102 protein-coding genes, 3 tRNA genes and 2 pseudogenes (2 of these 107 only partly in view) are annotated in these 115,343 nt (G+C 65.4%); 38 read left to right on the top strand and 69 right to left on the bottom strand.

Annotated features, from left to right (window positions below):
• The 3 genes in view from AYK61_RS01140 to AYK61_RS01130 are tightly spaced (each overlapping or abutting the next) and all read right to left on the bottom strand, a layout consistent with a single transcriptional unit that may run on beyond the window.
• On the bottom strand, positions 1–417 hold the 5' end (the start) of the coding sequence (locus AYK61_RS01140) for a transglutaminase family protein (protein ID WP_183130120.1). Its footprint begins 426 nt before the window's first position; only the first 417 of its 843 coding nucleotides appear in the window; the start codon lies at positions 415–417; its stop codon lies off the left edge, out of view.
• On the bottom strand, positions 414–1,388 hold the full coding sequence (locus tag AYK61_RS01135) for an alpha-E domain-containing protein (RefSeq protein WP_032394562.1): 975 nt from the start codon (positions 1,386–1,388) through the stop codon (positions 414–416). Before AYK61_RS01135 ends, AYK61_RS01140 begins: the two co-directional genes overlap by 4 nt.
• Positions 1,389–3,095 carry a circularly permuted type 2 ATP-grasp protein gene (locus AYK61_RS01130; protein ID WP_397484765.1) on the bottom strand — a complete coding sequence of 569 codons (1,707 nt, stop codon included), beginning with the start codon at positions 3,093–3,095 and terminating at the stop codon, positions 1,389–1,391.
• Positions 3,096–3,309: 214 nt separating this feature from the next.
• Between AYK61_RS01130 and rpsT the strand changes: the two genes are divergently transcribed.
• Complete coding sequence (gene rpsT / locus AYK61_RS01125; RefSeq protein WP_027497522.1) at positions 3,310–3,570, top strand: 30S ribosomal protein S20; 261 nt, start codon at positions 3,310–3,312, stop codon at positions 3,568–3,570.
• A gap of 98 nt (positions 3,571–3,668) precedes the next feature.
• On the opposite strand, the gene holA is transcribed toward rpsT, so the two are convergent.
• The 11 genes from holA to AYK61_RS01070 all read right to left on the bottom strand — a co-directional run bounded on the left by holA (position 3,669) and on the right by AYK61_RS01070 (position 14,338).
• Entirely contained in the window at positions 3,669–4,643 is a 975-nt protein-coding gene (gene holA / locus AYK61_RS01120) for a DNA polymerase III subunit delta (protein ID WP_183130388.1), read from the bottom strand.
• A 52-nt stretch (positions 4,644–4,695) separates the two neighbouring features.
• The gene (locus tag AYK61_RS01115; protein WP_121869490.1) at positions 4,696–6,288 is read right to left on the bottom strand and encodes a ComEC/Rec2 family competence protein; all 1,593 of its coding nucleotides are present in this window, start codon (positions 6,286–6,288) and stop codon (positions 4,696–4,698) included.
• Positions 6,285–7,169: a ComEA family DNA-binding protein gene (locus AYK61_RS01110; RefSeq protein ID WP_121869489.1), complete on the bottom strand. Its 885-nt coding sequence runs from the start codon at positions 7,167–7,169 to the stop codon at positions 6,285–6,287. The genes AYK61_RS01115 and AYK61_RS01110 overlap by 4 nt, the downstream gene beginning before the upstream one ends.
• A 109-nt stretch (positions 7,170–7,278) precedes the next feature.
• Positions 7,279–8,127 carry a DegV family protein gene (locus AYK61_RS01105; protein ID WP_121869488.1) on the bottom strand — a complete coding sequence of 283 codons (849 nt, stop codon included), beginning with the start codon at positions 8,125–8,127 and terminating at the stop codon, positions 7,279–7,281.
• Positions 8,124–8,873 (bottom strand): diglucosylglycerate octanoyltransferase, encoded by a 750-nt coding sequence (gene octT / locus AYK61_RS01100; RefSeq protein ID WP_121869487.1) that lies wholly within the window; start codon positions 8,871–8,873, stop codon positions 8,124–8,126. Before octT ends, AYK61_RS01105 begins: the two co-directional genes overlap by 4 nt.
• Complete coding sequence (locus tag AYK61_RS01095) at positions 8,860–9,513, bottom strand: histidine phosphatase family protein (protein WP_121869486.1); 654 nt, start codon at positions 9,511–9,513, stop codon at positions 8,860–8,862. The genes octT and AYK61_RS01095 overlap by 14 nt, the downstream gene beginning before the upstream one ends.
• The gene (gene rsfS, locus AYK61_RS01090; RefSeq protein ID WP_032394567.1) at positions 9,510–9,899 is read right to left on the bottom strand and encodes a ribosome silencing factor; all 390 of its coding nucleotides are present in this window, start codon (positions 9,897–9,899) and stop codon (positions 9,510–9,512) included. Before rsfS ends, AYK61_RS01095 begins: the two co-directional genes overlap by 4 nt.
• Complete coding sequence (gene nadD / locus AYK61_RS01085) at positions 9,896–10,609, bottom strand: nicotinate-nucleotide adenylyltransferase (RefSeq protein ID WP_397485387.1); 714 nt, start codon at positions 10,607–10,609, stop codon at positions 9,896–9,898. Before nadD ends, rsfS begins: the two co-directional genes overlap by 4 nt.
• 107 nt (positions 10,610–10,716) lie before the next feature.
• Positions 10,717–12,132: a VWA domain-containing protein gene (locus AYK61_RS01080; RefSeq protein WP_121869485.1), complete on the bottom strand. Its 1,416-nt coding sequence runs from the start codon at positions 12,130–12,132 to the stop codon at positions 10,717–10,719.
• 1 nt (position 12,133) lies between these two features.
• Positions 12,134–13,015 (bottom strand): MoxR family ATPase, encoded by an 882-nt coding sequence (locus tag AYK61_RS01075; RefSeq protein ID WP_121869484.1) that lies wholly within the window; start codon positions 13,013–13,015, stop codon positions 12,134–12,136.
• Between the two features lie 45 nt (positions 13,016–13,060).
• Positions 13,061–14,338, bottom strand: a complete 1,278-nt coding sequence (locus tag AYK61_RS01070; protein WP_121869483.1) for a glutamate-5-semialdehyde dehydrogenase — start codon at positions 14,336–14,338, stop codon at positions 13,061–13,063.
• 113 nt (positions 14,339–14,451) lie between these two features.
• On the opposite strand from AYK61_RS01070, the gene AYK61_RS01065 reads away from it, so the two are divergent.
• Entirely contained in the window at positions 14,452–15,579 is a 1,128-nt protein-coding gene (locus AYK61_RS01065) for an NADH:flavin oxidoreductase/NADH oxidase (protein ID WP_183130387.1), read from the top strand.
• Between the two features lie 9 nt (positions 15,580–15,588).
• On the opposite strand, the gene AYK61_RS01060 is transcribed toward AYK61_RS01065, so the two are convergent.
• The 9 genes from AYK61_RS01060 to AYK61_RS01020 form a co-directional block, all read right to left on the bottom strand.
• The gene (locus tag AYK61_RS01060; protein WP_121869482.1) at positions 15,589–16,548 is read right to left on the bottom strand and encodes a D-2-hydroxyacid dehydrogenase; all 960 of its coding nucleotides are present in this window, start codon (positions 16,546–16,548) and stop codon (positions 15,589–15,591) included.
• Positions 16,549–16,550: 2 nt separating this feature from the next.
• On the bottom strand, positions 16,551–17,981 hold the full coding sequence (locus AYK61_RS01055) for an MFS transporter (RefSeq protein ID WP_237669442.1): 1,431 nt from the start codon (positions 17,979–17,981) through the stop codon (positions 16,551–16,553).
• A 112-nt stretch (positions 17,982–18,093) separates the two neighbouring features.
• Positions 18,094–19,290 (bottom strand): M20 family metallopeptidase, encoded by a 1,197-nt coding sequence (locus AYK61_RS01050; RefSeq protein ID WP_121869481.1) that lies wholly within the window; start codon positions 19,288–19,290, stop codon positions 18,094–18,096.
• A complete protein-coding gene (locus tag AYK61_RS01045; RefSeq protein ID WP_259467889.1) occupies positions 19,287–20,642 on the bottom strand; it encodes a PLP-dependent aminotransferase family protein in 1,356 nt (451 codons plus the stop codon). The genes AYK61_RS01050 and AYK61_RS01045 overlap by 4 nt, the downstream gene beginning before the upstream one ends.
• Complete coding sequence (locus tag AYK61_RS01040) at positions 20,639–21,817, bottom strand: Xaa-Pro peptidase family protein (RefSeq protein ID WP_183130386.1); 1,179 nt, start codon at positions 21,815–21,817, stop codon at positions 20,639–20,641. The genes AYK61_RS01045 and AYK61_RS01040 overlap by 4 nt, the downstream gene beginning before the upstream one ends.
• A 223-nt stretch (positions 21,818–22,040) precedes the next feature.
• Positions 22,041–22,754: a GntR family transcriptional regulator gene (locus tag AYK61_RS01035; protein ID WP_237669436.1), complete on the bottom strand. Its 714-nt coding sequence runs from the start codon at positions 22,752–22,754 to the stop codon at positions 22,041–22,043.
• Positions 22,755–22,769: 15 nt separating this feature from the next.
• Positions 22,770–24,245 carry an NAD-dependent succinate-semialdehyde dehydrogenase gene (locus AYK61_RS01030; RefSeq protein ID WP_121869480.1) on the bottom strand — a complete coding sequence of 492 codons (1,476 nt, stop codon included), beginning with the start codon at positions 24,243–24,245 and terminating at the stop codon, positions 22,770–22,772.
• On the bottom strand, positions 24,242–27,115 hold the full coding sequence (locus AYK61_RS01025) for an FAD-binding and (Fe-S)-binding domain-containing protein (RefSeq protein WP_220709096.1): 2,874 nt from the start codon (positions 27,113–27,115) through the stop codon (positions 24,242–24,244). The genes AYK61_RS01030 and AYK61_RS01025 overlap by 4 nt, the downstream gene beginning before the upstream one ends.
• Positions 27,116–27,150: 35 nt before the next feature.
• Entirely contained in the window at positions 27,151–28,416 is a 1,266-nt protein-coding gene (locus AYK61_RS01020) for an aspartate aminotransferase family protein (RefSeq protein ID WP_121869478.1), read from the bottom strand.
• A 94-nt stretch (positions 28,417–28,510) separates the two neighbouring features.
• Between AYK61_RS01020 and AYK61_RS01015 the strand changes: the two genes are divergently transcribed.
• Genes AYK61_RS01015 through AYK61_RS01005 form a run of 3 tightly spaced genes read left to right on the top strand, consistent with a single transcriptional unit; the run spans position 28,511 to position 30,252 of the window.
• Positions 28,511–29,383 carry a ribokinase gene (locus AYK61_RS01015; RefSeq protein WP_259467888.1) on the top strand — a complete coding sequence of 291 codons (873 nt, stop codon included), beginning with the start codon at positions 28,511–28,513 and terminating at the stop codon, positions 29,381–29,383.
• Positions 29,380–29,838, top strand: a complete 459-nt coding sequence (locus AYK61_RS01010) for a helix-turn-helix transcriptional regulator (RefSeq protein ID WP_121869476.1) — start codon at positions 29,380–29,382, stop codon at positions 29,836–29,838. The genes AYK61_RS01015 and AYK61_RS01010 overlap by 4 nt, the downstream gene beginning before the upstream one ends.
• 9 nt (positions 29,839–29,847) lie before the next feature.
• Positions 29,848–30,252 carry a VOC family protein gene (locus AYK61_RS01005; protein WP_121869475.1) on the top strand — a complete coding sequence of 135 codons (405 nt, stop codon included), beginning with the start codon at positions 29,848–29,850 and terminating at the stop codon, positions 30,250–30,252.
• A 9-nt stretch (positions 30,253–30,261) separates the two neighbouring features.
• Here AYK61_RS01005 and crcB (AYK61_RS01000) read toward each other — a convergent pair whose 3' ends face one another.
• Positions 30,262–30,636 (bottom strand): fluoride efflux transporter CrcB, encoded by a 375-nt coding sequence (gene crcB / locus AYK61_RS01000; RefSeq protein WP_121869474.1) that lies wholly within the window; start codon positions 30,634–30,636, stop codon positions 30,262–30,264.
• Positions 30,633–31,052 carry a fluoride efflux transporter CrcB gene (crcB, locus tag AYK61_RS00995; RefSeq protein WP_121872320.1) on the bottom strand — a complete coding sequence of 140 codons (420 nt, stop codon included), beginning with the start codon at positions 31,050–31,052 and terminating at the stop codon, positions 30,633–30,635. The genes crcB (AYK61_RS01000) and crcB (AYK61_RS00995) overlap by 4 nt, the downstream gene beginning before the upstream one ends.
• Before the next feature lie 107 nt (positions 31,053–31,159).
• Here crcB (AYK61_RS00995) and AYK61_RS00990 point away from each other — a divergent pair, with 107 nt between their 5' ends.
• The 5 genes and pseudogenes from AYK61_RS00990 to AYK61_RS00975 all read left to right on the top strand — a co-directional run bounded on the left by AYK61_RS00990 (position 31,160) and on the right by AYK61_RS00975 (position 36,689).
• The gene (locus AYK61_RS00990; protein ID WP_121869473.1) at positions 31,160–33,277 is read left to right on the top strand and encodes an ATP-dependent DNA helicase RecQ; all 2,118 of its coding nucleotides are present in this window, start codon (positions 31,160–31,162) and stop codon (positions 33,275–33,277) included.
• A 104-nt stretch (positions 33,278–33,381) separates the two neighbouring features.
• Positions 33,382–33,954, top strand: a pseudogene (gene ectA, locus AYK61_RS27710) (diaminobutyrate acetyltransferase); the annotation flags it as partial.
• A gap of 48 nt (positions 33,955–34,002) precedes the next feature.
• Positions 34,003–35,280 carry a diaminobutyrate--2-oxoglutarate transaminase gene (gene ectB, locus AYK61_RS00985; protein WP_259468150.1) on the top strand — a complete coding sequence of 426 codons (1,278 nt, stop codon included), beginning with the start codon at positions 34,003–34,005 and terminating at the stop codon, positions 35,278–35,280.
• 40 nt (positions 35,281–35,320) lie between these two features.
• Positions 35,321–35,719: an ectoine synthase gene (locus AYK61_RS00980; RefSeq protein ID WP_121869472.1), complete on the top strand. Its 399-nt coding sequence runs from the start codon at positions 35,321–35,323 to the stop codon at positions 35,717–35,719.
• A 103-nt stretch (positions 35,720–35,822) separates the two neighbouring features.
• The gene (locus AYK61_RS00975; protein ID WP_397484764.1) at positions 35,823–36,689 is read left to right on the top strand and encodes a Sir2 family NAD-dependent protein deacetylase; all 867 of its coding nucleotides are present in this window, start codon (positions 35,823–35,825) and stop codon (positions 36,687–36,689) included.
• Here AYK61_RS00975 and proB read toward each other — a convergent pair.
• The 12 genes from proB to AYK61_RS00915 all read right to left on the bottom strand — a co-directional run bounded on the left by proB (position 36,662) and on the right by AYK61_RS00915 (position 52,450).
• Complete coding sequence (gene proB / locus AYK61_RS00970; RefSeq protein WP_183130119.1) at positions 36,662–37,801, bottom strand: glutamate 5-kinase; 1,140 nt, start codon at positions 37,799–37,801, stop codon at positions 36,662–36,664. The two genes, AYK61_RS00975 and proB, sit on opposite strands and share 28 nt — an antisense overlap.
• A gap of 2 nt (positions 37,802–37,803) precedes the next feature.
• Complete coding sequence (obgE, locus tag AYK61_RS00965) at positions 37,804–39,255, bottom strand: GTPase ObgE (protein WP_121869471.1); 1,452 nt, start codon at positions 39,253–39,255, stop codon at positions 37,804–37,806.
• A 175-nt stretch (positions 39,256–39,430) separates the two neighbouring features.
• Positions 39,431–39,694 carry a 50S ribosomal protein L27 gene (gene rpmA / locus AYK61_RS00960; RefSeq protein ID WP_032379202.1) on the bottom strand — a complete coding sequence of 88 codons (264 nt, stop codon included), beginning with the start codon at positions 39,692–39,694 and terminating at the stop codon, positions 39,431–39,433.
• Between the two features lie 59 nt (positions 39,695–39,753).
• Positions 39,754–40,065 carry a 50S ribosomal protein L21 gene (gene rplU / locus AYK61_RS00955; RefSeq protein WP_032394581.1) on the bottom strand — a complete coding sequence of 104 codons (312 nt, stop codon included), beginning with the start codon at positions 40,063–40,065 and terminating at the stop codon, positions 39,754–39,756.
• A 235-nt stretch (positions 40,066–40,300) separates the two neighbouring features.
• Positions 40,301–43,732 (bottom strand): translation initiation factor IF-2 N-terminal domain-containing protein, encoded by a 3,432-nt coding sequence (locus AYK61_RS00950; protein WP_121872316.1) that lies wholly within the window; start codon positions 43,730–43,732, stop codon positions 40,301–40,303.
• A 504-nt stretch (positions 43,733–44,236) separates the two neighbouring features.
• A complete protein-coding gene (gene ndk / locus AYK61_RS00945; protein ID WP_032394582.1) occupies positions 44,237–44,650 on the bottom strand; it encodes a nucleoside-diphosphate kinase in 414 nt (137 codons plus the stop codon).
• Positions 44,651–44,720: 70 nt separating this feature from the next.
• Complete coding sequence (locus AYK61_RS00940; protein ID WP_121869470.1) at positions 44,721–45,110, bottom strand: DUF4233 domain-containing protein; 390 nt, start codon at positions 45,108–45,110, stop codon at positions 44,721–44,723.
• Positions 45,107–46,537, bottom strand: coding sequence for a folylpolyglutamate synthase/dihydrofolate synthase family protein (locus tag AYK61_RS00935; RefSeq protein WP_121869469.1), 1,431 nt, complete (start codon positions 46,535–46,537; stop codon positions 45,107–45,109). Before AYK61_RS00935 ends, AYK61_RS00940 begins: the two co-directional genes overlap by 4 nt.
• Complete coding sequence (locus tag AYK61_RS00930; RefSeq protein WP_121869468.1) at positions 46,538–49,213, bottom strand: valine--tRNA ligase; 2,676 nt, start codon at positions 49,211–49,213, stop codon at positions 46,538–46,540.
• A gap of 9 nt (positions 49,214–49,222) precedes the next feature.
• Positions 49,223–51,214 (bottom strand): alpha/beta fold hydrolase, encoded by a 1,992-nt coding sequence (locus tag AYK61_RS00925; RefSeq protein ID WP_121869467.1) that lies wholly within the window; start codon positions 51,212–51,214, stop codon positions 49,223–49,225.
• Between the two features lie 19 nt (positions 51,215–51,233).
• A complete protein-coding gene (locus AYK61_RS00920) occupies positions 51,234–52,019 on the bottom strand; it encodes a SigB/SigF/SigG family RNA polymerase sigma factor (protein ID WP_037193137.1) in 786 nt (261 codons plus the stop codon).
• On the bottom strand, positions 52,019–52,450 hold the full coding sequence (locus tag AYK61_RS00915) for an ATP-binding protein (RefSeq protein ID WP_121869466.1): 432 nt from the start codon (positions 52,448–52,450) through the stop codon (positions 52,019–52,021). Before AYK61_RS00915 ends, AYK61_RS00920 begins: the two co-directional genes overlap by 1 nt.
• 149 nt (positions 52,451–52,599) lie before the next feature.
• Here AYK61_RS00915 and malQ point away from each other — a divergent pair, with 149 nt between their 5' ends.
• Both malQ and fdhD read left to right on the top strand, forming a co-directional pair.
• Entirely contained in the window at positions 52,600–54,807 is a 2,208-nt protein-coding gene (gene malQ / locus AYK61_RS00910) for a 4-alpha-glucanotransferase (RefSeq protein WP_237669071.1), read from the top strand.
• A gap of 34 nt (positions 54,808–54,841) precedes the next feature.
• A complete protein-coding gene (fdhD, locus tag AYK61_RS00905) occupies positions 54,842–55,687 on the top strand; it encodes a formate dehydrogenase accessory sulfurtransferase FdhD (RefSeq protein WP_121869465.1) in 846 nt (281 codons plus the stop codon).
• Here the strand turns inward: fdhD and AYK61_RS00900 are convergent.
• Both AYK61_RS00900 and AYK61_RS00895 read right to left on the bottom strand, forming a co-directional pair.
• Positions 55,664–56,311: a CoA transferase subunit B gene (locus tag AYK61_RS00900; protein ID WP_121869464.1), complete on the bottom strand. Its 648-nt coding sequence runs from the start codon at positions 56,309–56,311 to the stop codon at positions 55,664–55,666. The genes fdhD and AYK61_RS00900 overlap by 24 nt on opposite strands.
• Positions 56,308–57,057, bottom strand: coding sequence for a CoA transferase subunit A (locus AYK61_RS00895; protein ID WP_183130118.1), 750 nt, complete (start codon positions 57,055–57,057; stop codon positions 56,308–56,310). Before AYK61_RS00895 ends, AYK61_RS00900 begins: the two co-directional genes overlap by 4 nt.
• A 108-nt stretch (positions 57,058–57,165) precedes the next feature.
• On the opposite strand from AYK61_RS00895, the gene pcaH reads away from it, so the two are divergent.
• The 6 genes from pcaH to AYK61_RS00865 are packed head-to-tail and all read left to right on the top strand — an operon-like array spanning position 57,166 to position 63,086.
• Entirely contained in the window at positions 57,166–57,882 is a 717-nt protein-coding gene (pcaH, locus tag AYK61_RS00890) for a protocatechuate 3,4-dioxygenase subunit beta (RefSeq protein WP_121869463.1), read from the top strand.
• Positions 57,875–58,513, top strand: coding sequence for a protocatechuate 3,4-dioxygenase subunit alpha (pcaG, locus tag AYK61_RS00885; RefSeq protein ID WP_121869462.1), 639 nt, complete (start codon positions 57,875–57,877; stop codon positions 58,511–58,513). The genes pcaH and pcaG overlap by 8 nt, the downstream gene beginning before the upstream one ends.
• Before the next feature lie 23 nt (positions 58,514–58,536).
• A complete protein-coding gene (gene pcaB, locus AYK61_RS00880) occupies positions 58,537–59,886 on the top strand; it encodes a 3-carboxy-cis,cis-muconate cycloisomerase (RefSeq protein WP_121872313.1) in 1,350 nt (449 codons plus the stop codon).
• Positions 59,883–61,064, top strand: a complete 1,182-nt coding sequence (pcaD, locus tag AYK61_RS00875) for a 3-oxoadipate enol-lactonase (protein ID WP_121869461.1) — start codon at positions 59,883–59,885, stop codon at positions 61,062–61,064. The genes pcaB and pcaD overlap by 4 nt, the downstream gene beginning before the upstream one ends.
• Positions 61,061–61,882 (top strand): IclR family transcriptional regulator, encoded by an 822-nt coding sequence (locus AYK61_RS00870; RefSeq protein WP_121869460.1) that lies wholly within the window; start codon positions 61,061–61,063, stop codon positions 61,880–61,882. Before pcaD ends, AYK61_RS00870 begins: the two co-directional genes overlap by 4 nt.
• Complete coding sequence (locus tag AYK61_RS00865; RefSeq protein ID WP_121869459.1) at positions 61,875–63,086, top strand: acetyl-CoA C-acetyltransferase; 1,212 nt, start codon at positions 61,875–61,877, stop codon at positions 63,084–63,086. Before AYK61_RS00870 ends, AYK61_RS00865 begins: the two co-directional genes overlap by 8 nt.
• Positions 63,087–63,093: 7 nt before the next feature.
• Here AYK61_RS00865 and AYK61_RS00860 read toward each other — a convergent pair whose 3' ends face one another.
• Complete coding sequence (locus AYK61_RS00860; RefSeq protein WP_121869458.1) at positions 63,094–64,983, bottom strand: sugar phosphate isomerase/epimerase and 4-hydroxyphenylpyruvate domain-containing protein; 1,890 nt, start codon at positions 64,981–64,983, stop codon at positions 63,094–63,096.
• The gene (locus AYK61_RS00855; RefSeq protein ID WP_121869457.1) at positions 64,980–65,867 is read right to left on the bottom strand and encodes a shikimate dehydrogenase; all 888 of its coding nucleotides are present in this window, start codon (positions 65,865–65,867) and stop codon (positions 64,980–64,982) included. The genes AYK61_RS00860 and AYK61_RS00855 overlap by 4 nt, the downstream gene beginning before the upstream one ends.
• A gap of 110 nt (positions 65,868–65,977) precedes the next feature.
• On the opposite strand from AYK61_RS00855, the gene AYK61_RS00850 reads away from it, so the two are divergent.
• The 3 genes from AYK61_RS00850 (at position 65,978) to AYK61_RS00840 (ending at position 69,015) form a co-directional block, all read left to right on the top strand.
• Positions 65,978–66,655, top strand: a complete 678-nt coding sequence (locus tag AYK61_RS00850) for a TetR/AcrR family transcriptional regulator (RefSeq protein ID WP_121869456.1) — start codon at positions 65,978–65,980, stop codon at positions 66,653–66,655.
• 180 nt (positions 66,656–66,835) lie between these two features.
• Entirely contained in the window at positions 66,836–68,194 is a 1,359-nt protein-coding gene (locus AYK61_RS00845; RefSeq protein ID WP_121869455.1) for an MFS transporter, read from the top strand.
• A gap of 8 nt (positions 68,195–68,202) precedes the next feature.
• Entirely contained in the window at positions 68,203–69,015 is an 813-nt protein-coding gene (locus tag AYK61_RS00840; protein WP_259467885.1) for an N-acyl homoserine lactonase family protein, read from the top strand.
• Between the two features lie 79 nt (positions 69,016–69,094).
• Here AYK61_RS00840 and clpX read toward each other — a convergent pair whose 3' ends face one another.
• The 6 genes from clpX to AYK61_RS00815 form a co-directional block, all read right to left on the bottom strand.
• The gene (gene clpX / locus AYK61_RS00835; RefSeq protein ID WP_121869453.1) at positions 69,095–70,375 is read right to left on the bottom strand and encodes an ATP-dependent Clp protease ATP-binding subunit ClpX; all 1,281 of its coding nucleotides are present in this window, start codon (positions 70,373–70,375) and stop codon (positions 69,095–69,097) included.
• Between the two features lie 86 nt (positions 70,376–70,461).
• Complete coding sequence (locus AYK61_RS27155) at positions 70,462–70,608, bottom strand: hypothetical protein (protein ID WP_155292938.1); 147 nt, start codon at positions 70,606–70,608, stop codon at positions 70,462–70,464.
• A gap of 64 nt (positions 70,609–70,672) precedes the next feature.
• On the bottom strand, positions 70,673–71,314 hold the full coding sequence (locus tag AYK61_RS00830; protein ID WP_008715342.1) for an ATP-dependent Clp protease proteolytic subunit: 642 nt from the start codon (positions 71,312–71,314) through the stop codon (positions 70,673–70,675).
• Between the two features lie 47 nt (positions 71,315–71,361).
• Positions 71,362–72,012, bottom strand: a complete 651-nt coding sequence (locus AYK61_RS00825; RefSeq protein ID WP_082898933.1) for an ATP-dependent Clp protease proteolytic subunit — start codon at positions 72,010–72,012, stop codon at positions 71,362–71,364.
• Between the two features lie 83 nt (positions 72,013–72,095).
• Positions 72,096–73,475 carry a trigger factor gene (gene tig, locus AYK61_RS00820; protein WP_183130117.1) on the bottom strand — a complete coding sequence of 460 codons (1,380 nt, stop codon included), beginning with the start codon at positions 73,473–73,475 and terminating at the stop codon, positions 72,096–72,098.
• Positions 73,476–73,578: 103 nt separating this feature from the next.
• Positions 73,579–73,652 (bottom strand) — tRNA-Pro (locus AYK61_RS00815).
• 170 nt (positions 73,653–73,822) lie between these two features.
• On the opposite strand from AYK61_RS00815, the gene AYK61_RS00810 reads away from it, so the two are divergent.
• A tRNA-Gly gene (locus tag AYK61_RS00810) sits at positions 73,823–73,896 on the top strand.
• Between the two features lie 109 nt (positions 73,897–74,005).
• A complete protein-coding gene (locus AYK61_RS00805; protein ID WP_121869451.1) occupies positions 74,006–74,785 on the top strand; it encodes a DUF1542 domain-containing protein in 780 nt (259 codons plus the stop codon).
• On the opposite strand, the gene AYK61_RS00800 is transcribed toward AYK61_RS00805, so the two are convergent.
• Together AYK61_RS00800 and AYK61_RS00795 are read right to left on the bottom strand one after the other, a co-directional pair.
• Positions 74,782–75,576, bottom strand: coding sequence for an Fpg/Nei family DNA glycosylase (locus tag AYK61_RS00800; protein WP_121869450.1), 795 nt, complete (start codon positions 75,574–75,576; stop codon positions 74,782–74,784). The two genes, AYK61_RS00805 and AYK61_RS00800, sit on opposite strands and share 4 nt — an antisense overlap.
• Positions 75,577–76,056 (bottom strand): ribose-5-phosphate isomerase, encoded by a 480-nt coding sequence (locus AYK61_RS00795; protein ID WP_037193169.1) that lies wholly within the window; start codon positions 76,054–76,056, stop codon positions 75,577–75,579.
• A 16-nt stretch (positions 76,057–76,072) separates the two neighbouring features.
• On the opposite strand from AYK61_RS00795, the gene AYK61_RS00790 reads away from it, so the two are divergent.
• Together AYK61_RS00790 and AYK61_RS00785 are read left to right on the top strand one after the other, a co-directional pair.
• Positions 76,073–76,735 (top strand): DUF429 domain-containing protein, encoded by a 663-nt coding sequence (locus AYK61_RS00790; RefSeq protein ID WP_121869449.1) that lies wholly within the window; start codon positions 76,073–76,075, stop codon positions 76,733–76,735.
• 47 nt (positions 76,736–76,782) lie between these two features.
• On the top strand, positions 76,783–78,513 hold the full coding sequence (locus AYK61_RS00785) for a transposase (protein ID WP_183130116.1): 1,731 nt from the start codon (positions 76,783–76,785) through the stop codon (positions 78,511–78,513).
• 133 nt (positions 78,514–78,646) lie between these two features.
• Here the strand turns inward: AYK61_RS00785 and AYK61_RS00780 are convergent, their stop codons facing one another.
• Complete coding sequence (locus AYK61_RS00780) at positions 78,647–79,264, bottom strand: DsbA family protein (RefSeq protein ID WP_121869448.1); 618 nt, start codon at positions 79,262–79,264, stop codon at positions 78,647–78,649.
• A 158-nt stretch (positions 79,265–79,422) separates the two neighbouring features.
• Here AYK61_RS00780 and pepN point away from each other — a divergent pair, with 158 nt between their 5' ends.
• Positions 79,423–81,996 carry an aminopeptidase N gene (pepN, locus tag AYK61_RS00775; RefSeq protein ID WP_121869447.1) on the top strand — a complete coding sequence of 858 codons (2,574 nt, stop codon included), beginning with the start codon at positions 79,423–79,425 and terminating at the stop codon, positions 81,994–81,996.
• A gap of 90 nt (positions 81,997–82,086) precedes the next feature.
• On the opposite strand, the gene AYK61_RS00770 is transcribed toward pepN, so the two are convergent.
• From AYK61_RS00770 to AYK61_RS00760, 3 genes are all read right to left on the bottom strand, one after another.
• Positions 82,087–82,563 (bottom strand): DUF5130 family protein, encoded by a 477-nt coding sequence (locus tag AYK61_RS00770; RefSeq protein ID WP_121869446.1) that lies wholly within the window; start codon positions 82,561–82,563, stop codon positions 82,087–82,089.
• Positions 82,550–82,801, bottom strand: coding sequence for a hypothetical protein (locus AYK61_RS00765; protein ID WP_068052560.1), 252 nt, complete (start codon positions 82,799–82,801; stop codon positions 82,550–82,552). The genes AYK61_RS00770 and AYK61_RS00765 overlap by 14 nt, the downstream gene beginning before the upstream one ends.
• A gap of 81 nt (positions 82,802–82,882) precedes the next feature.
• Complete coding sequence (locus AYK61_RS00760) at positions 82,883–83,545, bottom strand: HNH endonuclease (protein ID WP_183130115.1); 663 nt, start codon at positions 83,543–83,545, stop codon at positions 82,883–82,885.
• Positions 83,546–83,806: 261 nt separating this feature from the next.
• Here AYK61_RS00760 and AYK61_RS00755 point away from each other — a divergent pair, with 261 nt between their 5' ends.
• Together AYK61_RS00755 and AYK61_RS00750 are read left to right on the top strand one after the other, a co-directional pair.
• Positions 83,807–84,736, top strand: coding sequence for a mechanosensitive ion channel family protein (locus tag AYK61_RS00755; RefSeq protein WP_374700626.1), 930 nt, complete (start codon positions 83,807–83,809; stop codon positions 84,734–84,736).
• Positions 84,737–84,787: 51 nt separating this feature from the next.
• A complete protein-coding gene (locus AYK61_RS00750) occupies positions 84,788–85,183 on the top strand; it encodes a globin (RefSeq protein WP_032394607.1) in 396 nt (131 codons plus the stop codon).
• Between the two features lie 19 nt (positions 85,184–85,202).
• On the opposite strand, the gene AYK61_RS00745 is transcribed toward AYK61_RS00750, so the two are convergent.
• Positions 85,203–85,670 (bottom strand): cupin domain-containing protein, encoded by a 468-nt coding sequence (locus tag AYK61_RS00745; protein WP_121872309.1) that lies wholly within the window; start codon positions 85,668–85,670, stop codon positions 85,203–85,205.
• Between the two features lie 211 nt (positions 85,671–85,881).
• On the opposite strand from AYK61_RS00745, the gene AYK61_RS00740 reads away from it, so the two are divergent.
• A complete protein-coding gene (locus AYK61_RS00740; protein ID WP_121872308.1) occupies positions 85,882–87,465 on the top strand; it encodes a glycoside hydrolase family 13 protein in 1,584 nt (527 codons plus the stop codon).
• On the opposite strand, the gene AYK61_RS00735 is transcribed toward AYK61_RS00740, so the two are convergent.
• The 8 genes and pseudogenes from AYK61_RS00735 to AYK61_RS00700 form a co-directional block, all read right to left on the bottom strand.
• The gene (locus AYK61_RS00735) at positions 87,462–88,151 is read right to left on the bottom strand and encodes a hypothetical protein (RefSeq protein WP_121869445.1); all 690 of its coding nucleotides are present in this window, start codon (positions 88,149–88,151) and stop codon (positions 87,462–87,464) included. The two genes, AYK61_RS00740 and AYK61_RS00735, sit on opposite strands and share 4 nt — an antisense overlap.
• A complete protein-coding gene (locus AYK61_RS00730; protein ID WP_121869444.1) occupies positions 88,144–88,608 on the bottom strand; it encodes a thioesterase family protein in 465 nt (154 codons plus the stop codon). The genes AYK61_RS00735 and AYK61_RS00730 overlap by 8 nt, the downstream gene beginning before the upstream one ends.
• Before the next feature lie 52 nt (positions 88,609–88,660).
• Positions 88,661–93,499 carry an NAD-glutamate dehydrogenase gene (locus tag AYK61_RS00725; protein WP_121869443.1) on the bottom strand — a complete coding sequence of 1,613 codons (4,839 nt, stop codon included), beginning with the start codon at positions 93,497–93,499 and terminating at the stop codon, positions 88,661–88,663.
• Positions 93,500–93,639: 140 nt separating this feature from the next.
• Positions 93,640–94,049 (bottom strand): annotated as a pseudogene (locus AYK61_RS00720) (acyl-CoA thioesterase).
• 1 nt (position 94,050) lies between these two features.
• The gene (gene ettA, locus AYK61_RS00715; protein WP_032402531.1) at positions 94,051–95,730 is read right to left on the bottom strand and encodes an energy-dependent translational throttle protein EttA; all 1,680 of its coding nucleotides are present in this window, start codon (positions 95,728–95,730) and stop codon (positions 94,051–94,053) included.
• A gap of 116 nt (positions 95,731–95,846) precedes the next feature.
• Positions 95,847–96,326: a single-stranded DNA-binding protein gene (locus AYK61_RS00710; protein WP_121869442.1), complete on the bottom strand. Its 480-nt coding sequence runs from the start codon at positions 96,324–96,326 to the stop codon at positions 95,847–95,849.
• Between the two features lie 165 nt (positions 96,327–96,491).
• Positions 96,492–97,142: a YigZ family protein gene (locus tag AYK61_RS00705; RefSeq protein WP_237669520.1), complete on the bottom strand. Its 651-nt coding sequence runs from the start codon at positions 97,140–97,142 to the stop codon at positions 96,492–96,494.
• A 10-nt stretch (positions 97,143–97,152) separates the two neighbouring features.
• Positions 97,153–98,901: an ABC transporter ATP-binding protein gene (locus AYK61_RS00700; RefSeq protein ID WP_121869440.1), complete on the bottom strand. Its 1,749-nt coding sequence runs from the start codon at positions 98,899–98,901 to the stop codon at positions 97,153–97,155.
• A gap of 146 nt (positions 98,902–99,047) precedes the next feature.
• Between AYK61_RS00700 and AYK61_RS00695 the strand changes: the two genes are divergently transcribed.
• Positions 99,048–99,473, top strand: a complete 426-nt coding sequence (locus AYK61_RS00695) for a MarR family winged helix-turn-helix transcriptional regulator (protein WP_237669522.1) — start codon at positions 99,048–99,050, stop codon at positions 99,471–99,473.
• A gap of 12 nt (positions 99,474–99,485) precedes the next feature.
• Here the strand turns inward: AYK61_RS00695 and AYK61_RS00690 are convergent, their stop codons facing one another.
• Positions 99,486–101,549: a cytochrome c oxidase assembly protein gene (locus AYK61_RS00690; protein ID WP_121869438.1), complete on the bottom strand. Its 2,064-nt coding sequence runs from the start codon at positions 101,547–101,549 to the stop codon at positions 99,486–99,488.
• 44 nt (positions 101,550–101,593) lie between these two features.
• A complete protein-coding gene (locus AYK61_RS00685; RefSeq protein WP_121869437.1) occupies positions 101,594–102,751 on the bottom strand; it encodes an XdhC family protein in 1,158 nt (385 codons plus the stop codon).
• 144 nt (positions 102,752–102,895) lie between these two features.
• Between AYK61_RS00685 and AYK61_RS00680 the strand changes: the two genes are divergently transcribed.
• From AYK61_RS00680 to AYK61_RS00670, 3 genes are all read left to right on the top strand, one after another.
• A tRNA-Arg gene (locus AYK61_RS00680) sits at positions 102,896–102,968 on the top strand.
• Positions 102,969–103,038: 70 nt separating this feature from the next.
• Positions 103,039–104,181 (top strand): N(5)-(carboxyethyl)ornithine synthase, encoded by a 1,143-nt coding sequence (locus AYK61_RS00675; RefSeq protein ID WP_121869436.1) that lies wholly within the window; start codon positions 103,039–103,041, stop codon positions 104,179–104,181.
• On the top strand, positions 104,178–105,305 hold the full coding sequence (locus AYK61_RS00670) for a class I SAM-dependent methyltransferase (protein WP_121869435.1): 1,128 nt from the start codon (positions 104,178–104,180) through the stop codon (positions 105,303–105,305). The genes AYK61_RS00675 and AYK61_RS00670 overlap by 4 nt, the downstream gene beginning before the upstream one ends.
• 70 nt (positions 105,306–105,375) lie before the next feature.
• Here the strand turns inward: AYK61_RS00670 and AYK61_RS00665 are convergent, their stop codons facing one another.
• From AYK61_RS00665 to AYK61_RS00655, 3 genes are all read right to left on the bottom strand, one after another.
• A complete protein-coding gene (locus tag AYK61_RS00665; RefSeq protein ID WP_094612967.1) occupies positions 105,376–105,609 on the bottom strand; it encodes a hypothetical protein in 234 nt (77 codons plus the stop codon).
• 23 nt (positions 105,610–105,632) lie between these two features.
• On the bottom strand, positions 105,633–106,817 hold the full coding sequence (locus AYK61_RS00660) for an acyl-CoA desaturase (protein ID WP_121869434.1): 1,185 nt from the start codon (positions 106,815–106,817) through the stop codon (positions 105,633–105,635).
• Positions 106,818–106,879: 62 nt separating this feature from the next.
• A complete protein-coding gene (locus tag AYK61_RS00655) occupies positions 106,880–107,992 on the bottom strand; it encodes a ferredoxin reductase (protein ID WP_121869433.1) in 1,113 nt (370 codons plus the stop codon).
• 171 nt (positions 107,993–108,163) lie between these two features.
• Here AYK61_RS00655 and AYK61_RS00650 point away from each other — a divergent pair, with 171 nt between their 5' ends.
• On the top strand, positions 108,164–108,814 hold the full coding sequence (locus AYK61_RS00650) for a TetR family transcriptional regulator (protein WP_259467884.1): 651 nt from the start codon (positions 108,164–108,166) through the stop codon (positions 108,812–108,814).
• A 35-nt stretch (positions 108,815–108,849) separates the two neighbouring features.
• The gene (locus tag AYK61_RS00645; RefSeq protein WP_121872306.1) at positions 108,850–109,668 is read left to right on the top strand and encodes an alpha/beta fold hydrolase; all 819 of its coding nucleotides are present in this window, start codon (positions 108,850–108,852) and stop codon (positions 109,666–109,668) included.
• Here AYK61_RS00645 and AYK61_RS00640 read toward each other — a convergent pair.
• Positions 109,665–110,987, bottom strand: coding sequence for an MFS transporter (locus AYK61_RS00640; protein WP_121869432.1), 1,323 nt, complete (start codon positions 110,985–110,987; stop codon positions 109,665–109,667). The genes AYK61_RS00645 and AYK61_RS00640 overlap by 4 nt on opposite strands.
• An 83-nt stretch (positions 110,988–111,070) precedes the next feature.
• On the opposite strand from AYK61_RS00640, the gene AYK61_RS00635 reads away from it, so the two are divergent.
• From AYK61_RS00635 to cmrA, 3 genes are read left to right on the top strand one after another with little or no spacing between them, the layout of a single operon-like run.
• Positions 111,071–111,598 carry a PadR family transcriptional regulator gene (locus tag AYK61_RS00635; protein ID WP_037193201.1) on the top strand — a complete coding sequence of 176 codons (528 nt, stop codon included), beginning with the start codon at positions 111,071–111,073 and terminating at the stop codon, positions 111,596–111,598.
• Positions 111,595–113,640 carry an NADPH-dependent 2,4-dienoyl-CoA reductase gene (locus AYK61_RS00630; RefSeq protein ID WP_121869431.1) on the top strand — a complete coding sequence of 682 codons (2,046 nt, stop codon included), beginning with the start codon at positions 111,595–111,597 and terminating at the stop codon, positions 113,638–113,640. The genes AYK61_RS00635 and AYK61_RS00630 overlap by 4 nt, the downstream gene beginning before the upstream one ends.
• Positions 113,641–113,663: 23 nt before the next feature.
• Positions 113,664–114,467 carry a mycolate reductase gene (cmrA, locus tag AYK61_RS00625; protein ID WP_121869430.1) on the top strand — a complete coding sequence of 268 codons (804 nt, stop codon included), beginning with the start codon at positions 113,664–113,666 and terminating at the stop codon, positions 114,465–114,467.
• Here the strand turns inward: cmrA and AYK61_RS00620 are convergent.
• Positions 114,464–115,343, bottom strand: the 3' portion of a protein-coding gene (locus AYK61_RS00620) for a helicase HerA-like domain-containing protein (RefSeq protein WP_121872305.1). 845 nt of this gene lie beyond the right edge of the window; the window shows 880 of its 1,725 coding nt (coding positions 846–1,725); its start codon lies off the right edge, out of view; the stop codon is at positions 114,464–114,466. The genes cmrA and AYK61_RS00620 overlap by 4 nt on opposite strands.

Below are 115,343 nucleotides of genomic sequence, written 5' to 3'. Positions count from 1 at the left end.
TTCCTGCGGCGGTAGGCCCTTGGACAGCTTCTTCGCCACCGACGCGAGTTGCCTGTTCTTCGGCACGTACTCGGTGTTGTCGAGGACCTCGTTGAAGCGGTCGATGACCTGGTCGCCCGCGAGTTCCTCCCAGGAGGCGTTCTCGTCCGGGTAGACGAAGGGATCGGTCTCGACCACCGAAGATCCGGTGACCTCGAGCTCGGTGTGCGGTGCGTGCAGGTCGAACGCCGTCACCGCGGTGCCCCAGTAGTCGGTGTAGCGGTAGGAACGCGTCACCGGGTTGGTCTCGACTCGGTTCAGAATCACGTTCTGCCGATTGTCACTTCGCGGCGTCAACCGAGCCTCGTTGTACGACGACGTCACCGGTGCGTCGTACTGATAGCCCGTGGTGTGCACGACACGCATACGCCAGCTCACAGTTCACCTTCCAATTGATCTTCGAATGTTCCGGAGCCGGCGTCCGTCCATGCAACCCACGGAGCAGCGTGGAAATACTGCTTGGAGATCGCATCACCGAGTTCACGGCAGGTTTCCTGCAGGGAGAGCAGGCGCTCCTGCAGATCGTCGAGAATTTCACCGGGACGGAGGAATTCGAGTTCGCTCCGAGCGCGGCCGAGGAGGCGCTGCGCTTCGGCGCGCGCACCGACTCGACTGTTGGGCTGATGGTCGAGCTGATCGAGCGAACGTTCCGCCTCGTTGAGTGCGTAGAACACCGATCGCGGAAAGAGCCTGTCCAGCAACATGAATTCGAGAACTCGCTGGGCATCGAGCGCGCCGCGGTAGGTGCGCAGGTAGGTGTCGTGGGCACCGGCGGAGCGAAGCACAGTGACCCAGGCCGGCGACGACGGCCGGTCACCGGCTCGCGAGAGCAACAGCCGAACGATCATGTCGATGCGCTCGACCGAGCGACCGAGCAGGAGGAAGCGATAGCCGTCGTCGTGACTGAGGGTGGAGTCCGCGAGACCGGCGAACATTGCGGCGCGCTCCTCGATGTAGCTGAAGAACTCGGCCGGGCCGGTGCGCTTGGACGCCCTGATGCGCTCGTTGAGCCCGTTGTACGTGGTGTTGAGGCACTCCCACATCTCGCTGGACGTGACTTCTCGTGCACCACGGGCGTTCTCACGCGCGCTCGACAGCGAGTCCACGATCGAACCCAATCCGTCGCGGCTGAAGGCGACGACCTCGGTGAGCGACCACACGTCGAGTGAAACGTCCGGTTCGTGCTTGAACCCGAGCACTCGCAACAACACTCGCGAAGTGTGGTCGGGGTCGACCGTGGCGTCCTCGAGAAGCTGGTGGACGGTGACGTCGAGAATGCGGGCCGTGTCGTCCGCTCTCTCCACGTACCGTCCGATCCAGTAGAGCGACTCTGCGTTGCGCGCGAGCATTTACTGTCCACCGCCGTTCGAGTCCGAGTTCGTTGCCTGCTGTTGTTGCTGCTGCTGTTGCTGTTGCTGTTGCTGATTCATCTGCTGATCCATCGTGAGCTCCGGGCCCTGTTCGGCCATCGGCGACTCCGGCGGAACGCTGACGATCTCCTCGCCGGCGAGTTCCTGCTCCTCCTGAGAGGTTCGGGTGGCGAGCACCCAGGTGTCCTTGCTGCCACCGCCCTGGCTCGAGTTGACCACAAGGGATCCCTCCGGCAGCGCGACCCGGGTCAGGCCGCCGGGCAGTACCCAGACGTCGTCGCCGTCGTTGACCGCGAACGGCCGCAGGTCGACGTGGCGGGGTACCAGGCGATCGCCGATCTTGGTCGGCACCGTCGAGAGCTGCACGACGGGTTGAGCGATCCAGCCGCGCGGATCTGCGCGGACCTTCTTGCTGATGGTGGCGAGTTCCTTCGGCGAGGCGTCGGGTCCGAAGACGATGCCGTAGCCGCCGGAGCCTTCCACCGGCTTGATCACCAGTTCGTCGATGCGATCGAGAACTTCCTCGCACTCGTCGTCGAGCCAGCACCGGAACGTGTCGACGTTCGCCAGCAACGGCTTCTCGCCCATGTAGTAGTCGATGATCGTCGGGACGTAGGTGTAGACGAGCTTGTCGTCGCCGACGCCGTTTCCGACGGCACTCGAGATGACGACGTTGCCTGCGCGGGCGGCGTTGACCAGACCTGCCACTCCCAGGACCGAGTCGGGGCGGAACTGCATGGGGTCGAGGTAGTCGTCGTCGATACGTCGGTAGATGACGTCGACCTGACGCTCGCCCTCGGTGGTGCGCATGTAGACGATGTTGTCTCGGCAGAACAGGTCTCGTCCTTCGACGAGCTCGACGCCCATCAGCCGAGCGAGCAGCGAGTGCTCGAAGTACGCCGAGTTGGCAACGCCAGGAGTGAGAACCACCACGGTCGGGTCGGCCTCGTTGAGGGCGGCCGATGCGCGCAGTGCCCGCAGCAGGTGCGAGGCGTAATCGCCGACGGCGCGGACGCGGTGGCTGGCGAACAGGTCGGGGAACACCCGGGCCATGGTGCGCCGATTCTCCATGACGTAGGACACGCCCGACGGCGACCGCAGGTTGTCCTCGAGCACTCGGAAGGTGCCCTGGGCGTCACGGACGAGGTCGATGCCGGCGACGTGGATGCGCACACCGTTGGGCGGTGTGATGCCGACCGCCTCGCGGTGGAAGTGCTCACAGGAGGTCACCAGCCGCTTGGGTACCACGCCGTCTCGCAGGATTTCCTGATCGCCGTAGATGTCGGCGAGGAACATCTCCAGGGCTTTGACACGCTGCTTGATGCCGCGCTCGAGTCGTGACCATTCACCCGCTGCGATGACGCGGGGAACCTGGTCGAGCGGGAAGGGGCGTTCCTGGCCGGACAGGGAGAACGTGATGCCCTGGTCGATGAAGGCTCGTCCCAGCGCATCGGATCTCGCGTCCAGGTCCACCGCGTTCGCCGGGGCGAGTGCGGTGTGGATGCCCTTGTACGGAGTTCGGGTGCGCCCGTCCGCGTCGAACATCTCGTCGAAGGCGAGACTGTACTTCCCGACGTCGGAGTATCCCCCGAACACCCCGTCGGCCTCGGGTTCGACGCGATCCGCTGTCTTGGTTTTGGTCGCTTTGGCCTTGGTGGCGGCATGCGTTGCCGATCGCGGACTCATTCTGGCCATGTTGCTACAGAGACAGGAGTTAGGCGCGGTAGAAGCGTTAATTTCTTGAAACGCATCGTCACCCCACTCCGGATTGGGTTCTGGCCGACCGTACTGGTATTCTCGATCTTCGGCGCAGGGCTCCAACGCTCAGCAGCAGACTTCGGGCATTCCAGCATGGATCGCCCTGACCGGAATACCGACGAAGACGACAAGGATTTTACGCGTGGCCAATATCAAGTCCCAGAAGAAGCGGATTCTCACCAACGAGCGTGCACGCCTGCGCAACCAGTCGGTGAAGTCATCCCTTCGTACCGTCATCCGCTCGTTCCGCGAGGCACAGGCTGCGGGCGACAAGGACAAGGCTTCCGAGATTCTTCTCGATGCAGGCCGCAAGCTCGACAAGGCCGCCAGCAAGGGCGTCATCCACAAGAACCAGGCCGCCAACAAGAAGTCGGCACTGGCTCTCGCAGTCAACAAGCTCTGATACATCACTGAGCTCGATCGAGCCCGCCGCATCCGACGAGGATGCGGCGGGCTTTTTCGTGCGCTGGGCTTTTCCGTGCGCAGTGCAGTTTGCCGACGCTACCTACCCAGTGATGCGACCTCCGCCACTGCTTTCTCCACTGCGTAGTCCGCGTCCGCTGCTTGGCCTTTGACGTCGGCGTTGAGCTGCGCCACCACGCGCAGCGCCTGGGCGATGGATCGGCCGTTCCACCCACGCGCCTGGCCCTGCGCCTTCTTGATCTTCCACGGCGGCATACCCAACTCCCCTGCCATTCGGAACGGGTCGCCGCGGCCGGCCGAACCCACCAGCGCAATGGTGCGGACGGCATCTGCCAACGCGTCGGCGAGCAACACGTGCGCCACGCCCCGGTGCATCGCCCAGCGCAGAGCCTCGAGAGCGCCGGCTCGGTCTCCGATCACTGCTTTGTCTGCGACGTCGAATCCGGAGACCTCGGCCTTGCCCGAGTAGTACCGACGCACCGCGGCGAGGTCGACCTTGCCGCCGGTATCGGAGACCAACTGCGAACAGGCCGACGCCAATTCGCGCAGTTCGTTGCCCACGGACTCCACGACCGCCTCGATCACGTCGCCGCTCACCCGGACGTCGGCGGTACGGAACTCGCCGCGCACGAAGTCGATACGTTCGGCGGGCTTGGTGAGCTTGGCGCACTCGTGCACCTGTGCACCACATTTCTGCAGCGCACCGACCATCGCCTTGGCCCGGCCGCCGCCGGAGTGCATGATCACGACCACAGCGCCCTCGGGCGGATCGGTGGCGGCGTCGAGTACCAGCGCAGCAGCGTCCTTGCCGGCCTCGGCCGCCGCCTCGAGCACGAGAACACGGTCCTCGGCGAACAGCGACGGGCTCAGCAGTTCGGCGAGTTCCGGGGCACTGGCATCACCGGTGCGCAACCGCGTGACCGGCAGGTCCTCCCCCGGAATCGCGGCATTCGCACGCACCTGAGCCACGATCGCGGCTACCGCGCGATCCATCAGCAGTTCCTCGTCGCCGAGGACCAGATGCAGTGGAGCCACACTCGAAGTCACGACCATGATCGTGCCATGTGCGACCGACACTGCGAGCATCCACTCGAAGTCCAGGCGATCACCACAGAACGTGCGCCGTCCACATCGCGAGTGCAGCCATCGCCACGGCCGCGGCCAGCCACCGAAACACGGTGAAACGCAACGCTGTCAGCAGCGCGGCCGTCGAGAACGCTGCCAGTGCTGCGCCCACCACGCCATCGGGGACGACGACGCCCGCAACCGGCACCGACGCAGCCTCCTCCGCCACCGTGATCAGCCACCACAGCGGCGCCGACACCAACTGCGCAATCAGCTCCGCGAGCGAAGTGCTGACGGTGGCGGTCACAGCCGTCAGGAAACCCACCACGGTGATCGGAGCGACGACCGGTGCCACCAACACGTTCGCAGCCACTCCCACCACACTGAACGTTCCCGCCATAGCCGCGACCACCGGTGCCGTCACCGCGTGCGCAGCCGCGGCGACCGCCACCACTTCCGCTGCCGCCCTGGGCCAGCCGCGGGCCCGAAGCCAGTCGACCCAGATCGGAGCGACGAGTACCAGCCCGGCGGTGGCGAACACCGACAGCACGAATCCGACATCCACCGCCAGCCTCGGCCACCACCCGAGCAGCCCCAACACCGCGCCGCACAGTGCCGGTACCGCTTGCCTGCGCCTGCCGGTGACGAACGCCACCAAGCCGATCGACCCCATCAATGCCGCCCGCAGCACACTCGGCGACGGCCGGGCCACGATCACGAACGCCACGAGTACGACGAACGCCACCGCGACCGTAGCGCGAGGTCCGACCCCGACACCTCGCAACACCAACAGAACCGCACCGATCAGAATCGAGAAGTTCGCACCGGAGACAGCCGTCAAGTGCGTGAGGCCGGCCGCCCGAAAATTGTCCGATACCGTCTCGTCCAGCCGCGACACATCTCCGACCACGAGACCGGGCAGCAGACCCGCACGATCCGGTGGCATCGAATTCTGCGCCACGGCAGCCAAATTCGACCGGAATGTACCGGCTGCCGCAGAGATCGTCCCGGGCTCGTTCACGGTGACCGGCGGACCCGAAGTGCGGATCACGGCCACGGTCATGTCCGGTCTGATCGGCTCACCGAGCCTGCCCCGCACGGTGACCACCTGGCCCGGCAGCAATGCCGACCAACTCGACTGCGGTGCGATGATCGACACCCGTCCACCGACGTGCCATGCCTCGCCGCCCACGTCGACTCGCGTCATCTCGGCCTTCACCATCACCGTCGCGGGCCCGGGAGCGGTCAGCCGTCGCGGGTCCTCCTCCAGCTGCACCGACGCCGTGATCCAGGCTCGGTTCTCTGCCGCCGCAGCCACGGGATGCTCGGCCAGCGAGCGCATCTGAATCCAGATCGATCCCCCGAAGCACAGCGCCAGCACGATCACCGCGGCCGCACCGGACCGACTCGAACTCGGCCGACCGCGCCGAACAGACATTCCGTGCAGTGCCACTGCGACGAGCAGCACCACCGCAACGGCCGACGCGGTAGCAGCCAGGGCAGCACCGGGGCCTCCGAGAATTCCGATCGCGGTGATCGACCAGCACACCGCAGCGGCCGGAACCAGGCGCACGTCGAACGGCAGGCGATCCTCGGTCTGCGGCGCGCCGGTGGATGCGGCATCGGTGGTCATCCGACGTGCACCAGGTCGCGGATCTTCGCCAGTCTGCCGGGCCCGATGCCGTCCACCTCGGACAGCTGATCCACGGTTGCGAAACGGCCGTTGGTCTCTCGCCAACTCACGATCGAGGTCGCGGTGACCGGCCCGACCCCGGGCAACGCGTCCAGCTCTGCGACGGTCGCGGCGTTGAGGTCCACCGTCCCGCCGGTGGTGGAACCTCCGACCCCGGCCGGTACGCCGCCGCTACCGTCTGCCGATGTGCCGATCCCGGATGTCGTACTGCTGACCGGTGGAGCGGCCTCGGGCGGCACGACGCCGACGACGATCTGATCGCCGTCGGCGACTCGCGCGGCCATGTTGAGCGCCAGCAAGTCGGCACCGTCGACAGCTCCCCCTGCCGCGGCCAGCGCGTCGGCGACTCGCGAACCCGGTTGCAGCCGAACCAATCCGGGGCGCGTCACGAGCCCGACGACGCTCACCACGAGTTCGGCCTCGGCGCTCGGCACAGGATCGGCCGCGTCACCGGTATCCACCGTGCCATCGGTATCCACCGTGTCGGTCGCGACCACAGCGAGCGGTGGTGCGGGAGCGGGATTCGGTGCGTCACGAACCACCGCGAATCCGGCGACCAGCACCACGAAGACCCCGGCGGCCGCCATCGCCAGTGCACCCGGCCTTCCCGGATCCACGCGAGCAGATCGCCACCGAGATGGCAGCAGGGCCGACCACGGGGTGCCTACTCGTTGCGCTTCCGGCAGCAGCCAATCCGGTTCCGTGGACCCGGCGTCCGGTCGCGGGTCCTCGGGCACGACGCGATCGCGGGCGGAATCGTGTTGTCTGCGCACGGAGTTCAATCGCGCCACCGTGTGCGCCCGATCGTCGTTGCCGCCCATACGGAAGGACGCTAGTGCGCGTGATCGGGCTCGATCGCCGAAAGCCGCAGGCCAAGAATTGCCCTGTGCAGAAACCCGGAGGCTGTGGATGAACCGGGACTCGACCCGGCTATCGGCGTCCCGGAGCCACGACGACGCCGACCGCGCCCGGGCCGACGTGAGCGCCGAGAACGGCACCGAAGGGGTACTTATCGATGCTGGTCGAGTGCGGAATTCGGGAGTTCAGCATCGCGGCCACGTCCTCGGCCCGCTCCGGGCACTGCATGTGGTGCACCGCGAGCGCAACCCCCGATTCGTCACCGACCTCGGCCGCCGCGGCGACGGCGGCATCGACCAGCTTGTGCAGCGCCTTGGACGAGGTCCGCGTCTTCTCCCGCAGCACGAGCTTGCCGTCGCTGATGTGCAGTACCGGCTTCATGGCCAGCGCAGTGCCGAGCAGCGCTGCGGCGGTGCCGATTCGGCCTCCACGTCTCAGGTGGTCGAGTCGATCGACGACGATGAAGCATCTCGAGGTCGTCGACGCGGCGACGGCGTCGTGATATACCTCGTCCAGTTCTGCTCCCCCGGCGGCGGTGGCGGCCGCAGCCAGCACCGCGAAGCCCAACCCCATTCCGGCCGAGGCGGAATCGACGACTCGGACGGCCGAGCCCACGTGATCTGCGGCCTGGCGCGCAGCCTCCCACGTGCTCGACAGTCCCCGAGAGATGTGCAGTGCCACCACACCGGCACCTCGACTGCGTTCGAGAGCCGCGGCATAGACCTCGGTCAGCTCACCCGGAGAGGCCCCCGCGGTGGTCACCGGCTTCCCCGAGGTGGACTGCTCGGGAATCTCGTCGATACCCTCGCGATGGTCGATTCCGTCGACCAACACGTGCAGTGGCACCAGCGCGATGCCTCGGTCGGCGGCGAGGGTGGCCGGCAGGCAGGACGAGGAGTCGGTGACGACGGCGACGGTCATCGCGATTCGGTCACCGATCCGGCAGCGACTGGTCGCAATACCTCCAGCATCGCCTCGGCGACCGCGATGTGGGCGTCCCATCCCCAGTGGATGCCGTCGGGGTTCGCGTTCTCGGACTCGATGTTCGGTCGTACGGCGTCGGCAAGGTCGACCATGGGGACGTTCCTGTCCGCGCTCCATGCACGCAGTGCGCGTACGGCGGGTTCGCGACCCGAGTGCACCTTGCCGTAGGCATCGCAGCGGTGCACCGACGGATAGGTGCCGATGACGGGAAGTTCGGGACGCACGTACGCCAGTGCCGCGCGGGTCTGTTCCAGATACTCGACGCTGAGCCGCGGCGGCAGCGCAACGGGCCAACCGAGATGCGACAGAACAGGTTGCACCGCTTGGTATCCCGCGCGAACCACGCGCCGAAGGGCAGGCGGTCGGACGTATCTGATCTGCTCCCGGAGCGCAGTCGGCAACGGTGACGGGAGCGAATCCATGCCGCCGATTCCGAGCACGACGGCACCGGCACGGGGAATGGCTGCCCACACTCGCGGATCCTGGGTCAGGGCCCACCACGCGTCACGACTCGTCCAGCCGATGCGCGCAACCAACTCCACCGTCCAACCCAGTTCCGCTGCAACGAGATTGGGCCAGAGCCGCGGGTCGTCGACGGGCAGTCCACCCTCGGGTCCGTAGTAGCTCAACGAGTCCGCGAGCACGAGCAGCGCAGGCTGCGCCGCCGTCTCAGAGGACGTCACTGGCCACCCGCGCCGAGGCGTTCCACACGTCCAGTCGCCAGGACGGGTTCTCGCCGGGTCCGTGCGCACCGAGCTGAACCCAGCTGGTGTTCGCGAGGCCTCCGAGCACCGGCCAACGATCGGTCGGCAGATCGAGCAGCGCCGCAGTCAGCGCCGCTATCAGACCTCCGTGTGCGACGAGGACGAGCGGTCGCTCGTTGCCGTCGGCACCCCACTCGGGGACACCTGCCGCCAGTTCACGAACCAGCGGCACGCTGCGTCGGGCAACGTCGATGCGGCTCTCCCCACCGGGTGGGGCGATGGTGGCGTCGGCGCGCCAGGCCGGTCGCGCACCGGGGGCGATGTCGTCGACCTCGGTGTGGGTGAGCCCCTGCCACTGACCGAGATGGGTCTCGCGCAGACGCTCGTCCACCGACACCGCCACACCGGCTGCATCGCCGAGCGCGTTCGCGGTGTCCAACGCTCGCCGCAGATCCGAGGACACGATCTTGATCGGCTCACGCGTCGCCAACTCGGCGGCGGCCGTCTTCGCCTGGCTGCGTCCGAGCTCGGACAGATCGGTGTCGAGCTGACCCTGCATGCGGTCGGTGGCGTTGTATTCCGTCTGACCGTGCCGAAGCAGGATGAGCCGTCTGGTCATTGCTCCGATTCCGGAGCCGGATGCTGTCCGAGCCCGGGAACCTCGATGGTCGGGCAGTCCTTCCACAACCGCTCGAGTGCGTAGAAGTTCCGCTCTTCGTTGTGCTGGACGTGCACGACGATGTCGGAGTAGTCCAGCAGCGCCCAACGGCCTTCTCTGGTGCCCTCGCGGCGGACCGGCTTGTGTCCGGCCTCACGGAGCTGATCCTCGATGTTCTCGACGATCGCGTTGACCTGACGCTCGTTGGGCGCGGAGGCGATGACGAAGCAATCGGTGATGTAGAGCTGATCGGAGACGTCGAGAATCACCACGTCGCCGGCCAGTTTGTCGTCGGCTGCGAGCGCGGCGATCCGCGCCATCTCGGCGGCTTCGGCTGTTGCAGTCACTTCGGTGTACTCCCACTCGTATGGCTCGGGTTCTCGGTCATTGCGCTGGTGACCGACCCTGCCGGTTGCTTCTTCTGGGGCGCTGGTTCCGACATGGTGACGGATCCGTCGAGACGCTGAGCGCCTCGTGGTCTGTAGAGATTCCTCTTCGAGATGTATTGCACGACGCCGTCCGGTACGAGGTACCAGACCGGCCGATTCTCACCGGCTCGAAGTCGACAGTCCGTCGACGATATCGCGAGTGCCGGGATTTCCATCAATGTGAGAGTGCCCGCGGGCAACGATCGGAGGTGGTTGGCGAGATGTTCGACGCCTAGCTCGAACCCAGGACGCGAGACACCGACGAACTTGGCGAGCTCGAACAGCTCCTCCCAGTTCTGCCACGTGAGGATCGACTCGAGCGCGTCCGCCCCGGTGATGAAGTACAGCTCGGCATTGGGATGCTGCGATCGCAGATCGCGCAGGGTGTCGACGGTGTAGGTCGATTTCTCTCGGTCGACGTCCACCCGGCTGACCGAGAAACGCGGATTGGACGCCGTCGCGATGACGGTCATCAGGTAGCGATCCTCGGCCGGGCTGACCGACTTGCCTTCCTTCTGCCACGGGTTTCCGGTGGGGACGAAGATGACCTCGTCCAGGCCGAATTTGTTCGCCACTTCGCTGGCTGCGACGAGGTGTCCGTGGTGAATCGGGTCGAAGGTGCCACCCATCACGCCCAGACGGCGGACGGGCTGCCCACCGGTGTTGTCGCCGGAGTCGGATTCGCGCTGCACAACCGCCGATTCTACGTCCGGGGTGCCGCTTGGCGTCACACGCCTCACACCGGCAGCAAACGCGAGACCACGGTGGCGAGCTGCTGAGCCGATCGGCACTCGTGCATCGCGATCACGTCGGAGTACACCTTGGCCGCCGAATCGCCGGAACCCCACTGCGATTTCGGTTCGGGATTGAGCCAGTACGCATGCTTGGCCACCGACACGATGTGCGCCAGCGCCGGCAGCTTCGGTTCGCGGTAGTTGGTGCGGGCGTCACCGAGAATCAGCACCGAGCTGCGACTGGTGACCGCGTGCGCGTACTTCTCGTCGAACGTCGTCAGTGCATGGCCGTAGTCCGAGTGTCCGTCGTACGTCACGAGATCGGACTCGCGGATGATGCGACTCATCGCGGCTCCCAGATCGGAACCGGAATCGAAGAATTGCGTCACCTCGTCGGTGGAGTCGATGAACGCAAAGATGCGGACGCGCGAGAACTGCTCTCGCAGTGCATGCACCAACAGCAGCGTGAAATTACTGAATCCTGCCACCGAGCCCGAGACATCGCACAGCACAACCAGTTCGGGGCGAGCTCGCCGAGGCTTTCGCTCGACCAGATCGATCGGGATGCCGCCGGTGGACATCGACTTGCGCAGCGTGCGTCGCAGATCGATGGAGCCGTGCCTGCTTCGGCTGCGCCGCACCGCAAGTCGCGACGCCAACAACCGGGCGAGAGGGGTGACGTTGCGCCGCAGCGCCGCCATCTCCGTGTCCGAGGCCCGCAGGAAATCGACTTCCTCCGCGAGCTTGGGCACCCCGTAGCTCGCGACCCGCTCACGGCCCAGCTTCTCTGCCGACCGACGCCTCGTCTCGCTCTCGACCATCTTGCGTAGGTCTGCGATGCGTTGCGCTGCAGTGCGTTTGGCCACCTCGGACTCGTAGTCGTCGGTCGGCCGATCGGGTGCGTCGTCGCTGCGCCCGAGCAATCCGTCGAGAATCTTGCGCAGCAACGTTTCGGGCGCAACGTCGCGCAGGGCCTGATACGCCGAGAACGAGGGCCCGTTGGAGGACTTGTACTGTCCGAGTTCCTCGACCATCTGCGCCGCCAGCATCTGGGTCAACTCCGCGGCCTCGGCCGAATCGTCCGAGAGCAGATCCACCAACAGCTCGCGGAGGGCATCGATGTCGATGTCGCCGGTGTCGGTGCGGGGCAACGCGGTATCGATCTGCCCCGAGTCCCTGGTGCCCGATGCCACCGGAAACCACAGGTCGAACAGGGCGTCGAACACTCCGCGGTGCGTCGGGCGGCGCAGCAGCGCACAGGCCAATCCCTCGCGCACGGCCTCCCGATCGAGCAGGTCGAGAACCGACAGGACGCGTCCGGCATCGACCGTCTCCGACGGCCCCACCGAAATCCCACGTCGACGCAACGCGTCGACGAACCCGACGAGGTGACCGGGAATTCCGTGTGGGGCCTGCATGTCAGTTGAGCCGCAGTTCGGCAGCCGCGCGGACCTGGTCCGACTGATGCTTGAGCACCACACCGAGTGTGGAGCGAACCGCGTCGTCGTCGAGGGTGTCCATCCCGAGCGCCAACAGAGTGCGTCCCCAGTCGATGGTCTCGGCCACCGAGGGCAACTTCTTGAGCTGCATCGCGCGCAGTACCCGCACGGTCTTGATCATCTGCTCGGCGATGGCCTCGGGCAGTTCGGGAACTCTGCTGGCGAGAATCCGGCGCTCGAGGTCGGCGTCGGGAAAATCGAGGTGCAGGAACAGGCAGCGACGCTTGAGGGCCTCGGACAGTTCACGGGTGGCGTTGGAGGTGAGCACCACGAACGGCGTCCGCTCGGCCACGATCGTGCCGAGCTCGGGAATGGTGATCGCGAAGTCGCTGAGCACCTCGAGCAGCAGTCCTTCGATCTCGACATCGGCCTTGTCGGTCTCGTCGATGAGCAGAACCGTGGGTTCGGTTCGGCGAATCGCCTGCAGAAGCGGCCGCGCCAGCAGGAACTCCTCGGAGAAGACATCCAGCTTGGTCGAATCCCAATCGGCAGCGGTACCGGACTGGATGCGCAGGATCTGCTTGGCGTGGTTCCACTCGTACAGCGCGCGGGCCTCGTCGACACCCTCGTAGCACTGCAGCCGCACCAGTTCGGCACCGGTCGTCTGCGCGACGGCACGGGCCAGCTCGGTCTTGCCCACTCCCGCCGGACCTTCGATCAGCAGCGGCTTGCCGAGGCGATCGGCGAGAAACACCGAGGTGGCGGTGGCCTTGTCGGCCAGATAGCCCGTCTCGGCCAGGCGCCTCTGGACGTCGTCCACGCTGGCGAACAGCGGGGGTGTCGTCGGTAGGGCACGATCCATGTCACAGCTCCTGATGATCGGGTCTGGCCGGTTCTGCGAGGGGTGTCAGTCTCGGACGTGTCCGTCGCCCCACACGGTCCACTTGGTCGAGGTCAATTCGGGCAATCCCATGGGTCCACGCGCGTGCAGTTTCTGAGTCGAGATGCCGATCTCGGCTCCGAAGCCGAACTGCTCTCCGTCGGTGAACGCCGTGGAGGCATTGACCATCACCGCGGACGCGTCGACCCGCTGGGTGAACTCGCGCGCGGCACCGATGTCGGCGGCGACGATCGCCTCGGTGTGGCCGGTGCCGTATCGGTCGATGTGCTCGATCGCCTCGTCGATGCCGCCGACGACCTTCAGCGCGATGTCGAGCGACAGGTACTCCTGAGACCAGTCCTCGTCGTGCGCAGGCACGAGCCCGGGCAGATCCCCGTGCACCGTCACGCTGTGCATCTGAAAAGCCCGGAGCAACCGCGGAACCATGGTCTCGGCGATCGCAGCGTCCACCAACACGGTCTCGGCGGCGTTGCAGACGCTCACTCGACGGGTCTTGGCGTTGAGCACGATCTTCTCGGCCGTGTCCGGATCGGCGGAGGCATGGATGTACACGTGGCAGTTTCCGACACCGGTCTCGATGGTCGGGACCGTGGCATCGCGCACGACCGCAGCGATCAGTCCGGCTCCACCGCGCGGGATCACCACGTCCACCAGACCGCGCGCCTGAATGAGGTGGGTGACCGTGGCACGGTCGGCACTTCCCAGAAGTTGCACCGCCGCCTCGGGCAGACCGTGACCGCGCAACGCTCCCTGCAGCGCCTCGACCAAGGCCGCGTTGGACTGCGCCGCAGACGACGAGCCGCGGAGCAGCACCGCGTTGCCGGACTTGAAGGCGAGGCCGAACGCGTCGACGGTGACGTTGGGCCGAGCCTCGTAGACCATGCCCACCACGCCGAGCGGAACCCGCAGCTGCCGAATCTCGAGCCCGTTGGGCAGCGTCGAACCGCGGATGATCTCGCCGATCGGATCGGGTAAACCGGCCACCTGTCGCAGCCCCGCCGCGATGCCGTCGATGCGCGACGCGGTCAGCCGTAGACGGTCCAGCAGCCCTTCGTCGGTACCGGCCGCTCGCGCGTTCTCGATGTCGACTGCGTTCGCGGCGAGTACCGACTCGGCCGCAGCAACGACCGCGTCGGCCGCGGCATGCAGCACGTCGTCCTTTTCCGCAGTTGTCAGCAGTGCGAGCGCGCGTGATGCGGTGCGCGCCCGGCGCGCTGCGGCGTGCACGTTCTCTCGCTCGTCGGCAGTCGTGGTCACCGGTTCGGCCGAGACGGAAGCTGTCATGAACTACACACTAATGGGGGCCGGGAATGAAGCTGCATCGCCGCGTCGTTGCAGCACAGCGTGAAGATCGTCGACTCACCGTCGGCGCTGCCCGAAGACCGGAGGAACCACTTGTGAGTGTGCTGTTCGAGCCTCTGACCCTGCGCAACGTCACCTTCCCGAACCGGGTGTGGATGGCACCGATGTGCCAGTACTCGGCCGACGAGGCCGGCGACGACGTCGGCGTCGCGGGCGACTGGCATCGCACCCACCTGGTGAGCCGGGCGATCGGCGGTGCCGGATTGATCATCACCGAAGCCACCGCGGTGAGCCCCGAGGGTCGCATCAGCCCGTCGGACCTGGGCATCTGGAACGACACCCAGGCCGACGCGTTGGCGAAGATCGTCGCCGAGATCTCGTCCTTCGGAACCGTCCCGGGAATTCAGCTGGCTCACGCGGGGCGCAAGGCCTCGACCGCTGCTCCCTGGCTGGGTGGCAAGTCCTTGCCGGCCGAGGACCCCCGAAGCTGGGAGACAGTCGGCCCGAGCGCGGTTGCGTTCGGTGACTACGCGAGCCCACGGGAGGCGACGACCGAGGACATCGCGAAGATCGTCGACGACTTTCGGACGGCCGCCCAGCGCGCGCTGAAGGCCGGGTTCCAGGTCGCCGAAGTACACGGCGCGCACGGCTATCTGCTGCACCAGTTCCTGTCCCCCGCCAGCAACACCCGTACCGACTCGTACGGCGGCGATTTCGCGGGCCGCACGCGGCTGCTGATCGAGGTTGTCGACGCCGTGCGTGAGGTGTGGCCGGCAGAGCTGCCGGTCTTCGTACGACTGTCGGCGACGGATTGGCTCGACGAGCCCGAGGACAGCGAGAGCGCTGGGTACGCAGCCGAACTGGAGGCCCCGAGCTGGACGTCGGATCAGACGGTGGCCTTGGCCCAGATCCTCACCGAGCACGGGGTGGATCTGGTCGACACCTCGACCGGAGGCAACGCCAGGGCCCATATTCCGGTCGGTCCGGGCTATCAGGTTCCGTTCGCGAGGCGCATCCAGAACGAGACCACCATGCCCGCTGCCGCCGTCGGCATGATCACCGAACCCAAGCAGGCGGAGGAGATCGTCTCGCTCGGCGAAGCGACGGCCGTGCTGCTCGCGCGTGAGCTCCTGCGTGACCCTTACTGGCCACGGCGCGCCGCCCGGGAACTCGGCGTCGAGATGCTCCCGGCCGCGGCACCCCAGTACGAGCGGGCCTACTAGCAACTGCTCTCAGGACGGCACGAAGCCGAGTTTCTTGTCCACCACATTGCGCAGCGGTTCGCCTCGGAAATGCCGAAGTGCGTTGTCCACGAACAACTCTGCGAGCCGCTGTTTCCACCCCGAGGCATCGCCGCTCATGTGCGGTGTGACGATCACGTTCTCGGCCGTCCACAGTGGATGGTCGGCCGAGAGCGGTTCGGTCTCGAACACGTCGAGTGCGGCACCTGCGATGTGCCCGGTGGCCAGGTGCGCCAACAGCGCCTCGGTGTCGAGCAACTCCCCGCGGCCCACGTTCACGATGCGTGCACCGGGCTTCATCGCGGCCAGCACCGAATCGTCGATCATTCCTCTCGTCTGATCGGTCAGCGGCGCGACCAGCACCAGGTAGTCGGCCTGGGCTACCTCGGACGTCAGGTCGGCGCTGGCATGAACGGTGCCGAAATCTCGGTCGCCCTCTCGTGCCGTCCGGCCCACACCCGAGATCGACATTCCCACTGCTGCCAGCAAGCTCGCGATGGCGCGCCCGATCGCACCGGTGCCCACGATCATCGCGTGGGCACCGTCGATGCGCTCGGTCTCGCGGTGCTGCCAGACCTTCGAATGCTGCAGTGCGCGCGAACGTTCGGAGTCCTTGGCGAACGCCAGAATCTGGGCCAGCACGAACTCCGCGATCGGGCGGTCGAACACTCCGCGCGAATTGGTCACGATCACATCGGAATCGACCAGGTCGTCGAACATCAACGAGTCGACTCCTGCGGCGGCGATGTGGATCCATTTCAGCGAGCCGCAACGCGGCCACGCCGATTCGACTGCGGGAGAGAAGAAATCCCACAGGAGCAACGCGTCGGCACCGTCGAGCGCATCGCCGAGGGTGTCGGCGGTGGCGTACCGGACGTCGGCGACCTCCGCGACGGAGTCGAGCCCGTCCGGAAGATCGCCGGCGTGCAGAACGACGAGAACCGGTGCCATTGCTACTTCTTCTTGTATCCGACGAGCTCGACGCCGGACGCGGCAACTTCGTCGTCGTTGTCGCCGGGGCACTGGGTTCCGCGCAACGAGCGGCCTGCGGTTTCCGGCATCAGCAGAATCGGCACGAAGGCGATGGCAGCCGCGATCATCATGTACCAACCCGGAATCAGGTTCGACCCGGTTCGGTCGATCAGGAACGTCAGGATCAGCGGAGCCGTACCGCCGAAGAGTGCCGTCGAGACGTTGTATCCGATGGCGAACGCTCCGTAGCGCACCTGAGTGGGGAACAGCGCAGGCAGGGTCGACGACACACAGGAACACATGATGACCAGCAACACTCCGAGACCGAGCAAACCGATGCTCTGGCCGATCAGTCCGGTGTTGATGATCAGCAGGAACAGCGGAACGCTGAGCACGAAGTACCCGACGCAGGCCGCCAGCAGCAACGGCTTTCGGCCCACCCGGTCGGACAGAGCGCCGATGGGGTTGATGATCGCCATCATGATGATCATGATGGCCACGAGGGTGAAGTTCGACTGAGTCGTGCTGTGCCCCAACGTGTCGCTGAGATACGAGGGCAAGAACGTCAGCACGGTGTAGTACGCGATGTTGAGGAGCAGCACGAATCCCATCAGGATCAGGATTCGCTGCCAGTACGTCATGGTGGTCTTGAGCGAGGCCATGGCCCCACCTGCACCCTCTTCGACCGTGCCGCCGTCTTCCTTGGCCTCGGCGAACACCGGAGAATCCTCCAGGCGGGTCCGCAACCACAGCGCGACGATGCCCAGCGGCAGCGTCACCAGGAACGGGATTCGCCAGCCCCATGCCTCCATCGTCTCGTCGCCGAGCCCGACGTTGAGCAGGGTGCACAGGGTGGCACCGCCGACGGTGCCTGCGAGGGTGCCGAATTCGAGGAACGATCCGAAGAATCCGCGACGCTTGTCGGGCGCGTATTCGGCCATGAACACTGCTGCGCCGCCGTACTCACCACCGGTGGAGAAGCCCTGCACCAATCGGCAGACGAGCAGCAGCAGCGGTGCGGCGATGCCGATGGTGTCGAATGTCGGCAGCACACCGATCGTCGCCGTGGCCAACGTCATCATCGTGACGGTCAGTACGAGGACCTTCTGACGACCGATGCGGTCGCCGAGTGGGCCGAGCACGATGCCGCCGATGGGGCGAATGATGAACGACGCGGCCAGCACGGCGAATGTGGAGAGCAGGCTCGCTCCCCCGTCATCGGACGGGAAGAAGTTGGCGGCGATGTACACGGCCAGATAGCCGTACACCGCGTAGTCGAACCACTCGACAGCGTTTCCGAGCGCTGATCCGCCGATCGCTCGGTGCAGAATCTTCGTCTCGTTCGGGCTCAGCGTGTCGGTGCTCGGTGGGTATCCGGTCGGCGTAGTCGCCGACCCTGATGTTTCGGTCACGGTTCCAATACCTCTCGCTTTTGTACAACGTGGAGCGTCGGTTTGGTTCTTCGCAGCGTTCGACATTACGACGGTGCCGATCGTGCGTTTCGGCCAACCCCCTCCTCGGAAGCTAAAGACCAGCTAGCGCACCGATTCTGGTGGCTATCAACGCGTACGCCCTTGCGCTGTCGGTCAATTGCTGCACGGCCACCGATTCGTCCGGCCGATGTGCCTGGTTTTCGATCTCCCCCGGACCGAGCACGACGGTGCCTATACCCATCTGTTGCGCGACGAAACCCCCGTCACAGGATGCAGTCCAGATGTCGGTGACAGTTTCGGATCGAGCGTCGAGAACCGATTGCACTGCGGTACCGACCAATCCGTCGTTCACGCTGGTCAAGAAGCCCGGCATCTCCATCGCGACGTCGATCGTCACGTCGATACCGGATCCGGTGACGTGCGCGGCCTCGATGCGTGATCGCAGGTCACCGACGACATCGGCCGCCTTCTCGCCCGGCAGTAGACGGCGATCGACGGTGAGTACGCAACGATCGGCGACCATCGAGGTCCCCGTCCCACCGGATATGGTTCCCACGTTCCAGGTGGCGGGCCCCAACTCGGCGTCCGGGTTCTCGTCCAGCTCGATCTGCGACTCCTCGATGATCGCGATGATGCGCGCTGCAGCCGCTATGGCGTTGGCACCGTTGCGAGGTTGTCCCGCATGTGCTGAACGGCCACTCACCTCGATCTCCAGATTCGCGGCACCTCGGCACCCGACAATGGTCACCAGATCCGTCGGCTCGGCCACCACGCAGTGGCTGTAGTTCCGCGGAGGTGGATCGGCCACGAACGCTCGGATGCCGAGACCGGTGTCCTCCTCGTCGACCAGACACGCCAACGTCATCGGGTGTACGTCGGCGAGACCGGCTCGGTGCACCGCGTTCATCGCAGCCACGACGGCGGCGAGGCCGCCCTTCATGTCGCACGCGCCGCGACCGACAATTCGGCCGTCTCGAACCACGGCGGAGAAGGGGTCGGTGGTCCAGCCCGTCCCGGCGGGAACCACGTCCGAGTGCCCGACGAACAGCACTCCCGGCCGCTCGTCGGATCCGATCGACACGATGACGTTGGGCCGACCCGGAGCCACTTCGACCGTCCGAACGTCGAATCCCAATGCACGACAGTGATCGGCAAGGACTTTCGCGGATTTCTCCTCGGTGTCGCCGGGGTTCTCGCCGCCGGCGTCGATCAATGCTGCCGTCAGCGAGACGATCTCGTACTCGTCGATCGAATCGAGCAGAGCGCGTTCGGTATTCGAGACGGTCATCGGGTGGGATCGGAGGCGAGCAGGTGCTTGGACTTCTCCACTGCCACGGCGAGCCTTCTGATTCCCTCCTCGATGCGTTCGGGTGTCGAGGAGGCGAAGCACAACCGCAACGAATCGTGGAACTTTCCGCCCACCGACAACGCCGGCCCGGGTATGTAGGCCACGCCCTCGGCCAGTGCCGTCTCGAACAGGTCCTGCGTCGAGAAGTCGACATCGTTGCCGCGCAACGTCGCCCAGAGAAAGAAACCTCCCTCGGGATCCGTCGTCGACATCGACTCGCCGAAGTGCTCGGCGATACTGTTCTGCATCGCGATCTTGCGGGGCAGGTACACCGAGGCCAACGATCGAAGATGCTCGTCGAGCAGGCCGCGCCGGATGTACTCGGCCACCATCCGCTGACCGGGCAAGTTGGTGCACGTGTCCATGGCCTGTTTGGCGTTGACGATCAACTGCCGCGCCTCGGGCGCGGCGTCCACCCACCCCACTCGCAGGCCGGGAGCGATCATCTTGGAAAAGGTCCGTACCGAGAAGATCAACGGATCGTTCGGACTGAGCGTGCCGAAACTGGGAATCGGATCACCCGAGAAGCGGAGCAGGCCATAGGGATCGTCGTCGAGAATCACCGAGCCCCACCGATGTGCCAGTTCGATCAACAGCTTTCGGCGTTCGAGCGACATGGTCACGCCGGACGGGTTCTGGAAGTTGGGGATCACGTAGATCATCTTGGGCAGGCGACCCGCGCGCTCGACGAGTTCGGGCAACGCCTCGACGATGAGTCCGTCACTGTCCATCGGGGCCTCGAGAATGTCGCCTCCGTAGCTGAGCACGGTGGCGGTTCCGTTGGTGTACGTGGGACTTTCGACGATCACCAGGTCGCCCGGATCGACGAGCAACTTGCAGGCGATGTCGAGACCCTGCATTCCGCCGGAGGTGATCACCACCCGATCCTCGGTCGTGGGTTCTCCCACCGAGTCGAGGTAGGAGAGCAACGCGTCGAGCAGGCCCGGATCACCCTCGGTAGCACCGTAATCGAACGCGTCCGCGGTGAGTACGCTGCCGGCTATCTCTGTGAACGCAGCGGCCGGAACCGTCTCGGCTGCAGGAGATCCCATGGCGAATCGAACGATGTCGTGCTTCTGTGCAGCGAGAAGCGATGTCGACGAGTCGATCACCGAGCCCACCAGCTTGTCGGTGCGGAGGGCCCAGGGAATGCTGCTTGCGGAGCGACCCTGGGTGGCAGGAGTGGAGCCTGCGGAACGACCCTTTGTGGCAGGAGTGGAGCCTGCGGAACGACCCTTTGTGGCAGGAGTGGAGCCTGCGGAACGACCTCGAGTAGATGCGGTCATGCTCACTCCTTCGTCAGTAGTTCTCGGGGGTATGCGGTGAAGGTCTCGAGGCCGTTCTCGGTGACGCGAACGGCCTCGGATACCTCGTATCCGTAGTCGTCCATCCACATTCCGCCGATGATGTGGAAGGTCATGTTCTCGGCAAGTACCGTTTCGTCGTCGGTTCGCAGGCTCACGGTGCGCTCACCCCAGTCGGGTGCGTAGGCGATGCCGATCGAGTAGCCGATGCGCGACGGCTTGTGCAGTCCGTGCTTGGCCAAGCTCGTGTTCCATACCTGCGCCAGGTCGGTGGCGGTGACGCCTGCCCGCACGGTCGCGAGCACGTCGTTCAATGCTTCCCCGGTGGACTTGGCGAGGTAATCCAAACGTGGGCTCGGCTTTCCGAGCACGATCGTCCGGGCCATCGGGATGTGGTATCGCCGAAACACTCCGGCCAGTTCGACGACGGTGGTCTCGCCCCGCACGAAGGGTTGATGCGACCAGGTCAGATGTGGGGTGTCGGCTCCGGCACCGGTAGGCAGCATCGGGACGATGGCCGGGTGGTCGCCGCCGAACTCCGGGGTGCCGCGAACCTGTGCGTTCATGATGGCCGCGGCGGCGTCGCACTGCCGTTCACCGACCGAGATCGACTGGTACGCAGCCGACATCGCCGACTCGCAGACCGTCGCGGCACCGCGCATCAGGGCGATCTCCGCAGGCGACTTGACCACACGTACCCAGTTGATGAGCTCGTAGGAGTCGGTGAAGCGGTACTCGGGCAGTGCCTTGACCAGTGCCTCGAATGCCTTGGGACTGAAGTAGTACGAGTCCATCTCGAGACCCACCTGGCCGTGCTCGAAGTTGTTCACCAGTCCCAGTTCACGCAGCTTCGCGGCGACCCAGACGAATGGGTGAGTGTCTCTGCGCTGCACGAAAGTCTCGGGGTAGCCGAACGTCCGATCCTGCGGAAGCCACGACGTGCGAAACGCGCCGTTGGCGTCCATCTCGCGAGCGAAGAAGTACATCTCGCCGTCGAGCGGTACGTAGAGCATCTGCGGGGTGTAGAACGAGAGCGCGTTGTACCCCAGCAGGTAGTAGAGATTTGCGGGATCGGTGACGATCAGAGCCGTGAGGTTCTGCGCTGCCATCCGATCGCGGACGGCAACGAGGCGGGCCGCGTACTCCTCGTCGTTGAACGTGATCGGCGTGCTGTTCGGTACGTCCGGGTACCGAGCCAGTCCGGGAGCGGCCCGTCCTACGGTCTCGTCGGGACCGAGTGCAGTGACGTAGGCAACGTCGGGTGAGTCGTTCACGGGCACCCCCTTCAATGGGGTCGATTTAGTAGATTGTTGACAATCAGGCTAAGCGCTGATGAGAGAGGTGCGCAAGACTTCGGGTGTAAATGCTGTGTTGCGAGCCCGGAAACTATCCCGGCGTGGCCAGCGCCGAGTGTTCGGCCTGTTCCTCGACCATGGCACGGGTCAGGTCGTGGATGGCGGTGTCCATGTGCTCGTGTACGCCCTTTTCCAGTGCGTCCCAATCCGAACCGAGCAACAAGTCGACGATCAGCTGATGTTCCTCCACCAACGCCTCGGGCCGGTAGTACGCGGTTTCGAGGTTGGCCATGCAGATACGCGCCTCCGCAGCGAGCGTGGCGTACATCCGCGACATCCGGCTGTTGCGGGTCGCCGCAACCAGGGCGGTGTGAAACGCCAGATCCCGTTCGGCAAGACCTCGCCAATCCGCCCGATCGATGAACGGCTGCATCTGCATCACGATGGCCGAGAGCTCATCGGCAGCCGAGACCAAGCGCGCGCGATCCCCGTGCACCAGAGTCCACGCGGCACCGACCTCGATCGCCGCACGGGATTCGTAGATCTCGGCGACATCCTCACTGCTCAGCTCGACGACGAAGACACCTCGATTCCGGTAGCTGACGAGCAACCCCTCCTGATTGAGGCGCTGCAACGCCTCCCGCACCGGCCCCCGCGAGATCTCGAGTTCCGCGGCGACGTTGGCCTCGTTGATCTGCTCCCCCGGGGCGTAGGAGCCGTCGATGATGCGGTCGCGAATCTGGTCGGCAATGACCATCGACGTGTTGCGTGCGTCGATGGGCGTCAGTCGTCTCGAACTGGGCATGATCGAAAACCTCTCTCAGCCTCGGGGAATGGCGAAGTATTTGTACTCCAGAAACTCGTCTATTCCGACTTTTCCGCCCTCGCGGCCGAGTCCGGACTGTTTGACGCCACCGAACGGCGCAGCCGGATTGGACACCAGACCCGTGTTGAGGCCCACCATGCCCACCTCGAGGCGCTCCCCCATCCGCAGAGCCCGGTCGATGTCCTGGGTGAAGACGTATCCGACCAGTCCCCACTCGGTGTCGTTCGCGAGGGCGATCACCTCGTCCTCGGTGTCGAACGGGACGATTGCTGCCACCGGTCCGAAGATTTCCTGTGACATCAGATCCGACGCCGCATCGACGTCCGCGAGTACCGTCGGCGGGTAGAAGTAGCCGGGTCCGTCCGGGGCCACTCCCCCGACGATCGCACGTGCACCGCGCCCGAGGGCGTCGTCGACGAGTGTCTGCACCTTGGTGCGGCCCGCGTCGTCGATCAGCGGACCCACTTCGGTGCCGTGCGCACTACCGGCCCCCACCGACAGCGCACCCATGCGCTCGGCGAGCTTGTCCGCGAACTGCGCTGTGACACTGCGGTGTACGAAGAATCGGTTGGCGGCGGTGCATGCCTCGCCCATGTTGCGCATCTTGGCGACCATCGCACCGTCCACGGCACGCGCGAGATCTGCGTCGTCCATGACGATGAAGGGTGCGTTGCCGCCGAGCTCCATCGAGGTGCGCATCACCGTCGATGCAGCTTGTTCGAGCAGGATCTTGCCCACCGCAGTCGATCCGGTGAAGCTGATCTTGCGAGCCGCACCGCTACTCATCCACGAACCCACGACACCCGACGCGTCGGTGGTGGTCACGACATTGACCACTCCCGCCGGAACACCCGCATCGTGCAGGATCCCGGCCAGAGCCAGTGCTGTCAGCGGCGTTTGCTCGGCCGGCTTGAACACCACGGTGCACCCTGCCGCCAACGCCGGGCCGATCTTACGAGTGCCCATGGCCAACGGGAAGTTCCACGGAGTGACGAGAATGCACGGTCCCACCGGTGCGCGGGTGACCACGATGCGGTTCTTCCCATCTCCGGTGAGGGTGTGATCGCCCGAGATGCGTACCGCCTCCTCGGAGAACCAGCGAAAGAACTCGGCTCCGTACGCCACCTCACCGCGAGCATCGGCCAGTGGCTTCCCCATTTCCGCGGTGATGATCGCAGCGAGCTCCTCCGACCGCGCCATGATCAATTCGTATGCTCTGCGGAGGATTTCGCTGCGTGCACGCGGCGGTGTCGCGGCCCAGTCGGCGGCGGCGTCGACCGCTGCAGCCATGGCGTTCTCGGCATCGTCGATGCTGCCGTCGGCGACCCTGGCGATGACCTCGCCGCTGGCGGGATCGATGACATCGAACCGGGCATCGGATGCTGCGGGGGTCCACGCGCCTGCGATGAACAGTTCGGTAGGAGCAGTGATGGTGGGGCGAGTGAGGCTGGTGGTCGAACTGGCGGTCATGGCCGCGGTCCTTTCGTCGAACGTGGATCGAGTATCTGCGCCAGGTGTACGGACGCATCGCTCGTCAGGTCACCGGTGAGTTGACGCACCTGCATGTGGCAGGAGAATCCGTCGGTCAGAATCGGGGTGTCGGGCTCGGCCGCACGAACCGCAGGCGCGAGGGCCTGCTCGGCGACGGCCATGCTCAGCTCGTAGTGCCGAGCCTCGAAGCCGAAATTCCCTGCGACCCCGCAACATCCGGTGGCCTCCCGTACCGCCTCGATACCGACGGAAGCCAATGCCGTGCGCTGAGTGGCGTTGCCGAACACCGCGTATTCGTGGCAGTGCGTCTGTACCGTCACCGAATCGGGCACCTCGGCCGAGGGCACCCACCCGGCGGCAGCCTGATCGATCACCGCGCCCGCGAAACTCTGCACCCGCGCCGCGACCCGTCTCGCGGCCGCAGTGGGAACCAGCTCGGGCATGTCCTTGCGGAACGCCGCAGCGCAGCTAGGTTCGGTGACGACGATCGGTCGGTCGGTGCCGTCATCCAGTGCAGCAACGGCTTTCGTGAGGTGCTTGCGGGCGGCCTCGAGCTGGCCCGTCGAAATCCAGGTCAGACCGCAGCACACGTCGGTCCGGCATTCGGTGCTGCGACCCGAGTCCTCTAGCACCCGCTGCGCCGCACCCGCGACCTCCGGGCGAAAGCCCTGGGTGAACGTGTCGACGACCAACACGACTTCCGCGTCGCGGCCGCCGCCGATCCGTACTTCGTGAGCCAACTCCTTGGCCGACGCGAAGCGCGGCAACGGCCGCTCGGTGGTCAGCCCACCGAGTCGAGCCGCCAGTGCCGCGATGCGCGGGGTGAGCAGACGGTTGAGCAACGGTGCCGTTCGCTGCGTCACCTTCAGCCAGCGAGGCAACCAGCCCAGCGAATAGTGCGAGAGCGGACGCAGTCGCCCCGCATAGTGATGGTCGAGGAACTCGGACTTGTACGTCGCCATGTCCACTCCGACCGGACAATCCGACGAACAGGCCTTGCAGGACAGACACAGGTCGAGCGATTCGGCCACATCCTTCGAGGCCCACCCGTCAGCAACGGTCGGCGAGCTTCGCACCATCTCCTGCAGCACTCGTGCCCGGCCCCGCGTCGAATCCTTCTCATCGCCCGTCGCGCGAAAACTGGGGCACATGACGCCTCCCGACGCGGTGCGACATTTGCCGACGCCGACGCACGACTGAGTTGCGTGCACGAAGGGATCCAGATCTGCCCGCGTTCCGATCTGGTGCAGATCGAAGGTGGTCTTCCATTCCCGCGGTGGGATGCCCTGCAGCATCAGGTTGTCCATCATCGGTTCCGGATCGGTGATCGACCCCGGGTTCAGAATCCCGCGCGGATCCCAGATGCGCTTGAACCGCGCGAACGCGTCGAGCATGCGGGGTGAGTACATCACCGGCAGCAGTTCCGAGCGAGCCCTGCCGTCGCCGTGCTCGCCGGACAGGCTGCCGCCGTGCTTGACGACCACCCGCGCGGCGGCGCGCAGGAAGTCGTACATCACCCGTCGTCCGGCGTCGGTGCGCTGATCGAACGTGATGCGCACGTGCATGCAGCCGGCACCGAAGTGTCCGTACATCACGCCGGTCAGATCGTGTTCGGCCAGAAGCACGTTGAGGTCCGCGAGATAGGCGGACAGGTTCTCGGGTGCGACGGCGGCGTCCTCCCAGCCACCCCAGGACTCGACTCCGCTGGCCAGGCGGGTCGCCAGGCCCGCGCCATCCTCGCGCACTCGCCAGAGCGCTGTTCGATCGGCCGGGTCGGTGACGATGCGGCCTTCCTTGACGCGGCCGAGCAGACCGAGCGCCTCGAGCAGACGGGCGGCCTTGTTCTCCACCTCGGCGGTATCGGCTCCGTCGAGGTCGACGTAGAGCCAGGCGTTTCCCGCAGGCAGACCGCGGACGGAGTCCGGTCCGCGCCGGTACTCCATGGTCTGGGCGATGTTGTCGTCGATACCTTCCACTGCGGCAGGCGAGAACTCGAGAATGGCAATCACGTCGGCTGCAGCAGCCACCACGTCGTCGTAGCCGAGGCAGAGCAACAGCGCAGCCTGCGGTACGGGCACGACGGCGACGGTGACCGAGACGATCACCGCGCACGTGCCCTCGCTTCCGACGAGTGCACGAGCGACGTCGAATCCGTTCTCGGGCAGCAGATGCGACAGGTGAAATCCGGAGACCTGGCGTGGTATGCGGCCCAGTTCGACTCTGAAGAGCGCGAGGTTGTCGGCCGCGAGCGAGTGCAGCTCGCGCGAGATGCGTTCGGCCGCATCGGTTGCCGCCGCATCCTCCGAATGCACTGCCTCCACACCGCTACGGGTCACCCGGAGTAGGTGCCCGTCGGCAGTCACCACGTCCATGGCCACCGTGTGGTCGGCTGTTCGGCCGTAGCGAACCGAATGGTTGCCGCACGCGTCGTTGCCGACCGCCCCGCCGACCGTCGCGCGTGTCTTGCTGGACGGGTCGGGTGCGAACGTGAATGCTCCAGCAGTGCGCGCCGTCAACTCTCGCTGCAACTCCGAGATCACGATTCCCGGTTCCACCACCGCCGTTCGCGAGTCGATGTCCACCGAGATCACGCGATTCATGTGGCGGGAGAAGTCGAGCACGATTCCGCGGCCGATCGCGTTGCCCGCCATGGACGTTCCGCCGCCGCGGCCGATGACTGCGACTCCCGCGGCCCCGCACAGAGCCATAACTGAAACAACATCGTCAGTGCTGCGCGGAAAAACCACAGCGGCAGGCGGAATTCGGTAGTTCGAGGCGTCGTAGGAGTACTCGGCTAGCCGCCGAGTCGAGTCGTCGATCTCGATCCCCAGTTCGCGCACTTCCTGCACGAGTGCGGAAACTGGGGATCGAACGGAAGCAGCCGTCACAGCACGTTCTTCAGCGTGCGCGACAACGCGTCGAGGCCCTGCCGCATCTCGTCGTCGCTCACGATCAGCGCCGGGATGATCCGGACCACGTTGCCGAGCGCGCCACAGGTGAGCAGCAACAGCCCCTCATCGATCGCACCCTGTTGCACGCGCAGGGCGGCCGCGGCATCGGGATTTCCTGCGCTGTCGACGAATTCGAGTGCCTGCATCAAGCCGAGTCCACGTGCATCACCGATGGCCGAGTGCTCGGACTTCAGTGCGAGGAGGCCGTCGAGCAGAACTCGGCCCTGCGCGGCGGCGTTGGCGACCAGACCTTCCTCACGCACGACGTCGAGCGTCGCGACACCCGCCGCAGCGGCGACGGCATTGCCGCCGTACGTGCCGCCCTGCGATCCGGGCCACGCCTTGCCCATCAACTCGGTCGATGCCGCGATCGCCGAGATGGGAAATCCACTGGCCAGACCTTTTGCGGTGATGACGATGTCGGGTGTGATCGTCGAATGCTGGTGGCCCCAGAACTTTCCGGTGCGTCCCACGCCTGCTTGCACCTCGTCGACGATGAGGACGATCCCGTGGGTGTCCGCGCGTTCGCGGAGTCCCTCGAGAAACTCCGGAGGCGTGGGCAGATAACCACCGTCACCGAGTACCGGTTCGATGATGAACGCGGCGGTATCGGCGGGGCTGGACATCGTCATCAGCAGGTAGTCGAGTTCCTTGAGCGCGAAAGCCACTGCGGTGTCCATGTCCCAGCCGTACCGGAAGGCGTACGGGAACGGCGCGATGTGCACACCGCCCATGATCGGCGAGAAGCCGGAGCGGAACTTGGTGCCCGCGGTGGTCAACGACGCAGCCGCCACCGTGCGTCCGTGGAACCCTCCGTGGAAGGCGATGATGTTGGGCCGTCCGGTCGCCATGCGCGCCAACCGAATCGATGCCTCGACGGCCTCGGAGCCGGAGTTGGCGTAGAAGACGCTGTCCAGCCCGGCCGGTAGTACCTCGCCGAGCTTGTCGGTCAGCGCCAGCAGTGGCTGATGCATGACGGTCGTGTACTGCGCGTGGATGATCTTGCCCACCTGCTCGCGGGCAGCCTCCACCACGCGCGGATGGCAGTGTCCGGTGCTGGTCACGCCGATCCCGGTGGTGAAGTCGAGGTACTTGCGCCCGTCCGTGCCGACGATCCAGCTGCCCTTTCCGTGATCGACGACGATCGGGGTCGCCTGCTTGAGTGCCGGGCTGAGGTGGGTGCGAGTCGACGCTGTCATGCCTGCCATCGTCACCCACCGAAATAAGATTGTCAACAATCTGCAATTGGCAGTACTGGGGCGGGTGCACCCGTCGGAGCGATACAGTTCGTCGGTGTCCGCCTCGAACCCCCGCATCGTCGTTCTCGGCAGCGTCAACATGGATCTGATCACCCGGACGCCTTCCCTGCCCGATCCCGGCGAAACAGTGCTGGGCACATCGTTCACCACCTCACCGGGTGGCAAGGGCTCCAATCAGGCCATTGCCGCCGCCAAAGCCGGCGTTATGGTGTCGTTCATCGGAGCGGTCGGAGACGACGAGTTCGGCGACACGCTGCGCCGGACGCTGTCGGACGCGGGCGTGGACGACCGCGCACTGCGCACGGCAGCAGGTTCGAGCGGAATCGCCGCCATCACCGTCGACGATCACGCCGAGAACAGCATCGTCGTGGTCCCCGGGGCCAACGAACGCGTTCGCGACCTCACCGACGACGATCTCGCCGCCATCTCCGACGCCGATATTCTCCTGTGTCAGTTGGAGATTCCCCTCGCCACTGTGGTGACCGCATTCGAACACGCACGCTCTCGCGGCGTGGTGACGATGCTGAACCCGTCACCGGTTCAGGATCTGCCCGACGCGCTGGTGGCGGCCACCGACGTGCTCGTGGTCAACGAGGCCGAGGAAACCCGTCTCGGAAACCGAGTGAACGAGGTGACGCACGTGATCACCACACTCGGTGCCAGAGGCGCTCGATATCGCGGCTCGGAATCGTTCGAGGTCTCCGCTCCGCGCGTCGACGCCGTCGACACCACCGGGGCCGGGGATGCATTTGCCGGAGCACTGGCCGCGTCCTGGTTCGACGGTCCACGCAAGGCAGTCGAATGGGCCTGCGTTGCAGGCTCTTTCGCCGCAACCAGGCCGGGTGCGAGTACGTCTTCGGGCACTCGCGAGGACATCGACGCACTGCGCGATGCGGCCGCAGGATGAACGCCACCGACCTCGAGGAGCTTCGACGTCTGCGCCGGGCGCGCGACCGGATGGATCGCGAATTCGCCGAGCCACTCGACGTCCCCACTCTGGCTCGCACGGCACTGATGTCCACCGCCCATTTCAGTCGCCGCTTCCGCGTGGCCTACGGTGAGACGCCCTACGCCCATCTGATGACTCGACGGATAGAACGCGCCAAGGCCTTGCTGCGCCGCGGCGATGTGACCGCCACCGAGGCGTGCTTCGCGGTGGGCTGTACCAGTCTCGGATCGTTCAGTTCGCGGTTCACCGAGATCGTCGGCGAGACACCGAGCGCATACCGCGCCCGCGACCACCGTGGCAGCCAGGCGGTGCCGACGTGTACTGCCATGATTCTGGGTCGGCCGATGCGAGGCACCGTTGCTGCCACCGAACCGAGCAGAATCGAAGAAGCATCGACGGCCGGGGCGTCCTAGCCTTTCTCCATGACACTTTCACTGAGCCACGTACACGTCTACACCGACGACCCCGATGCCTCGCTGGCGTTCTACCGCGATGCGCTGGGCCTCGCGGTCAAGAGCGAAGTCGAGGGCGACGGCTACCGCTGGATCACTCTGTCTCCCAACGATCAACCCGAGATCGAGATCGTTCTCTCGCAGCCCCACGCGGGCCGCTCGCAGGAACTCGGCGATCAGATCGCCGCCCTGCTCGCCAAGGGTGAGCTTCCGGGCCTGCTGTTTCGTGCCACCGACCTCGACGCGGCCTTCGAGAGAATTCGCGCGGCAGGCACCGCCGAGATTCTGCAGGAACCGACGAGTCAGCCGTGGGGTGTGCGCGACGCGGCATTCCGTGACCCTGCCGGCAACATGGTGCGCGTCAGTCAGGCGTGAACCAGGCCCTCACATCGACGACGCGAGCGCAAGGCCGCCGCCGCATGCCAGTACGGACCCAAGCAGGCCGACTGTCGCGTTGACGGCGGCATCGCGGCGACGCCCCTGTTGTAGCAACCGCACGGTCTCGACACTCGCCGTGCTGAAGGTGGTGTACCCGCCGCAGAACCCGGTGCCGATGACGGCGTGAATGTCGGTCGAGCCGGCTCGGAACATCACCCATCCGGCCAGCACGCCCAGCAGGAACGACCCGGACACGTTGATGCCGATCGTCGCCCAGGGAAAGCTCGTTCGCGCCGGGAGACGTGACTTCACTTCCGCATCGACGACGAAGCGAACGACTGCCCCCAGCCCGCCGGCCGCCGCAACCCACAGCGCGATCACCGAACCACCCTGCTTGCCAGTGCGATTCCGGCCCAGGCTGCAAGTATTCCGAGAATCACGCTGACCACTGCGTAGGCCACTGCCAGACCGGTGAACCCACTCCGAAACCCTTCCACCGTCTCGAGGGCGAAGGTGCTGTACGTGGTGAACGCGCCGCAGAACCCGGTACCTCCCAGCAACCGCAGCCTGCGCCGAATTCCTGCATCGGGCCCGCCGCGTACCAGCGACTCGAGGAGAAGGCCCAGCACGAATGCGCCGGCGATGTTGATCCCGAAGGTTGCTGTGGGCCACTGCGACGCCGAATGCGGGAGCTGCTCCTCGATCACGTAGCGAACTGCCGTACCCGCCGCTCCGCCTGCGAACACCGCTGCCAGTGCCCACAAGTGACGGTGCACGGGTCCTTGGTCGGCCGGCATCGAATCGGAATCGGGATCGACCACCGCTGATCCTCTCGGACTGCACGGTCCGACCGTTTCCGACCGGCCCGCGTTTGATGTCGGATGCTTACTGCACGATGGAGCCTATGACAACGACCACGGAGTCCACGACCGGGAACTTGCGCGAGAGCGCCGAGGAGTTGTTGCGCGAACTCGCCGGCCCGGATGCGGTCCTGCGCGAAGATCAGTGGACAGCCATCGAGGCCCTCGTCGTGCACCGGCGGCGGGCGCTGGTGGTGCAGCGGACCGGTTGGGGCAAGTCGGCGGTTTACTTCATCGCGGCGAAGCTGCTGCGCGCACAGGGCCTGGGTCCGACGGTGATCGTCTCTCCGTTGTTGGCGCTGATGCGCAACCAGGTTGCCTCGGCCGAGCGGGCAGGCGTCCGCGCGGGGACCATCAACTCCGGCAACATGACCGAGTGGGACGACATCCATCAGCAGGTCAACTCCGGTGAACTCGACGTGCTTCTGGTCAGTCCGGAGCGATTGAACAATCCCGATTTCCGCGATCAGGTGCTGCCGTCCTTGGCCGGGGACGCCGGCCTCGTCGTGGTCGACGAAGCACATTGCGTCTCCGACTGGGGCCACGATTTCCGGCCCGACTACCGACGGATCAGAACTCTGATCGCCGAGTTGCGCGACGGTATCCCCGTGCTCGCGACCACCGCGACGGCGAACGACCGCGTGGTGGACGACGTCGCGGCGCAGTTGGGCGTCGGCGGCGGAGACACGCTCGTCCTGCGCGGCGGGCTCGCACGCGACTCTCTGCGCATGGCGGTGGTGAAGATCGACAACGCGACCGAACGGGCGGCGTGGCTCGGCGATCACCTGAAGACGCTGCCCGGTTCGGGAATCATCTACACCCTGACGGTATCTGCGGCGAAGGACCTCGCAGCGCTGCTGACCGATCAAGGCCACGTCGTGGCGTCGTACACCGGTCAGACGGACCCGACCGAGCGGGAATCGCTCGAAGGTGACCTGCTGGCCAACCGAGTCAAGGCACTGGTCGCCACGTCCGCACTGGGCATGGGCTTCGACAAGCCCGATCTCGGCTTCGTGGTGCACATGGGAGCACCATCGTCTCCGATTTCGTACTACCAGCAGGTCGGCCGTGCCGGGCGCGCTACGGAACGCGCCGACGTAGTGCTGCTTCCGGGCCACGAGGACAGGCAGATCTGGAGTTACTTCGCCTCCGTCGCATTCCCCCGCGAACATCTGGTGCGTCAGGTCATCGATGCCTTGAACACCGACAAGGCCCAGTCGACGCAGGCGCTGGAGCCTCTCGTCGAGCTGGGTCGCAGCAGACTCGAGATGGTGCTGAAGGTTCTCGACGTCGATGGCGCCGTCAGACGCGTTCGTGGCGGTTGGATGGCAACCGGGGAGCAATGGACGTACGACGCGGCCCGCTACGAGCGTCTCGAACAGGCCAGGGACCGCGAGCAGCAGGCGATGATCGACTACCAGGGCACCGACGGCTGCCGGATGGAATTCCTGCGCAGACAACTCGACGACCCGGATCTGGGCGCACCCGGTAGCGAGTCCGACCGATGCGGGCGGTGCGACAACTGCACGGGCGAACACCTGTCGGCATCGGTGGACGCGGCCTCGGTCGACTCGGCCAGGGCACGTCTGGATCGGCCGGGCATCGACCTGCAGCCCAGAAAGCAGTGGCCCAGCGGCATGAAGAAGCTGGGTGTCTCGCTCTCGGGCAAGATCGCCGACCCACACGAACCCGGGCGCGTGCTGGGTCGACTCACCGACCTGGGCTGGGGTAGCCGACTGCGTGCCCTGCTCGATGCACCCGACGCTCCGGCCACCGATGCGTTGGAGAAGGCGTGCATCACCGTGCTCGCCCACTGGGATTGGAAGCAGCGGCCCACTGCGGTTCTCGCTCTCGACTCCCCCACCCATCCTGTGTTGGTGCGGTCGATCGCCGAGCGATTGGCCTCCGTCGGAAAATTGAGCGATCTCGGCGTCATGCAGGTCAGGGCAGGTCATCCGCCGGTCTCGGCGGCGAATTCGGCGTTTCGAGTCGCCGGGCTGGTGGACTCATGGGACGTTCCGGACGTATCGTCCGTGACAGGGCCGATTCTGTTGATCGATCTGCTCACCGACACGGGGTGGACGTTCACCTGCGCCACGGCGGCATTGAATGCTGCGGGTGCGCAGGCGGTGCTGCCGTTCGCTCTCGCGACACCGAAATAGGTGCCCGCCCGAAGCGGGTGGTTTGAACTTCATGATTGCGGGTACAGCCAGCCGGGCAACAACAATGTGACCATCATCACATTCGGCGGTTAACCTGGGGATGCATGTCCGATTCGGAGGTCGATTTCCGAGCGCACTCGATATGCCACGACGACCTTGTTACGTTTGTATTTCCCATGAAGCCCGCATTGCTGAGAAGTACCCCAGTCACTGCGCCGGACGCAGTGAAGTTTCGTAAGCCACAGATCTCCGACGGAGTCCGGCTCTGGGAGATCGCAAGAGATTCGCGAGTTCTGGACCTCAACTCCAGCTACTCGTACGTGTTGTGGTGCCGCGATTTCGCGGCCACCACCGTCGTATCCGACATAGACGGCCGCGCAGTCGGTTTCGTCACCGGATACATCCGCCAGGACGCCCCCCGCACGCTGTTCGTGTGGCAGGTCGCCGTGGATGCGGACCAGCGTGGCAAGGGTCTTGCCGGTCGCATGCTGATGGAGCTGCTCGACCGCCTCGAGCCACAGGGAATCACGCATCTGGAGACGACGATCAGCCCGGACAACGAAGCGTCCATCGCAACCTTCACGAGCCTCGCACGCAAGCGAGGCACCGACATCGTCAGGTCGGATTTGTTCGCGCCCAACGATTTCCCTGATAGCCACGAAGCCGAGGAGCTCTACACAGTAGGCCCCGACGCATCGCGGAATTACGAAAGGAACAAGCAGAACATGACCGAAAAGAACACCGTTACAACAGAGAAGCCCGATGTGTTCGAGACCGTCGAATCCGGCGTGCGGAGCTACAGCCGCCAGTGGCCCGCCGTGTTCTCCACCGCGAAGAACTCGGTGATCACCGACGAGGACGGCAACGACTACCTCGACTTCTTCGGTGGCGCAGGCGCACTCAACTACGGCCACAACAACGACATGATCAAGAGCGCGTTGGTGGACTACATCACCAGCGACGGAATCACGCACGGACTCGACATGTCGACCGTTGCCAAGCGTGAGTTCCTCGAGTCGTTCAAGAAGAACATCCTCGACCCCCGCGGCTTGGACTACAAGGTTCAGTTCCCGGGACCGACGGGCACCAACACCGTCGAGGCGGCACTGAAGTTGGCCCGCAAGGTCACCGGCCGCGAGGCGATCATCAACTTCACCAACGCATTCCACGGCATGACACTCGGCGCGCTGTCGGTCACCGGCAACTCGATGAAGCGAGCTGGCGCCGGAATTCCGTTGGTGCACACCACGCCGATGCCATACGACAACTACTTCGGCGGCGTCACCGAGGACTTCCAGTGGTTCGAGCGCGTGCTCGACGACTCGGGCAGCGGTTTCAACCGCCCGGCCGCAGTGATCGTGGAGACCATCCAGGGTGAGGGCGGCATCAACGTCGCGCGCCCCGAGTGGCTGCGCGCGCTGGCCGAGCTCTGCTCGCGACGCGAGATCCTGCTGATCGTCGACGACGTCCAGATGGGTTGTGGTCGCACCGGCCAGTTCTTCTCGTTCGAGGAAGCCGGCATCACCCCGGACATCGTCACGCTGTCCAAGTCCATCGGTGGCTACGGCATGCCGTTGGCGCTGACACTGTTCAAGCCCGAGCTCGACGTCTGGTCGCCCGGTGAGCACAACGGAACCTTCCGCGGGTTCAACCCGTCGTTCGTCACGGCCAAGGCAGCGATCGACCACTACTGGTCCGATGACACCTTCGAGAAGGAGATCCTCGCCAAGGGCGAGCACATCCAGGATCGCTTCATCAAGCTCTGCGCCAAGTTCGACGGCATCTCCACTCGCGGCCGTGGCATGGTCCAGGCACTGGTGTTCGACGACGCCGAGTTGGCGGGCAAGGTGTCTCAGCTGTGCTACGACGAGCATCTGCTCGTCGAGACGGCAGGCCCGAAGGACGAGGTCGTCAAGCTGCTCCCACCGTTGACCACGACGATGGACGAGCTCGACCGCGGTCTGGACGTCATCGAGAGCGCCGTCGCCAGGGTGCTTTCCTGACCGTCCGTCCGCAACAACCGACATCGAAGGAGGACATCGCATGATCGTTCGCACCACACAGGAGATCACCGGTACCGATCGCGACATCGAGAGCGAAGACGGCAACTGGCGCAGCAAGAGGATCATTCTCGGCGGCGACAAGGTCGGGTTCTCGTTCCACGAGACGACGATTCAGGCCGGCACGGTGAACAACTTCCACTACGCCAACCACGTCGAGGCCGTCTGGCTCATCGAAGGCGAGGGAACGCTCACCGACCGCGAAACCGGAGAGACCTACGAGCTCGGTGCGGGATCGATGTACCTGCTCAACGGGCACGAGCGCCACACCGTCGAGCCGCGCACCCAAATGCGCATGCTGTGCGTGTTCAACCCTCCCGTCGTCGGCAACGAGACACACGACGAGAACGGCGTGTACCCCCTTGTCGAGGTACCCGCGTAATACCAGCACATCGCCTACGGCCCGCACCGACGCTTCCGCGTCGGTGCGGGCCGTAGGCGTCGGTACAGTGCTCATCGAGCAACGGATCGCTATCCTGGACGAAGTGAATGCATCCCCTGTGTCCGCGGCACTGTACGAGCAGCTGACTTCTCTGCTCGACGGCAGGACGGTCACCGTCGTCAGCGGCGCAGGCATGTCCACCGACTCGGGGATTCCCGATTACCGCGGTCCGCAGTCACCGCCGCGCAACCCGATGACGTTCCAACAGTTCATCGGCGACGCCGAATTTCGTCGGCACTACTGGGCACGCAACCACGTCGGGTGGCGACACATGGACGCAGCGGTGCCCAACGACGGCCACCGAGCACTCGCCCGACTCGAACGGGCAGGCGTCGTCACCGGCATCATCACCCAGAACGTCGACATGCTGCACACCAAGGCGGGCAGCCGGAACGTCATCGACCTGCACGGCGTATACGCCCGAGTCCGCTGCCTGAACTGCGAGCGATTGATCTCGCGTTTCGAGCTGGGTCGACGGCTCGATCGAGCAAATCCCGGCTTCCTCGAGTCGGTCGCACCCGCGGAGGGCGTCGAGATCGCCCCCGACGCCGACGCGATCATTTCCTCGACCGCGCACTTCAGCATGGTCGACTGCGAATCATGTTCGGGGATACTCAAACCCGACATCGTCTACTTCGGTGAGAGCGTCCCCAAACCGCGCGTCGCCGAGGCATACGATCTCGTCGACCGAAGCGACGCACTGCTGGTGCTCGGGTCCTCGCTGACCGTGATGTCGGGCTTGCGGTTCGTCAGGCACGCGTCCAAGACTGGGAAGCCCATCGTCATCGTCAACCGCGGTACCACCCGCGGCGACGAATTCGCATCTCTGACAATGCATGCCGGCTGCTCGGAGGTGGCGACCGCGCTGGCCGACGACGTCGATCAGGCAGGAACCAGATCGTCGGCATGAACCACCGGCCGCTGTAGCTCCGCGGCCAACTCGCCTGTCGACCGTCCGAGCATCCCGACCAGCTCCCCCGAGTCGTACGCGACGACCCCGCGAGCCACCAGTACGCCGACGTGGTCGACCAACGAGACCACGTCGCCGCCGTGGAACGATCCCGTCACCGACGTGATACCGGCGGACAACAACGACCGTCGCCGCTCCACCACCGCACGAACCGCCCCCGCGTCGAGGTGCAGTTCTCCCGCGGCGTCGGCAGCGTGACGAACCCAGAACTTGCGCGCCGACAATCGCGTCGGGCGCGCGGCGAAGGCAGTGCCCACCTCGGAGGTCGTCAGTGCGTGTGCGGCATCGGATGCCGCAGCCAGCAACACCGGAACACCGGCATCGGCCGCGAGACGCGCAGCGGACAGCTTGGACGCCATTCCGCCGGTGCCGAGCGCTCCCCCCGAACCGGCGACGACGCCGTCGAGATCCTCGGGGCTGGTCACCTCCGGGATCAGTGTCGCCTTGCCCTTGCGGGGATCACCGTCGTACAACCCGTCCACGTCCGAGAGCAGGAACAGTGCGTCCGCTCCGACGAGGTGGGCGACCAGAGCAGCCAGACGATCGTTGTCGCCGAACCGGATCTCCGCGGTGGCGACCGTGTCGTTCTCGTTGACGATGGCGACGGCACCGAGCGAGCGCAGCCGATCCAGGGTGCGCTGAGCATTGCGGTGGTTGGTTCGCCGCGCGATGTCCTCGGCTGTGAGCAGAACCTGTCCGACCGTGCGCCCGTACCGGTGGAACGACGAGCTCCACGCATTGACCAGAGCGAGCTGACCGACGCTCGCGGCAGCCTGTTTCGTCGCCAGGTCTCGTGGACGCTTGGTCAGGCCCAGCGGTGCCATCCCTGCGCCGATCGCACCGGAGGACACGACCACCACGTCGGTGCCGCTGCGCATCCGAGATTCGATGGCGTCGGCGAGCAGATCGAGTCGACTCAGATCCAGACCCGCGTCGAGGCTGGTGAGCGCCGACGAACCGATCTTGACCACGATGCGCTTGGCATCGGCGATCGTGCGACGGGTATCGGTGAGAGCCTCTGCGGGCGAATCGGATTCACGCACCGACACCACGTCTACTCCTGTTCGGAATCGAGCCCGCGTCGTACCTGGCGGGCATGCTTGCGTTCGGATGCGCCGATGCGCTCGACCTGATCGAGACGGGCATCGGTGCCACGGCCTGTCATCGTGATCTCGACACCGGCCGGAGTCTGCGGCTCCCAATCGAACGACACGTCGCCGATGGTGACCGAAGCACCGGGCTGAGCGCCGGCCTTGATGAGAGCGTCCTCGACACCGAGCCGCGCGAGACGGTCGGCGAGGTAGCCGACGGCCTCGTCGTTGGTGAACTGCGTCTGGCGCACCCACCGCTCCGGTCGGGTACCGCGAACGATGAAGCCGTCCGGGATATCCGGATCCTTGACGACCTTGAAGCTGTCGTCGTTCCGCGCGACCGGGCGCAGCACCTGACGCCGCGGCTCGGGAGCCGGATGCGCGGTGCGGTACTCCTCGACGAGCTTCGCCAACGCGAACGTCAGCGGCTTGAGTCCGGCACGCGTCACCGCGGAGATGGTGTACACGGGCCAGCCACGGGACTCGAACTCGGCGGTGACCATCTCGGCGAGCTCGGCTCCCTCCGGAATGTCGGCCTTGTTCAACACCACGATGCGGGGCCGATCGGCCAGATCGCCGAGGCTGGCATCTCCGGACAAGGCCGGCTTGTACGCAGCCAATTCGGCTTCGAGGGCATCGACGTCGGAGATCGGATCGCGGCCGGGATCCAGTGTGGCGCAGTCGACGACGTGTGCGAGAACGGCACAGCGTTCGAGGTGACGCAGGAAGTCGAGCCCGAGACCTCGGCCCTGGCTCGCTCCGGGGATCAACCCGGGAACGTCGGCGACGGTGAAGGTGGTGTCGCCGCTGGAGACCACTCCGAGGTTGGGCACCAGTGTGGTGAAGGGGTAATCGGCGATCTTCGGCTTCGCTGCGGACAGCACCGAGACCAGCGACGACTTACCGGCCGACGGAAATCCGACGAGGCCCACATCGGCGACGGACTTCAGTTCGAGGACGAGTTCGCGTTCGATGCCCTCTTCGCCGAGCAGTGCGAATCCGGGTGCCCGCCGAGCCTTCGATGCGAGAGCTGCGTTGCCGAGACCACCGCGGCCGCCCGGAGCGGCGTCGAAACGTGTTCCCTCGCCGATCATGTCGGCGAGCACGTTGCCCTTCTTGTCGAGCACGACGGTGCCGTCGGGAACCTTGAGAATCAGGTCCTCGCCGTTGGCACCTTCGCGGTTGCCACCCATGCCCTGAGTTCCGTTGCCTGCCTTGGCATGGCTGGAGAAGTGGAAGTCGAGCAAGGTGTGCACGTTGCTGTCGACGACGAAGACGACTCCGCCGCCCTGTCCTCCGTTACCACCGTCGGGGCCACCGAGAGGCTTGAACTTTTCGCGGTGAACCGAAGAGCAGCCGTTGCCACCTTTGCCGGCGCTGACGTGCAGCACCACGCGGTCGATGAATCGTGACATAGCTGTCTTCGATCCTTTCGTGAAAGAAAAATCGGGAGAAAAAAGCGATAGGGGCGGACCGGTCTCATGACCCTGGTCCGCCCCTATCGGGAGCTGTGAACGTACGCCGTGGATGGTCGACTCGAGCAGTTGCCCGGTCGCGTCGGCCATTGTGAGCGCCAGCGCTGCAGAAGGACTAGGCCTCTACAGCGACCGGAACGATGTTCACGGTCTTGCGACCGCGCTTGGCACCGAATTCGACTGCGCCCGGGGCGAGTGCGAACAGGGTGTCGTCGCCGCCACGGCCGACGTTGACGCCGGGGTGGAAGTGCGTGCCGCGCTGACGAACCAGGATCTCGCCTGCGCCTACGGTCTGGCCGCCGAAACGCTTGACGCCGAGGCGCTGAGCGTTCGAGTCGCGACCGTTACGGGAGCTTGATGCACCCTTCTTATGTGCCATGTTGCATACCCTCCTCGGGGTGAATCAGCTTGGGAGAACGCGGGTCCGGAGAGACCTGGTTACTTGATGCCGGTGACCTTGAGGACAGTGAGCTTCTGCCTATGTCCCTGACGCTTGTGGTATCCGGTCTTGTTCTTGAACTTGTGGATGCGGATCTTCGGGCCCTTGGTGTGCTCGACGATCTCACCGGCGACCGAGATCTTCGCCAGCTTGTCTGCATCTGTGGTCAGGTCGGATCCGTCTACGACGAGGACCGGAGCAAGCGAGACAGCAGTGCCGGGCGCTCCCTCGATCTTCTCGACCTTGACGAGGTCACCAACAGCGACCTTGTACTGCTTTCCGCCGGTCTTGACGATCGCGTACGTTGCCATCGGAGGGCTACCCCTTGCTTCTTCGAACTTGCTCGCGTTGCGCATGGCAACACGACTGGTCTGGTAAAACGTGTTTGCTTGCTCCCTATCGGCCGGCCGGGATGATGATCATCTCGGCCCGCTCGAGAACCGTTGTTTCCTACAGGGCCACTACGGCACAGCAGAACGGTGTCACCGGGAGCGACTTATCAAGGTTACGGCAGGGAGACGGCCAGGGTCAAACTGCCCTGTCCCACTAGGCATCGATGTCCACCGGAGGACCTGCAGGCCGCGCTGCCGCGCGCCGTCTGCGAGGACGTGCCGCAGGCACCTCGACCGGCTCCACGGGCTGCTCGGCCGCCGCGGTGAGCGGTGTCGACGCCTCGTCGGGTGCCGTCCCGGCCTGGTCGGAGGACGTGGCGTCCACCGAGTCGTCCGTCGCGGGTACGACGATGACCATGCCCGCGTCGGGCGCTGTGCCGGTCGGCGCGGCAGCCTTGCGGGCCACCCGCCGTCCGCGTCGAGCCTTAGGTGCCACCGGAACGGACGGCTCGGCAGCAGGCTCGTCGGCCGGAGCCTCGGTGGCCGAAGTCTCGGTGGCCGAGTCGGCTGCCGTGACGTCGGTCTCGGCGTCGGCCACCGTAGCGGCCGCGACGTCCACGTCGTCGGCGGAGACCACGGTCACCACTGCGTCGCCGCCGGGAGCTTCGGCCGGTGCCTGTGGCTCGACATCGGCGGGGCTGACGTCGGCCACCACGTCGTCGTGATGCGCCGCCATGGCCAGTGCCACCGGATGCGCCCGCTTGATCGACGGATCGACCACGGGGTGATCGTGACCGTCTGCCTGCGCGTTCGAGGAGGCCCGGTCGTTGCCATCCGAGCGATCGTTGCCGTCGGCCTTGTTGTCCTTGCCACGTCGACGCCTGCTGCTCGTTCCCGAGTTGCCGGATTCGGACCGCGACGAGTTCGACCGACCGCCGTCGTTGTCCGGCTTGGCGTCGATGGGGAACGGGTGCACGACGATGCCGCGACCCTGGCAGTGCTCGCACGTGGTGGAGAACGCCTCGACGAGCCCCGTACCGAGCTTCTTGCGGGTCATCTGCACCAGCCCGAGCGAGGTCACCTCGGAAACCTGATGGCGAGTCCGGTCGCGTCCGAGAGACTCGGTCAGGCGCCGCAGTACGAGATCGCGATTGGACTCGAGCACCATGTCGATGAAGTCGACGACGATCATGCCGCCGATGTCACGCAGACGCATCTGGCGAACGACTTCCTCGGCCGCCTCGATGTTGTTGCGGGTGACCGTCTCTTCGAGGTTGCCACCCGAACCGGTGAACTTGCCGGTGTTGACGTCGACAACGGTCATCGCCTCGGTGCGATCGATCACCAGGGTGCCGCCGGAAGGCAGCCAGACCTTGCGATCGAGGGCCTTGGCCAGCTGCTCGTCGATGCGGTGCGCGGCGAAGACGTCGACAGAACTGCCATCGGCCTCGTATCGGTGCAGCCGCTCCATCATGTCCGGGGCCACGGTCTCGACGTAGTTGGACGTCGTCGTCCACGCCTTGTCGCCCTCGATGACCAGCTTGGAGAAGTCCTCGTTGAACAGGTCACGGATGACCTTGACGAGCATGTCGGGCTCTTCGTACAGCGTCTGCGGTTGCACGCCCTTGCCGGTTTCGGCGTTGGCCGAGCGCTCTTCGATGCTGGCCCACTGCGCCTGCAGTCGAGTCACGTCCCGTGCGAGCTCTTCTTCGCTGACGCCCTCCGCTGCGGTGCGGATGATGACGCCCGCCTCGGGCGGCACGATGTCGCGGAGGATTTCCTTGAGCCGCTTGCGCTCGGTATCGGGCAGCTTGCGGCTGATGCCGGTGGAACTGCCGCCGGGCACGTAGACGAGGAAGCGACCCGCGAGCGACAGCTGCGTCGTCAGGCGGGCACCCTTGTGTCCGACGGGATCCTTGCTGACCTGGACGAGAACCTGATCGCCCGGCTTGAGAGCCTGCTCGATCTTCCGTGAGTTTCCGCCCAGTCCCGCAGCGTCCCAATTGACCTCGCCTGCGTACAGCACACCGTTGCGGCCACGGCCGATGTCGATGAAGGCTGCTTCCATGCTGGGCAGCACGTTCTGTACGCGGCCCAGGTAGACGTTGCCGACCATCGACGCGGTGGCACTGCTGGTGACGAAGTGCTCGACGAGCACACCGTCTTCGAGCACGGCAACCTGTGTGGTCAGCGGGTGATCCGGTGTCGCCTTCTCGCGCACGACCATGACACGGTCGACCGATTCGCGGCGCGCCAGGAACTCGGACTCGGTGAGGATCGGCGGACGACGACGGCCGGCATCGCGCCCGTCGCGGCGGCGCTGACGCTTGGCCTCGAGACGCGTCGAGCCCGTGATTCCCTGGACCTCGTCCCGCGGTGCCCGACTCTTGTTGCGCGGCTCACGCTCGTGCACGACCGTGTTGGGCGGATCGTCCTCGGACGACGCGCCCTCGGCCGCGGCCTCCGCTCCGGTCTTGCGCCTGCGACGGCGACGACGACGGCGGCTGCTGGAGCCGTCCCCGTCCGAACCGCCGTTGTCGGAGTCGTCGTAGTTGTCCTGAGCACCCGAATCGGACTCGTCGTCGCCGTCCTCGGCCGAGGAGTCTGCGGTGCGCGTGTCGTCGGATGAGTCGGTTGCATCGGAGTTCTGCCGGTCCGAGGTACGACTGCGAGTGCGTGATCGACGCGAGCGTCGTCCCGAGTTCGACTGCTGCCCGTCGCTTGCCGAGGACTCGTCCGAGTCGGCGTCGGTCGACTCCGCGTCGGTCGAATCGGCGGTCTCGGTGTCGCCGTCGGAATCGTCGTCCGAGTTCTCGTCGGTCGACTCGTCCGAGGACTGCTCACCGCGACCACGTCCGCGACCACGACGGCCGCGCCGACGGCGTCGAGGCTGAGACTGATCGTCGTCGCCGTCACCGTCGGTCGAGCTCTCGGCGTTGGCCGGCTCGTCGGCCTCGGAAGACGAGGACCGGTCGGTCGAGACGGCAGGGATCTCGGGTGCACCGGTCTCCGGCGTCACTGCGGACTCACCACTGTCGGTGTCAGCGCTGCTCTCGGTGTTCGCCACGTCGTCCTTGAGCGCGGCCTTGCGGCTGCGGCGACGCCGAGCCGGGGGCTCGGCCGGTGACTCCGTCGATTCCGTCGCCGGCGCATCGACGGCGGCGGGCTGCAGAAACAGAGGGGTGGCGAAGGTCGTCGCAGTGGGCTGGTCGGTCGTTGCCGCGGGCTCGGCAACCTTCGGCTCCGGTGCAGGTGCACTGGTGAACAGCTGCGGCTCGGACCACGGAACCTCGCCTGCGGGCTCTTCGGGGGCAGGCACCGGAGTCGGCTCGGCAGTCGAGGAATCGGTTGTCGGCGCTGCGGGGGCGTTGACCGAATCGCGAACGGACTCCGCAACGTCACGGCTCAGGCTCGACTGAGCACTGCGCGCTTCGATGCCGAGCTCACCGAGGGTGACGAGCAGCTGCTTGCTGGTGACGCCCAGGATCTTGGCCAATGCGTGAACGCGCAGCCTGGTCGGCAGCTCGATGGTGTCGGGTTGCGCTGACGACACCGCGTCGGTTTCCACAGACGACACCGGGCCGGGGGGCTCCGTACGTCCTGCGTTTTCGTTCTGTACATCTTCGGGCGGGCTTTGATCGGCCACGTAGTCTCCTCGGGCCCCCGGGCGCGTCCATCCGACTTCGGGTGTGACGCGGCCACGCGAGGGCAATCCTTGTGTACTCACGTCGGGTTGGACGTCAGCTGTTCGGTCTCGCTCCGCACCCGAGCCGATGACCACTTCGTAGTTCTCGGTGGTCGACGACAGCGTGTGCAGTGCCTGGCTGGATGGTGGTGTACCGGCGATCCGAGCGCCTGATCATCAAGCAAGAACGCGAACGAGCCTGTCTCTCGTTCGAGCATCTGCGATGACGGGCAGCGGATAGACGACAAGTCATCCGATCGAATCCATCACACCGGTCTAGCGAACTTCCGTGAAGCCTGGGCTTCGGGTGGAGCGTGAAACCTGTACGTACTGGTGCAGTGGAGTCGATCTGTTGTCGAGTATCCCACACGCTGTGATGCGTACTCGCCACGCCGCACCGATCGGGTCCCGAGCGGTTGCGACGTGGCTACGCGAACGTTGCTTTTTCTGTCGAAGGCGGAACGGTCAGGCGAGGCCGGGGAACCAGAGTGCGATCTCGCGCTCGGCCGATTCCACGGAATCCGATCCGTGAACCAGGTTCTGCTGACCGTCGAGGGCGAGGTCACCGCGGATGGTGCCGGGAACCGCCTTGGCCACGGGGTCGGTGCCGCCTGCGATCTGGCGGAAGGCAGCGATGGCGCGGGGGCCTTCGAGAACTGCGGCCACTACCGGTCCGGACGTGATGAACTCGAGGAGTTCGGGGAAGAACGGCTTGCTCTCGTGCTCCGCGTAGTGAGCCGAGGCCAATTCGCGGGAGACGGTCTTGAGCTCGAGTGCGACGATGCTCAGACCCTTCTTCTCCACGCGGCCGAGGATCTCTCCTACGTAGCGCCGGGCAACTCCGTCGGGCTTGATCAGTACAAGGGTGCGGTCGGTCACGAAAGACGACAGTAGTGGAACACGGCGATGCGGCGCGCGCCGCATCGCCGAAACCGACGGGTTTGCGCTGTCAGTCACGCTGCCCGGGCAACATTCCTCGTCTGATCCGCTCGGTGATGTCACGGCGCAGGTACAGCAGATACAGCCAGACCGCAATGAAGATCAGGCCGACGATGCCGATGGACAGATGGAACACCGTTCCGAGCAGAACGAACACCTGCAGAATGAGATTGAACTTCATCGCCCAGGACTTACCCTGCTTGCCGGCGCCTGCGATCATCGCGACCGCGAGCAGAACGATGTAGATGCTGGAAAACCACGTTGCCCCACCGCCCACGACGGCGACCACGGGCAGCGAGAGCAGAACCACGATGGCTTCGAGCACCAACGTTCCTGCACAGACACCGCGGAACCCCTTCCACGGGTCGTTCAACGGTGGTCTGAACTCTGTCTCGCTCACGCGGGGTCCTTTCCGAACAGAGTGCGAGCTGCACCGACGGTCACCACGGATCCGGTCACCACGACTCCGGCACCGGACACGGCCTCCCCCGGCTCGGCGACTTCCTCGGCCAACCCGATCGCAGTCTCCAGGGCATCGGGCAGTGTCGACGCCACCACGACGCGTTCGTCACCGAACTTGGCCACCGCGATGTCGGCCAACGCGTCCACGTCCATCGCCCGCGCCGACCCGTTGTGGGTGACGACGATGTCGTCGAACACCGGTTCCAGTGCGTCGAGAATTGCTCCGACGTCCTTGTCCGCCATCACGCTGACGACGCCGACGAGTTTGCGGAAATCGAATTCGTCGGTGAGGGCGGCGGCGAGCGCTGCTGCCCCGTGCGGGTTGTGCGCGGCGTCGAGGAACACGGTCGGGGCGTTGCGCACCCGCTCGAGCCGACCCGGATTGACGATCGTTGCGAACGCGCCGCGCACGGTGTCCTGATCGAGTTGGCGATCCGGACCGGCACCGAAGAACGCCTCGACCGCCGCCAGCGCGAGCGAGGCATTGTGTGCCTGATGTTCGCCGTGCAACGGCAGGAAGACGTCGGTGTACACCCCGCCGAGTCCCTGCAGTTCCAGTTGCTGGCCGCCCACGGCGATCTGCCTGCCGAGCACGGTGAACTCCGATCCGGCCCGCGCCACCGCAGCGTCCGCCTGCACTGCTGCCCGCAGCAGGACCTCGGAGACCTCGGGTTGCTGCTTCGCCAGAATCGCGACGGTGTCGCGCGGGACGAGCGATTCCGGTGTCTTCTTGATGATTCCCGCCTTCTCCCCTGCGATCCCGGCGAGATCGTCACCGAGGAACTCGACGTGATCGAGGCCGATCGGGGTGATGACGGCAACCTCGCCGTCGACGACGTTGGTGGCGTCCCAACGCCCACCGAGTCCGACCTCGACGACTGCAACCTCGACCGGGGCCTCGGCGAAGGCAGCGAACGCCATGGCCGTGACCACCTCGAACTTGCTCATTCGGGGTCCGCCCGCAGCCTCGGACTGCGCGTCGATCATGTCCACGAACGGAGCGATCTCGTTGTAGGTGTCGACGTAGAGCCGCGGCGAGATGGGCCGTCCGTCGATGCTGATCCGCTCGGTCGCCATCTGCAGGTGCGGGCTGGTGGTGCGGCCCGTCCGCCGGTGAAATGCGGTGAGGAGCGCATCGATCATGCGGGTCACCGAGGTCTTGCCGTTGGTGCCGGCGACGTGAATCGACGGATACGCCTTCTGCGGCGACCCGAGCAGGTCCATCAGCGCCGAGATCCGGGCCGTCGACGGCTCGATCTTCGTTTCCGGCCAACGCTTGTCGAGCTCGGCCTCCACGAGGGCGAGCTCGGCGAGATCGACCGGGCTCGGCGGAGGTACTGGCAGGGCGGCGTCGGGTTCGGTCACTTAGGTTCCCATCGATTCGAGCCGCGCCGAGATGCGTGCGATCTCTTCGCCCGCGATCGTCTGGCGTGTTCTGATCTTGTCCACCACCGCATCCGGCGCCTTTGCGAGAAACGCCTCGTTGCCGAGCTTGCCGGTGGTCTGCGCGAGTTCCTTCTCCGCAGCGGCGAGATCCTTCACCAGTCGGGCCCGCTCGGCGACGAGGTCTACCGTGCCCGAGGTGTCGAGTTCGACGACCACGGTGGCCTTGCTCAGGCGCACCTCCACCGAGGCCGTGGCGGCGAAGTCCTCGCCGGGCTCGGTCAGTCGAGCAAGCGCGGTGACCGCCGAAATCTGCCCGTCCAGATCGGATTCGGAGACTCCGACGATGCGGGCCGCTACCTTCTGGGACGGCTTGAGTCCTTGATCGCTGCGGAACCGGCGAACTTCGGTGATGAGTCGCTGCATGTCCTCGATACGTTGTGCCGCAACAGGATCCAGCGACTCGGTGGTGGCAGCGGGCCACGCCGCGATCACCAGCGACTCGCCGCCGGTGAGCACCTTCCACAGCGCTTCGGTGACGAACGGAATCACCGGATGCAGCAGGCGCAGCAGAGCGTCGAGGACGTTACCGAGAACTCCGCGCGTGGTGGCGGCGATGGCGTCGTCGGCGAACTGCACCTTGGCGATCTCGAGGTACCAGTCGCAGACCTCGTCCCAGGCGAAGTGATAGAGCGCCTCGCAGGCCTTGCTGAACTCGTACCGATCGAACGCCGAATCGACCTCTGCCCGAACCTGTTCGAGCCGATCGAGGATCCATCGGTCGGCGTCGGTCAGCTCGCCGCGCCGAGGCAGCTCTGCCGGTGCCGCGCCGTTCATCAGAGCGAACTTGGTGGCGTTGAACAACTTGTTGGCGAAGTTGCGCGACGACTGGGCATGGTCTTCGCCGACGGACATGTCTGCACCGGGGTTCGCGCCGCGCGCGAGCGTGAAGCGCAGTGCGTCGGCACCGAAACGATCGACCCAATCGAGAGGATCGATTCCGTTGCCGCGCGACTTGGACATCTTCTTGCCGAACTGGTCCCGAATCAGGCCGTGCAGAAACACATCTCGGAACGGAACCTGCGGCCCCTGCTTGCCTGCGGTGATCGCGTCGTCCGCTCCCACGTAGGTGCCGAACATCATCATGCGGGCGACCCAGAAGAACAGGATGTCGTATCCGGTGACGAGAACACCGGTGGGATAGAACTTCTCGAGATCGGCTGTGGCGTCGGGCCACCCCATCGTCGAGAAGGGCCACAGCCCGGACGAGAACCAGGTGTCGAGGACGTCGGGATCCTGCTCCCAGCCCTCGGGCGGCGTCTCCCCCGGTCCGAGGCAGACGGTCTCGCCGTCGGGTCCGTACCAGATCGGAATCCGATGACCCCACCAGAGCTGACGCGAGATGCACCAGTCGTGCATGTTGTCGACCCAGGCGAACCATCGCGGTTCCTGGCTCTTGGGGTGAATGACGGTATCGCCGTTACGCACTGCGTCACCGGCCGCCTTCGCCAGGGTGTCGACCTTGACCCACCACTGCAGCGACAGGCGCGGCTCGATCGGCTCACCGCTGCGCTCGGAGTGGCCGACACTGTGCAGGTAGGGGCGCTTCTCGGCGACGACGCGGCCCTGCTCGGCCAGTGCTTCACGAACCTTCACGCGCGCCTCGAAACGGTCCATGCCGTCGAATTGCGTTCCGGTATCGGCGATCCGGCCCGCTTTGTCCATGATGGAGGGCATCGGCAACGAGTGCCGCACGCCCATCTCGAAGTCGTTGGGGTCGTGAGCCGGGGTGATCTTCACTGCGCCGGTGCCGAATTCGGGGTCGACGTAGTCGTCGGCGATGATCGGGATCTGCCGTCCGGTGAACGGGTGCTCGAGGGTGGTGCCGACGAGAGCCTTGTACCGCTCGTCGTCGGGGTGAACGGCAACCGCGGTGTCACCGAGCATCGTTTCGACTCGGGTGGTCGCAACGATGACGTGTGGCTCGGAATCGTCGAGCGAGCCGTATCGCAGCGACACGAGTTCGCCCTCGACGTCCTCGAACTTGACCTCGATGTCGGAGATGGCGGTCTGCAGTACCGGTGACCAGTTCACCAGTCGCTCGGCGCGGTAGATCAAACCGTCGTCGAACATTCGCTTGAACATTGTCTGCACGGCCTCGGACAGGCCGCCGTCCATGGTGAATCGCTCTCGGCTCCAGTCGACACCGTCGCCGATGCGTCGCATCTGCCCACCGATGGTTCCGCCCGATTCACGCTTCCAGTCCCAGACCTTGTCGATGAACAGCTCGCGGCCGAACTCTTCCTTGGTCTTTCCGTCGGCAGCGAGCTGCTTTTCCACGACGGTCTGGGTGGCGATACCCGCGTGGTCCATGCCCGGCAACCACAGCACCTCGTACCCGAGCATCCGCTTACGACGGCTCAGCGCATCCATCAACGTGTGGTCGAGAGCGTGGCCCATGTGCAGGCTGCCCGTGACGTTGGGCGGGGGCAGCACTATGGAGTAGGGCGGTTTGCCGCTGGTGGCGTCGGCTTCGAAGTACCCGGCGTCGACCCAGGACCGGTACAGCTCTGCCTCGACCGCACTGGGATCCCAGCTCTTGGGCAGGTCGATCGAATCGGCGGGGTTCTCTGAGTGCTCTGGCGCTGAACTGGTCACCGGTCGATTCTAGTGGCCGAGGATTCGGGGCATCGACACCCTCTCGCCCAGCACGTGCTGCGCCAGGAATGCCAGCACCACCTCGTACCAGACCTTGGCGTGCTGGGGACTCAGAATCCAGTGGTTCTCGGCCGGGAAGTAGAGGAAACGATGGTCGGTGTTGCCCTCGTCGTCGGCGGGCAGGCCGGATTCGCTGAGCAGTTCGTACCACAGCCGTAGGCCCTCGCCGATCGGCACTCGATAGTCCTTGTCGCCGTGGATGACCAGCATCGGCGTGGCGATGTCCGCGACGAACAGGTGTGGGGAGTTCTCCACCGCCATCTCCGGGGACATCTCGCGCGCCCAGTAGTACGGCGCATCGGTGGTCGGTCCGAATTGATCGAGCGCCCACAGGCTCGCGTGGGTGACGATCGCGTCGAACCGGTCGGTGTGCCCGGCGATCCAGTTGGCCATGTAGCCGCCGAAGGATCCGCCCATCGCCGCGGTGCGGGTGTCGTCGATGTCGGGTAGCGCAGCCGCGACGTCGGTCAACGCCATCAGGTCGGTGAACGGGGCTTTGCCCCACGCTCCCCACCCTCGCTGCACGAACTCCTGGCCGTATCCGGTGGACAGAGCCGGATCCGGCAGCAGCACCGCGTACCCGCGAGCGACCATCAGCCATGGATTCCACCGCCACGACCACGTGTTCCACGAGCTCAGCGGCCCGCCGTGCACCCACAGCAGCAGCGGTGCGGGTGCCGCGTCCGAAGCCCCCTCGGGCAGTGCCAGCCAACCGCGCACCCGGGCACCGTCGTCGACGACGGTGTCGATCTCGGTGAGAGTTCCGGGCAACGGACAGCGGTCGATGGAGGTGTCGAGGTCGACAACGGTGCCGTCGGACAGGTCGATCGACACCGGATGCGGGGCAGCCAGATAGGACGCGGCGAGTGCCAGCACCCTGGTTCCGTCCGAGGACACGTGAACATGGGTGTACGCGTCGTTCGTGTTCGTCAGCCGACGCGGCTCCGCGCCCTCGCGGAGCACGAAGATCGGGGACCGGCCGTCGTCGTCCGCGGTCACCAGCACCCCCGATCCGTCCGGCAGCCACACCGGATCGATCGGCCACCGATCCCAACCCGGCGCAACGTCGACGACGGAAGAAGTCCCGAAATCGTAGCGCTGCAGCGTCATTCGAGGCGCATCCTCGGGAGTGGTGAGCGATTCACGCACGAACACCACGGACGCGCCGTCGGGCGAGATCGCCGGCGCGCCCAGGTCGGCATCGACGTCGTCGCCGATCGTGGTGAGCTCCCCCGTCGCGGTGTCGATGCGCACCAGCACCGTCCGCACGGTAGCCAGAGCGCCGGGGACGGCCCAGGTGGACACGACGAACGAACCGTCGGCACTGATGTCGAACGCCGCCTCCTGCAGGCCTCCGGCCGCATCCGAGGTCAGATCACGCAACCCCGTCGTGCCGTCGGTCGATCCGGCGAACAGATGCGGTGTCGCAGGACCGAGATCGTGATCCCAGAAACGCACCGGAACCCCGGTGTGGAGAATTGCATCCACCTTGTTCGCCTTGCGCTCGGTGCGCAGAGCGTCGTCGTCCTCATCGGTGCTCGACGATCCGAACACCGGCGAGAACCCGACGAGCCCATGTCCGGAACGGGCGGTTCGGATCTCGCTCAGACCGGCGGACCGAGTCTCGAGCACTCGCGCCTCCCCGCCCGAGGCAGGCAGAATCCACAGCCGGGCCGGATCGTCCTTGCTCGATCGGCGGGAGAACAACAGATCGCCCGCCGGGGTGAACACCGGAGCGTTCTCACCCCACTCGCCGTGGGTGAGGCGGCGCGCCTGCGAACCACCGTCGACACCGATCTCCCACAACGAAGTTCGATACTCGGTCCGCGAATCATCCAGTGCCGCAATCACGATCACCGCCCGCGAGAAATCGTGCGATACCGCCAGGCCCGTGACCCTACGGACTCCGATGTTCTCGTCGACGTCGTCGTACATGCTCATCCAGCGAGCCTAGCCGCCCTCAATCCTCGCCGAGGTCCTCGCGCAGTTGAGCCAGAGTACGAGCCAGGATTCGCGAGACGTGCATCTGCGAAATCCCCACCTTCTCCGCGATCTGTGTCTGAGTCATCGACCCGAAGAATCTGAGCACGACGATGCGACGCTCCCGCTCGGGCAACTTCTCGAGTGCTGGGCGCACCGCGAGATAGCTCTCCATCTTCTCGAGTTCGGGATCGTCGGCACCGAGGGTGTCCATCAGCGGCAAACGATCCTCGCTGACCACCGAGTCGACCGAGACAGTCTGATACGCGCTGCGCGCAAGCAGCGCCTGCGAGGCTTCCTTGACGTCGATCCCGAGTTCGGCGGCGATCTCGCTGGCGGTCGGAGCTCGACCGAGCTTCTGCGACAACGATCCCACCGCCTGGGAGATCATCGAGTTCAGTTCCTTCATGCGCCGCGGTACCCGGACCGACCATCCCGCGTCGCGGAAGTAGCGGCGAGCCTCACCCATGATCGTGGGCACGGCGAACGACACGAAATCCGAGCCGCGTTCGATGTCGAATCTGTCGACTGCGTTCACCAAACCGAGACGTGAGACCTGCAGCAGGTCCTCGTGTGCTTCGCCGCGACCGCCGAAGCGGCGCGCGATGTGTTCTGCGAGAGGAAGGCAGCGGGTGATTATGCGATCGCGCAGCACTCGGCGCTGCGGTGAATTCTCGTCGAGCGCCTGCATCTGCTGGATCAGCGCGACAACGTCGCTGTAATCGTCGGACTCTCGCCGTGTGCTTCGTTCGTGCGGCACAGGCACTAGACCTTGCTCCTCCGCTTGACCACGTCGATCGCGACCGTGCGACCCGCCTCGCCCTCGACCGCGTCGTCGGCGCGCAGTTCGATGGTGTCGGTCAACGTCTGCAGCACGTGCCAGCCGAAGCTGTCCTTCTTCGGCACGGACGTCGGTGCAAGCGTGGAGGTGACGACGATCCGGATTCCGGAGTCGCTCACGGCGAACGTGCACGAGAGCTCTGCATCGGCCACCGAGCCCTTGATCAGCTGCGAACACACTTCGTCCACGACCAGCTTCACGTCGGCGATGTCGTCGAGCGTGAAGTCACTGAGCACTGCGAGCGTTTCGGCGACGGCACGAACCACCGGGAGCTGGTCGGCCTCTGCACGTACCCTCAGCTCGACCGGTGCACCGGAACCTCGCTCCAGTTCTTCGATCTTGCTGACCCCAGCCATCCGCACTTCCCATCGTCGCCGAGCAGTCGTTTTACCGTTCGCCGAGCCAGACTACCCAGCGCCCGGCGTTTCAATCCTGGCAGTCGAGCAACTGTCCCCTCCGATCGTTCGATTCGGACCGATGGCAGGTGAACGACAGCCCGGCCGGCATGACGCGGGCGCGGCGAACTGGCACGATCATCGATGTGGACTACTCGCAGGCACTTCGCTCTCTCGCCCGACGTCTCGGCACATCGACCTCGTACCGAGGCTGGGACGACACCGTTCGCGACGTGAGCGACGACACCCTGCGTCAGGTGCTCGCCGCGCGCGGCTACGCAACCGAATCGACCGAGGACGTCGACCGAGCTCTGGCCGACATCGAGAACGCGCCGTGGCGGCGCCTGCTTCCGCCGGTGGTGGTCGCCACCCAGGGCACCGATGCCGTGGTGTGGGTGCATGTGCCACACGGCAATCCGGTCGAGGTCTCGATGGTCTCCGAGGACGGCGAGACCATCGAGGTGACCCAGGCCGACGTCTGGGTCGATCCCCGTGTGGTCGACGGCCGCCTCATCGGTCGCGCCACGTTCGTCGTTCCCGGCAGTGCACCGCTCGGTTGGCACAGCCTGACCGCGACGACGATAAGCGAGGACAACACGGTCCGAACATCGGACACGGTCGTCGTGGTCACTCCGAAGTCGTTGTCACCCAACGCAGAACTGACAGACCGGCAACGGACGGGTCTGCTAACCCAGTTGTATTCGGTGCGATCGAGACGATCGTGGGGAATCGGTGATCTCGGTGATCTCGAGGACATGGCCGACATCGCCGGCCGCGAGCACGGGTTCGACTACCTCCTCGTCAATCCGCTGCACGCCGACCGACCCACCACACCGGTCGAGGCGTCGCCCTATCTGCCGACCACCCGCCGGTTCTTCAATTCCCTCTACATCCGAGTGGAGAACATTCGCGAAACCGCGCTGCTGTCGCCGGAACAGTTCGGCAAGGTCCAGAAAGCAGCGAAGCGGTTCGACAAGGCCAACAAGCGAACCGGAAAGCTGAATCGAGACTCGACCTTCACGGCGAAACTGCGTGCCCTGGAACGTGTTCACAAGGTGGAACGGAGCCCGGCCCGCGAGTCCGCATTCCGGGCGTTCGTCGAACGCGAGGGTTCCGGGCTGCGCGATTTCGCGGTGTGGAGCGCCCTGGCGGAGAAGTTCGGACCCGAGAGCTCGGCGTGGACCGACAGGGCAGCACACCCGCGCACCGACTTCGTGCTCGAGCAACGCACCAAACTCGCCGAGCGCATCGACTTCCACATGTGGCTGCAGTGGATCTGCGACGAGCAGTTGGCCGCCGCGCAACGTTCGGCACTCGATGCAGGGATGGACATCGGCATCATGCACGACCTCGCCGTCGGCGTGGCTCGCGGCGGAGCCGATGCCTGGGCGCTCGGTGACGTGTTGGCGTCGGGAGTCACGGTGGGCGCGCCGCCGGACAACTTCAACCAGCAGGGCCAGAACTGGAACCAACCCCCGTGGGATCCCGACCGACTCCGCGAACTGGCGTACGTCCCGTACCGCGACATGCTGCGCACGATCCTGCGTCATGCCGGCGGCATCCGCGTCGACCACATCCTGGGACTGTTCCGCCTGTGGTGGATTCCGCAGGAGGCCGAGAATGCCGGCGGCGGAACGTATGTCGAGTACGACCACGAGGCCCTGATCGGCATCCTGGCCCTCGAGGCCGAACGCGCAGGCGCAGTGGTGGTCGGTGAGGATCTCGGTGTCTTCGAGCCGATGGTGCAGGAGTACCTCACCGAACGCGGCATCTTCGGCACCTCGATCCTGTGGTTCGAAGCCGACGAATCCGGACCGATCCCGCCGGAGAACTACCGCAGCCTGTGTCTGACGTCGGTGACCACACACGATCTGCCGCCCACGGCCGGATACCTCGACGGCGAACACATCGACCTGCGCTCACGTCTCGGACTGCTCGAACGCGATATCGACTCCGAGAAGGAGGTCGACGCGCGCAAACGGGAGGCAGTTCTCGACATGGCGCGCGAGCGCGGATTGCTCGACGCCGACGCCGACAACCACGACACGGTGGAAGCTCTGCATCGCCTCGTCCAGCGCAGTCCGTCACTGCTGATCGGTGTCGCTCTCGTGGACGCCGTCGGAGAACATCGCATCCAGAACCAGCCCGGTACCGACGAAACCCAGTACGAGAACTGGAAGATCCCGTTGGCCGACGCGAAAGGCAAGCGAGTGCTCGTCGACGACCTCGTCGATCACCCACGCATGGTCTCGTTGGTGAGCGCAATGGCCGACCGAGTCGACAGCCCGGCGACGCCGGGGTCCACAATCGAAGAATGAGTCACCGAAGTCACCGCGAATCCAGCCGATACTGATGGGCCGCATCACCACCCGCAGGCCCGTCATCCGGCTCAGGGGTGGGCACCGCGTCGAACGCCCGGACACTCTCGTGGTGGAGGAGCCGCTCGAGTTGCGAGTCGACGGCGCGGCGCTCGCCGTCACCATGCGAACTCCCGGCCACGACGTCGAACTCGCTCACGGCTTCCTGCTGACCGAAGGCGTGATCGCCTCGGGAGCCGACATCGCAGCGGCTCGCTACTGCGACGGGGTCGACGACGAGGGCGCGAACACCTACAACGTCCTCGACGTCACCCTGGCCGAGGGTGTCGCTCCGCCGGAGACCGGCGTCGAACGAAACTTCTACACGACGTCCTCGTGTGGGGTGTGCGGCAAGGGATCGTTGGATGCAATTCGATTGCGCACCAAGCATTCCCCCGTGGCCGATTCGGTCGTCGTGACGTCCGATACTCTCTCCGGGCTACCCGACACGTTGCGGGCAGCGCAGAAGGTCTTCGATGCGACCGGCGGTCTGCATGCCGCCGCCCTCTTCACCGCAGACGGCGAGATGCTCGTTCTACGTGAGGACGTCGGACGCCACAACGCCGTTGACAAAGTGATCGGCTGGGCGGTGACCAACGATCGAATCCCCTTGCAGGGCACGGTGTTGATGGTCAGCGGCCGCGCCTCGTTCGAGTTGGCACAGAAGGCGGTGATGTCTGGAATACCGATTCTCGCAGCGGTCTCGGCACCCTCGTCACTGGCGGTCGATCTCGCGACCGAATCCGGCCTGACGGTCATCGGCTTCCTGCGCGGTCCGTCGATGAACATCTACTCTCACGCCGACCGCGTCGAAGTATCAGACGGCAGCGTCGACCAGTAGTTCGGCGGCGGTCGCAGTTCTGACCTCGTCCACGGACACACCGGGAGCAGTCTCGATCAGGCGCAGTCCGTGTTCGGTGACGTCGAGAACGGCCATGTCCGAGATGATTCGGTGCACGCAGCCTTTGCCGGTGAGCGGCAGAGAGCACCGTTCGAGGATCTTCGGCTCACCCTTGCGGGAGACGTGCTCCATCATCACGATGACGCGTCGCGCTCCGTGCACCAGATCCATCGCGCCACCCATCCCCTTGACCATGTGCCCGGGAATCATCCAGTTCGCCAGGTCACCGGTGGCGCTGACCTGCATCGCCCCCAGTACGGCGACGTCGACCTGTCCGCCACGGATCATTCCGAACGACTGCGCGGAATCGAAGTAGGACGCACCGGGAAGGACCGTGATGGTCTCCTTGCCCGCGTTGATGATCTCGGCGTCGAGTTCGTCTTCGGTGGGATAAGGTCCGACGCCGAGCACTCCGTTCTCCGAATGCAGGATCACCGAGACGTCCAGGGGAATGTAGTTGGGCACGAGAGTCGGCATGCCGATGCCGAGGTTGACGTACTGACCGTCGCCGAGTTCCTGCGCTACCCGGGCCGCCATCTGTTCGCGGGTCATCTTCTCGCTCATGCTCGTACCGTCCTCTGCTCGATGCCGACCTCGACCGGTCCGACGTGGACCACCCGCTGCACGTGGATACCCGGGGTGTGCACCTCGTCGGGTCCGATCTCGCCCGGCTCGACGAGGTGCTCGACCTGTGCGACGGTGATGCGCCCCGACGCGGCGGCCGGCGGGTTGAAGTTTCGCGCGCTGGCGTGGAACACCAGGTTGCCGTGGCGATCGCCCTTCCATGCGTGGACGAGCGCGTAGTCGGCGACGATTCCGCGTTCCATCACGTAGGTGACACCGTCGAATTCACGGGTCTCCTTGGGCGGACTGGCCAGTGCGATTCCGCCGCTGCCGTCGTAGCGCAGCGGCAATCCGCCGTCTGCGACCTGAGTTCCGACTCCTGCGGGGGTGAAGAACGCCGGTATGCCGGCACCGCCGGCCCGCAGTCGCTCGGCGAGGGTGCCCTGCGGGGTCAGTTCGACTTCGAGCTCGCCGGAGAGATATTGCCGCGCGAACTCCTTGTTCGAACCGACGTACGAGCTGATGGTCCGGCGAATGCGATGGTGCGCCAACAACACTCCCAAGCCGAAGCCATCCGTTCCGCAGTTGTTGCTGATGGTTTCCAGATCGGTCGCACCCTGCGCGAGCACCGCGTCAATGAGGATTTCCGGCACTCCGACCAATCCGAATCCGCCGACGGCGATCGACGATCCGTCGGGAATGTCCGCTACGGCTTCGGTGGCGCTGGCCACGACTTTGTCCAACATGAGATGCACGCTACCGCATTTTGTGCGGAATATGAACAGGTTGCCACAATGCGAACATCTCGCTATTCTGGCTGTTGCGTAGATCACCACGATCGTGAGGACACTTCGATGCTTCATCTCCCGCCCGAGTATCGGGATCAATCGGGGGTCCATGCCCCGCTCGACTTCCCCGAGTACCGGACCACCGCCCTTCGGCATCCCGCGCAGCCGCTGACCCTGCTCCCCCAGCGACTCACCGAGATCACCGGACCGGTGCTGGGCGAGGGACGCGTCACCGCCGCCGACGCGGACCTCACCCTGGCGAACGACGGTGAGGCACAGGGGCAGCGGATCATCGTGCACGGCCGCGTGCTCGACAGCGACGGCAAGGCGATTCCGAACACCCTCGTCGAGGTGTGGCAGGCCAATGCAGGCGGTCGATACCGTCACACCGCCGATCGGTGGCCTGCACCACTCGATCCGCACTTCAACGGCACCGGTCGCGTACTCACCGATGCCGAGGGCAGATATCGATTCACCACGATCAAGCCGGGCGCGTATCCGTGGGGCAACCACCACAACGCGTGGCGGCCCGCCCACATTCATTTCTCGTTGTTCGGCCAGGCGTTCACTCAGCGACTGGTGACCCAGATGTACTTCCCGGACGACCCCATGTTCTTCCAGGATCCGATCTTCAACGCCGCGCCCGAAGACTCGCGTGCCCGAATGATCAGCACGTTCGATTACGAAGCGACACAGGACAGCTGGGCCCTCGGATTTCGATTCGACATCGTACTGCGCGGCCGGGACGCCACACCCTTCGAGGAAGACGATCACGATGACTGAATCAGAGTTCGCCCCGCGCTACCCGGTGGTCACCGGTGCCGACTTCACCACCGCACCGTTCGGCCAGACGCCCTCCCAGACTGTGGGCCCCTACGTTCATATCGGACTGCTGTGGCCCGACGGTGAGAGCGTGGTTCCGCAGGGCACCGACGGCGAGATCACCGTGTCGTTCACACTGATCGACGGAGCCCGAAACCCCATATCCGACGCCATGATCGAGACCTGGCAGGCCGATGCCGACGGCCGGTTCGATCACCCCGACGATCCGCGCGGCGCGGCACCGTCACGCACCCCGGGCTTTCGCGGCTTCGGACGAGCGTTCGCCGACGAGACCGGAACGATGACGATCACGACGATCAAGCCTGGGCCGCTTCCCGCCGAGAACGATGCCGTCGAGGCACCGCACATCGACGTCGGAATCTTTGCCCGTGGAATGCTCGATCGAGCCGTGACGCGGGTCTACTTTCCCGACGAAGCCGAGGCCAATGCGGTCGATCCGGTGTTGTCCGCCATCCCGGAGCACAAGCGTGCCAGACTCGTTTCAGCACCGGTGCACGGTGGGTATCACCTCGACATCGTGCTGCAGAACACCGATCCGGACGGCGACGAGACTCCGTTCTTCGCGCTGTGACACACGAGTGGCGAAAGGGGACGATGGAATCCGAGCGAGGGGCACTGTTCGATCCGACGTTCGGTAGCGATGCCGTCGGGCCGCGTGTGGGCGACCGAGCCTGGGTGACAGCGATGTTCGCCGTCGAGGCGGCGCTGACTCGGGCCGCAGTCACGGTCGGTCTCGTGGAGGCCGCTCACGCCGAGGTCGTCACCACTGCTGCGACCGAACTCGGGGCGCACCTGGATATCGTGAGGCTCGGAGTGGATGCGGCGGCCGGGGGCAATCCGGTGATCCCGTTGGTGAAGGTCCTCCGGAACCAGGTGGCCGAGGCCGAGGTTCCTGCCACGGCAGTGCATCCCGGGGCCACCAGCCAGGACATCATGGACACCGCGCTGATGCTCGTCTGCCGCGATGCGCTCGGTGTCATCGAGGCCTCGCTCGACGCCGCGAGTGCGGCAGCTCGAGGTCTCGCCCTGACCCACCGGAACACCCCGATGGCGGCCCGCACTCTCGGACAGCAGGCATTGCCCACCACCTTCGGCCTGGTGGCTGCGAACTGGTTCTCGGGGTTGCGCCGCGCGCAGACCAGGGTCGCCGCCGTTCGACGGGCATGCACCGTCCAGTACGGCGGGGCTGCAGGCACTCTCGCTGCCGTGTATCCCCACGGACCGGCCATCGCCGCGGCGCTTGCCGTCGAACTGGGCTTGGCTCGACAGGACGCGCCCTGGCACACCGACCGCACCGCGATCGCCGATATCGCGTGCTCCTTGGGTATCGCGGCAGGCACGATCGGCAAGATCGCCCAGGACATCGTGTCGATGTCCGCCACCGAGTTGGGTGAGGTCTCGGAGGACGCGCCGGGTGGATCATCGGCGATGCCGCACAAGCGCAATCCGGTTGCCGCTGTCACGGCTCGCGCTGCGGCCCGGCGGGTCCCCGGTGCTGTGGCCACGGTGCTGTCGAACATGGACCACGAACATCAGCGCGCCGCGGGAGCGTGGCACGCCGAGTGGGAGACGATCACCGATCTGTTGCGCCTCACCGGTGGTGCCGCCCATCGACTCTCGCAGAGCCTGAGCGGGTTGCATGTTCATCCGGACGAGATGGCCCGCAATCTCGACAAGACGGGCGGAGCGCTGCTCGCCGAACGTGTCACCGCGGCATTGGCAGCGCACACCGAGCAGGCCCGCGAGATAGTCACTGCGCGATGCGCGGCGGGGGCACCGCTCGACAGCGACCCTGCCATCACGGTATTCCTCCCACCGTCGACGGTGCGCGAACTCCTCGACCCGGCCGCATATCTCGGCCACGCACCCGAGCTGGTCGACGCGATCCTCGCCGAGCATGCCCTCGACTCCGAACACACCACAGAATCGAAGGGTTCACGATGACCGTCGCACTTGCTCACGAACGCACCGAAGGGCCGTGCCCCGACGCGGAGACCGTCATGCTGATCGGTTCGCTCGGCTCCGATCGATCGATGTGGAACCCGCAGATCGGAACGCTCTCCGCCTCCGTTCACGTTCTCGCCGTCGACCTTCGCGGGCACGGACAGTCTCCGGTCCCACCCGGCCCCTATTCGGTGGCCGAACTCGCCGAAGATGTTCTGGCACTACTCGATTCACTCGATCTTCGGCGTATTCACATCGTCGGCCTCTCGCTCGGCGGCGCAGTCTCGCAGTGGATCGCCATCCATCGCCCGGAGCGAGTGCGGACTCTGACACTGCTGTGCACCTCGGCGAAGTTCGGTGAGCCGGCGCAATGGCTCGACCGGGCCGCAGCAGTCCGAGCGGCGGGAACGGCGTCGCTGGCCGACGCCGTACTCGCGCGCTGGTTCACCCCCGAACTGGCCGCTCGCGACGCCGATCTCGTCGACCGGCATCGCCGGATGATCGCCGACACCTCGGACGAGGGCTACGCCGCATGCTGTGAGGCACTGTCGGACTGGGATTCTCGTGCGGATCTGAACCGAATCACCGCTCCGACACTGGTGATCGCCGGCCGGCAGGATCCCTCGACCACCCCCGAGGACCTGAAGATCATCGCCGACGGCGTCATCGGATCGACGTTCCGGGTTCTCGACCCGGCCGCACATCTGGCCAACGTCGAGCAAGCCGGGCCCGTCACCGCGGCAATTGCCGCACACATCGGATCGGATGCGTATGCGGCCGGACGCGCAGCTGCCCACGATGCCGGAATGGCGGTGCGGCGCAGCGTCCTCGGCGATGCGCACGTCGACCGCAGCATTGCCGCACGAACCGACTTCACCGCACCGTTCCAGGATTTCATCACCCGCACCGCATGGGGTGACATCTGGAATCGCCCAGGACTCGATCACCACACCCGCCGGCTGCTGACGCTGGCGATCCTGACGGCCGTGGGCAATCAGCACGAGCTCGACATGCACATCCGGGCCGCCCTGCGAGCAGGCATGACGCCGGACAGCCTGGCGGAGGTGTTCCTGCACACCGCCGTGTACGCGGGAGTTCCGAACAGCAACAGTGCATTCGGTCTCGCGAACGCGGCCATCGCCGAGGCCTCGGCGCAGACCCGATCGGGTACCTCGTGAACTCCGCGGAATCACCGCCGCCGTCCTCGGACTACGTCCAGTCGCTGGGCCGCGGTCTCGCGGTGATCCGGGCCTTCGACGCCGAGCATCCGCGTCGAACACTCTCCGATGTCGCCCGAGCCACCGACCTCACCCGAGCCACGGCCCGGCGTTTCCTGCTCACCCTCGTCGAACTCGGCTACGTCCGTACCGACGGCTCGATGTTCTGGCTCACCCCACGAGTGCTCGAGCTGGGCTACAGCTACCTGTCGAGCCTGTCGCTCCCGGAAGTCTCGGGACCGCACCTCGAGGCTCTCGCCGAACGGGTGCGCGAGTCGTCCTCGGTCTCGATTCTCGACGGTGACGACGTGGTGTACGTCGCCCGTGTTCCGGTCAGCCGCATCATGACCGTCGGCATCAACATCGGCACCCGGTTCCCCGCGTTCGCCACATCGATGGGCCGCGTGCTGCTGGCCGGACTGCCTGCCGACGAACTCGCGGCCTACCTGGATCGGGTGCGCTTGACTCCTCTCACCGGTAAGACAATCACCACCCCCGATGCGCTCGGACGCGAACTCGACCGGGTCCGATCCGACGGCTTCTGCCTGGTGGATCAGGAACTCGAGGAGGGGTTGCGCTCGATCGCGGCTCCCATCCGCGACGGACACGGCGCAGTGGTAGCCGCGGCGAACGTCTCGACCCAGGCCGCGCGCCATTCCGCCGATGCGGTGCGCACCGAACTGCTACCGGCTCTGCTCGACGCCACCCGCGCCATCGAGATCGACCTGCTCCGGGTGAGCACCGGACCCAACGACAAGCGAGGAACCACCCATGCCTGATGCCGTGATCTGTGAACCACTTCGGACCCCGGTCGGTCGCTTCGGCGGCCAGTTCCGAGATATCTCCGCCCAGGCTCTGGCCGGTACGGTGATCGCGGAACTCGTGGCCCGCACGGGCATTTCCGGTGCCGACATCGACGATGTGATCCTCGGCCAGGCGTCCCCGAACGGCGATGCACCGGCCATCGGACGCATTGCGGCGCTCGATGCCGATCTGGGGATCGACGTCCCCGGGATGCAGGTCGACCGCCGCTGCGGCTCCGGTCTGCAGGCAGTACTGCAGGCGTGCATGCAGGTCCAGTCCGGCGGCAACGATCTGGTTCTGGCCGGCGGCGTGGAGAGCATGAGTCAGACCGAGTTCTACGCCACCGGCATGCGCTGGGGCGTCAAGGCCGAGGCCGTGGCTCTGTCCGACCGCCTCGCCCGGGCGCGAGTGACCGCGGGTGGCAAGAACTTTCCGGTGCCCGGCGGGATGATCGAAACCGCAGAGAACCTGCGCGCGGAGTTTTCCATCAGCCGCGCCGACCAGGACGCACTCGCAGTCCAGTCCCACCGACGTGCAGTCGCCGCGCAGAACAGCGGTGTCTTCGCCGAGGAGATCGTGGGAGTATCGGTCCCCCAACGTAAATCGGATCCGATGCTCGTCACTACCGACGAGCATCCGCGGGCCGATACCACCGTGGAGTCACTGGCGAAGCTGAAGGCGATCCGCGCGTCGCTGGACCCCGAGTCGACCGTCACCGCAGGAAACGCCAGCGGACAGAACGACGGTGCCGCGATCGCGATCGTCACCACCCCGGAAAAAGCTGCCGCGCTGGGCCTTCGGCCGCTGGCGCGCTTGGCCGGCTGGGGTGTGGCAGGCGTTGCCCCGCGCACGATGGGGATCGGGCCGGTTCCCGCGAGCGAGAAGGCACTCGGACGGCTGGGACTGAGTCTCGACGACATGGGGATCATCGAACTCAACGAAGCGTTCGCCGCTCAGGCGCTCGCCGTGACCCGGTCCTGGGGCATCGACCCCGACGATCCGCGGCTGAACCCACACGGTTCCGGCATCTCGCTCGGCCATCCCGTCGGTGCCACCGGAGCCCGCATTCTGGCAACGCTGTTGCGCGAGATGGACCGCCGAGAGGTCCGCTACGGACTCGAGACCATGTGCATCGGCGGCGGTCAGGGACTCGCTGCGGTGTTCGAGCGAATCGGCTGATCACCGGTCAGTACTGCAGTTGCGCCGCCAGTCGCACAGCCGAATTGGTCTCCCCGTAGCCCTCGTATCCACCCACTCGCTGGACCACCTCGAAGAACAGGTCGTCGCCCACGGTTTCGGTGAAGAAGTGGAAGAACTCACCGCCGGTCGCGTCCGCGTCGTACAGGATCCCCAGACGCTGCATCGCGTCCAGGGTCTCGGAGCCGAGTCCGAATCGCGCGTCGAGATCGCGATAGTAGTTGGGTGAGATTCGCAGGGGGGTGAGGCCGCGTTCGGTCATTGCTCTCGCAGCGGCGTAGATGTCCTCGCACCCGAAGGCCACATGTCCGACGCCTCCGCGCCGGGCCGCGGGCAGAGGGTCCGACTCGGACGGGCGGCCGGGAACCATGTTGAGCGAGAGTCGAATTGTGCCGTTGGCGGTGGCGAGTGTGAGGGCCTGGCTACGTACCAGGCCTATCGCGTCGACGACGTCCTGGCCCTCGTGTGGCACCATGCCGAACACCGAGCGCAGCAGCAGCATCACGCCGTCCCAGCTCTCGGCAGGCACGGCGAGTGCGATGTGATCCACGTGCGAGACGCACGCCCGGTTCTCTTCCACCACCCTCGGCACCAGATCGAATGCCGATTGCCAGGCACCCGCACTGTCGCGGGTGCGTAGGTCCAGCGACGTCGCACCGGTCACGGCCAGGCGCACCACTGCATCGGTCGCGTCTGCCACTCCGGGCATGGAGACGGTGGACGCGGTGACTCCCAGTGCGCGTGCCCGAGTCAGCCACAGATCCGGGCGCTCGCTGCGAATCCCGATCTGGGCCAACGCCGGTAGGTGAGCCGGGACGCCCGGTGCGGTCCACAGCGTGTCCACCGTGGTGTCGACGGCGACGGCCAGCGGACCCTGGGTGAACAAGCTGAGTCCGTGTTCGCTGTGTGCTGCGGTCAGATCGAAGCCCAGGTGCCGCAGTGTGGTGCCCAGCTGCGCTGCCTTCGCAGGCCCTGCCGCGATCCGCAGGGAGACGACGTTCTCGATCGGACCCGGCGGTGGCGGCGCGAACAGATCGTTGCCGGCGGAGGGTGTTTCGACGCCGCGCACCTGCTCCTGGAGGTACAGCAGCGACCGATGCGCGTCGGATGCCGTACGACCGGTGTCGGAGTGCCGGAAGACGTCGTTGAAGATTTCGAGCGACCACGGGCCGGAATACCCGGAGGACACAACATCGGAACCGAATCGCGCCAGATCGAAGCTGCCCTGCCCGGGGAAGCATCGGTGGTGCCTGCTCCACTGCAGTACGTCCATCACCAGGTGCGGGGCGTCGGCCAACTGGACGAAGAAGATCTTCTCGCCGGGGATCTCGCGAATGCCTGCGGAATCGTCACCGCGAGAAAGGATGTGGAAGCTGTCCAGGCACGTTCCCAGCGCGGGATGATCGACCTGCCGGACGATGTCCCAGGCATGGCGGTAGGTGCTGACGTGGGCACCCCACGCCAACGCCTCGTACGCCAGTCGCATTCCGCGCCGATGCGCGTGCTCGGCGAGGGTTGCCATCTGTTCGACCAGCAGGGCGTCGTCACGGACGGCAGCGGCCAGGGGCGAGGAGCAGACCAAGAGCAGATCGCACCCCAACTGTTCCATCACGTCGAATTTGCGTTCGGCGCGAACGAGATTGCGGGCGAACTGTTCCGGGTCGGCCGAGTCTGCGTCGCGGAAGGGCTGATAGAGGTCGAGGGTCAAGCCGAGGTCGGCTGCTTTCTTCGCAATATCCTCGGGAAGGTCAGGTGAGCTGATCAAGTCCGGCTCGAACACCTCGAAACCGTCGAACCCGGCGTCTGCGATGGCGCGCATCTTCTCGTCGAGAGACCCACTGAGAGAGACGGTGGCCACCGACGTGGCAATGGTGCTCATGCGTGTGCACCTGCGGTGGCGCGATCCTCCTGCGCGATCAGCGCGCTCATGTGCGCGATCATTCGATCGGCGTCGGCGGTGCGTCCGGTGAATATCTCGAAGGCGTCGGCGGCCTGGAACACCGCCATTCCGGTTCCGCTGAGCGTTCTGCACCCCGCCAGGGATGCAGCAGCGAGCAATTCGGTCTCGGCCGGTCGATACACGACCTCGGCGACCCACATCCTCGGATGCAGGAGTGACTCGGGCACAGCAGATCCGGGATGTTCGACCATTCCGATCGGAGTGGCATGCACCAGGCCGGTTGCGGTTTCGAGAACGGCGGCGAGCCGGTCGAGGCCTGCCGAGAGGATCTCGACAGCGGGGAACATCACCGACAGGGACTCTCGGAGTTGTTGCGCGCGAAGCGGATCGGCGTCCACGAGAGTGAGCCTGCCTGCGCCGCGGCGGGCCATTGCATAGGCAACGGCTGCCCCAGCTCCCCCGGCACCGAGTTGCACCACGTCACCGATGTCGGCGCCGGGTAGTCCGCGGCCGAAGTTGCGATCGAAGCCGGACCAGTCGGTGTTGTGGCCGACGGCTCGGCCGTCGGCGAACACCACGGTGTTGACGGCTCCGAGCCGGGCAGCGTCCTCGGAGAGCGCATCGAGGCAGGAGATGACGCGTTGTTTGCACGGGTGCGTGATGTTGAGTCCTCGAAATCCGAGGTCCGCTGCGGTGGAAACGAGACAGGGCAGGTCCTCTACGGTCAGTCCACGGCTGTCCAGGTCGATGATCCGGTACTGGTAGGTCAGCCCGTGCTCGGAGCCCTCTCGTTCGTGCATCGCGGGCGTGAGCGACTTGCCGATACCCGTCCCGATCAGTCCGCAGAGCAGGGATTCCGGCATGTCGATCTCCTCGAGCCTTAATGTACGAATTGGTGAATTAGCTCGACGGTACTACGCGTTCGGCTCGCGCCCAACCCTTTCGCCGCAATCGGCACCGATAGAGTTGATCCATGGCTCCGCGCGCAACCGACACCTCCGACGACAGCAGCGGACCCACCGTCAAGCGTCGACGCAACAGCGACCTGACCCGGCACAACATCCTCGAGGTGGCCACCGAGGAGTTCGCGGACAAGGGCTTCGCAGGAGCGCGAATCGACGAGATCGCCGAGCGCACGCACACGACCAAGCGGATGTTGTACTACTACTTCACCGACAAGGAAGGCCTGTACAAGGCCGTACTCGAACGGTCGTACCTGCGCATTCGCGAGCGTGAACGAGACGTGGACGTCGAGGGCCTCGGACCGGTCGAGGCCATTCGCGCCATCGCATCACTGACGTTCGACCATCACGAGGAGAATCCCGACTTCATCCGCCTGGTCTCCACCGAGAACATCCTGCGCGGGGAACACATCTCCACGTCCGAGGCATTGAGCAACCTCGGCAATCCCGCCGCGGAACTGCTGTCGAACATCCTCGAGCGCGGCCAGGCCGACGGGGTGTTCCGCACCGACGTCGACGCCCTCGACGTGCATATGACGATCAGCAGCTTCTGCGTGTTCCGGCTGTCGAATCGGTACACCTTCGAGGCCCTCTTCGGCCGCGACCTCACCGATCCCCAGCATCGCGACCGTCTTCGTTCGATGCTCGGAGACATGATCATCGCGTTCCTGACCTCGCAATCTCGCTGACATTTCGCGGTTTCTCGGTAGGTCTCGTCACGTCAGGGGTTGACACGTGGCATGGATCACGTTCACTATTCAGAGGCACCCGGTGTTAACCATTTAGTACATTAGCGGTCCGATCGCCGAGAAACGCGTCGTCGACCAGCGCCTACGCTCCCCCGCCTCACGAAGAGAGACACGAGAACGATGGATTCGCACACCCCTGGCACCCACCCGACGCCGCTTCGCCCCGGGGCGAACCCGCGCAAAGCGGCGACCGCCGCGTGGGTCGGAAGCGCCCTCGAGTACTACGACTTCTTCATCTACGGCACCGCGGCCGCACTCGTCTTCGGCCGCGTGTTCTTCCCGGGTTCCAACCCGGCGACCGGCACCCTGCTGGCCCTGGCCACCTTCGGCGTCGGGTACCTCGCACGCCCGCTCGGCGCACTGGTCCTCGGCCACATCGGTGATCGCTACGGACGCAAGAAGGTCATGGTCGCCACCGTCCTGCTGATGGGTGTCGCCACCCTGGGCGTCGGCGTGCTGCCCTCGTACGAATCCATCGGCATCGCCGCGCCCATCATCCTGGTGCTGCTTCGGTTGTGCCAGGGATTCTCCGCGGGCGGTGAGCAGGCCGGAGCGAACTCGATGACGCTCGAACACGCCCCGGACAACAGGCGCGCGTTCTTCACCAGCTTCACCCTCAGCGGCACCCAAGGCGGACAGATTCTCGCCACCGCGGTATTCCTGCCCGTCGCCATGCTCCCTGAGGAAGCACTGCTCAGCTGGGGTTGGCGAATCCCGTTCTTCCTCAGTGCTTTCGTCGTCGTCGCCGCCTTCGTCATCCGCCGTTCGCTCGACGAGACACCGGTCTTCGAGGAAGCAGTGGCCTCCGACGAGCCGCAGCGCCTGCCCGTGGCCGAACTGCTCAGCGAGCATCGGCCGGCAGTGATCCGCGTCATGCTGGCCGCCGTCATCGCCTCCGTCAGCACCATCTTCACCGTCTACGCACTGTCCTACGCCGTGAACACCGTCGGCCTCGAACGCACCCCCATGCTGTGGGTCGGCGTTCTCGCCAACGTCGTCGCACTCTTCGCATTGCCCTTCTTCGGTGCACTGTCGGATCGCATCGGCCGCAAGCCGGTGTTCCTGTTCGGCTCGATCGGCTGCGCGATCCTGATGTTCGGCTACCTGTGGTCCATCTCGAGCGGCAACTACGTCCTCATCTTCGTCTTCGGCATCGTGATGTTCGGTTTCGTGCACAGCGCCACCGGCGGCGTCTGGCCCTCGTTCTACGGTGAGATGTTCCCGGCCAGGGTTCGCCTGACCGGAACCGCACTGGGAACCCAGATCGGTTTCGCCATCGCAGGTTTCGCGCCGACCATCGCAGGCGCGATCGCTGGAGCCGAGGTCGGTGCGTGGCTCCCCGTCGCGATCGTCACCGCGGTCTTCTGCACCATCAACGTCGTGATCGTCGCGACTTCGAAGGAGACCTTCCGTACCCCCACCGATGAGCTCGGTGTTCCGACCCGCACCACCGACAGCGCGCGCGTCGCGTCGGTCTGACCGAGATCGTGATCGACGCACTTCGACCTGCAGTGGCGGGCACCTGGACGGTGTTCGCCCTGCAGTATGCCAGCCGAACGGCATTGCGTAGCAAACTCTTTCATCAACGTGACGAGCGCAGTACCGAAAGCCAGACGGTGGCCTACTACGTGTGGCTCGCCCTCTCGAAGACCCGCACGGTACTGATCGACGCCGGGATTTCCCCGGCCACAGCAGAATCGACGGACGGGCTCGACTATCACGGGTCTCCCATCGACCTGCTCGGCGAACTCGGCCTGGCACCGGATGACATCGACACCTGCATCCTGACCCACCTGCACTACGACCACACCGGGGTCGTCGCAGAGCTCCCGACTGCGCGATACGTGGTGCAGCGCACAGAACACGAATACTGGACCGGGCCGTGGGCCGCCCGCATCACCCGAGAACAATGGCTGCACTCGCGAGCCGACACCGAACACATCGAAACCGCCGATCGCGGCACTCGGCTCGACCTCGTCGACGGCGATCTCGTCCTGTTCCCGGGGCTGTCCGTCCACGCAGTCGGCGGACACACCGCAGGCATGCAGGTGGTCAGAGTGAACACCGACCGCGGCCCGGTGGTGCTGGCCTCCGACGCCAGTCACTTCTACGAGAACTTCGAGGACGACAGCCCGTTCGCGATCCTGCACGCGCTGCCGGACATGTACGGGGCCTTCGACCGAATTCGAGAGCTCGCCGCCGGCACCGGCACCGTCGTACCCGGCCACGATCCTTTGGTCCGACACCGATTCCCCGCCGTGACCGACGCCCCCGGCGCGCACGCCGTGATCATCGGCTGAGTACAGCGACAACGACGAATCCCCGACCTCGCGATGAGGCCGGGGATTCGTCGTTGTTCAGCAAGTCGATCGGCGCGGATCAGGCGGACTTGTCGCGGCGCTCCGGACGCTCGGGCTTGCGCGGCACGATGGTCGGCAGCACGTTGTCGTTCACGGTCTCGGCAGTCACGACAACCTTCTCCACGTCGTCGCGGCTCGGGATGTCGTACATCACCGGAAGCAGAACTTCTTCCATGATGGCGCGCAGTCCACGAGCACCGGTTCCGCGGAGAATAGCCTGGTCGGCGATTGCGTCGAGGGCCTCGGTGGTGAACTCGAGCTCGACGCCGTCCATGTCGAACAACCGGCGGTACTGCTTGACCAGCGCATTCTTCGGCTCGGACAGAATCGTCACGAGCGATTCCTTGTCCAGGTTCGTCACCGACGCGATCATCGGCAGTCGACCGATGAACTCGGGAATGAGACCGAACTTGATCAGATCCTCCGGCATCACCTCGGCGAAGTGATCCTGAGTGTCCATCTCGGCCTTGGAGCGAACTTCGGCTCCGAATCCGAGCCCGCGCTTGCCGACCCGATCGGACACGATCTTCTCGAGTCCGGCGAATGCACCGGCGACGATGAAGAGCACGTTGGTGGTGTCGATCTGGATGAACTCCTGATGCGGGTGCTTGCGGCCACCCTGCGGCGGCACGCTGGCCTGAGTTCCTTCCAGGATCTTGAGCAGCGCCTGCTGCACGCCTTCACCGGACACGTCACGCGTGATCGACGGGTTCTCGCTCTTGCGAGCGATCTTGTCCACCTCGTCGATGTAGATGATGCCGGTCTCGGCGCGCTTGACGTCGTAGTCCGCTGCCTGGATCAGCTTGAGCAGGATGTTCTCGACATCCTCGCCCACGTAACCGGCCTCGGTGAGGGCGGTGGCGTCGGCGATGGCGAAGGGCACGTTGAGCATCTTGGCCAGAGTCTGCGCGAGGTAGGTCTTTCCGCATCCCGTCGGTCCGAGCATCAGGATGTTCGACTTCGCCAGTTCGACGGATTCGCCTCGCACGTCGCGCGCCTTGTCACCGGCCTGGATGCGCTTGTAGTGGTTGTAGACCGCTACGGCCAACGTGCGCTTGGCAGCGTCCTGACCGATCACGTAGTTCTCGAGAAAGTCCTTGATCTCGGAGGGCTTGGGAAGGTCGTCGAGCTTGACTTCGCTCGACTCGGCCAATTCCTCTTCGATGATCTCGTTGCAGAGGTCGATGCACTCGTCGCAGATGTACACCCCTGGTCCAGCGATGAGCTTCTTGACCTGCTTCTGGCTCTTGCCGCAGAAGGAGCACTTCAGCAGATCGCCACCGTCACCGATGCGTGCCATTCGGAGGTTCCTACTTCCTTGTCCGCGTACGACCCACGCCGACCGGGTGTGGCCGAAACCTTCGTGGGCTACTTCTCGGTCTGTCGTCATGCCGACTTCGGTCGACCGAGTTCTTGGATGCGACGGTACCCGTGTTCGCCGAACATGGGCGGGTTGTTTCCGGTGATTCGCCACCCGATTTCGCCGAATGCAGCATTCGGGTCGTCGATCGCGACCGCCGGGCGGAGTTTCACACTCACACCCGGCGTCGGAATCTTCTGCCGGACCTGTTCGGTCCGACCGGTGGTACTCGCTCTGCTACTTCTGGGCTGAGAGCTTGCGGTACTCGAACACGGTGTCGATGATCCCGTAGTCCTTGGCCTGTTCCGCGGTGAGGATCTTGTCGCGATCGGTGTCCTTGCGGATGACGTCGGGATCCTTGCCGGTGTGGCGGCCGAGGGTGGTCTCCATGAGTCGACGCATGCGCTCGATCTCGGCGGCCTGGATCTCCAGGTCGGACACCTGGCCCTGGATGCCACCGCTCGAGGGCTGGTGAATCAGCACGCGGGCGTTGGGCAGCGCCGCACGCTTACCGGGGGTGCCGGCGGCGAGCAGGACGGCCGCGGCCGACGCGGCCTGGCCGAGGCATACGGTCGCAACATCGGCGCGGACGTACTGCATCGTGTCGTAGATCGCCATCAGCGAGGTGAACGAGCCACCGGGCGAGTTGATGTACATCGTGATGTCTCGGTCGGGATCGAGGCCCTCGAGCACCAACAGCTGCGCCATGACGTCGTTTGCGGACGCGTCGTCGACCTGGACGCCGAGGAAGATGATGCGCTCCTCGAACAGCTTGTTGTACGGGTTCGATTCCTTCACGCCGTAGCTGGAGTGCTCGACGAAGGAGGGCAGGATGTATCGGGAGGACGGCAGCTGATTGGGGTCGAACAGGTTTGTCATCGTTTCTCCAAGATGTAAGTGATCGAGGGTCGCCGGGAGCGGCCGATTTACTCGCCGATTCCGCCGGCCTGCCGCGCACGGCTGACGACGTGATCCACGAACCCGTATTCCTTGGCGGCCTGCGCCGTGAACCAGCGGTCACGATCGGAGTCTTCGGTGATCTGCTCGACGGTCTGACCCGTGTGCAGGGCGATCAGCTCTGCCATCTCGCGCTTGGTGTGCGCGAACTGCTCGGCCATGATGGCGATGTCGGAGGCGCTGCCGCCGATACCGGCCGAAGGCTGGTGCATCATGATGCGCGCGTGCGGCAGGGCGTAACGCTTGCCCTTGGCACCGGCCGAGAGCAGGAACTGCCCCATCGAGGCAGCCAGGCCCATTCCGTAGGTCGCGATGTCGCACTCGGCGAATTCCATCGTGTCGAAAATGGCCATACCCGCGGTGACCGAGCCACCGGGCGAGTTGATGTACAGCGCGATGTCGCGGGTGGGGTCCTCGGCCGAGAGCAGCAGGATCTGAGCGCACAACTTGTTGGCGATGTCGTCGTCGACCTGGGTACCGAGGAAAATGATGCGGTTTTGAAGCAGACGCTCGTACACGGAGTCGCTGAGATTCAGCCCTGCTGCAGCCGAAGTCATGACGGGACTCTGCTGGTGCGAAGCCGCCGGATTCTGAACAGTCACGGTACCTGCCTTTTCCATAACAAATCGTTGGTTCCTGACACAGACACTAACGAAAGACGGCGGCCCCGGAGTCCCGGAACCGCCGTCGTTCGCTGTGAGCGTTACTTCTCTTGTTCGCCCTCGGAAGAATCTGCTGCTTCGACCTCGTCGGGAGCATCGGCGGGGCTGCCGAACAACTCCGCGGTGTCGACGCTCGCGCCGGTGGTGTCGGTCACGGTGACGCGCTCGACGACCGAAGCCAGCGCCTTACCGCGCTTGACATCGGCGAACACGGCACCGAGCTGGTTGGCCTGCTGCACCTGCTGAATGAACTGCTCGGGCGGCATGCCGTAGCGCTGCGCCTGGAAGATGATCCGCTCGGTGAGCTCTTCCTGCCCGACCTGCGTGTTCTCTGCTTCGGCGATCGCGTCGAGAAGGAGCTGGGTACGCACCGACTTCTCGGCACCTTCCTTGACGTCCTTGTCGAACTCCTCGCGGCTCGAACCCTGCGACTCGAGCAGCTCGGCGAGTGCTTCCTCGTTGTGGTCGAGGCCGTGGATGGCCTCGTGCACCTGGGAATCGACCTCGGCCTTGACGACAGCTTCGGGAGCCGGAATCTCGAGCGTCTCGAGCAGCGTCTCGAGCACCTTGTCGCGGATCTGACCGGCCTGCTCGACCTTCGCGACCCGTTCGACGCGCGTCTTCAGATCGGCCAGCAGCTCGTCGAACGTGTCGAACTCGCTGGCCAGCTGAGCGAACTCGTCGTCGGCCTCGGGCAGCTCGCGCTCCTTGACGGACACGACCTTGACCGTGACGACGGCTTCCTTGCCTGCGTACTCACCGGCGACCAGAGTCGAGGTGAACTCCTTCGACTCGTCCGCGGAGACGCCGATGATCGCGTCGTCGAGTCCCTCGATGAGCTGGCCGGAGCCGACCTCGTGGGACAGTCCGCTCGCGGTTGCCTCTTCCACGTTCTCGCCTTCGACGGTGGCCGAGAGATCGATCGAGACGAAGTCGCCCGACTGTACGGGACGATCGACACCGGTCAGGGTGCCGAAACGCTGGCGCAGCGACTGCAGCTGCTCGTCGACGGCCTCGTCCTTGATCTCGAGCGGATCGACGACGACGCTGATGGTCGAGTAGTCGGGCAGCTCGATCTCGGGGCGGACGTCGACCTCGGCGGTGAACGTGAGCTCGGTGCCGTCCTCGATCTTGGTGATCTCGATCTCGGGCTGGCCGATGACCTTGACCTTCTCGTTGGTCACGGCCTCGGAGTAGCGGGCGGGAAGAGCGTCGTTGACGACCTGCTCGAGAACCGCACCACGGCCGACGCGAGCCTCGAGCAACTTGGCCGGAGCCTTGCCGGGACGGAAGCCGGGGAGGCGGATCTGCTGAGCCAGAGCCTTGTACGCGCGGTCGAAATCAGGCTTGAGCTCCTCGAAGGGCACCTCAACGTTGATACGGACTCGCGTCGGGCTCAGCTGCTCGACGGTGCTCTTCACGGGACATGCTCCTTCTGGTGGTTCTTGCTTGCTGGTGGTTCTGGCTTGCTGTCTGATCTCGCTCGCCACGAACACGGCGAGCCGTGCCTGCGGCTCTCTTTTGTCGGGGTGACAGGAATTGAACCTGCGACCCTCCGCTCCCAAAGCGGATGCGCTACCAAGCTGCGCCACACCCCGTCGTACGGACACCATTGAACAGCAACCGATAGTAGCCCCCAGTGGGCGCCCCACCGATGACGTTCGGACGAACCGCTCGCGGCGGGCCGGTTTGGAATCCGGCGGCGGCGTTGGGTACAGTCTTGAAACGCAGGCGACGGAACTGGCGATCCCACGACTGTTGTTTGCATGCCGATGTAGCTCAATGGTAGAGCCCCTGTCTTCCAAACAGGCTACGCGAGTTCGATTCTCGTCATCGGCTCCATCGAAAAGCCCCGCACTGTCAGTGCGGGGCTTTTTCGTGTCCGCGTACCCTGGATGGTGTCCGAATTGTCCGTACGAACCGGGCATGCACCGTCGGCGGAAGGTCCGCAGTGGAAATCGTCCTGATCGTCATCGTCATCGCCGCAGTGGCCCTGTTGGTGCTGCGAAACAAGAAGAACTCCGCTGCGGCGGCCGAAACCGCGCTGGCCGACGCCAAGGCCGATGCCCGCCAATCGATCGAACGCCTCGGCGGTCAGGTCTACAACCTGATCGGCACGGATACACCGTCCAAGCAGGCCTTGGCCGACGCGTCCGAACGCAACATCGCCGCCGGTTCGCAGATCGATCAGGCCACCACTCCCGAACAGGCCCGACTGGCCAAGCAGACGGCGCTCGAGGGGCTCTACTACATCCGTGCCGCGCGCCTGGCGATGGGCATGGACCCGGGCCCGGAGGTGCAGGGCATCGACGGCCAGCAGCAGGCGGGGCGAGTCACCGAGGATCGCAAGGTCGACTTCGAGGGCCGTGAGATCGCGGCGTCACCGGATCCGTCCGATCGCACCCCGAACTACTACCCGGGTGGCCGAGTCGCCGGCCGTCCGGTACCCGCAGGTTGGTACTCCGAGCCCTGGTGGCGTCCGGCCCTGGTCGCAGGTGCCTGGGGAATGGGGTCGATGTTCCTGTTCTCGGCCATGTTCTCCGGCATGGCCGGGGTTCCGGAAGAGACTGCGGCCGGCGGCGACACGGGAGCCGACGGCGGGGGCGATGGGTCCGGCGACGACTACTCCGGCGGCGACACGGAATACGGTGCCATGGACGACGGCGGCGGTGGAGGCATGTTCGACGGCGGAGGCGATTTCGGCGGTGGAGGCGACTTCGGCGGGTTCTAGGTCGCCTGACAGACCGGGCACCAGAACAGGTTTCGAGCCTGCATCACCGAGTGCAGGATGTCGGCTCCGCACACTCGGCAGGGATATCCCTGCCTGCGGTAGACGTACGAGCGCGGTCGCCGGGCACCGTAGGTGTCGCCGTGATCGTCCACTGGTCGGATGGTGATGATGCGACCGCGTCGGACACCGATCTTCATCAGTTCGACGAGGTCGAACCAGATCGCGTCCCACTCGGATCGGTCGAGGTCCTTGCCCGGGCGCATGGGGTTGATCTCGTGCCGGAACAGAATCTCGGCGCGGTAGACGTTTCCGACGCCGGCGAGCACCTTCTGATCCATCAGCAACGTGCCGATTGCTGTGCGCGACTTGGAGATTCGTGCCCACGCCCTCTCCGGGTCGGCGTCCTTACGCAGCGGGTCCGGTCCCAACCGCGCCACCAGAGCGTCGACCTGCTCTTCGGTGTAGATCTCGCAGGCCGTGGGGCCGCGCAGGTCGGTTCCGTATTTCTCCCCCACCATGCGCAGCCGCACGGCACCCACCGGATCGTCCAGTGGCACGGCCTGTTCGGTGAACTTCCCGTACAGGCCGAGATGGATGTGCACGATCAGATCGGACTCGTATCGGTGCAGCAGATGCTTGCCCCAGGCCTCGGCCCTCTCCAGTACGAGACCGTCGATCAGCGCGGCACCGGAGGTGAAGCGCCCCTGCGGGCTACTCACCTCGACCGGTGCCCCACCGAACCGACGTTGATGCAACCGAGCCAGTCGGTGCAGGGTGTGCCCCTCGGGCACCTACTCGGGCTTTCCCGGCACGACGGGTGCCTCGCCGCTGCGCTCGTACTCGGACAGGATGTCGATGCGGCGCTGGTGGCGCTCCTCGCCCGAGAACGGAGTACCGAGGAAGGCATCGACGATGGCGAGGGCTTCCGGAAGGGTGTGCATGCGGCCACCGATGCCGATGAGCTGGGCGTCGTTGTGCTCGCGCGCCAACTTGGCGGTCTCGACGCTCCACGCCAGCGCGCAGCGAGCGCCCGGCACCTTGTTGGCTGCGATCTGCTCGCCGTTTCCGGAACCGCCGAGCACCAGGCCGCGGCTACCCGGGTCGGCGACGACGCGGCGTGCTGCGTCGATGCAGAATGCCGGGTAGTCGTCGACGGGGTCGTAGTCGAAGGCACCGCAGTCGACGGGCTCGTGCCCGGTTGCCGTCAGGTGTTCGATGATCTGATTCTTGAACTCGAGGCCGGCGTGGTCGGCACCCAGGTATACGCGCATGCCTAGAGTCTGACAGGTGAACTCCGAAGCCGAGAAATTCGCCGGTGTGGACGGCGCGAAAGGCGCGTGGGTGGTCGCGTTCTTCGCCGAGGCGACGGTGACGTGGATCGAGTGTGCGTCGGTGACGGAGGTGCTCGAGGTGACACGGGACTGCGCACGGGTGGGCGTCGACATGCCGCTGTCGTTGCCCGAACACGGCTATCGCCTCGGCGAACTGGAGGCGAAGACGTTTCTCGGTACAGCGCGGAGTTCGATCTTTCACACGCCGGTCGTCGACGTACTCGCCGCCGAGTCGTATCCCGAAGCGTGTGCCGTTTCTCGGCAGCTCACCGGCAAGGCGATCAGCAAGCAGACGTGGCACATCCTGCCTTCCGTGAAGGCGTGGCGCGATGCGGACTTCGACCCGGACAGGTACGTCGAGGTACATCCCGAATGCTCGTTCCGGGCCATGTCACCGACGACGACGTTCGCGTCGAAGAAGACCGGCCGGGGCGTCGGGCAGCGGTTGTCCGCCCTGATGCGCTGGAGCGAACACGTGGATCTGGCGGATCTACCGCCAGGACCCGCCGTCGACGACTTCCTCGACGCGGCCGCAGCGGCGTGGTCGGCAAGGCGATTTCACGTCGGCGAGCATCTGACGTTCGGTACCGAGGACGGCTCGGATCGGATCGTGGCCTAGCGCCCCTCGTGCGTGAAAGCTCGACTCCTACGGGCTGTTTCAATTTGATGGTGGGGCGTCTCGAGTGTCGAGGCGCCCCATCGTTGTGGGTGGGCGAGAATGTGGTGGTGGCGAAGGGGTATCGACCGGTCGATCGTGATCAACAGTTTCTGATTCCACCGGACATGCGCGAGTGGTTACCGGCGGAGCATCCGGTGTGGACGCTCATCGACATCGTCGATACTCATCTCGACACCTCGGCGTTTCATACCGGGCGTCGACTCGGTGGTGTCGGGCGCGCCGGATACGACCCGGACATGTTGCTCACGTTGCTGATCTGGTCCTGGTCGCAGGGCCAACGATCCTCACGCCGGATCGAGTCCGCGTGCGCCGACGTGGTGTCCTACCGGGTGATCTGCGCTGGTGACATCCCCGATCATGTGACGATCTCTCGGTTCCGTAAAGACAACCACGCGGCCTGCGCGGCTTTGTTCGCGCAGGTGCTGATCCTGGCCGCGCGGGTGGGATTGGGGTCGTTGGGAACCATCGCCCTCGACGGAGTCAAGATCGCCTCGAACGCGTCGCTGTCGGCGAATCGCAGCGAATCCGGGTTGCGTGCGGCGGCCGAGGCCGAGGCTGCGAAGATCGCCGCCGCGGCGGCCGCAGCGCACGCCGCGGGCGATGACGCCGACGACGAGCTCTACGGCCCGGACGATCCGGGCCCCGGCCACGTCCCGAAAGACCTGGCCGACCCGAAGTCTCGGTCGGCGCGGATCGCCGAAGCACTGGCCCAGATCGAGGCCGAGAAGGCAGCGGCGCGAGCAGCCGAGCAGGCCGCGGCGAAGGGCCATCTCGAGCGGATGGAGGCGGGCGCAAAGATCATCGGTCAGTCTCCGGTCGGTGCTGCGGTCGACGCAGCGGAGATCCGGTTGCAGCGTGCACGGCAGGTCAGGGTGCAGATGAGCGCTGACTACGAGGCCAAAGTTGCGGCACTGGGTGCTCGTGGGGCGAAGCCGAAAGGAACTGCTCCGGTGCCGGTGGAGTCTCATTACACGGTGGTGCGGGCGCGGGCGGCGTTGGCGAAAGCTCGAGCCCGCCGACGTGACCGGGAGAACAGTGCGCCGGTGATCTGCCGCAACATCACCGATCCGCAGTCGCGAGTGCAGCCGATCCGTGGTGGCGGATGGGTGCAGGGTTACAACTGTCAAGCATTCACCACCGAGGACGGGATCATCATCGCGACCGGTGTCGGGATCAACCCCAACGACTCCGGTTACTACCCGGACATGGTCGCGAAGGCCATCGCTGCCGCCGACACGATCGTCGCGACGAAAACTGCCACAGATTCACCGCCGGTCACCGACACGGTCTGCGGATCCGATGCCGGTGCCGGTGAGGCTGCGATCGGGATCATGCTTTTCGATGCCGGGTACTGCTCGAACGCCAATCTCGATGCACCCGGCCCGGACAGGTTGATCGCCACCGGCACCACCCGTGATCTCGAAGCCGCTGCCCACGCCGCCGCGGCGAGCAACACCGAAGATGCACCGGTGCAACAGAGTTCGCTCGATAAGATGCGGGAGAGGTTGGCGACACCGGACGGGATCGCGACCTACCGCACACGCTCGCATATCGCCGAGACACCGTTCGGGCATGCCAAACACAATCTCGGATTTCGTCGCTTCACAGGTCGAGGACTCGACCGAGCGGCCAGTGAATGGTCATTTCACGCAGCGGTTCACAACATCGGCAAAATCCTCACCCGCCTCGCGGCCGCCCCCACAACGGCACCGGCCTGAACAGTGAGTGACCGGGCCCTACCGGGCCCGGCCACACCGACCGACCTCACACAGCCGATCAGTTCACCCGCTCACTCGCGCCAAAACGCAACGGCCCGCCTACTACGAGTTTCCACGCACGAGGGCAGCGCTGTCAGTCGAACTGCGGGTCCTCGTTGCGGCTGCGCTTGAGCTCGAAGAAGTGCGGGTACGACGCGAAGATCACCGATGCGTCCCAGAGTTTGCCTGCCTCTTCGCCGCGCGGGATCCGGGAGAGTACAGGGCCGAAGAAGGCAACGCCGTTGACGTGAATGGTCGGGGTGCCGACATCAGGTCCGACCTTGTCCATACCGGCATGATGACTGGTCCGCAGGTCCTCGTCGTAGTCCGTGCTCTCGGCGGCCTTCGCCAGGTCACCGGGCAGGTCCAGTTCTGCCAACGACTCCGCGATCACGACGTCGAAATCCTTGTTGCCCTCGTTGTGAATTCGCGTTCCCATGGCCGCATACAGCGGCGCGAGGATCTCGTCACCCTTCAGCTTGGCTGCGGCGATCGCCACGCGGACCGGCCCCCATGCCTTCTTCATCATCGCGGCGTACTCCTCGGGCAGATCGCGACCCTCGTTGAGCACCGCCAGGCTCATGACGTGGAAGTTCACGTCGATGTCTCGCACCTGCTGCACCTCGAGAATCCACCGCGAGGTGATCCAACACCACGGGCACAGTGGGTCGAACCAAAAATCCGCAGTGTCTTTCTGTCCTGAACCGGCCACTGTCCTACTCCTTGGAAGTCGAGGTCAACGTCTCTTCATTGCGTAACAACCGCCCACCGCGCAGACATTCCACACGGCCCGTCGGCCAGCGCGGGATACGCGTGACGTGATGGGATGGAAGGCACTATCCATAACTACACGAAGAGGTGTCGACTGAAGTGGTTGCTCCCAACCTGACGCGTGACCAAGCCTCCGAGCGCTCGGCGATCATCGGGGAAACGAAGTACGCGATCGTTCTCGATCTCACCGACGGCGAGGGCAATCCGGGCGAGAAGACCTTCCGCTCGCTCACCACCATCACGTTCGCGGCCACCGCCGGGGCGTCGACTTTCGTCGACGTCATCGCGGGCACGATCCGCTCCGCGACGCTCAACGGCACCGATCTCGATATTGCGAACTACGACGAGTCGACGGGCATCGCTCTCGAGAATCTCGCCGAACACAACGAACTCGTCATCGATGCCGACTGCATCTACTCGCACACCGGCGAGGGCCTGCACCGTTTCGTCGACCCGTCGGACGGTTCGGTGTACCTGTACTCGCAGTTCGAGACCGCCGACGCCAAGCGCATGTTCGCCTGCTTCGATCAGCCCGATCTCAAGGCCACCTTCGATCTGAAGGTCACCGCTCCCGAGAGCTGGACCGTGATCTCCAATGCCGCGCACGGTGCCGAGCCCGCCGCGGGAGAGCACGTGTTCGACACGACCCCGCTGATGAGTACCTACCTCGTCGCACTGATCGCCGGACCGTACGCGGAGTGGACCGACTCGTACACCGACGATCACGGCACTATCCCGCTCGGAATATACTGCCGCGCAACGCTTGCCGAGCACATGGACGCGGAGCGCCTGTTCACCGAGACCAAGCAGGGCTTCGGTTTCTACCACGAGAACTTCGGCACCCCGTACGCATTCGGCAAGTACGACCAGCTCTTCGTGCCTGAGTTCAATGCCGGTGCGATGGAGAACGCCGGTGCCGTCACGTACCTCGAGGACTACGTCTTCCGGTCCAAGGTGACACGCGCCTCCTACGAGCGTCGCGCCGAGACGGTGCTGCACGAGATGGCGCACATGTGGTTCGGCGACCTGGTGACCATGACGTGGTGGGACGACCTGTGGCTCAACGAGTCCTTCGCCACGTTCGCATCGGTGCTGTGCCAGTCCGAGGCAACCGAGTACACCAACGCGTGGACCACCTTCGCCAATGTCGAGAAGGCCTGGGCCTACCGCCAGGACCAGTTGCCGTCGACGCACCCCATCGCCGCGGACATCCCCGATCTGGCCGCCGTGGAGGTCAACTTCGACGGCATCACCTACGCCAAGGGCGCAAGTGTGCTCAAGCAGCTGGTGGCCTACGTCGGCAAGGAGGACTTCCTCGCCGGGTTGCGGGCGTACTTCGTCGATCATGCCTTCGCCAACGCCACGTTCTCGGATCTGCTTGCCGCTCTGGAGAAGTCGTCGGGACGCGATCTCTCCGATTGGGGTGCCCAGTGGCTGCGCACCACCGGCCTGAACACTCTGAGCCCCGACTTCGACGTCGACTCGGATGGCAAGTTCACCCGGTTCGCAGTGTCGCAGACCGGCGCAGCACCGGGCGCAGGCGAGCGTCGCGTACACCGCATCGGCGTCGGTATCTACGACGACGTCGACGGCAAGCTGGTGCGCACCGACCGCGTCGAACTCGACCTCGACGCTGCAGAGTCGACGAATGTCGACGCGCTGGTGGGTGTCTCGCGCGGCAAGCTCGTGCTCGTCAACGACGACGATCTGACGTACTGCGCGGTGCGTCTCGACCCGGATTCGCTCGACGTCCTTCTCTCTCGAATCGGCGACATCGCCGAACCACTCCCCCGCACCCTTGCGTGGTCGGCGGCCTGGGAGATGACTCGATCCGCCGAGATGAAGGCGCGTGACTTCGTGGCCCTCGTCCAGCGCGGAATCGGCGGTGAGACGGAAGTGGGTGTGGTGCAACGTCTTCTGGTGCAAGCCCAGACCGCTATCTCCAGCTACGCCGATCCGGCATGGGCGGCCGAGCACGGTACCCCCGAGTTCGCCGATGCACTGCTCGAATTGGCGCGCAGCGCCGAAGCAGGCTCGGATCACCAGCTGGCCTTCGTCAATGCTCTCACCGGCACCGAACTCGGCGACCGTCACATCGGCGTGCTGAGGGCTCTGCTCGACGGTGATGTCGAGGGGCAGTCTCTGGCCGGCCTCGGCGTGGATACCGATCTACGCTGGCGCATCGTCACGGCGCTGGCCGGTGCCGGTGCGATCGACGCCGACGGCGTGGACTCACCGGTGATCGACGCCGAGGCGGCCGAAGACAACACGGCCGCCGGAGCCAGGTCGGCAGCGGCTGCACGAGCCGCTCGGCCCAGCGCGGAGGTCAAGGAGCAGGCCTGGACGACAGTGGTCGACGACGATGCGGTTCCCAACATCACGGCACGCTCGATCATCGGCGGCTTCGCCGGCCCAGGTCAGGGCGAGCTGCTCGAACCGTACGTCGCCCGCTATTTCGACGCCATCGAAGGTGTTTGGGCGCGTCGTTCGAGCGAGGTCGCGCAGACCGTCGTGGTGGGGCTGTACCCGTCCTGGTCGATCAGTGAGCAGTCCCTCGCTGCGGCGGACGAGTTTCTCGACGGCGACCTGCCGCCTGCACTCCGACGCCTGGTGATCGAGGGCCGGGCCGGCATCGTTCGGGCTCTCGCTGCGCGGGAGTTCGACGCGAGCTGATCTCGACGGCATCGACGACGAGGGCCGGTTGCTCACCGAAAGGTGGAGCAACCGGCCCTCGTCGTAGGAGCGCGGTCGGGAGGTGAAGAGCTAGGGGCTCAGGATGGACGCAGTCATCACCCGGACGGACGTGACCAGACCGTCGATGAGGTTGCCGTCGCGGAACGGGCCGAGCGCGGCGGTGACACCCAACTGTGCAACCCGGTCGGTCGCCCGGTTGGACACTCGCCTGCCGGTGCGGATCTCGAGAGCATGCCGATTGGGGTCGACGGCGATCAGCACCGAACGGATGGCATCGGGTGTGCCGGGGAACACCGAATCCGCACCCACCGCGGGATCGGCACCGAGATCACCGATGTAGACGTTGAACCGGATCTTGGTCTGTCGAATCGCCTGCGTGAGTGCATCGTCGAGTGCAACCAGGTCCTGCGTCGCGAACGGCAGGTGCTCGGGGTTGGTCGTCCCGAATTCGTGAGCAGCCGAGACGCGGCCACTCGCGGTGAGGGCAGCACCGACGGGCAGGTCTTCTTCTCTGACGTCATTGCGGACGAGTTCACCACTTGCCACTTGCGGAACCTCCGATCGAGTCGGCTGTGTCGGCACCGTGCGAACCGTGACCTCCGAAAGGAGTCACCTCGTCCGTAGCAGTCCACAGCAATGGCTCGCGCGTCCACTCGTCCGTCAGTCGGTAGGGCGGAACGTCCATACCGGGCTGCTTGTCGGTCAAGTAGGACAACGCGCCGAGGAGCCCGATCACCGCAACCGGAATCACCCCGAATATCAGCGTGGTCTCAAAAATGCTCACAGGGTGTGACGTTAGTCGACAATTGCGCGTCGGACCACGTCGGGGCCGGTGTTGTGACCGAAATGTGCAGACGCGACCGCGTCAGGCAGCACCCTCACCGAGATACGCGAGCCAACTCGGGTCGAGCTCCTTCGTCGTCGCCAACAGTCGCCAGTGCGGACCCTTCGGCGGCACCAACTGGGCGCGCAACGTCCAGCCGATCTCACTGAGCAGTTTGTCCGCCTTGCGATGGTTGCACGAGGCGCAGCAGGCGACGCAGTTCTCCCACGAGTGGCCACCTCCGCGGCTACGCGGCACCACGTGGTCGACGGTTTCGGCCTTGCTTCCGCAGTACGCGCACCGGAACCGGTCGCGGTGCATCAGCGCGGCGCGCGTCATCGGCACCCGAGCTCGGTACGGAACACGGACGAACGTCCGCAATCTGATCACCGACGGCACCTGGACCGAGAAGTCCGCGGATCGAATGAACGGCCCCTCCGGATCGTCGTGCACCACGTCGGCTTTCCCACAAACGAGAAGAACCACCGCCCGGCGCATCGGAAGCGCGGTCAGTGGTTCGAATGTGGCATTGAGGAGCAGCACACGGCGCTTGACCCACGCCGGTACGGCGTCGTCGCCCGTGGCACTGTGGGCCGTCGGCACCACACGTAGCGGAGAAGCCCCCGAGGCCGTCTCACGCTGGTCGTGCGTGGTGCGGCCCTCAGTGGGCGGGAGTTGTCGATGGCGGTGTTGCGAGTTCTTCATGCGTTGCTCCAGAGACAGTCGGCGCCCGCGCATGGCTTGCGTGGAACACGAGTCACAGTGGAACACGAATGCACCGTCCACGCACAGCCTTTTTCTCGGCATTTTCTGTTGCCGATCGGTGAACATCTCGCGTCCTCGCGTTCACGATCGACCATCGACGGCTCCATGCGCTGCGTGACTGGCAAGATTTCTGCGTCTCCGTAGACTTTTCGGGTGTCCGTATCAACCTTCCTGTCCGCATCGCCGCTTCCCGAACCGTCGCTGTTGCGAGATCTCGACACCCGAGCTTTCGAACTGACGGATACCGGACGCGACTGGCTGGTCGATCGTCCGCTGCAGGCTCTGGGCTATCTGGCCCTCGCCATCGTGCTGCGCCTGGTCCTGCACAAACTGATCGACCGATTCACCCGCAACAACGTCGGGAAGTCTCCGATGCTGTTGCGTCCGCTCCGCGACCGCTCGTCGAGCACCGTCAAGGGCGCGATTCTCAACGAGCGGCGCAAACAACGGGCCAACACGATCGGCTCTGTGCTCAAGTCGGCCGTCTCGGTCATGATTCTCACGTGGTTCGTGCTCTCGGTGCTCGATGTCGTCGGGGTCAATGTCGCTCCGTTCATCGCCTCGGCCGGGATCGTCGGTGTCGCCTTGGGCTTCGGTGCCCAGAACCTGGTCCGAGACTTTCTGTCGGGCATCTTCATGCTCCTCGAGGATCAGTACGGAGTGGGTGACGTCGTCGACCTCGGTGAAGCGACCGGCACGGTCGAGAGCGTGGGGCTGCGCGTCACGACGATCAGGGATGTCAACGGCACGGTGTGGTACTGCCGCAACGGCGAGGTGCTGCGTGTGGGCAACATGAGTCAGGGCTTCGCGGTCGCCGTTCTCGATCTGCCGGTTTCCCACACGGCCAACATCGACGAGGCCCGCGCGGTCGCCGAACGCACCACCCTGGAGGTGGTGGAGTCGAAGGACTTCGCCAGCGACATCCTCGAACCGCCCGAGATGCTCGGCGTCAACGCGGTCAGCGCCGACACGGTCACCATCCGCATCACGATCAAGACCCGCCCCGGACGTCAGTGGGCCGTGCAGCGCCGACTCCACCAGGAGATACTCCAGGCATTCGACGATGCCGACATCAAGGCACCGTACGCACTGGGTCGCCCGGGTGGGGTCGTGGCCGAGCGCGGCAACTGAACAGACCATGATGGTGACCGACGCCGACCAGGAACGAACAGAGAGAGTGTGATGACCGAACCGCAGCAGACGTTCTACGACGCGGTAGGCGGTGCCGAGACGTTCCGGTCACTCACGGCGAAGTTCTACGAGGAAGTCGCCAAGGACGAGATAGTGCGACCGTTGTACCCCGAGGAGGATCTGGCACCGGCCGAACGGCGGATGCGGATGTTTCTCGAGCAGTACTGGGGCGGTCCGCGGACGTACTCCGACGAGCGCGGTCATCCTCGATTGCGGATGCGCCACAACCCGTTTCGGATCGGTCCGATGGAGCGAGACGCGTGGCTTCGCTGCATGCACATCGCGATCGCGTCGATAGACCCGAAGGTCATGGACTCCGCGCACCGAGCCCAGTTGATCGACTACATGGAGATGGCTGCCAATTCGATGATGAACTCGGCGATTTGAGCGCCGAGAGCGCAGTGGGCTACAGCGATCCGACGCGCTGCGGGCTCTTGCCACCGACGGCAGCCTTGAGCTTGCCCACGCGGGCTCGAACGGAACCGGCCACCTTGAGCGCGAAGCTCACGGGCGCGGGCAGATGCTGGCGCAGGATGGCGTGCTTGCGTACGTAGTTCTCCACGTGCCACTCCGACCAGGTGCCCGCACGGAACAGTGCGGCATCGCCGGGGAGCAGGGTGCGCGGTGCGTGGTCGTCACTCGACACGGTCACCGAACCGTCCATGATGTGCACGATCTCGTCGACGGCGAAGTACCAGCGGAAACGTCCCGCCGTGCAGTCCCACACGTTGGTGGTGGTGGTGCCGTCGATGCTCTTCGACCACTCGGCGAGGCGCGCCTGCGGGTTTCCTTCGAGAATCCAGGTCGGCTCGATGGGGCTGTCGTCGAGCGCGATATCGCCGAGTCGTACGGCTTCGATGGTCGAAGTGATCATGGTTTCCGTCGCGTCCTCACAGTCGGGCGCGGCTTCCGCCGCTACTGGTTTCCAGAGCAGAACATACAACACTTTCCCAACGAACCGGCAGGAGTCGGTCATGTGAATGAGCACAAAGCTTTACTCTTCGTTGACCTACGATTCCGCCGCCGGTCGCGCCCGAACGCCCCTGAATCGTTCCGCGGCCGATCGTTTGGCACTATTGCCCCTTGTGACCGATCCGATCGAAAGCTCCGAGCTGCAGTGGTGGCAGGACGCCGTCTTCTACCAGATCTACCCCCGGTCGTTCGCGGACTCCAACGGTGACGGCATCGGCGACCTCGACGGAATTCGAGACAAGCTCGGCTACCTCGAACTGCTGGGTATCGACGCGGTCTGGATCGGTCCGATCACGCGGTCGCCCATGGCCGATCACGGGTACGACGTATCCGATCCCCGCGATATCGACCCCCTGTTCGGCAACCTGGATATCTTCGACGCGTTGGTCGACGAAGCTCATGCGCGCGATATCAAGGTCACGATGGATCTGGTGCCCAATCACACCAGCAGCGAGCACCCGTGGTTCCGAGCGGCTCTGACGGCTGCGCGCGGTAGTGCCGAGCGAGCCCGCTACATCTTCAGAGACGGACGCGGTGAAGACGGTTCGCAGCCGCCGAACAACTGGCCGAGCATCTTCGGTGGCCCGGCCTGGACCCGCATCACCGAGCCCGACGGTTCCCCCGGCCAGTGGTACCTGCACATCTTCGCGCCCGAGCAGCCGGACCTGAACTGGGACAACCCCGAGGTGTTCGACGACTTCGCGCGCACCCTGAGATTCTGGCTCTCCCGCGGCGTCGACGGCTTCCGACTCGATGTGGCTCACGGTATGGCCAAACCGGTGGACCTGGCCGACATGAGTCTCGAACTCAACGCGTTGATGAAGAACGACGACGACGATCCCCGGTTCAACAATCCTCGGGTCCACGACCTGCATCGACGCATCAGAGCCGTCATGGACGAGTTCCCCGACGCGGTGACCGTGGGCGAGATCTGGGTGCAGGACAATGTGCGCTTCTCGGAGTACATCAGGCCCGACGAGTTGCACCTGGGCTTCAACTTCCGGCTGGCCAGTGTCGATTTCGATGCCGCAACCATCCGTGATGCCATCTCCAATTCGCTTGCCGCAGTCGAGCTGGTCGACGGAACTCCGACGTGGACGCTGTCGAACCACGACGTCGAGCGCGAGGTCACTCGGTACGGCGGTGGGGACCTGGGTCGGACGCGCTCCCGCGCAATGATCCTCGTCGAATTAGCGCTTCCCGGAACGATTTTCGTGTACAACGGTGCCGAACTCGGGTTGCCCAACGTGCAACTGGCCGACAGTGCGTTGCAGGATCCGGTGTGGGAGCGATCCGGGCACGCCGAGCGTGGCCGCGACGGCTGTCGGGTGCCGATGCCGTGGGAGGGGCACACACCGCCGTTCGGGTTCTCCTCCACCGATCGAACCTGGTTGCCGATGCCGCCGGAGTGGGACGGGTACACCGCCGAGGCACAACTCGAAGACGTCGATTCGATGCTCAGTCTCTATCGGACGGCCTTCGAGCTGCGGGCTCTGCGTCCGGAATTCACCGGCAACGGAATCGATTGGTACGGGTCACCTCCCGGGTGCCTGGCGTTTCGTCGACGCGGCGGCCTGATCTGCGCCTTGAACGCGTCGGAGGAGTCGATCCCGCTGCCTCCCGGTGAGTTGCTGCTGGCCAGCGCCCCGCTCGTGGACGGAAGACTCCCGGCGAACGCTGCTGCGTGGCTCGTCTAACGCTCGACGGTGAGTGACAACTGCTGTCCCGCGCGACGAGCGAAGACCGAGCCGTAACGGGCGTCGAGGCGTAGCCAGACCTTCGACACCCGCACGCGAACGACCTCGTCGGGCGCGATCCGATCCGGGTCGACGTCGACGGTCAACGGATCGGTGCCACTGTGCGGGACGAAACCCATTGCGGTGAGCGCGAATACCGTCCGCATGGTGATCGAGACGTCGTCGGCGTCGCCGGCGACGTGCAGAACTTCCTGTTCGAGCAACGAACTCGGCGGTCCGTGGCTGCTGCCGTGCTCCTTGGCCAGTGCAACGCCGCGTTGTGCGAGGCCCACGAGCACCCTGGCGGGCACATCGTCGAGGTGGCCGAATCCACCGTCCGGCGGCAGGGCACCGCGCCACGCGGAATCCATCGAGAATCCCGGGTCGATGACACCGTCGGCCGCCTGCGCCACCGCCGCGACCAACACGTCGGCACCGGCACTGGTGTCGTCGGGCACTATGGTTCCGGTGATCACCCGCGCCGCCAGCGCATCGAAACCCGTTGCCGCCCAGCAGGACACACCTCCGCCCGCTCGGGTCCGCATACGGATCACCGCAGCTTCGTCGAGACGCAGCGCCCTGGTGCAGAACGTCGCGAGGTTCTCCCGCTCGACCGCATCGGGCACGGTCAGTACGCGCTCATACACGCTGCCAGCTCACGAGAAACTCACGCTCGGTCGGGGTGAGCCGACGCAACCGCTGCGCATCGATATCGAACGCCGCGATCTGCGTCGACGCCACCACCGCGGCCGGGGTGTCCAGTGAGGCACCACGGGCCCGCACCTCGTATCCGACGACGAAGTCCACCGCCCGTACCGCGTCGATCCACATGAAGACATCGAGGGGGCCGTCCTCGTGCCGGAGCTGGCCCCGATACTTCACGTGCAGATCCGCGATCACCGCTCCGTGGCGCAGGTTCGCCGTCGGCCTCCCGTCCACCAACAGCCAGGGAATACGTGCCTCTTCGAGGAGAGTGACCATCCGGGCATGGTTGATGTGTTGATACACATCCATATCCGACCACCGCACGTCCACGGTGGCATGAAAGCCCACTCGCGCGGTTACAGGTCGTTGGTCGGACAGATGGGCGTCGGGCACACTCACGTGGTCGTTCCCTCTTCTCGGTCGAGTGTCGGCGATTGCGATGTGCTGGAGGTCAAGGCACCATGTTGCGGACCTGTCGGGCGGCGACCGACAGGGTCGCCAGGTCGAGGGTCCCCGACTCGGCGATCTCGGTCAACGCCGCACGAGACCTCGCCAGCCGGGACGAGTTGGTCGACTCCCATTCTGCGATCTTCTCCGCCACCGACTCCTCCGGCTCACCACCCGCCAGTACGGCCTGCGTGATTCCCCGCAGAGAGGAATACAGATCGTCGCGAAGAGCCAAGCGCGCCAACGAATGCCAGCGGTCTCCGCGGGCCAGCTTGGACACCGCTGTGAGCAACCAGTCGATGCCGATGTGCGCGTCCAGGGCGAAGTAGAGCTCGGCGACCTCGGCTCCGTCCCGGTCGACGATGTCGGCGATATCGATGATGTCGAGCAGGCAGTACACATCGAGCAATCCGTAGATTCGACGAGCCAGCTCGGCCGGCGCGCCGCGTTCGATCGCCGCAGCCGATCGCGAGTCCAGGTCGCTGGCCTGATGCCCGGAGATCCACTTCGACACCGACGGCTGCAGTGCCCGTACCTGACCGGCGTACCGACTGATCTCGGCTCCGACGGCCAGCGGCTGCGGACGGTTGGCGAGCAGCCAGCGCGAGACGCGGTCGAGCATCCGGCGAGACTCGAGCAACAGTTCGGCCGAGACCGCAGTCGGCACGTCCGCTGCCCTGATCGAGTTCCACACCTCGTCGAGTCCGAAGATCTCGGTGGCGGCAGCGAACGCGCGGATGGCATCGGTGCCTGCCGCACCCGAATCCTCGGTCAATCGGTAGGGGAACGTGATGCCGCCGCAGTCGATGGCCTCGTTGGACAGCGTCGTGGCCACCAGCTGCCGCCGGAGCGGATGCGCCTTGATCGCGTCTGCATACGGCTCTCGCAGCGGCTCGGGGAAGTACTTGGGTAGCCGCGGAGCGAAGACGTCGCTGTCGGGCAGTTCGCTGTCGAGCAACTCCGCTTCCAACGCCAACTTCACGTGAGCCATCAACGTCGCGAGTTCCGGCGAGGTCAGCCCTCGGCCGTCCTGCTTGCGTCGCCGCAGGTCCGACTCGGTCGGTAGTGCCTCGAGCTCACGGTCGAGTCCTCGGCGTACTTCCAGATCCTCGATCACCCGACTGTGCACGGTGACCAGGCTGGGCGCGTCGAACCTGGATGTGCCGAGCAGCTCGTTCTGCATGATGTTGTCCCACAACACCAGTCTGCCCACCTCGTCGGTCATCGACGCGAGCAACTCGTCTCGATCCTCGCGCGCGAGGTTGCCGTTGGTGATGGCCGTTTCCAACAGGATCTTGATGTTGACCTCGTGATCGGAGCAGTCGACACCCGCGGAGTTGTCGACGGCATCGGTGTTGATCTTGCCTCCGGCAGCGGCGTATTCGATGCGGCCCAGTGCGGTGGCCCCGAGGTTGCCGCCCTCCCCCACCACTGCGGCGCGGACGTCGATTCCGTCGACCCTCACCATGTCGTTGGCCTTGTCGCCGACCTCGGCATTGGTCTCGGTGGACGCCTTGATGTACGTTCCGATTCCGCCGTTCCACAGCAGATCGGCCGGAGCCCGAAGGATTGCGTTCACCAGCTCAGGCGGAGACAGCGCGTCCACGGAATCTCCCAGCCCGAGTGCAGCGCGCGCGGCCGCACTGATCGGGACCGACTTGCGCGTCCGCTCCCACACTCCACCGCCCGCACTGATGAGCGAGGTGTCGTAATCCGCCCACGACGACCGCGGCAGTGCGAACAACCGCTCCCGCTCGGCGAACGAGGACTCACGCTCGGGATCGGGATCGAGAAAGATGTGCCGGTGATCGAACGCGGCGAGCAGGCGAATGTGCCGGCTGAGCAACATGCCGTTGCCGAACACGTCCCCGCTCATGTCTCCGACGCCGACGACGGTGAAATCCTGGCTCTGCGTGTCGATTCCGAGCTCGCGGAAGTGGCGTTTGACGCTCTCCCATGCACCCTTGGCGGTGATGCCCATGGCTTTGTGGTCGTAGCCGGCCGAACCACCGGAGGCGAAGGCGTCACCGAGCCAGAAGCCGTACTTCGCAGCCACGCCGTTGGCCATGTCGGAGAACGTCGCGGTGCCCTTGTCCGCGGCAACGACGAGATAGGTGTCGTCTCCGTCGCGGCGTACGACGCCGGTGGGAACCGTCACCGTTCCGGTAGCGCGGTCGAGATTGTCGGTGATGTCGAGCAACCCGGCGATGAACAGTCGGTAGCAGGCCTTGCCTTCCTCGGCATGGGCCTGTCGATCTCGATCGGCGTCACCGGTCACGACGGGGGGCCGCTTGACGACAAATCCTCCCTTGGCTCCGACGGGCACGATGACGGCGTTCTTGACCATCTGGGCTTTGGCGAGTCCGAGGATTTCGGTCCGGAAGTCCTCACGTCGATCCGACCAGCGCAGTCCGCCGCGGGCCACCGCACCGAACCGCAGATGCACGCCCTCGACGCGGGGCGAGTACACGAAGATCTCGAATTTCGGCTTCGGCTTGGGCAATTCGGCGATCGACTGCGGATCGAACTTGAGCGAGAGGTACTCGCGATGTCGGCCCTCGACTCCCACCACGAAGTAGTTGGTTCGCAAGGTCGCGCGGATCAGCTCGAACATGCTGCGCAGGATTCGGTCGGCGTCGAGGCTGACGACCTCGTCGATCAGTTCCCCCAGCTGGGTGCCGATCGACTGCGCGTTCTCCTCCGAGCTCGCCTCGGGATCGAACTGCGCCTCGAACAACCCGACCAACAGCCGCGCAGTGCGCGGATGCGTCAGCAGCACACCTTCGATGTTGAACTGACTGTAGGGAAAACCTGCCTGGCGCAGATACTTCGCGTACGCGCGCAACACCACTGCCTGCCGCCAGTGCAGGCCGGCGCGCATGACCAGCTCGTTGAACCGGTCTGCCTCCGCCTCGCCGCTCCACACTGCCGCGAACGCGTCGGTGAACCGGTGCTGCACTCGGCTCTCACGATCGGCGGTGCCCGCCTCGGACAACTCCGCATCGATGTCACCGTCGATTGCCGAGCGCAGCATCTCGCGCGAGGCCGAGAGCCCGAAATCGTAGATCCAGCAAGACATTCCGTCCGGTCGCACCACAGGGTACGGCCGTTCGTCGTCGACCTCGACGCCGAGACTCTGCAGGATGGGCAGCACCTGCGACAGGGAGACGCCCGCGCCGCCGATGTACAACGAGAACCGCCAACTGCCCACCGCGGACTGCTCGTGACGGTAGAGCTGCATGTCGATCGAATCGTCACCGAGCCCTTCGAGGCGAGCGATGTCGGTCACGGCCCGAGCCGGACTGAAATCCTGCTTGTAGGCCTCGGGGAACGCCTCGGTGTACCGCTGAATCCGCAATGGGTCCACAGCGCGGTCGAGCGAGACGGCGTCGCCGAGGGAGTCCTCCCAGGTTCTGGTGGTCTCGGTGAGAGCCGCCTCGATCCGGGTGATGTCCTCGGCAGCGAGCTCCGTCGACAGCGTTCCCGGTGCCCGGCGGACGGTCACGTGCAACAGCGCCAGGTCCGATTCCGTCACGCGCGCTGTGTAATCGAGAGAGGTGCCGCCGAGTTCGTGGAGCAACCGATCCTGGATGGCGAGACGAACACGGGTGGTGTAGCGATCTCGCGGCAGGTACACCAGGGCGGAGACGAAGGAGCCGCTGGTATCGGGCCGGACGAACAGCTTGACCTTGCGCCGACGGCCCAGTGCCAGAACAGCACTCGCGGTCTCGAACAGCCAGGCCGCCGAGGTGGCGAAGAGTTCCGAGCGCGGCATCGACTGCAGCACTTCGAGCATGGCCTGACCCGAGAAAGACCCGAGATCATGGCCGGCCCGGGCGATCACCGATCGCACCCGACGCTCGATCACCGGAATGTCGAGCACGTTCTCGTGCAGCGCCGTCACGGTGAAGACGCCGACGAAGCGGTGCTCGGCCGAGTTCGCGGCGTCGAGGACACTCACGAAGTAGGGGTAGACCGCGCGGTGCACCGTGGCCGGCCTCGCGCCCTGCGTCAGGGCCACCAGGTCGCGTTGACCGAGCGGTTCCGAGCCGTCCACGACGTGGGCCGCGTCGCGCAACACCCCGAGGCTGCTCGACTCGTCGCCCGTGGCCGTGCGTGCGCCGTCGACGCCGTCGATCCGGTAGCGGCGATAGCCGAGGAGTGTGTAGTGGCCGTCGCCGAGCCAGCGCAGCAAGGCAGCCGCGTCGCGATGTTCGCCGGCGATGTCGGATTCCGGGTCACCCGCCCGCTGAGCGGCACCGTCGAGGAGATCGGCGACCTCCGCCTGCACCCGGCGCATGCGATCGGTGTCGCCGACCACCTGACGCACGTCGGCCAGTACCCGGCTCGTCTCCGACTGCAGGCGCGAGACCGCGTCCTCGGATGTGGAGGGATGGAGCTGAACGTGAATCCAGGATTCGCGTCGACCGTCTGCGGTCAGACCCGTCAGCTCGCCGTCGGCGTCGCGGTCGACCGACAGAATGGGATGAACCACGTCGGTGTATTCGATGCCGAGTCGGGAGAGCAGCGAGATGACCGATTCGACGAGGAGCGGCATGTCGTCGGTGACGATCTGCAGGTAGCTGCCCGCCGCCTGAAGGGCGGCGGAACTCGACTCGTTGGGACTGTGCACCGCCACGTTCGCGGTCTCGGGACGCCGCTGCGCGGCCAACCGGACGTGCCGATGAAAGGACGTGGTGTCGGGAGTGTGCGCGGACGCTCCGACAGCCATCGTGTCCACGTGCTCGAAGTACTCGGCACGCAATGTCGCCAGCTCGGCCAGGAGTCGGTCGTCGAGCCCGTCGGCCCAATCGTTGTCGGGCAGGTCCAGCGAGCGTGGCATGGTGTTCGAGTACTCCCTCGTGAGGATTTTCCCGACGCCCGCCGATCGCCGGCCGTCGATGACTACTCGACCTTAGTGTCGAACACCCCGTTACCGCAGTGACCTCGCGGACCCAGCGCGTGGCGATCTACTCGGCGGCTCTATCCGACGTGCAGGTACTCGGTGAGCAGACCGCGCTCGTGCTCGTCCAGAGGACGCGACGACGAGGTATCGAGATCGAAGGCGACCATCAACGCCTCGGCATCCGCGCAGACTTTTCCGTCGCGGTCGGTCACCACGTGCCGGACGCCGTACGAGGTGGTCCCGACACGGGTGATCCACAGCTCGATCGTCAGCGGACCCGAGTCGTCGAGAATCGGATGCAGAAAATCGGTGGTCAACTTGCGCACCACCGCTGCGCCACGCACGCCCGGCCCCCGAAGACCGCGTTCAGGAACTGAACGCGGCCCTCCTGGAGGTATTCGACGAAGCGGGTGTTGTTGACGTGGCCGAGACGGTCGGAATCACCCCACCGCACCTGAAGTGTGCAGGTGAAGGTTTTTGCCGGCATGTCAGTCCCTGGTCAGCTTTCGGTGGGTGACGCGATGCGGACGGGCCGCGTCGGGTCCGAGGCGTTCGACCTTGTTGGCCTCGTAGCCCTCGAAGTTGCCCTCGTACCAGTACCAGGCGGCCTCGTTGTCCCCGAAGCCACCTTCCCACGCCAGGATGTGCGTGCATGTGCGGTCCAGGAACCACCGGTCGTGCGAGATGACCACGGCACAACCGGGGAATTCCTCGAGCGCGTTCTCGAGAGATCCGAGCGTTTCGACGTCGAGGTCGTTGGTCGGTTCGTCGAGCAGGATCAGGTTGCCGCCCTGCTTGAGTGTCATCGCCAAGTTGAGACGGTTCCGCTCACCACCGGAGAGCACTCCGGCAGGCTTCTGCTGATCGTGGCCCTTGAACCCGAACGAGCTGATGTACGCCCGGGACGGGAACTCGGAGCTGCCGACGGTGATGAAGTCGAGGCCGTCGGACACCGTTTCCCACACCGTCTTCTTCGAGTCGATGCCCGAACGGTTCTGGTCGACGTAGCTGAGCTTGACGGTCTGCCCGATCTTGACCTCGCCGCCGTCCGGCTCCTCGAGGCCGACGATGGTCTTGAACAGCGTCGTCTTACCGACGCCGTTGGGGCCGATGACGCCGACGATGCCGTTGCGGGGCAACGTGAACGAGAGATCCTTGATCAGCACGCGGCCGTCGAAGCCCTTGTCCAGGCTCTTGACCTCCACCACGACGTCGCCGAGGCGCGGCGGGTTGGGGATCTGGATCTCGTCGAAGTCGAGCTTCCTGGTCTTCTCGGCCTCGGCCACCATCTCGTCGTAGCGAGCCAGACGAGACTTGCTCTTGGCCTGACGCGCCTTGGCGCCGGAACGAACCCAGGCGAGTTCGTCCTTGAGGCGCTTCTGCAGCTTCTGGTCCTTCTTGCCGGAGACCTCGAGACGCTCGGCCTTCTTCTCCAGGTACGTCGAGTAGTTGCCCTCGTACGGGTACAGGTGTCCGCGGTCGACCTCGGCAATCCACTGCGCGACGTGGTCGAGGAAGTACCGATCGTGAGTGACGGCGAGAATAGCGCCTGCGTATGCGGCCAGGTGCTGCTCGAGCCACAGCACACTCTCGGCGTCGAGGTGGTTGGTCGGCTCGTCGAGCAGCAGCAGGTCCGGCTTGCTCAGCAGCAACTTGCACAGCGCCACGCGGCGCTTCTCACCACCGGAGAGGTTGGTGACCGGCGACTCGGGCGGCGGGCAGCGCAGCGCGTCCATGGCCTGTTCGAGCTGGGAGTCGATCTCCCAGGCATCGGCGTGGTCGAGCTTTTCCTGCAGCTCGCCCATCTCTTCCATCAGCTCGTCGGAGTAGTCGGTGGCCATCAGCTCGGCGATCTCGTTGTACCGCTTGAGCTGGACCATCGTCTCGCCGAGACCGTCCTCGACGTTCTCGCGAACGGTCTTGGTGTCGTCGAGGACCGGTTCCTGCATGAGGATGCCGACCGAGGCACCGGGAGCGAGGAACGCCTCACCGTTTCCGGGCTGATCGATTCCCGCCATGATCTTGAGGATGCTGGACTTACCGGCGCCGTTGGGGCCGACGACGCCGATCTTCGCTCCCGGATAGAAGCTCATCGTCACGTCGTCGAGGATGACTTTGTCGCCGTGCGCCTTGCGCACCTTCTTCATGGTGTAAATGAATTCAGCCATGATGCCCAGCTTATCGGTGCGGGCGGGTCTCCGGCACCACCGCCCGAGCGCGCAGCCGCCGTCCACACTCGATCGCAGGTTCCGATGCAGCGCGGACGGCGGATGCCGGGAGTCCGTCAGGCCGGGACGGACTCGCGCACGTCCTCGTCGATGCGGTCGTGATCGCGATCCTGATCCCCGTCCACAGGTTCGGTCGCTCCCGGATCGCCATCCGTCGCAGCGTCGGACGCCACCGCCTTCGTCCGATGGATCGAGACGTTGCAGCGCGCGAGATCCGGTCCGACGGCACTGGCCCGCATCTCGAGATCGGCGCGTTCGACTCCGTCACGGTTGGTGTATTCGTTGGTGCGTAGCTGTCCGTAGGCGATGATCGGGTCGCCCTTCATCAGCGATGCCCCGACGCCGCGAACCAGGCGACGCCAGCAGGTGACCGTCAGGTAGAGGGTTCCGCCGTCGGTCCATTCGCCGGTGTTGCGGTCCTGCCGTCGGGCGTTGCTGGCCATCCGGAAGCTGAGGACCTCGTCGCCGGTGGGTGTGGAGCGCTTGACGGGATTGGTGATGACCGTCCCGAGAACTGCGCACTGTGCTTCGTACATGATGTCTTCCCCTCGATCGATGTCGCGTGATTGCGATCGAGATCGACACTGCTACGCGGAGAACGTCCGTGGTGAACGAGTTGGCGAAATGTGGACAACCGCCCGGCCTGTGGATGAACGGCCCGAATCGGGGCCCGTGCGACCCGAGGATGTCGGGGAGGTGTGCTAGCCGGGAATTTCGGCGTACATGTGGCCGTCGAGCACGGGGACCACGCGACCCGCCGTGAGCGAAGCGATAAGCGCCGCAGTCGAATCGGCGTCCGGAACCGCGACGGTCAGTACCGCGGACGCGCCGTACGAGGTGCCGAGCACCAGAACTCCGTGCCCGCGTAGTTCCGATTCCACGCGACCGACCTCGGCGTGGTCGAATTCGAGAGTCATGATCTCGCGTCGCTCCCGGGTCAGGAACATCGCTTGGGACAACGCCTCGGTCACCGCCCCGCCGTAGGCGCGGGCCAGTCCTCCGGTGCCCAGCTTGGTTCCGCCGAAGTATCTGCTGACGACCGCGACGACGTTGGTCAGGTGGTGCCCGCGCAGCACCTCGAGCATGGGCGTGCCTGCCGTCCCGCTCGGTTCACCGTCGTCGTTGGATCGCTCGATGCTCTGCATCGGGTCGGCGAGCGGATCGCCTGCCGAGGAATCCACGATGAACGCCGAACAATGATGTCCCGCAGCAGGATCGGCCTTGCGAGCTGCGGCGATCACGGCCCGTGCCTCCGCTTCGGTGGACGCGCGATCGACGACGGCGACGAACCTTGACTTCTTGACCTCGGTCTCGCACTCGACGCGGCTCGCGATGGTACGAAGTAGGGTCACGCGATCACTCTCATGCGGCCACACTGTCCACCACATCGTCTGCGGCTCGGACCAATTGGGCGTACATGCCGTCGTTCTTCAGCAGGGACTCGTGGGTTCCGACCTCTCGAACGACGCCGTGGTCGAGTACTGCGATGCGGTCGGCGGAGCGCACCGTGGACAGTCGATGCGCGATGAGGATGGTCGTTCGCCCTTCCATCAGTCCGTCGAGCGCGGTTTGCACTGCGCGTTCGGTGCGATTGTCGAGTGCACTCGTCGCTTCGTCGAGCACCAGGATCGGCGGGTTGCGCAGCACGGTCCGCGCAATGGCGATGCGCTGCTTCTCCCCTCCAGAGAAGCGATACCCGCGTTCGCCGACCATGGTGTCGTAGCCGTCGTCGAGGCCGTCGATGAAGTCGTGGATCTGCGCCGTTCGGGTGGCCACGAAAATTTCCTCGTCGGTGGCGTCGGGTTTGGCGAATCGCAGGTTCTCCCGGATGGTGGCATGGAAGAGGTACGTCTCCTGGGAGACGACGCCGACCAGGTCGGCGATGGTGTCCGACGCAAGCTCCCGCAGGTCGATTCCGTCGATGGTCACCGATCCGGCCGTCGGATCGTGAAGCCGCGCAACGAGATAGCCCAGCGTCGTCTTGCCGGAGCCGGTTGCGCCGACGAGAGCGAGTGTGCTGCCTGCCGGGACCTCGAGGTCGATGCCGCACAGCGTCGGGACCGTTGCTGCGGTGTAGGTGAAATCCACGGCGCGGAACGCAACGTCTCCGCGGACGTCCTCTCGGGGCAGCGTCACCGGGTGGGTGGGCTCGGCCACGTCGATCGGCAGATCGAGGTACTCGAACACGCGACCGAACAGGGCGAGCGAGGCCTGCACCTCGACGCCGGTGTTGAGCAATTGCATGGTGGGCCGGAACAATTGGGTCTGCAGAGCGGTGAACGCGACAAGGGTTCCGATCGTCAGTGCGCTCCCCTGCCCGATGGTGATGCCGGCGAACCAGTACACCAGGGCAGGCATGACGGCGAAGCTGATCTGAATCGTGGCCATGCGCCACTTCCCGGCCATCATCGCCGCGAGTTCGACGCCCGCGACCTCGTGGGATCGGTCGGCGAACTTGTCGGTCAGTGCCTGGGCGGAACCGGTGGTCTTGCCCAGCAGAATGCCGCTGACCGAGAGTGATTCCTCGATCTGCACCGACAGCTCGCTGAGCAACTTCTGTCGTTTCGTGGAGATCTTGCGCCGCTCGTCGCCGATCCGGCGCGCGACGCGGACGAAGACCGGCAGGATGATCAACGAGAAGGTGGCGAGCTTCCAGTCGAGCAGGAAGAGTGCGACCACCGTCGCAGCAACGGTCGTCGCGTTCTGCGCGATGGACGTTGCGGTGTTGGTGACCACCGATTGCATGCCGCCGATGTCGTTGGCGATGCGTGATTGAACCTCGCCGGTGCGGGTGCGCGCGAAGAATCCGAGGGATTGGCGTTGCAGGTGCGAGTAGACCTGGACGCGTAGATCGTGCATGAGTCGTTGACCGACGCCGTTGGACATCCAGGTCTGTACGACGCCGAGAGTGTTGGTGGCGACTGCAACTGCGATCATGCCGAGTGCGATGAGGCTGACGAGTGTGACGTCGCGGTCGGGTATCGCGTGATCGAGGAGTTCGCGAAGGAGCAAGGGGGACGCGAGCGCGATGATCGCGCTGACGACGATGATCGCGCTGACGACTGCAATCTTGCGTCGGTAGGGCGTGAACAGAGCCAGGACTCGGCGCACGGGTGCTGGGTCGGACGCGAGGAGAGAACGTTCGGGTCGGCTTTCCAAGTAGACCTCCGGAGGAGTTGAAGTGTGGGGTAGCTGAAGCAATATGCAGAGGCTACCTCACTATGAGGTAACGGGCAACCGTCGCTATGATCCCTTGCATGGAAACCGGACACTCGCCCAACCTGAGCGAGCAGTTCATGGCCGTCGCGCGGCAGATCCGGCGCAGCCACATGACTGCATTGGAACCGTTCGGCCTCAATCCTTCGCAGAGCCGAGCCCTGCACGTGTTGGCCCGCGAGCCCGAGTCCGTGCGACTACGCGACCTGGCCGAGCACCTGCGAATCGTGGCTCGATCGGCCACCGACATCGTCGACTCGCTCGAGGCGGCGCACCTGGTGACGCGGCAACAGGATCCGAGCGATCGGCGAGCGGTCCTGGTGGAGCTGACCGACACCGGCCGAGCGCTACTGGACAGAATCGACGACGCGCGCCGTCAGGTGTCCTCGGAAATGTTCGACGGCCTCGAGCCGGCGGAACGCGTCGAGCTGAACCGACTGTTGAACAAGATCGCCGCGACCGACTGACCCGGAGGCCGACTACTGCTCGCCGGTCCGATCGCGTCGAGCGAGCTCGGCGAACATCGCATTGTGCGCGGCCAGATCGGCATCGTGATCGCGCTCGGCGGCCCGGTCACCACGCCTGGCGTCCCGATCGTCGCTCCGGGACCATTGGATCAGCAGCGCCAGCATGACGAGCACCAGCGGAACCTCGCCGGTGGCCCAGGCGATACCGCCGCCGAGCTTCTGATCCCCGAGCAGGTCGGAGTTCCAGTCCAGCCCGAGCGTCCGGTAGAACCACGCACCCATCACGGTGTTCATGCTCATCAGCGCCACCCCGAAGAAGGCATGGAACGGCAGCGAACCGAATACGACGGCGAGTTTGGTGACCGGAGCGATCTTGCGCGGAGACGGATCGACGCCGATGACGGTCCAGTAGAACAGGTAGCCGCTGAGCACGAAGTGCAGGTTCATCAGCAGGTGTGCGCCGTGACTGTCCAGTACCGCTCCGAAGATGCCGCCGAGATACAGCACGTAGAAGCCGCCGACGAAGATCAGCGAGGCGACGAGCGGATGGGTCAGGAACTGCGAGATTCGGCTGTGCAGTCCGATCAACAGCCATTCGCGCATTCCGGGCACGCCGTCCTTCCCCGCCGCGGGCAGCACCCGCAATGCCAGCGTCAGCGCACCACCGAGCGCGAGGAGGACGGGAGCGAGCATCGAGAGCATCATGTGCCCGGTCATGTGCACGCTGAACACGGCCGTGGAGTAGCGACCGATTCCCGAGGACGTGCTGATCAGAAGCGTCAGGCAGCCCAGGACCCAGGCGACGGTGCGGCCCACCGGCCACGCGTCGCCGCGCAGCCGCAGGCGGCGAACGCCGATCAGATACACCACGGCCATGACGATCGCAGCGGTACCGAAGATCAGATCGAAGCGCCAGTCCAGAGCCATTCGCGCGAACGTCGGCGGGCCGCTCAGGTTGTAACCGAGGGCCGCCTCCGTGGTCGTGAGGTTGGGGTCGATCTCGGCGGGAGGTGGTGTACGGCCGAGCCCGACGGCCAGGCCGATGGTCGCCGCGAGGACCAGTACCTCGGCACCGGCGAAGCGGAGCAGCGGCCCGCGGGCCGAGGGATCGGCGACCAAGGCCGGTAATGCGCGGCGACGCTGAATCCAGCCGAAGCCGCCCAGCACGATCAGGGCGACGATTTTCCCCACGATCAGCAGTCCGTAGGTGGTGGTGAACAGGTCGGCGATCGAGACGCGGACCAGGGCGTTGATGACGCCGCTGATGCCCATCACCACGAAACAGACTCCGGCGATGGTGGAGAATCGGCGAGCCGCGACGTCGGCATGTGCGCCGCGCCTGCGAACGTGTGCCAGCAGGGCGAACAGACCGCCCGCCCACAGCGACGCGGCCCCGAGGTGCAGGATCAAGCTGTTGGTGGCGATGTCGTGCGATCCGCCCGCCGAGGAGTGCCCGCTCAGCGCGATGGGCAGCAGCGTCGCCAGGGAGAACCCGAGCAGCGCGGGCGTCCAGGCCCATCGCAACACCGTGCGCGACGCGATAGCGAGCACAACGGCCATGATGGCCGTCCAACGCCAGGCGCTGGCGATCTCCACCTGGTCGAGTGCGATCCAGAGATTCGCGGGCTTGATGGCTTCGGCGAACGGCTGCCCCGAGGTGTCGGACAGTGTCAGCGGCACGAGGAGCAGCGCGCAGACGGCCCAGACGATCGAGGCGACCGAACCGGTGCGCACGGCGCGGTAGCCGTCGACGTCGAGCACGCCGTTCTTCTGCGGCGGCACGAGGAACGCGGCCAGCAGGAACGATCCGATGGCGATGACGGCGGCGATCTCGCCGATCGCCCGCAGGGCAGGCAGACCGTAAGTCGTGGCCGGGCCCGGGTCCGGGATTCCGAGCAACACCAAGGCATCGGAGGCGGAGAGCATCACGATGAGCGCGGCAACCACACCGGCGATCACGCCGGCAGTGACGAACACCGTCGTGGTGGCCGAACGCGGATCCCCATCCGCCCGGACATCGTCCGCCTGGAGTTCAGCGGTCGAGGGTTCGGTCTTCTCGAGATCCGGTGTTGCCATACCACCAGAGTAAGAGGTGATCGGCGGTAGTCGAAACGCGAGTCCTACACAGCGTCGTACTTGGCCGTACTCACGGCTTCGGTCGCGTCGTGATGGATGCGACCGTGTCGGGCGCGCAGCGGTTCACCGGTACCGCCCCAACGGTGGGCGATGATCTCCGCTGCGATCGATACCGCTGTCTCCTGGGGCGTCCGCGCTCCGAGGTCGAGCCCGATCGGACTCGCCAGCCGAGTGAGTTCGCTCTCCGTCAGCCCCGCCGCTCGCAGTCGAGCTATGCGGTCGTCGTGGGTGCGGCGTGATCCCATCGCCCCGATGAACGCCAGGGCTGGAATGCGCAACGCCACCTCGAGCAGTGGCACGTCGAATTTCGGGTCGTGCGTCAGTACACAGACGACGGTGCGTTCGTCCACCTCACCCGCCGCGAACTGCTCGGACAGGTAATCGTGCGGCCACGCGACCACGACCTGTTCGGCGGCGGGAAACCGCTGTGGGGTCGCGAACACCGCCCGTGCGTCGCAGACGGTGACGCGGTAGCCGAGAAAGGCACCCTGCTGCGCGACCGCGGCAGCGAAATCGATGGCTCCGAACACGAGCATTCGCGGCGGCGGAGCGTGGCTCGAGACGAACACGTCCATCCCCTCGCCCCGACGCTGCCCGTCCGGTCCGTAGGTCAGGACGGCCGAACGACCTGATGCGAGAAGCCCTTTCGCGTCGTCGGCGACGGCATCGTCGGTACGCGCGCTGCCGAGCGAGCCCCTGGTGCCCGATTCTCCGACGAGAATTCTTCGGCCGAGTCGTTCCGGATCGGCGTGCGCGACCACCGTCGCCACCGCCACGGGCACGTTGCCGCGAACGTCCGCGACGAGAGCATCCAATTCGGGAAACGTGCGCCGAGAGATCCCCTGCACGAATACGTCCAGGGTTCCGCCGCAGGTGAGCCCGACGGCAAAGGCGTCGTCGTCGGATATCCCGTATCGAGTGAGTACCGGAGCACCGGACACCATCACGTCCTGCGCGAGTTCGTAGACCGCACCCTCCACACAGCCGCCCGAGACCGAGCCGGACACGGCACCGTCCGAACCGACGACCATCGACGCGCCGACGGGACGCGGCGCGGAGTCGAACGTGCGGATCACCGTGGCGACTGCAGCCACGTCGCCGGACTGCCAGATGTGCAGTACGTCGTCCAGGATGTCGTGCATCGAACCTCCTTCGGCATCGGTCGGAACGATTCCGAGGACGCCGGCTCCCCTCAGGATGCCAGCTCAACCCGTGCCTGCTTCGACGGCACGAGCGGAAAGGTACACTCGTCAACCGTGCTCGAGCGGGTCCGCCCGCACGCGCCAGCCTCCGTAGCTCAGGGGATAGAGCAAGGGCCTTCTAATCCCTTGGTCGCAGGTTCGAATCCTGCCGGGGGCACCCTCTGACCAGCACAAACGCAAGACGCTTCGGCCCGCTGTGGTTGACTTCGGGTAACGAAGGGTCATACGTGCATCAGCTCACTCTCGGAGTCCTCTCACGTTCACGCAAGCCGAACGAGCGGCGACTTCCGATTCATCCACTTCATCTCGATCGCATCGACGCCGACATCCGAGCCCGCATGTTTCTCGAATCCGGCTACGGCGAGCCGTTCGGACTGTCCGACGAGCACTTGGCCGCACAGGTGGCGGGCATTCGCACGCGTGCCGAACTCATCGCTCGGTGCGATGTGATTCTGCTGCCGAAACCGCAGGCCGAGGATCTCGCTGCGCTACGCCCCGGACAAACGCTGTGGGGTTGGCCGCACTGCGTCCAGGATCGGGCACTCACCCAGATCGCCGTCGAACGCAAGCTGACACTGATCGCGTTCGAGGCCATGAATCACTGGACGCCCGACGGCTGGTTCAATCTCCATGTGTTCCACAAGAACAACGAACTGGCCGGCTACTGCTCGGTGCTGCACGCCCTGCAATTGATCGGATCCACCGGCGACTACGGCCGAAGGTTGCGTGCCGCGGTCATCGGCTTCGGGGCCACGGCCCGCGGCGCGGTCACTGCACTGAACGCGCACGGCATCCACGACGTCGATGTCTTGACGCAACGCGGTGTCACGGCCGTGAGTTCGCCCATTCACTCGGCCAACATCGTGAATTTCGATCTCGACGACGCTGATCCCAGGCAGAGCCGAGCTCTCACGCCCGAGGGACGGGTGCCACTCTCCCAGTTCCTCGCCGACCACGACGTGATCGTCAATTGTGTTCTGCAGGACACCAATGCGCCGCTGACATTCCTGATGAACGACGATCTGCCGACTCTCGCACCGGGCACACTCGTGGTCGACGTCTCCTGCGACGAGGGAATGGGATTCGAGTGGGCCAGGCCCACCTCGTTCACCGATCCCATGTTCACCGTCGGCGACAACATCAAGTACTACGCCGTCGACCACAGCCCGTCCTATCTGTGGAACTCGGCCACCTGGGAGATCAGCGAATCATTGCTGCCGTATCTGCGAACCGTCCTCGACGGCCCCTCGGCCTGGAGCAGTGACGCCACCATCGAGCGATCGATCGAGATCAGGAACGGCGTCATCGTGAACCCCAATATCCTTGCGTTCCAACACCGCAGTGCGGAGTACCCGCACACAGCAGCATGACCGAGAACGCAGCATCGTCCATCACGTGGACCGAGGACGGTAGCGACCGGACGTCGCGCTGGCAGTCCGAGAACGGCGCTCCCCCGCCCCGTGTGGTGCGGATCGTGAACGATTCGACGACCGCCGACGTGGCGTACAAGATGGCCACGATCGGTGAGGCTCTGTTGTGGCGCGGCGATTACAACAACGCTCGGCAGCTGTTGTCGGCGATGACCCGGCGAGTACCGGCCGCCAAACACCTGCCGAATGCGTCGGGTGCGGAGCGGTTCCATCTGCACCGCCAGTACCAAGCCAGACGTGCGCGAGTGCTGGGAATGCTTCTGGTGGAACTCGATTCGGATGTCCGTCTCGATCTCGGCCGGGCACCGGACGTGCAGGCGGCCGTGACGGAAGCTCTCGGCCCGGACGCTGCGCCGTGTGTGCTCTCGTTGCGCGAACTCCTCGGCATGGTCGGTGCACACGAGTGGCACCGCAAGGGCGTCTTCGTTCCGGCGCTCGACGCCTCGATCCACCCACACTACGGAGTCTTCTCTCCTGTCCGCGGCGAGTACGTTCAGCTCGTCGCCGACGCCCCGCTGCCGGACACGGACCGAGCGTTCGACATCGGTACCGGCTCGGGCGTTCTGGCTGCGGTACTCGCCCGCCGCGGCGTGACCGCGGTGGTCGCGACCGACAAGGATCCGCGGTCGGTCGCGTGCGCACGAGCCAACATCGATGCTCTCGGGTACGCCGATCGGGTCGAGGTGGTGCAGGCCGACATCTTCCCGTCCGGGCGCGCGGGACTGATCGTGTGCAATCCACCCTGGATTCCTACGAAGCCGACATCGGGCATCGAACATGCGGTGTACGACCCCGGCTCGCGCATGCTCAAATCCTTCCTGAGCCGACTCCGCGGGCATCTGACACCTCACGGTGAGGCATGGTTGGTGGTCTCCGACCTCGCCGAGCTGCTCGAATTAGTTACTCGCGCAGACCTTCTCACCGCCATCGACGCTGCTGGCCTGGCCGTCGTCGGCCGCACCGACACCACCCCGACGCATTCTCGCGTCACCGACAGCTCCGATGTGCTGCACGAGGCACGCTCGCGCGAAACCACGTCGTTGTGGCGGCTGCGCGCACGCTGACCGCGGGTACACGAGAGCGCCGCCCGAGCAATGCTCGGGCGGCGCTCTCGTCTATCTGTCTGGTACTGCTCTACCGTTCGCGGGTCTCGAACTCGCCGTTGATCACGGTGCCCAGCGGTGCGTCACGCTCCGCCTTCTTCGCCGCCTCACGCATTTCGATTCCATCGGTGATCAGGTCACCGATCTCACGAGTGACGTCGCGGACGGCTCCGGCGATGATCACCACGATCCGGCCGACGTGCTCCGCGGCCGATTCGGTGAATTCCTGCACGGTGTCCTTGTTGCGCTCGAACTTTCCTACCAACAGGACCGCCCCCTTCGAAGTCGTCACGCTGCGCTGGTCTTCTCACGCTCGACGATAACACCGGCCGGAGCCGCCGATCCCGTGAGCGAGTTGGGCAGCGCGAGCTTGAAGATCTTGCCCCACACGGTACCGATCTGATGGAAGAAGCCGCCGGTGTTGTACGGCAGGTCGTACTTCTCGCACAGAGCCTTGACCTCGGGCGCGATCTGCGGGTACCGATGCGCAGGCAGATCGGGGAACAGGTGGTGCTCGATCTGGTGCGAGAGGTTGCCCGACATGATGTGGAACAGCGGGGTGCCCTCGATGTTGGCCGATCCCAGCATCTGACGCACGTACCACTCGCCGCGGGTCTCTTCGGCAGTCTCTTCCTGGCTGAACGTCTGGACTCCGGTCGGGAAGTGGCCACAGAAGATGATCGAGTAGGTCCACACGTTGCGGATGAGGTTCGCGGCGACGTTGCCGACCACGGTCGAGACGAAGAACGGGCCGGTCAGCGCGGGGAAGATCACGTAATCCTTGAGCGCCTGCTTGCCCGCCTTGCGCCACATGCCCTGCAGCAGCGGCTTGACGTCGTGCCACTTGCGCTTACCCGCAACGATGTTCTCGGTCTCGAGGTCGTGCAGCATCACGCCCCACTCGAAGAACGTCATCAGCAGGAACGCGTAGACCGGGTTACCGAGGTAGTACGGGTTCCACTTCTGATCCTGGTCCATACGCAGGACGCCGTAACCGATGTCGCGGTCCATGCCGACGATGTTGGTGAACGTGTGGTGCATGTAGTTGTGCGAGTGCTTCCACTGATCTGCCGGGCAGACGGTGTCCCACTCGAACACCTCGGAGTTGAGGCCGGGCTCGCGCATCCAGTCGTACTGACCGTGCATGACGTTGTGGCCGATTTCCATGTTGTCGAGAATCTTCGCCACCCCGAGGGCACCGACACCGGCCAGCCATGCAGGCGGGAGGAAGGGCAGGTACATCAATGCGCGTCCGGTGATCTCGAGGCCGCGCTGCGCCTTGATGATCTTGTAGATGTATTCGCGGTCCTCGTCGCCGAGCTTGGCGACGGTACGGGCCCGCAGGTCGTCGAGTTCGCGGCCGAGTTCCTGGACCTGTTCGTAGGTCAGCACGGTCGGCTCGTCCGGCAGGGTCTCGTTGCGGCGGAATGGCAGAACGGTGGTGGGCAGGATCGAGAGAATCGTTCCGAGCATCTGATGATCTCCAATTCGATCGGGTCGAGATGGGTCTGGGGTCGTCTGTGTTCGGGGTGGATCTAGATGTCGATGTCGACGTCGCCCACGGCAACGGACACGCACAGCTGGATCTTCTTGTCGGATTCGGTGTCGGTCTCACCGGTCTTGATGTTCTTGGTGCAGCCGGACTTCTTCACCGAGGTGCAGGTGAAGCAGATACCCATCCGGCAGCCGTTGGCCGGTGAGAGTCCTGCAACTTCGGCCTGCTCGAGCAGCGTCTCGCCGTCGTTCTCCGAGGAGACATCGCTGCCGGAGAACGTGGTGGTTCCGGTGACGTCGTCGCTGACGGTGGCGAACGAGGGCGTGAATTCCTCGAGGTGCAGCCGCTCGCTCAGGCCTGCGTCCTCGAAGAACGAGGTCACACCCTTCATCAGTCCGGGAGGTCCACACAGGAAGGTGTCGGCCTCGGCGAACCACGGGGCCACTGCGTCGAGATGTTCCTGGCCGAAGAACCCGTACAGGTCCCCGCCCGTCTTCTGCTCGGTGAACGCGAAGACGATGTTGACGTTCTCGTACTCGGCAGCGATCTTCTCGAGGTCCTTCTTGTACGCGACGTCGTTCTCGGTGAACGCGTAGTGCAGGAAGGTCAGGTCGCTGCTGTACCCCTCGTCCAGCAGCGACCTGAGCATGGACAGCACCGGCGTGATGCCGCTGCCGCCGCTGATCAGCAACGTCTTTGCCGGGCGTGGTCGAGGAAGCTCGAACGTGCCGTCCGCCTGCGACAGGCTGACCACCAGGCCGACGTACGCGTTCTTGTGCAGGTACTGCGAGACCAGGCCCTCGGGATGCGCCTTGATCGTCAGTTCGATCCGGCCGTCCTTGCGGTACTGCGAACAGGCGGGCGAGTAGCAGCGGGTGTGGCGAACCCCGTCGATGACGACGCCGACCTGAACGAATTGGCCGGCCTCGAATCCCTTCCACTGACGCGTGGGACGGATGGTGAGAGTCAACGAGTCTTCGGTGGACCGGTGTATCTCGGTCACTTCGCCGCGAAGGTCACGAACGGTCGTCATGGGGTCGACGAGTTCGAGGTACCGATCGAGCGCGTGGGGTGTGGCCATGGCCTCGAACAGGGAAAGAAGCGAGAACTTGCGCGAACCCGAGGTCCGCGACGGACGTTCTTGAAGCGTCATTCCATCCTCCTCAACCGGATCGAAACCTACGACCCATTCAGTGAACGATTGTGCACTAACATGAGTGTGGCAGAGCGACACCGGTACCTGTCAACGTTTATGTGACCGCCGTTACAGAGCAAATCGACAGTTCTGCGGGTGTCGGGGAGGAACCGGAAGGGAGATCACAGAATGCGCGCCCATAAACTGGACGTTGTGACAGAACCGGGGACCCGTGCCGAGCGCAAGGAGCGCACGCGTCAGGCATTGATCGAGGGCACCCTCGACCTGCTACGCGAGCGTTCTTTCGCCAGCGTCAGCCTGCGTGAGGTCGCCCGATCCGCCGGGATCGTCCCCACCGCGTTCTACCGACACTTCGCCTCCATGGAGGACCTCGGCGTCGCTCTCGTCGAGGACAGCATGCGCATGCTGCGACAGATGCTGCGCGACGCCCGGCGCAACCCGAGCGCCAAAACGGCAACCGAGTCCTTCGGCATCCTGGTTCGCCAGGTCCGTACCCACGAGGATCAGTTCCGTTTTCTCAGTCGCGAGCGGTACGGCGGCGTCACCGAAGTGCGCCGCGCCTTCGCCACCGAGCTACGGCTGTTCGTCAGCGAGCTGACCATCGATCTCTCTCGCATGCCCGGTCTCGAGCAGTGGGACGTCTCCGATCTGGAGATGACCGCTGATCTGCTCGTCTCGACGATGCTCACTGCGGTGGTCGGTCTGTTGGAAATCGACAGACCGGGTAGTGCGAACGAGAAGGATCTGATCGAGCGCACCCAGAAGCAGATCCGCATGATCATGCTCGGGATGAGCCGATGGGAACCACGACGGGCTTGACCGTTGAAGAACGAGACGGCCGCGAAGGGAAGTTCATGACCGAGGTGAAAGTCGGCGAGTACGTGTTCGACGTTGCAATGTCGGGACCGTCGGGCGGTGTGCCGGTTGTTGCACTGCACGGCTTTCCGCAGACCAACGCGTCGTGGACCGCGGTGACTCCCGGCTTGGTCGACGCAGGTTGTCGCGTGATCGCCCCGAATCAGCGTGGCTACTCCCCCGGTGCCCGCCCGGTCGGCGTCGAGCACTACCGCATCGAACATCTCACCGGTGACATCCTCGGGCTGCTCGACGCACTCGATCTCCCGTCGGCGCATCTGGTCGGACACGACTGGGGTGCGGTGGTCGCCTGGCACCTCGCGGCCGAACATCCGGACCGCGTCCGCACTCTCACGGCGGCTTCGGTCCCGCATTCGGCCGCGTTCAACTGGGCCATCCGCGAGGATCCGGATCAGCAGGAGCGGTCGACGTACTTCGGTCTGCTCCGAGAACCGGAGAAGGCCGAGCGAGTGCTGATCGAGAACGACGCCCAGCGGCTGCGCGCGATGTTCGGGGCGGAGAGCCTCGATGACGAATACGTTCGGCACCTCACCGTCCCCGGGGCGCTGACGGCCGCATCGAGTTGGTACGCCGCGATGACCAGGGAGTTCGCACACCTTCCTCCGGTGACCGTTCCCACCACCTACGTCTGGAGCAATGGCGACACCGCCATCGGTCGAGCGGGAGCAGAGCGCTGCGGCGAATTCGTCGACGCCCCGTACCGATTTCTCGAACTGGACGGCATCTCGCACTGGATCCCGGAGGAAGCGCCCGAGGAACTGACAGCCGAGATCCTGGCCCGTATCGACTGCGTCTAGACCCGCTCGGGAGCCCGCACCTTCAGCAGCGCCAGCAGTCCGGCAGCGAGGACGATGATCAGCCCGGCGATACCTGCGCGGTCGGCGTCGAACATCCACACGAACAGACCGAACAGAGACGGCGCGAGGAACGACGCGGCGCGTCCCGTCGTTGCGTACAGGCCGAAGAACTGACCTTCTCGTCCCGGCGGAGCCAGCCGGGCCAGGAAAGTGCGCGCGGACGACTGCGCCGGTCCGACGAACAGGCACAGGATCAGCCCGAAGATCCAGAACATAGTCGGTCCCGAGACGAACAGCAGAACGGTCCCGGCGGCGATCATGCAGGTGAGGGAGAAGACGATGACCTTCTTCGGACCGATTCTGTCGTCGAACCGTCCGGCGACGATGGCTCCGAGACCGGCGATGACATTGGCAGCGACGCCGAACAGCAGAACGTCGCCCGCATCGATGCCGTAGACGCTGACGGCGAGTACGGCTCCGAAGGTGAAGACGCCCGCCAGTCCGTCCCGGAACAATGCACTGGCGATCAAGTAGTAGACGGCGCGGCGGTCTGCGCTCCACAGCTCACGGACATCGCGAAACAGAACTCGGTACGAGGCTGCGAAGCCGGCTTCGGCGGCCTTCGGATCGGCGACGGCTCGCGGCACTTCGGGAACGGCGAACATCACCGGGATGGCCGAGACGGCGAACCACACGGCAGCCAACAGAGCGACGAGCCGGATGTTCAGTCCGCCGTCGGTACTCAGACCGAGGGCCCCGCGGGTGTCGCCGTCGCCGGCGATGAATCCGACGTAGCACAGGAGCAGCAGTACGATTCCGCCGAAATAGCCCATGGACCAACCGAACCCGGATACTCGGCCGATGTTCGCCGGAGTGGAGACCTGCCGCAGCATCGAGTTGTACGGGATGCTCGCCAGCTCGAACATGATGGATCCGAGACCGAGCAGCAGCAGGCCCAGCCACAGATAGTGGTAGTCGTCCCGAACGAAGAACAGGCCGGCCATGGCGACGACCGTCAGCGCGGTCAACACTCCGAGCAACCACTTGCGTTTGCCGCGCGCGTCGAAATACTGCCCGCACACCGGTGCGAGGAGCGCGATGACGACGCTGGACAACGCAATCGTCCAGCTGAACCAGGTGGTGGCCGAAATCGAACCGGGCAGGTCGTCGCCGACGGCGTCGGTGAGATACACCGAGAACACGAACGTGAGAACAACGGCGTTGAACGCCGCCGAGCCCCAGTCCCAGAACCCCCAGGCGGTGACCTGCTTACGCGTTGTGGCGACTCCGACGACAGCGGCCTCCGGCTGAGTTCCCATGGTTGCCAACACTAGACCGCCACGGCCGCGGGTTGAGGTGCACCTAGTTGCATAAGCACCGTGTTGCATACATACTCTCGGGTGTGGCTTTGGAACACGCGATTCTGGTTTCCCTCACCGAGCTCAGTGGCTCGGGATACGAGCTCGCTCGCCGCTTCGACAAGTCCATCGGATTCTTCTGGAGCGCAACGCACCAGCAGATCTACCGGACGCTGACGCGAATGGACGGGGCCGGATGGATCACCGGCGAGGCAGTCGCGCAGGACGGCCGGCCGGACAAGAAGGTCTACTCCGTCAGCGCTGCAGGCCGGGCCGAGCTCGATCGCTGGATCGCCGCCCCGACCGATCCCTCCCAGCTTCGTGAAGAACTCGCCGTCAAGATCCGCGGTGCCGCCAACGGTGACATCGATGCTCTCAAGGTCGAAGTCGCCCGCCATCGCGATGTACATGCCACCCGCCTCGACGTCTATCGACTGATCGAGAAGCAGGATTTTCCGGCCCCCGCTGCCCTCACCGGCACCGCGTTGCATCAATACCTGGTGCTGCGCGGCGGAATTCGCGTCGAAGAAGGATTCACCGAGTGGTGCACCGAGGTATTGGAGAAGCTGTGAAGACCGAGCAGACTGCTGGCCCGTATCCGATTCTGTTGTCGCCGTTGAATGTCGGCGCAACCACGCTGAAGAACCGCGTGATCATGGGATCGATACACACCGGTCTCGAAGATCGCGCCCGCGACACCGGCCGCCTGGCGGCCTATTTCGCCGAGCGTGCCCGCGGCGGAGTCGCACTCATCATCACCGGAGGCTATGCCCCCAATCGCACCGGTTGGCTGTTGCCGTTCGGAGCCAAGCTGACCAATCGGATCGAAGCCCGTCGGCATCGCCGGATCACTGCTGCCGTCCATTCCGAGGGCGGCAAGATCGCGCTGCAGATCCTCCATGCCGGGCGCTACTCGTACCAACCGTTCAGTGTGTCGGCGTCCTCGATCAAGGCCCCCATCAACCCCTTTCGGCCCAGGCGACTCACCTCGAGGGGCGTCCGCTGGCAGATCCGCAACTTCGTACGCTGTGCCCGGCTGGCTCGGAGTGCGGGGTACGACGGCGTCGAGATCATGGGCGGTGAGGGATACTTCATCAACCAGTTCCTCTCCGAGCGCACCAACAAGCGACGCGACGAGTGGGGCGGTTCGGCGGAGAACCGTCGGCGGATGGCCGTGGAGATCGTGCGGCAGACCAGGGCAGCTGTCGGCCCCGACTTCCTCATCGTGTTCCGGCTGTCGATGGCCGACCTCGTGGAGGAAGGCCAGAGCTGGAACGACATCGTCGCGCTGGCGCAGGACGTCGAGGCTGCGGGTGCGAACATCATCAACACCGACATCGGCTGGCACGAGTCGCGTGTGCCGACCATCGTCACCTCGGTTCCGCGAGCTGCATTCGCGGACATCACCGGCAAGCTCGAGAAGCACGTGGCCATCCCCGTCGCCGCGTCCAATCGCATCAACATGCCCGAGATCGCCGAGAACATCCTCGCCCGCGGCGACGCGCAGTTGATTGCGATGGCCAGGCCGATGCTGGCCGATCCGTTCTGGGTCGAGAAGGCCGCCACGGATTCGGCCGACCTGATCAACACCTGCATCGCCTGCAATCAGGCCTGCCTGGACCACGCCTTCGTGCACAAGAAGGTCTCGTGCCTGGTCAACCCGCGAGCCGGACGTGAGATCGACCTGCAGTTGCTACCGACGAAGAAGACCAAGAAGGTGGCGGTCGTCGGAGCCGGACCTGCGGGCCTGGCCGCGGCACTCAATCTCGCGCAGCGCGGACACGCCGTCAGCGTGTTCGAGGCCAGGAACGAGATCGGCGGGCAGTTCGGAATTGCGCGACTCATTCCAGGTAAGGAGGAGTTCGCCGAAACGATCCGGTACTTCTCGAGCGCACTCCGTAGCGCAGACGTCGCCGTTCACCTGGACACCCGAGTCACCGCCGCCGAACTTCTCGCAGGCGAGTTCGACGAGGTGGTGCTCGCCACCGGCGTCACCCCCCGAATTCCCCGGATCCCCGGCATCGAGCACCCGTCGGTGCTGTCGTACGCAGAACTGGTGCGCGACGGCAGACCCGTCGGCGATCGGGTCGCGGTCATCGGTGCCGGCGGCATCGGTATCGACATCTCCGAGTTCCTCACCACCGACGCCTCCCCCACGCTGGATCTGAAGGAATGGAAGCAGGAGTGGGGCGTCACCGAGCCCGAGGCCGCCCCGGGAGCGTTGACGACTCCGGTGCCGGCACCGTCTCCGCGTGAGGTGTATCTGCTGCAACGCAAGCCGGGACGCATCGGTGCTGGGCTGGCGAAGACGACCGGCTGGGTCCATCGCGCCGCACTGAAGGCCAAAGGTGTGCATCAGCTTTCGGGCGTCAACTACGAGAAGATCGACGACGCAGGGCTGCACATCTCCTTCGGCGACAAGCACGAACGTGCGCGCGTTCTCGACGTCGACACCATCGTGATCTGCGCGGGCCAGGAGTCGGTGCGCGACCTGGTCGACGAACTGAAGGCCGCGGGCACCACCACGCACATCATCGGCGGTGCCGACGTCGCAGCAGAGCTCGACGCCAAGAGGGCCATCGAGCAAGGCACCCGGCTCGCGGCCACGATCTGATCTGTCCGCTAGCCTGTCTCACCGTGAGCCTGCCCAAGCCCAGCCCAGATGCCCGCGCCGTCGTCACCGGAGCCTCCTCCGGAATCGGTGAAGCCCTGGCCACCGAACTCGCCGCCCGCGGATATTCACTGATCGTGGTGGCTCGACGCGGCGAGCTGCTCGAGGCGTTGGCAGCGAAGCTGAAGGCCGAGCACGGCGTTGCCGTCGAGGTTCGTCAGTCGGATCTGTCGAATCGTCAGCAGCGACAGGAACTGGTCACCGAGCTGTCCGAGCGGGAGATCTCGATCCTGTGCAACAACGCAGGTATTGCAACGTTCGGGCCGGTGGCCGGTCTCGATCCGGCGTACGAGCGCGACCAGGTCGAGCTCAATGCCGTTGCGGTACACGACCTCACGTTGGCGGTCATGCCCGGCATGATCGGCCGCGGAGCAGGCGGCATCCTCATCACCGGTTCGGCGGCAGGCAACATGGCCATCCCCAACAACGCGACGTACGCCGCGACCAAGGCCTTCGTCAACACGTTCTCCGAATCGCTTCGCGGTGAGCTCGCGGGCACCGGTGTCAACGTCACCCTGCTCGCTCCCGGCCCCGTCCGCACCGAGACACCCGATCCCGCCGAGGCCTCGATCGTCGACAGGATGGTTCCCGACTTTCTGTGGATCGACAGCGCCTACACCGCGAAGCTGTCCCTCGACGGCCTCGAGAAGAACAAGATGCGCGTCGTACCGGGCCTGCTGAGCAAAGGTATGTCGGTCGCGGGGCAGTACAGCCCGCGCAGCATCTCCGCACCGATCATCGGCAGCTTCTACAAGAAGCTCGGCGGCTAGCGCCGGCGTCGTCGTCCGGTTCCGAAGATACTGCGCGATATTTCCCGCCCGGCAGCCGAGGCGGCCGATCGCAGGAAGCTCTTGACCGCCGGGTTGCCCATGATGCGCTCCGCAGCCGACGGGCCTTCCGGCTCGCTCGGGGGTAGATCCGGCAGATCCGCAGGCAGGGGCGGGATGTCGAACTTCTCGGCGGGAGCGGGCACGTTCGCCACACGCGCGTTCATCCGCTCGTAAGCCGATTCGCGATCGACCGTCTCCCGGTACTTCGCGGACAGTGTGCTCGACGACGCGGCCGCCGCAATGGCGTCGTTGCCGATGGTGTCCATCAACGAGCGCGGCGGGCGAATCTTGGTCCAGGCCACGGGCGTCGGGGCACCCTGCTCCGAGAGCACCGTCACGATGGCCTCGCCGATACCCAACGACGTCAGTGCCTTCTCGAGGTCGTAGGCGTCGGTCTTGGGGTACGTGCGCACCGTCTTGTTCAACGCCTTCTGATCATCGGGTGTGAAGGCGCGCAGGGCGTGCTGAATTCGCGCGCCCAATTGGGAGAGAACATCGTTGGGAACGTCGGTGGGCAGCTGCGTGCAGAAGAAGACACCGACACCCTTCGAGCGGATGAGCTTGACGGTCTGCTCCACCTGCTGCAGAAATGCCTTCGAAGCATCGGCGAACAGCAGGTGCGCCTCGTCGAAGATGAAGACCAGCTTGGGTTTGTCGACATCGCCCACCTCGGGCAGCGTCTGGAACAGATCGGCCAGCACCCACATCAGGAAGGTGGAGAACATCACCGGCCGCGTAGCCTGCGCCCCGAGCTCGAACAGCGTGATGACGCCTCGGCCGTCCGGCCCGACGCGCAGCAGATCCTCGGTCTCGAGC

The sequence above is a fragment of the Rhodococcus sp. SBT000017 genome, assembly GCF_003688915.1.
In the GTDB taxonomy this organism is placed as follows: Bacteria; Actinomycetota; Actinomycetes; order Mycobacteriales; family Mycobacteriaceae; genus Rhodococcoides.
Note: the sequence above shows the minus strand (reverse complement) of the source record. Positions and strands in the feature narration are given on the sequence as shown.

Coding starts and splice junctions, on each gene's coding strand:
- AYK61_RS01135 (WP_032394562.1), bottom strand. CDS start 1,388: ATGCTCGCGCGCAACGCAGAGTCGCTCTACTGGATCGGACGGTACGTG.
- AYK61_RS01130 (WP_397484765.1), bottom strand. CDS start 3,095: ATGAGTCCGCGATCGGCAACGCATGCCGCCACCAAGGCCAAAGCGACC.
- holA (WP_183130388.1), bottom strand. CDS start 4,643: ATGGTCGTGACTTCGAGTGTGGCTCCACTGCATCTGGTCCTCGGCGAC.
- AYK61_RS01115 (WP_121869490.1), bottom strand. CDS start 6,288: ATGACCACCGATGCCGCATCCACCGGCGCGCCGCAGACCGAGGATCGC.
- AYK61_RS01110 (WP_121869489.1), bottom strand. CDS start 7,169: ATGGGCGGCAACGACGATCGGGCGCACACGGTGGCGCGATTGAACTCC.
- AYK61_RS01105 (WP_121869488.1), bottom strand. CDS start 8,127: ATGACCGTCGCCGTCGTCACCGACTCCTCGTCCTGCCTGCCGGCCACC.
- AYK61_RS01095 (WP_121869486.1), bottom strand. CDS start 9,513: ATGACCAGACGGCTCATCCTGCTTCGGCACGGTCAGACGGAATACAAC.
- nadD (WP_397485387.1), bottom strand. CDS start 10,609: ATGGGTGGCACCTTCGACCCGATTCACCACGGACACCTCGTCGCAGCC.
- AYK61_RS01080 (WP_121869485.1), bottom strand. CDS start 12,132: ATGCAGGCCCCACACGGAATTCCCGGTCACCTCGTCGGGTTCGTCGAC.
- AYK61_RS01075 (WP_121869484.1), bottom strand. CDS start 13,015: ATGGATCGTGCCCTACCGACGACACCCCCGCTGTTCGCCAGCGTGGAC.
- AYK61_RS01070 (WP_121869483.1), bottom strand. CDS start 14,338: ATGACAGCTTCCGTCTCGGCCGAACCGGTGACCACGACTGCCGACGAG.
- AYK61_RS01060 (WP_121869482.1), bottom strand. CDS start 16,548: ATGGCACCGGTTCTCGTCGTTCTGCACGCCGGCGATCTTCCGGACGGG.
- AYK61_RS01050 (WP_121869481.1), bottom strand. CDS start 19,290: ATGACCGTCTCGAATACCGAACGCGCTCTGCTCGATTCGATCGACGAG.
- AYK61_RS01035 (WP_237669436.1), bottom strand. CDS start 22,754: ATGCCCAGTTCGAGACGACTGACGCCCATCGACGCACGCAACACGTCG.
- AYK61_RS01030 (WP_121869480.1), bottom strand. CDS start 24,245: ATGACCGCCAGTTCGACCACCAGCCTCACTCGCCCCACCATCACTGCT.
- AYK61_RS01020 (WP_121869478.1), bottom strand. CDS start 28,416: ATGACAGCGTCGACTCGCACCCACCTCAGCCCGGCACTCAAGCAGGCG.
- AYK61_RS01010 (WP_121869476.1), top strand. CDS start 29,380: ATGAACGCCACCGACCTCGAGGAGCTTCGACGTCTGCGCCGGGCGCGC.
- AYK61_RS01005 (WP_121869475.1), top strand. CDS start 29,848: ATGACACTTTCACTGAGCCACGTACACGTCTACACCGACGACCCCGAT.
- crcB (WP_121872320.1), bottom strand. CDS start 31,052: ATGCCGGCCGACCAAGGACCCGTGCACCGTCACTTGTGGGCACTGGCA.
- AYK61_RS00990 (WP_121869473.1), top strand. CDS start 31,160: ATGACAACGACCACGGAGTCCACGACCGGGAACTTGCGCGAGAGCGCC.
- ectB (WP_259468150.1), top strand. CDS start 34,003: ATGACCGAAAAGAACACCGTTACAACAGAGAAGCCCGATGTGTTCGAG.
- AYK61_RS00980 (WP_121869472.1), top strand. CDS start 35,321: ATGATCGTTCGCACCACACAGGAGATCACCGGTACCGATCGCGACATC.
- obgE (WP_121869471.1), bottom strand. CDS start 39,255: ATGTCACGATTCATCGACCGCGTGGTGCTGCACGTCAGCGCCGGCAAA.
- rpmA (WP_032379202.1), bottom strand. CDS start 39,694: ATGGCACATAAGAAGGGTGCATCAAGCTCCCGTAACGGTCGCGACTCG.
- rplU (WP_032394581.1), bottom strand. CDS start 40,065: ATGGCAACGTACGCGATCGTCAAGACCGGCGGAAAGCAGTACAAGGTC.
- AYK61_RS00925 (WP_121869467.1), bottom strand. CDS start 51,214: ATGAGCATGTACGACGACGTCGACGAGAACATCGGAGTCCGTAGGGTC.
- AYK61_RS00915 (WP_121869466.1), bottom strand. CDS start 52,450: ATGGCTGGGGTCAGCAAGATCGAAGAACTGGAGCGAGGTTCCGGTGCA.
- malQ (WP_237669071.1), top strand. CDS start 52,600: ATGACGCGGGCGCGGCGAACTGGCACGATCATCGATGTGGACTACTCG.
- fdhD (WP_121869465.1), top strand. CDS start 54,842: ATGGGCCGCATCACCACCCGCAGGCCCGTCATCCGGCTCAGGGGTGGG.
- AYK61_RS00900 (WP_121869464.1), bottom strand. CDS start 56,311: ATGAGCGAGAAGATGACCCGCGAACAGATGGCGGCCCGGGTAGCGCAG.
- AYK61_RS00895 (WP_183130118.1), bottom strand. CDS start 57,057: ATGTTGGACAAAGTCGTGGCCAGCGCCACCGAAGCCGTAGCGGACATT.
- pcaH (WP_121869463.1), top strand. CDS start 57,166: ATGCTTCATCTCCCGCCCGAGTATCGGGATCAATCGGGGGTCCATGCC.
- pcaG (WP_121869462.1), top strand. CDS start 57,875: ATGACTGAATCAGAGTTCGCCCCGCGCTACCCGGTGGTCACCGGTGCC.
- pcaB (WP_121872313.1), top strand. CDS start 58,537: ATGGAATCCGAGCGAGGGGCACTGTTCGATCCGACGTTCGGTAGCGAT.
- pcaD (WP_121869461.1), top strand. CDS start 59,883: ATGACCGTCGCACTTGCTCACGAACGCACCGAAGGGCCGTGCCCCGAC.
- AYK61_RS00865 (WP_121869459.1), top strand. CDS start 61,875: ATGCCTGATGCCGTGATCTGTGAACCACTTCGGACCCCGGTCGGTCGC.
- AYK61_RS00860 (WP_121869458.1), bottom strand. CDS start 64,983: ATGAGCACCATTGCCACGTCGGTGGCCACCGTCTCTCTCAGTGGGTCT.
- AYK61_RS00855 (WP_121869457.1), bottom strand. CDS start 65,867: ATGCCGGAATCCCTGCTCTGCGGACTGATCGGGACGGGTATCGGCAAG.
- AYK61_RS00850 (WP_121869456.1), top strand. CDS start 65,978: ATGGCTCCGCGCGCAACCGACACCTCCGACGACAGCAGCGGACCCACC.
- AYK61_RS00845 (WP_121869455.1), top strand. CDS start 66,836: ATGGATTCGCACACCCCTGGCACCCACCCGACGCCGCTTCGCCCCGGG.
- clpX (WP_121869453.1), bottom strand. CDS start 70,375: ATGGCACGCATCGGTGACGGTGGCGATCTGCTGAAGTGCTCCTTCTGC.
- AYK61_RS00830 (WP_008715342.1), bottom strand. CDS start 71,314: ATGACAAACCTGTTCGACCCCAATCAGCTGCCGTCCTCCCGATACATC.
- AYK61_RS00825 (WP_082898933.1), bottom strand. CDS start 72,012: ATGGAAAAGGCAGGTACCGTGACTGTTCAGAATCCGGCGGCTTCGCAC.
- AYK61_RS00795 (WP_037193169.1), bottom strand. CDS start 76,056: ATGCGCGTATACCTGGGTGCCGACCACGCCGGCCTCGAGTTCAAGAAT.
- AYK61_RS00785 (WP_183130116.1), top strand. CDS start 76,783: ATGGTGGGGCGTCTCGAGTGTCGAGGCGCCCCATCGTTGTGGGTGGGC.
- AYK61_RS00760 (WP_183130115.1), bottom strand. CDS start 83,545: ATGAAGAACTCGCAACACCGCCATCGACAACTCCCGCCCACTGAGGGC.
- AYK61_RS00750 (WP_032394607.1), top strand. CDS start 84,788: ATGACCGAACCGCAGCAGACGTTCTACGACGCGGTAGGCGGTGCCGAG.
- AYK61_RS00745 (WP_121872309.1), bottom strand. CDS start 85,670: ATGATCACTTCGACCATCGAAGCCGTACGACTCGGCGATATCGCGCTC.
- AYK61_RS00725 (WP_121869443.1), bottom strand. CDS start 93,499: ATGCCACGCTCGCTGGACCTGCCCGACAACGATTGGGCCGACGGGCTC.
- ettA (WP_032402531.1), bottom strand. CDS start 95,730: ATGGCTGAATTCATTTACACCATGAAGAAGGTGCGCAAGGCGCACGGC.
- AYK61_RS00710 (WP_121869442.1), bottom strand. CDS start 96,326: ATGTACGAAGCACAGTGCGCAGTTCTCGGGACGGTCATCACCAATCCC.
- AYK61_RS00695 (WP_237669522.1), top strand. CDS start 99,048: ATGGAAACCGGACACTCGCCCAACCTGAGCGAGCAGTTCATGGCCGTC.
- AYK61_RS00690 (WP_121869438.1), bottom strand. CDS start 101,549: ATGGCAACACCGGATCTCGAGAAGACCGAACCCTCGACCGCTGAACTC.
- AYK61_RS00685 (WP_121869437.1), bottom strand. CDS start 102,751: ATGCACGACATCCTGGACGACGTACTGCACATCTGGCAGTCCGGCGAC.
- AYK61_RS00670 (WP_121869435.1), top strand. CDS start 104,178: ATGACCGAGAACGCAGCATCGTCCATCACGTGGACCGAGGACGGTAGC.
- AYK61_RS00660 (WP_121869434.1), bottom strand. CDS start 106,817: ATGCTCGGAACGATTCTCTCGATCCTGCCCACCACCGTTCTGCCATTC.
- AYK61_RS00655 (WP_121869433.1), bottom strand. CDS start 107,992: ATGACGCTTCAAGAACGTCCGTCGCGGACCTCGGGTTCGCGCAAGTTC.
- AYK61_RS00650 (WP_259467884.1), top strand. CDS start 108,164: ATGCGCGCCCATAAACTGGACGTTGTGACAGAACCGGGGACCCGTGCC.
- AYK61_RS00645 (WP_121872306.1), top strand. CDS start 108,850: ATGACCGAGGTGAAAGTCGGCGAGTACGTGTTCGACGTTGCAATGTCG.
- AYK61_RS00640 (WP_121869432.1), bottom strand. CDS start 110,987: ATGGGAACTCAGCCGGAGGCCGCTGTCGTCGGAGTCGCCACAACGCGT.